Consider the following 103,055-nt stretch of genomic DNA (forward strand, 5'->3'; position numbering starts at 1 on the left):
ACTCGGTCCGCACGCGGTCCACTTCGCGTGTATCCACACATTCAGAATGCCCGTCACGAGCATCCCGAACCGTCAGACCTAACGGAGTCCTACTAAGGGTTGTCCCGCAAATGATCTCTGCTCAGGAGCGTCGGGGGTGGTCAGGGTGATCGGCGTAGGGTGAGGCGAGGTCGAGCAAGTCGTCGCATGGCCAGGTCTCGCCGTCGTACTGGCAGTCATCGCGGTTGTCCCACGGGAGTTCCGGGTCCCCTATCGCTGGACTCAGCAGATGGCGGGCGAGCACGCGTCGCTTGGCTTCAACCTCCCGCAAAACGCGGGCCGGGTCGTGCAGCGCCACGTGTAGGGCGATCGTGGGATGGAACCCGGGGAGTTCTCCCTGGCAGAAGTCGACCGTGTGCCCGTGAGCGGTCCACTCCCCGCAGCCGTCACCGTCGCAGAGTCGGGCCAGGTCGGCCTCCTCATCCAGCCGTGCATGGAGGAACGTCACCAGGTCATCAATCATGGGGTCATCCTGGACGATGTGCCGGGCGCGGTCGCCGGCGTCCACCACGCCATGCTCGGCATCGCCCGCATGCACAACTTCGCCCTCGCCGGATAGGCAAGCGGCCCGCACCACGGCCAACCACGTCCGAGGCGACTTGGAAATCATTTACGGGACAACCCGTTAGACCTGCGCACTCCTGGCGTCGCGCCGCCGCGCCACGTAGCGGAGCAGGGCCCAGATCGCCAGGGCGTTGACCAGGGCGCTGACCAGAATCACGGCGCAGAAGCCGAGTCCAGCCCACATCGAGGGGTCGTCGGCCACGGAGGTGTCCGGTGCCCAGTCGCGGGGGAGCGGGTCCGACTCCGAGGGGTAGTCCGTGGGCAGCTTTACGGGCGGCTCGGAGCCCTCGTACTGGGGGTCAAAGGGCGCGTCCGAGTCCAGGGCGTCCGGCGCGGGGATGAGGAACGTCAGCAGCAAGAGGCTGACCGGCGCCGTGGCCAGGATCGGGAAGACCGCGAACATCCCGCTGTCTCCGTTCCACCGGCCTACCGCGACGTAGACCAGCATCGCGACCACCAGTGCCAGGTACGCGCCGGGCACCCACATCTCAGCCTTCGACCAGCGCCGCACCATGACGTTCCCCATCCCATTCCGCTTTCTTCGACCTGCACACAGTCTCGAAGCTGCCGAGGACCGCCACCTGAGTACGCCTACTCATCCTGGTCGACCCTGCGTACCTGGTCAGAGCCATGCACGGCTAGCACACCGGGGACACCGCGCACCGTATCCCCCCATGTCCGGCACACGGCACCGGAGGATTCCGCGACTAGACCACGCCCCCATCCCCGAGTGCGCCGGCACCGATGGCGCCCCGCAGTACGTGGACGATCTCCTCGGGCTTGAGGTCGATGCTGTCGAGCCCCTCCACGGTCAGCGGGATTTCCTCCAGCGCGTATTCGCCGCGACCCTCGGCGCTGAACTCGGGGCCGGTGCGGTCTTCGAAGGACCAGGTCGCGATGCGGGCGAGGTAGAAGAGCTGACGCTCCTTTTCGGATTCCATGGTGTGGAGGAGGCGGATGATGTCGGCTTTCCCCGCGATCTCCTCGTGGATCTCACGGTGGAGGGCGGCCTCCCGGGACTCATCGCTCTCCTCGACCCCGCCGCCGGGCAGCACCCAGTACTCGGGGACCTCCGGCTTGGTGCGGCGGATGACCAGCATCGTGTCGTCCGCGGTGACGAGGACGGCTCGGACTCGTTCGATCATTCGGTTTTGTCTCCTTGCTTGTTGACGTCTTAGAGGTCCTAACAGAAGCTGTTGATCATGTGACTTTCGGTTCGGATGGTCGTTGGTCTGACCGTGGGGAAACGTCAGTCGCGGCCATGGATCGTGTCGGATGAACTGTGGTCGCTCATCGAGCCGTTGCTGCCTGCGCCGGGGCCGAAGCAGGTGGAGGGGCGCCCTCGGGTGCCGGACCGGCAGGCCCTGTGCGGGATCCTGTTCGTGCTGCATACCGGGATCCAGTGGGAGTACCTGCCGCAGGAGCTGGGCTTCGGATCAGGCATGACCTGCTGGCGACGTCTAGCCGCATGGAACGAGGCCGGCGTGTGGGACCAACTGCACCTGGTGCTGCTGAAAAAGCTGCGGGTCGCGAAGAAGCTGGACTGGTCGCGGGCGGTGATCGACTCCTCCCACGTCCGGGCCGCTCGACGGGGCCCAAAAGCGGGCCCAGCCCGGTCGACCGAGCACGTCCGGGCAGCAAGCACCACCTCATCGTCGACGGCCAGGGCATCCCACTCGCCGTCTCGCTGACCGGCGGCAACCGCAACGACGTCACCCAGCTGATACCCCTGCTGCAGAAGATCCCATCGGTCGCCGGCCTGGTCGGACGGCCACGCAACCGACCCGACACCCTGCTCGGCGACCGCGGCTACGACCACGACAAATACCGCCGTCTCGTCTGGGCGCTGGGCATCAAACCGGTGATCGCCCGCCGTGGCGTCCCGCACGGTTCCGGCCTCGGCGTCCACCGGTGGGTCGTGGAACGGACCATCGCATGGCTCCACGGCTTCCGGCGACTACGGATCCGGTGGGAACGACGCGACGACATCCACGAGGCCTTCCTCGGCCTCGCCACCTGCCTCATCACCCACCGCCACGTCCAACGCCTTTGTTAGGACCCCTAAAACCGTATCGCCGCAGAGAAGGCAGGACACCTTCGACATCTCCGCGTGGAAGATCTACTCCGGCGGCACGGTGGCCGCTGTCTGCTGCTCCAGCTGGCGGCGCAGGAAGCGCAGCCGTTGCACGGGGCTGACCGCGTGCAACGCGACTTCCACTCCGTCCAGGACCTGCACACCAACTACGTGCTGCCCGCGCCGCTCCGCAACAAGATGGCCTACCTGCCCTTCCAGGTCGATAGCGCCCTGTAGGGAACACCCTCATGCTCATTGTCCAACGTCTTCTACTAGAGGGCACCAGCAACTTGCCACGAGACGCGAACTCCACCATCTCGCTCATTTGAGGCTGGTGACACGGTTCTTACCGGCACCCCGAGATCGAGGCCCGCCGAGCCCCCGACGTGACCGCCTGGTGCCGCCGGGCCGTAGCTGAGTAGATCGTCCCTGCCCCCGACCCGGACGCGGTCGACGACGAAGGCGCCGAAGACTGACCAGGGTCAGGGGCCAGGCCCGGCGCCACGGCTTGTCGCATGGGCTGGCGCAGAACGATGAATGAGCAGATGGCCCCGCTCTACTACGCCGCCGACGGGCATGCGCGCCGAACTCCAAGGCCGTGGCTCGTCACCGACCGACGCCGAGCAGGCCGCACTGACCTGGCTGTGCGCCGCGCGATGGCGCTCAACCAGTCCCAGCCCTCACCGCTGGCATTCTCCTGCGAACCAGCCCGTCCGGCTCAGCCGCTCGGCATGATGCCTCCAACACTCCACCGGGGGGACCCATGCGCACCCGCACCATTACCGCCCTGCTTGCCGCCACCGTCCTGCTCGCCGGCTGCAGCGGCGAACCCAGCTACGGCGAATCCGTCGAGCAGTGCGTTAAGGCGGTCAAGGCCCGGCCCGAAGGCGACAGGGCGAAGCCAAAGCCGTGCGAGCCGCTGAAGGAGGACGACTACACGCTCGTCGTCATGAACAAGGCGATGGACGACCTGGGCTGGACGGATAAGGACGGCCGGTTCGACAAGGAGGAGTTCGAGCGGGACGCCCTCGACGGCAAGCCATAGCCGGACACGACGGAGCCGCCGCAGTGGTGGATCGCGTACGGCATCGGCGTACGCCGCACCCGGAACGGGTCCACACCGGCGACTGCCGACTGGGCAGCCGCGGCCGCCCCGCGCCCGCGCAGAGCGTCCGGGAGATCCTGCTGACGGTCCCCGACGTGGTGGCGTGCCCGCTGTGCTCCGGCGCGACAGCGAACTGGGCCTGTTCGACACCTGACGCAGGCACGCCCCCAACGGGGCGGCGATCGAAGACCGGGCTGTGCGAGGGGACCGCTCGTCGCGGGGTTCATCGGCGTGCGCGCCAGGTGCCGTAGAGGGCGGCGACGGCGCTGATGACGCCGGCGAATCCGGCTTCGCCGACGGTGAGGTAGATGCCGGCGCAGGTGGCGAGGAGCGCGACCAGGACCACGGCGTCGGGGATGCGGTGCGACCCGGTTGCCGGATCCGGTTCTCGGGTGGCCGGGGGCTGGGCGGGGTCGGGTGTCTGCGGGGTGGTGCCGGTGTCGGTCATGACTCCAGGAGAGCGCCTCTGCCGCCGGGTTCCCAGTGATCCGTACGGGCCCGCCCGGACCCGGACGACCCTCCGTTTCGGCCGGCCGGGTTTCGGGCTGGTTCCGGACGGGGCAGGGCGTTCGCAACCGTTCGGCGCAATCCGCATACGTACGGCCTCACCACCCTCTGGCGTGGCTTTTGCGTACAGACAGGGGGGTTGATGGCAGCCGAAGAACCCGGGGTCGAGCCGCAGGACCGCGAAGCGATCGAGGCGTACGAACGCGCGCCGGCCGCCTTCACCGAGAAGCTGAACCTCCTCCACATATCCGGCGGCTCTCCCGCCTACGCGACCGTCGCCTCCGCCTCGGTGCGGCCGCGCCTGACCACCACCGGCCTGAACGAGATGCTCTCCGGCAAGCGCCTGCCCTCCCTCGACTCGCTCCTCGAGTTCGTCCGGGTCGTCACCACCCCCAGCGGCCTGGACAAGCCGGCCGCCGAGAAGTTCCGGGCCGACTGCGCGCTCGTGACGGAGTGGCGCGGGTGTTGGCAGGACGTCAAGCTGCTCCACCGCCGGGCCCAACCGGCCAACAAGCGCCTGCGGGCCACGGTCCGGCAGATCCACGACGACGCCGTCCGCGAAGCCGAGGCCCTGCGCACGGCCGCACACGCGGAAGCCGAACGGATCCGTACCAACGCGCACACCGACGCCGACGGCATCCGCGCGCAAGCCCGACGCGACGCCGACGACGTCCTCGACCAAGCCCGCGAGGCGACGACCGCTACGACGCCGGACAGGCCCAAGCCGCAACGCTTCGCAAGCGGGGTCTTCCGTATGGGCTTGCCCTCGGTCATGGGCAGGGGGGCCACGCCACGCCCCGGGTTACGTCCTGCGGCCGCGGTGCTGGCGGTGGCCGCGCTCGCGGTGGCCACGGTCCTGGTGGGGGACTCCCTCACCGGTACTCCTGGGGACTGCCGGGACGGCGGGACCCAGCCCGCCGACCAGCTCGCCCCCGCCCCGGCGTCGAAGGGCCACGGAGACGTCCGGCCGGCAGCGTTTGCCGTCGAACCTGCTATCTGGATCAGCTTTCCCCCCGGTTACAAGGTTCCGTTCAGCTTCCCGTCGGGCACGAGCTCGCCGACGCCGGACCCGTCCCCCACGCCGAGCCCGTCGGCAACACCGTCCCCGACCCCCTCGCCGAGCAAGTCGGGCGGCTGCACGAGCAGCAATACGTAACGGGTCCTCGGGACGCTCGAGCCGATGCGCAGCCCGAGGAGATCCGCCATGCGGCCGGGGAGATGCGCTTTCGTATCGGCTCCCGGCTGGCCATGTCCCCGTAGGGGCGTCTACTTGGCGTCGGAGGGAACGGTCTCGTAGGTGACGGTGGCGTCGGGGCAGTCCTCGGCCAGTCCGAGAAGAGCCTCGCGTTCGCGGTCGTCGGCGGCCAGCTCCAGCGGAGCTTGGTCTCGACCCAGCCGGTGACGTACGCGCAGTGGTAGGTGGCGGTCGGGGGCAGCCATTCGGCCGGGGGGTCCTTGTCGGCCTTGGCCCGGTTGGACTTCGTGGTGACCGCGATCAGCGAGGTGGGGGTGGCCTGGTCGTTGGCGTAGGCCTCGCGGCGCTTCGCCGTCCACGCCGACGCCCCAGCTGGCGGGGAGCGTCATTCGAGGTGTGCGGTATGCGTGCCGGATGGTCGCCATCTTCCCCGTGGTGGCTCTTTGAGCCGTCGAGGGCAACTCCGTCCTCTTGCTGGCAAAGGCGTAGAAATCGTGGAGGAGCCCGCATGACCGGTGGCGGAGGTTCAGGAAAAATTTATCGCGCCGAGGAAACCGCCACGGCCCGGCTGGCGGCGACGGTCGGTAGGTCGTCGTCGTTGTCGAGGGAGGGGAGCCTTGGTGGAGGCTCCCCTCACACGCGGGTAGTCGGGAACCGCGCTTAGGGGAGGCCGGGCCAGTTGCCGGCGATCGGCTTCGGGTAGCCCTCGTCGACCTTGTCGGCCGCGATGTCATACCGCATGTACTCGGAGCCGCGGAAGAAGAACGCCTTGCCGTTGTTCCACACCACGGAGGCGTCGATGTGGTCCGGGAACAGTCCCTTCCAGTTGCCGCTGATCGGCTTCGGGTAGCCCTCGTCGACCTTGTCGGCCGCGATGTCGTAGCGGACGTACTCGGAGCCGCGGAAGAAGTACGCCTTGCCGTTGTTCCACACCACGCCTGCGTCGACGCGGGATGTGAACAGCCCCGGCCAGTTGCCGGCGATCGGCTTCGGGTAGCCGGGGTCTACCTTGTCCTTGGTGACGTCGTAGCGGTAGTAGTTTCCGCCGTCGAACAGGTACGCCTTATCTTTGTTCCAGAGCACTGGTGCGGTGACCATTTGCCGAACACCTCCTGAGTGTCGCGGTCGCGTTTCGGGCTTGCGCCGACAACTTTCCACACCCGTCGAGCATGAGCAGGGGCCGCCCGGAGCGTGATCGTTCCTGCAATGGACATGACCACCCGCGCGGCCCAGTAGTCTGCCCGGATCGCCACGCTGTAGCACGTTCTTGATCACGCAGTGGGTTGTAGCGGTACCCATGCGGCCAGGGACAGGTGACGTGCACCGTGGAACTGCAAAGCCGGTCTCGGAGCTGCTGTCCAGCACTTTTTGTTACTCGCAAGTACCTGACGAGTGTGGGGGCCGAGTACCCCAGCTCCCCGGCGAGCGGAGCAAGAGCGCTGATCGCGCACTGGCCGGATTCCTCGACAATCTCAGCGCAGACACCGCTGAGATCGAACCGGGCAGTGAGCTGGTTAACCTGGTGGTACGGCCAGCGCCGCCGCCCCTGCTCCTGCACGCCGAAGACCGCAGAGGACGGGTGCAGCTGCAAGGAGTCCGCCGACCTGCTGAAGATCACGAGCGGGGACCGCCGGTAAGGTCGGCCGCTATGACCGTCGCTCGTTCCGTTGCCCTGTTCGTCGTCGCCGCCCTCTTCGAGATCGGCGGCGCCTGGCTGGTCTGGCAGAGCATCCGCGAGCACAAGGGCTGCATCTGGATCGGCGTCGGCGTCATCGCCCTCGGCCTCTACGGCGTGGTGCGACCTGGCCGCACGACGACAACTCGGCCGCATCCTCGCCGCGTACGGCGGGATCTTCGTCGCAGGGTCGATCGCCTGGGGCATGGTTGCCGACGGCTACCGCCCCGACCGCTACGACGTCATCGGCGCCCTGGTCTGCCTCGCCGGCATGGCCGTGATCAAGGTAGTCCACGATCAGCAGGTCGAGGCCGCCCTTGCTCTGCTTCATCCGGCGGGCCCGCGATCGGATCTCGGTCAGCGACAGGTTTGGGGAGTCGTCCACGATCAGCGGGGCCGCGTCGATGGCGGGCGTGCGTCGGGCCAGCCGGTTCAGGTCGTCCTCGGTGACCGTGCCCGCGCAGATGTGGTGCAGGGCGACGCGGGCCTCGGCGCTGTAGAGCCGCTGCATGATCTCGGAGCGGAGCAGTAGACGGCGTCCGAACGCCGATCCACGCCAGCCACCCAGGGCGTACCGCACTCGGGACATGTGACCTGACCCGCCTCGTTCAACTCCGCCATCACCCGGCGCCGCAAGCGACGGGCCCGCCGCCATGACCTGGCACGGCATGACGTCGAGCAGAACACGGCGTCCGGCCGCGCGGCCGGCCTCAACCGGTCACCGCAGCCTCCGCACACCCGCCCTCCGGGCCGCCCGGAACCCTCGGACACCACTACAGGCTACGACCCCGAACACCTCGAAATCAGGGAGATGGATCAGGCACTTAACGCCCTGAGCCTACGAACGACCGGCAGGTGGCGATCTACGGACGCACCGTCTCGCCGTATGCCGATCCCAAGTTCGACGCCGAGACGCTCGGGCCCGGCAGATACGGAGGGCCCCGCCCGATCTGATGATCGGGCGGGGCCTCGCTCGTTCTTCCCTGGTGTCAGGAGGTGAAGTAGCCGTTCAGGTCGGCGATCACGTCGGCGGATCCGGAGTTGTTGCAGAACGTGACCCGGCCGTCCACGACGGGGACTCGCGGGCGTCGGCGACGGCCTGGGGATCTGGGTGAAGGATCAACTGCGGCGGCGCTTGACGATCAGCGTGCCGGCGAGGCCGAGGCCCGCGGCGACGACGGCGCCGAGTGCCAGCCACTGCCAGGGCAGGCCCGCTTCCGCAGCCGCAGCCGCAGCCGCAGCTTCCGCTGGCGCAGCAGCAGCAGCAGCTGTCTGGCTGGGGGCGGGGACGGGGGTGTTCGTGGGGGCCGGGGCCAGGGGGTCGACGTCAGGTGCCCCCGGGTTGCCTGCCTTCTCCAGCAGCACCATGCGCGGGCGGGCCGTCCCGTAGCCGATCCAGTCGTTGCGCTTGGAGCCGTCGACGGGGCCGCCGGCGGTCTCGATGAGGACGCGGGCGACTTGATTTGCGCTCCAGTCGGGGTGAGCCGACCATACGAGCGCGGCGGAGGCGGAGGCCAGGGCAGTCGCGTACGAGGTGCCTCCATCCTTCACACACCAGGCGGTGTTCTCCTTGCAGCGGATCGGGGCCCTGCTGCCGTATGCGGACAGGTCCGTGGTGTGCCCGTGGGAGGTCAGCTTCAGTGGCTCGCCGGTCATGTCGATGGCTCCTATGCCGAGGACTCCCGGAACCTGGGTGATCAAGTTGATCGCGTTGTTGCCCTCCCCCTCATTTCCCATGGCAGCGACGACGAGTACCCCCTTGCTCTGGGCGTACGAGGAGGGCGGACAAGGCGATGGGCAGAACCCGAACTTCTACACCGTCCCTGCCCGTCAGTGGGCGGCCGCCAAGACGATCACGCTCCCCAAGAACTTCTTCCTCAAGGGCTGGATCCAGGTGCTCAATCCCTCCGAGATCGCCACCTGGCTCGTCCTGAGAATGATGAGCCAATGGGCGCCCCAGAAGCACCGCACCTCCGGCGTCTTCCTCACCACGCGCCCCCGCACGGAGCTCTTCGGCCTGCGCGACGATGCCTGGGAGGACGGCTGCCAGCGCGTGCTGGAGTTCGGCCTCATCCGCCACGCCGAGCCTCCGGAGGCCGATGGCGCGGCCGAAGGGCTGCTGAAGATCCTTTTCTCCCAGCCGACGCGCGTCCGCCAGCGCTACGAACCGCGCTTCTGGCAGATGACCGACGCGGGGCTCGCCAGAGATGCCGCGCAGAAGCTCGACCGAGAACTCATTCTTCGGCAACAGAGGCTCGACACTGCCGCTGACTCACCTTCTCAGACCCGGACCGCCATATCTGAGCGCTACCACCACGGGTTGCGCCACGTCCAGGACCAGCTCACCACCTAGCCCCACCGCCCGGTGTGCCAGCGCCTTCACCTGGACAGTGGTAGTAGCCGGCCCGGCTCCCGCCTCGGATACCGTGTTCCTCTACGGGGTGCCATAACGGATGTGACGCCCCCCACCGGAGGTAGTCAGCGTATGAGTTCAAAGCGCAGCAAGAATCCAGCCCTGCCCGTACTTGACGACGCATTCCGACTCGCGTCGGTCAAGGACGCCGAAGAGTCCACCCGTGACTTGGCCGCGCGGCTGGCCACCACCGAGCTGCGCCGCGTTTCCCACCCGGGCCGGGTCACCTGGGAGCCCACCGATCAGGCCGAGCCCGTACCGGTCCCGCCGACTGTGGTCGACGGTGACGGGGACCTGTGGCTGCGGGACCGGGGCACTGGCACCTGGACCATGCCGGAGTTCAACCCGAAGGAGTTCCCGGCCCGCTGTGGCGAGGTTCTGACGTGGAACCAGCTTGCCCGCGAGTTCGGCCCGCTTACCGCACTGGCCGACGACCGCCGCATCGGCGGCGGCCGGCGCTGACCGCGCAGCCTTCTGGGATGACCGCGCCCCTGAAGCGCCCGTTACGGGTAGCTGGGAGCTTTAGCTCACCGCCGAGCTCGACGATGGCGGCGAGCAGGTGAGTGTGGGTCGGTCACGATGTCTCCATGTTGCAGCCGGATACGTCGTCGCTGTCCGTGGGGTCGGGGTGGAAGAAGTGGGTGTAGCGGAGTCCGGTATCCGGAGTGATGTTGAACACCGCGCATAGGTGCTGCGGGTCAGCGCCGGTGACGGCGGCCTCTTCGAGGATTCGGTCCTCGCGAAGCATCGAGCCCGGTCCGGGCGCTGTTCTGCCGCTGGCAGAACAGCGCGCGTGTCCCTCTGAAATGCTCGGACGCGGTCGCGCTGGAGGCCCGCAAGGTCGCCCAGGCGGAGGACGAGCCGGCCGGACACGCTTCCCCGGCCGGAGCGGCGACGGTGACGTTCCTGCACGAGTGGCGGCTCGCACACCTTCCCCCCGGCACCAGGCCCCTGCCCTCGGTCACGCACTACGACCAGTTGCTCCGACGCCGTCGCGCCAGCGGCGGTGAACAACGCGAGGGAGACACCGCCGGACCCCGCCGCCGACACCAGGGCATACGGGTGACACCGGAGGCAGTGTTGAACGCGTTCAATACCTCTGACAGTATGGCTTCCGGTGAACCTGCCGGAGCAGCGGAGTCGGATCCGCCTGCCCTCGCGACGGTTCGCCACGAGACCGGACTGCAGCACGCCGAGCAGGGCGTTGTCCTCCCGCCGCGGCCCACCCCGGCTACGCCTCCAGCAAACCTGCACGCCGGAGCGTCGACGCTGGAGGGCCCCACCCTCGACTCGCGCGTGGCGGCGTTCGGCAACGCGTTCATCGCCCAGCCCACCTCCTCGGGTGCGCTGCCCACCCTGTACGCGGCCACCGCGCCCGGGGTCCGGCCGGACGCGTTCATCGGCCCGCGGTTCGGCTGGCGCGGAAGGCCGGTGCGGTCCTGGCGGGCGAAGTGGACCCTCGACGAGGCGGCCGGCGAACTGCTCTGGGCCGCCTCCGAGAAGCTCACGGGACTCTCGTACGCCTCCCTGCCGCGCTGATCCGCAGGCGCGGATGCGGGTCGGCACCGCGGCGGCGGGCGGCGGGGAGACACCGGTTTGGGAACCGCTCCAGGACCCCTCCAGAACCCTCTCCGCAACCCTCTCCGCGAAAAGGCCCTGGCGGTGGCGTCGGTGTGACACTCGTGGGCGGCCGATGCCCTGGGCCGTACGCGGGCGCCCCCGGTATGAACCCGTCCGCCCCCGGGTCGCCTCCGGGCGCCCCGGCTCGGGCCTGACCGCGAGCGCCCCTCCGCTGGAGACTCGGCGGCATGAGCGACGACGATATGGACAACCACCCAGAGGCCGCTGCTCCGGCGGCGGACGCCCTGTGCGACGAGATCCGCGACCCGGTGCCGCGGTACGTCCCGACGGCCCCCGCGTCCCCGCCCCGCCGCAGCCCTCCATAGCTCTGGACCCCGCGGGGTCCGGGGCGGTGAGGTCAGGGCGGCAGCGTCGGGGGGCGGCGGGTCAGGCCGGGTCGGGGCGCAGGGAGCGCCAGATGTGGTCGGGGAGGTAGCGGGCCGCCTCGGTGAGGTCGATCTCGTAGGTGCTGGACAGCCAGCGGCGGGCGGCCTCGGCGAGGGGGCCCATGACCAGGACCTCGACGACGGGGGCCGGGAGGGGGGCGATCTCGCCGCGCTCCATGCGCACTGCCAGCCAATCCATGATGGCCGCGAACTTCTCCGCCTTGGCCGCGCCGATCTCCTCGGCGTGGGCCGCCAGGTAGCCGGAATAGGCGGAGGCGTGCAGGAACAGTGCCACGTCGCGGTGGTCCTGAGTGAACGTCAAGTACGCGCTCACCCACGAGCGCACCCCGGTACGGGCGGTACGGCACCGGGTGAGGGCGGCGACCATGTCGTCGCACAGCATGTCCATGCAGCGGATGTAGAGCGCGGCGGCCAGACCGTCGAAGCTGCCGAAGTGGTGGTAGAGGCTGCCGAGGCTGACCCCGCTCGCCGAGACGACCGCGTTCACCGTGAAGCCCTGCTGGCCGGACTGGGCGAACACGCGCAGCGCGGTGGTCAGGAGGAGGTCGACGGTGGCCTCGCCGCGTTGTTGCTTAGGAGACATCCTGCGGGTCCCGTCGGGGTGCGTCGTGATGGGTCCGGGCGGCGGTCGCCCGCGATCTGCGCGACCGAGCCTAGCAACGCCGTGAGCCCCAAGGACCTTTTGGACATGTCCTCCACGACGCCCATGGGTGAAGGGGGAGGGGAGGAAACGAGGAAGGGGGAACGGGAAAGAGGGAACGGGGGAAGGGGGAACGGGGAAGAGGGAACGGGGGAAGGGCGCTCAGGACGTGGTGGAGCGCTCGTACAGGGCCCGGACGTCATCACCGAAGTAGCTGCTGTACGAGGTCTCCTCGTCGCCGCCCCCGTCGCGGCCCCCGATCACCCCGATCAGGGTGCGGCCGTCGGTCAGCACCGGACCGCCGCTGGTGCCGTTGGGCACGTCCGCGCAGTCCAGCCGCAGCTGGGTCGGGCCGGCGGCAACGGCGGTGTTGCGGCACTCCAGCGGCTGCTCCGAGCCGTTCGGGTAGCCCACGAGCCGGGCGGGCGCGGGCAGGTCGGTGCCGAAGGCGATCCTTTCGGCCCCGGTGACGTCCTCCAGCCTCTGGCCCGGGTAGCCGGGCCGGCGCAGCCGGATGAAGGCGATGTCGTGGTCGGGGTCCTGGTCCTCGGTCCAGCGCGGATCCACGTCGATGCGGGTGGGTACCCAGATGCCGTACGGGGCCACGCCGTCCCGGTAGCCGGGGGCGAAGGCGAGGTTGGTGCGGAAACCGCCGCTGTGCACGCAGTGGGCGGCGGTGGCGATGAGGTCGCCGCCGGGGGAGTGGACCACGACGCCCGAGCAGTGGTGGTCGGAGTCGCCGTCGGTGCCGGGGGAGAAGAGCGCGCCGATCGCGGGCTCGGCGGGGGCGGGCCGGGCCTCCAGCGGGTCGGAGGGCTGCCACCCGGCGGACCGCCAGTCCGTCCGGTCACCGCCGTCGGCGAAGGCCTTGCCGTCCGTCGGCGGCTCCGGAACCTCCTGGACGATCCCGTCCAGCACGGCGGACGCCGTCCGGTCGGCACGCTCGGGATCCTGCTGGTAGACGCCCGTCGCCGGATCCCCGTCCGCACGGTTGGCGGCGATGCCGCGCAGCTCCCAGACGACGTAGCCGAGGCCGGCGAGCAGCAGGATGCAGAGGAGGCCCACGAGCACGGATCCCCGTACGGCGGTCCGGCACCGCTCGCGCCCCTGCACCTTGCCGACCATGTGCTACTCCCGCCCCGCAGACGCGTTCCGACGCCTCGTTCGATGGGGGAGTGGCGGCTCGGGTTCCGAGATCGGGACGTGTCCGTTCTCACAGCCGGCCGTCCTCAGCCGTGGCCGGCCGGCCTCAGCCGTTCCGGCGTCGTCCCAGCAGCCGGGCCTGTTCCCGTTTCAGTCCGGCGAAGCCCTCCCGTGCGTATGCGGCGATCTCCTCGCTGGGGAACGCCACCACCGAGAGGTGCTGGTCGTAACTGCCCTGCTCCCAGCGGGCGGTCGTGATCTCGTAGCCCGACACATGGGCGCACAACTGGAGCAGGATCGGCGGCATCTCCGGCTCGCTCAGCAGGTCGGCGTGCCCCAGTACGAGATCGCGCATGGCCCGGATGTTCGGGAGGAACACGGTCCGCACCCACAGCCGCCACTCGGCGAGCTCCTCGTCCGAAGGGGGTGTCTCGTGCACGAAGGGGGAACGTCCGTCGGGGCGGGCGTTGTGCTCCAGGAACGCCGCGAAGATGCGGCTGTTGGCCTCGGTGAGGGCGAACAGCGGTCCGTAGAACGCACCGAGCTGCCGGTTCACCCGAGCGAGGCGTTCCTGTCGCTGCGCCTGGCGCAGGCCGTTGAGGTATGTGGCCGCGTAGCCGGCGAACGCCAGCCCGACGGTGACGATTATGGTGCTCATGTGGGCGATGCTAGGTCGCCTCCGCCCCGAACTCGCCCTTCTGTACCCTCTGTTGCCCGCGCGGCGCTATCGTGCCGGGGCGGGGGCGACTGCGCGAGGGGGGCGGGGCGGCGATGCGATTTCTCTTTGTCCACGGTACGGGGGTGCGGCGCGAGCGGCACGACAGGCTGTTCGCACTGGTCCGGGAGCGGCTGACGGCCCGGTTCCCCGACGCGGCCGTCGACTCCTGCTACTGGGGCGACCGGTTCGGGGCGACCCTCGGTGCCGGCGGGCGTTCCGTGCCGGGACTGCGGCCACGGCCGGAGGCCGAGCCCGACCCCGTGGACGCGGAGACCGCCGAGTGGGCGCTGCTCCTCGCCGACCCGCTGTGCGAGCTGCGCGTGCTGGCCGAGGCCGGCTGGGAGGGCGAGGACGCGCAGGACGACGGCTTCGCGATGCCCGGCGTCCAGCCGGCCGGGGCCCGGGTCCTCGCAATGCTGGCCTCCTTACCGGCGGCGCCGCCGCCGACCGGGGACGAGCTCGGCGCCCTGCTGCACGGCACCGGTCTCGCCGTGCACTTCGAGGCCGCCCTGGAATCCACCGCCCGCTCCGCCGAGGCGGCCCGGGCCGGGGAGCGCGCCGCCGGGGAGCCGCAGGCCCGGGAGGTGGCCACCGCCCTGGCCCGGGCCGTGACCGCCGCCGCGCTCGCCTCCGCCGGAGCCGACGCCGACTGCACCGGCGCCGAACGCGACCGCCTCGTCGAACTGCTCACCACCCGCCTCGGCGGCGACGCCCGGGTGCCCGGCGCCCGCGCGGCCGCCGTCCTGGGCCGGCTCGCCCTGCGCGTCACCACGCAGCCGCTGCTCAACGCATGGCGCGGCTCGCTCACCGTCGGCGCCACTCCCGCACTCGGCGACATCCTGCGCTACCAGGCCCGCGGCCATGAGCTGAGGGAGTTCCTGCACGCCCGGATCGCCGCCGAACCCGGCCCGACCGTCCTCATCGGCCACAGCCTCGGCGGGATCGCCCTGGTGGACCTCCTCGCCCTCGCCGCCGCCCGCGGTGAAGCCGTCCCCGGGGCGCACCTGCTGGTCACCGTCGGCTCCCAGGCCCCGTTCCTCTACGAGCTCGGCGCGCTGACCGCGCTCGAACCGGGCGCGAAGCTCCCGTACGGCTTCCCGCGCTGGCTCAACGTCTACGACCGGCAGGACGTGCTCGCCTACCTCGCCGGGCCCGTCTTCCCCGGCGACCCGCGCGTCACCGACCACGAGGTCGGCAGCCGGCAGCCGTTCCCGGCCTGCCACAGCGCGTACTGGAAACAGGACTCCCTCTACGAGCGGATCGAACAGGCGGTGACCGAGGCGGAGATCGGGTGACTTCCGCCGACTTCCTGCCTCCGGGCCTCGGGCCGCAGCGCACCTTCGCGCTCGTCGCCGGGGTCGAGCGCTACGACATCAGCCACCGCTGGAACCTGCGCGGCCCGGCCCGTGACGCACTGCGCTTCGCCCGGTGGCTGACCGGGCCGGCGCAGGTGCCGCCCGGCAACGTCCGGCTGCTGCTGTCCCCGCTCGACGAACCGGACGCCCTCGACTGGTCGGACTCCCCGGCCATGGCCGCCCTGCGCACGGCGTACCGGCCGGCGACCGAGGAGTACGTGAAATCGGCGCTGCTCGACGAACTGCCGCAGTGCGACGGCGACCTGCTGTGGATCTTCTGGGCCGGACACGGCTACCTGGGCCCCCGACAGGAGCTGATGCTGCCCTGCGCCGACGCCCGCCCCAGCCAGATCCGTCACCTCAACCTCGACTCGGCGCTGCGCTGGTGGCGGACCGACCTGGTCAAACAGCGCCGCTTTCCGCTGCAGGCCGCACTCGTGGACTCCTGCCGGGTCGACGCACCCCGCGACACCCGATGGAACTTCGGCACCAACGACTACGGCGGCGGGACTTCGGTGCCCGGCCGGCGGCAGTTCCGGCTCTACGCCTCCCGCGAGGGCGAGGCGGCGCAGAACGACGCCGAGCGCGGCGCCGGCCGGTTCACCGAGGCCCTGATCGGCGAACTCGGCGCCCGCTCCGTACGGGAGAGCGTCAGCGGGCTGCCCGGCGCCGCCCGCAGCATCCACCGCACCTTCCAGGAACTGCGTGAGCGCGGCGAGGGCTGGCAGCTGCCGCAGTTCCTCGTGGACCGGGACTGGGACGCCTGCTCCTTCCTCGACGACGACCTGTCCGGGGCCGCACTGCCCAGAGCGGGGCGGCTGGACCAGCAGGCCTGGGACGGGCTCGGCGAGCTCTTCGAAGGCCGAGAGCTGCCCGTGTGCGCCTACGAGGCCTACGCATGGGCGTTCAAGGCGGCCGGCTGTACGGCCCCGGTGGGCGCCGGCCTGCCGGGGGACGGCCTCCTGGAGGTGGTCCAGGACCTGGACGAGCGCCAGGGCGGGCGCGGCGGGATGCCGCTGGCCGTGCCCTTCGTACGGTTCCTCGCGGACCGGACCGCGACGACGGGCGACACGCAGTGGGCGGCCCGGCTGCGGGACTGGGTGCGCGCCACCCGCGAGCGCCTCGGCCTGTCCGTGCTGCCCCCGCCCCCGGCCCCGCCGCGCACGACCGTCGTGCACGTCCGGCTGGAGACCCCGCCGGGCGGCGGCCCCGGGTTCCTTGCCCGGATGTGGCTGCGGGGCGAACGGGCCGAGCACATATGGGAGTCGCAGGGCAAGCCGGTGCGGCTGGACGCCGTACGCGAGGAGCTCGTACGGCAGCTCGCCCTCGTCGGCGGGGCGCCGGCCGGCGACACCGGGGCCGGCGACACCGGGGCCGGCGGCTCCGGGGCGGGCGGAGTCCGGCGGGCGTACGTGGCGGTGGACCGCATCGAGTTCCACGTGCCGTACGAGCTGCTGGACGCCGACTTCGACCAGTGGCCGGTGCCCCGCGGCCCGGCCGGCCGCCGCCGCGCCCTCGGCCTGCTCTACCAGGTGGTGGTGCGCTGCCCGCAAGAGCGGGCGGACACCCGGGCCGAGTGGCACGCCAGCTGGCGCTGGCTGTGCGCCCAGGGCGGCTGGCATCCCGACGCCGTCCGGGTGGTGGAGGACGCGGAGGTGACGGACGCGCTCGGGATGGAACTGGCCGCCGGGCCGGCGCCCGCCTGCGTCCTGGCGCAGACCACGGCCGCCCGGCACGCCGGGCTGCTGGAAGCCGTACTCGAAGGCGGCGTACCGGTGGCGGTGTGGCGCCGCGGGGGCGGCGCCCCGGCGCCCGCGCTCCTCGACCTGCTCGCACCGGCGGGAACCGTACGACCGGACGGACGGGCAGGATCCGCCGGACTGCAGACAGCCGCCGGACGGGACGCAGCCGCCGGACCGGACGGCCGCCCCGACCCAGGCGCACTCGACGTACTCACCCTGCCCGCGCGCATGAGGGAGGTGCGCCGGGCGGCCGCCGGAGCGGCCGCAGGAGCCGCGCGCGCCCATCAACCGCCATCAGGGGGAGACCAGTTGGTGCTGTTGTGGGACGATCCCGACGACGTGCCGGGCCTCCGGTCCCTGGCATGACCCCCGACCCCCGACCCCCGACCACTGACGGACGGCGACACCGATGATGGAGGCAGAGGCAGTGGTGAAGGACTGGTGGCTGTACCACGGGACCGGTGAGGGCGCGGACCGGCGCGCCCGCCTGGAGGCCGGATCCCCGCCGCCCTGGCGGGACTTCACCGGCGACCCCGACCCGGCGTACACGGCGCCGGGGTGCGAGGGCCCGGCCTGGGAGCGCACCCGGCGGCGCGGCGAGGGCTACGTACCCGACGAGCCGGAGAAGGACGTGGTCAACACGGCGCTGTACCTGCGCAGGCCGCTGCTCGTCACCGGGAAGCCGGGCGTCGGCAAGTCCACGCTCGCGCACAGCATCGCCTCGGACCTGGGACTGGGACCGGTACTGCACTGGCCGATCACCAGCCGGACCGTACTGCGGGACGGGCTGTACCTGTACGACGCCATCGGCCGCCTCCAGGAGGCCGGGCTGGAGCAGCTGCGCCTGCCGGGAGCGCTGCCCGCGACGCTCGCCGCCGGGAGCGCAGGGGCGGCCGTACCGCCACCGGACTCCGCCGCGGCTCCCGCCTCCTCCGCCTGCGTCTCCTCGGTCTCCGTTTCCGTCTCCTCCGGTCCCGCCCTACCCGCTTCCGCCTCCCCGGCCGCCCCGTCGATCTCCCGCTACCTGCGGCTCGGACCGCTCGGCACCGCCCTGCTGCCGCAGGACCGCCCCCGCGTCCTGCTCGTCGACGAGATCGACAAGAGCGACATCGACCTCCCCGGCGACCTCCTCACCGTCTTCGAGGACGGAGGTTTCCTCATCCCCGAGCTCGCGCGCCTCGCCCAGGAGGACCCCACCGTCGCCATCGGCACCGACGACGATCCCGACGCCGCCGTCCGGATCGCCCAAGGCCGCGTCCAGTGCCGGTACTTCCCCATCGTCGTCCTCACCAGCAACGGCGAACGCGACTTCCCGCCCGCCTTCCTGCGCCGCTGCGTCCGCCTCCACCTGGAGCCGCCCGGACCGGAGAAGCTCGCGCGCATCGTGCGCCGCCGCCTCGGCGTCGACATCGAGGCCGGCGAGGAGTACCAGGAACTCGTCCAGACCTTCCTCGACCGCGCCGAGGACGGGGACCTGGCCACGGACCAGCTCCTCAACGCCATCCAGCTGCGCCTCGCCGGTGCCTGGTCGGCCCCCGGGGACCGCGACCGCTTCCTCGCCACCGTCATGCAGCACCTCACCGGGCCCACGGTGTGATCGAGAGGCTGCTCGCCGCCTTCGCGGACGGCGCCGACGACAGCGGCCCGCGCCCCGGCGTCGGAGCGGAGGAGATCGCCGACATCCTGTGGCTGGCGGCCCGGATGGACGCGGGCCGCGAGGCCCGCCCGCCCGGGGCGCCCGCCGCCGAACCGCCGGCCGAGCAGCCGCCTGCCCCGCCGCCCGCCTCGTCCGAGGCCGACCCCGGACCGGGACCCGGCCGCCCGGACGGGGACGAGCCGGCCGTCCAGCTCTTCGCGGCCACCCCGCCCGGCTCCGCCGGGAAACCGGCCGAGGCCGCCGCGGGACGCCGGGGATCCCCGCTGCGGCTGCCCCGGGCCGCCTCCCTCGACGATCCGCTCGCCCTGATGCGCTCCCTGCGCCCCGTCGGCAGGCGCTCCATCGGCGGCCCCGGTGACGAACTCGACGAGCAGCTCACCGTGGAACGCAGCATCGAACGGATGGTGCCGACCCCCGTCCTGCGCCCTGCCGAGAGCCGTTGGCTGGATCTGGCGTTGGTCGTCGACACGCACCACTCCATGCTGCTCTGGTCGGACCACGTGGACGAACTGCGCCGCGTGCTGACCCGCAGCGGCGTCTTTCGCGACGTGCGCACCTGGCAGCTGACCGGCACCGGATCCGGCGCCACCCCGATGCTCACCCGCGGCCGCGGCGGCCCGCCCCGCAACCCGCTCGAACTGGCCGACCCGGCCGGCCGCCGGCTGATCCTCGTCCTCTCCGACACCGTGGCGGACGGCTGGCGGGAGGCCCCGGTGCAGGGCGTGCTCAGGCAGTGGTGCGCCCACAACGCCGTGGCCGTACTCAACGTCCTGCCCGAACGGCTCTGGACGCGCGGCGCCGTCCGGCCCGTGCCCTTCGCCGTCCGCGCGGACCGGCCGGCCGCCGCCACCCGCTCCTGGCAGCAGGTCCCGGCCGTCCGCCGGGCCCGCGCCGGGCCCGCGCCGGGCGCCGCCGTCGTCCCCGTGGTCGGCGTCGCCTCGAGAAGCCTGGCGCGGCTGGTGCGCGTGGTCTCCGGCGACGGCCGCTGGCGGCGCCTGGCCTGCCTGCGCCTGGACGCGAAGGCCGGGGCCGTCAGCGCCCCGGACGATCCCGCCCCGGCCGGCGGCCGCAGCGCGCTGGAGGTGGTGGAACACTTCCGTGCGAGCGCCTCCCCGACGGCCCAGCAGCTCGCCGCGCACCTGGCCGCCGTACCGCTGACCCTGCCGGTCATGACCCTGGTCCGGCGCTCCCTGATGCGGGACTCGGAGCACGGCCACCTCGCGGAGGTCGCCCTCGGCGGGCTCTTCGCGCCCTGGGGAGCCGACCAGGACGCCGAGAGGGTGGAGTTCGAGTTTCTGCCCGGTGTACGGGAGGCCCTGCTCGGCTCGCAGCTGCGCGGGGACGTGGCCGCCGTACGGGAGCTGGTCCGCCGCCGGGTCTGGGAGTTCATGTCCCGCAACCGGGGCACCGGCCCGGACTTCTCCGCGGTCCGGGTCTCCGCGGGCCGGGTGGGCCCAGCGGGCCGGACGGGCCGGACGGGCCGCCGCCCGGTGGCCGAGGAGGCGCTGCCGTTCGCGGTGTCGCAGCCTCCGCAGGACCCGGGCCTGCGAGAGCGGGTCGTACGGGTCCGCTACGACGCCATGCCGGAGCCCCAGGAGGTCGGCACCCTGCTGACGCCCCGCCTCGTCCTCACGGTCGGGGACACCGCGCTCGCCCCCAGCACGGTCGCCTGGGTGCGGGCCGGCGACCGGGAGGTCTCCTGCCGCGCGGTGTGGTGGGACGACGCGCTGCCCCGGGTTTTCCTGCTGCTGGCCGACGAGGACCTGGCGGATCCGGCCGCGTGGCCCCAGCCGCTGGCCTGGGCGGAGGACGACGCCGGGCGGGTGCGGGTGCGCGTCGACGGCCGTACGGACCGGGGGGAGGCGGTCGCGCTGACGGGCGAGGTGGTCCCGTACGACGGCGCCCGCAACGGGGAGCTCGTCCGGCTCTCCGCCGAGCCCGAGCCCTGGACGCACTTCCGCGGCGGCCCGGTCTCCCACGACGGCGAGCTGCTCGGCGTCGTCCACGGGGTCTGGCCGGACCGCATGGTGTTCCTGTCGGGCCGGGCCCTCGGGGAACAGCCGGGTTTCCGCCAGGTGATGGCGACGCACGCGCGGGCCCGCCCCGAGGGGGTGTCCGGGGCCGGGGATCCGGGCACCCCGGTGAGCCTGGTGGTCGGCCTTCGGAGCAGTGGGCTTCCGCTCGTGCCCGAGAGCATGGACGGGGACCTGATGCCGTACGTGGCGGGTCTCTCGATGAGCGTGGTCCTGCGGGAGGTCATGCGTGAGGCCGGGGCGGCCGGGCAGGTGAGCGAGATCTCCTCCGGGGAGCTCCAGCTCGTCGTGGTGGACGCGCCGGGCGCCATCGGCGCGGTCGGCCGGATCCTGGCCGAACTGACCAGGAGGGCCCAGGACATCACCGCCTCGCAGGCGCCGTGGATCACGGGCGTCACCGTGGCGGTGGGCGCCGGGGAGGAGGCCCTCGCGGACGACGGCTTCCGCGGGGTGGCGGTGTCCGCCCGGCACCTGTGGCAGGGCGAGGCCGTGCCCGGCCCCCTGCTCGTCGTACTGTCGGACCCCCTGCACCGGCAGCTCGGCGAGCAGCTGGGGCCGGGCGCGCTGCGCACGTTCACGCCGCTCGACTTTGGACGGGAGAACTGGCTGTACACCGGCGACCCCGCCGAACTGGCCGTGGCGCTGACGGAGACCGATGAACTCCGTGGCGCGGGCCTGGGGTGGCCCGCCTGTGGTCTCGGCGCCTCGGAGGCCGACCCGGTGGGATGCCTCGGGATCCGGATCGCCGGACACGGCCGGTGCCTGGCCCATCTGGCACGCGAGGAGCAGCGGGCCTACCTCGGGACGCTCGGGCCGGGGTCACCGGTGGACCTGCGGGGGACGACCTTCGAGCACGGCCTGCTCCAGGAGGTCCTGGAGGCGGTCCGCGATCCGGGTTCGCGGCGGGTGGTGCTGGGCCCGGCCGACTTCGACCGCGCGGTGTTCGTGGACGACTGGAACACGGTGGACGCCCACTTCTCGGCCCGTGCCTCCTTCTCCCGCGCCGTGTTCGTGGGCCGGGCGACGTTCGTCGCGACCACCGTCGCCGGGCGTGCCTCCTTCGGCGGCGCGGTGTTCCAGGACGTCGCGGTCTTCGACCGGAGCCGCTTCCACCGGGCGACCACGTTCCGCCGTACGGTCTTCCGCAGCTCGGCGGAGTTCACGGAGACGGTCTTCGTCGACGGGGTCTCCTTCGGACGGGCCGTGCTGGAGGCCTCGGTGGACCTGGACGGGGTGCGGGTGACCGGGACGACGGACTTCTCCCGCACCCTCTTCAGCGGCCCGGCCGGGCTGAGCGGCGCCGTCTTCACGGGACCTGCCTCCTTCACGTCCGCGACGTGGGAACGCGGACTGGTCGCCGGCGGCGCCGTGTTCGAGGGACCGGCCGACTTCGCGCACGCCGCCTTCCGGGGCCGGGTCCGGTTCGAAGGCGTGCGCTTCGGCGCCCACGAGGACGCCGTGACCCCCTTCACCGACCGGCCGGAGGCCTGGGCCGTGCACCGGCGCCGGGACGGCACGTGGGACATCCGGCCGACCGGCACCGGCGCGGGGTGACCACACCCCTCACGGCCCGCTGTGCGAGGCCTCCAACTGCCGTCCCGGGCGGCCGTCCGTCGTCGGGAGGCTCGCCTCGATCTCGTCCAGGGCCCGGCGGGCCGTGGCGATCCGCTCCCGGACGTCGGGGCTCTCGCCCGGGCCGGCGCCCGGGCCCGTACCCGCGCCCGTGGGGGGCGACCCGGGCTGCTTCGGGTTGCGGTCGGCCTCGTCCTCGATCTCGCGGGCCTCGTCGAGGGAGTTGAGGACGACCCCGATGAGGACGTTCACCAGCACGAAGGAGGCGAGCAGTGCGTAGGAGGCGTAGTAGATGATGCTGAACCGGGAGATCTGCAGCCCCGCCCGGACGGCGTCGGTCAGGCCGTCGAGCGTGGTCAGCAGGAAGAGGGTGAGCATGGCCCGGCCCACGGAGCCGTAGTGCTGCGGGTCGGAGTCGGCGAAGCAGAGCCAGCCGACCATGGCGTACACGTAGAGCACCAGCGCGCCGACGAACAGGAAGCTGGCGGTGCCCGGCACGCTGCGGCCGACGGCGATCAACAGGATGCGCAGGTGCGGCAGGAAGCGCGCGGTGCGCAGCACGCGGGCCAGCCGCAGCAGCCGCAGCAGGGTGGTGTTCTCGCGTACGAGCGGGACGAAGGCGGAGGTCACGACGACGAGGTCGAAGAGGTTCCACGGGTCGCGGAAGAATGCTTTCGGCCGGTCGGCGCACGCCCCCACGCGCAGCAGCATCTCCAGGGTGAACAGCGTGAGGCAGCAGTTCTCCGCGGCCTGCAGCACCCGGCGGTGCTCCGCGGCGAGCCCGCTGTACGTCTCCACCCCCATCAGTGCGGCGTTGAACAGGATCGCGCAGAAGACGACCAACCCGAAGGCGGGGGCCTCCGTGGCCACCCGGCATCGGGCTGCCAGCTTCATCCGTCCGCGTCCGGCCGGCTTCGGGTCTGTCATCGTGCTCCTCATACTCTCGACTGCACCGCGGGCGAACGGCGGCCCACCCTTCTAACGCGGCACAGCCGATCGGGTTTCACCACTTTGCGCACGCCAACGCGCCGACTCGGGCGGGTTGACCGCTGAAACGGTCTGCGACGGGGACGGCCGCGTCCGGTCCCGCGGGTGGCGGCCGGACGGTCGGCTCCAAGAGGAGATCGTTGAGGGCAGCCCCGCCCGAAACACGACGCCTCCCTAGTCCGTTCTTCCCTCCTCAAGCCACGGGAAGGCAGCCTGCCCGGCGGGGTCGTCGTCGGACGGCTCCCCGACGGGACGGAGCACCGTACCGGCATCCGCTGCATGCCAACGGCCGGGCCCTCGCCCCGAACCGGCAGCGTGGAATGATCAGGAGATGACCGAAACGAGCAGTGAGGACGGCCGCGCCCTCCGGCGCGAGACCGGACACGTCGTCAACGGGGTGCGCACCGTGTGCCCGGACACCGGGGCGGGGGTCTGACGATGGGCCGCCTCTGGGACAAGTGGACCGGCACCGAGTATCCCGACAGCGGTGTCAGACCGCTACCGACCATGGAACTCCGTGAAGCGCTGCTCGCGCTGGGCGGCCTCGACGTACCGTTCAGCGTGCGCCGGGCCTTCCCCAAGGAGAAGGCCGACCTGGTGGCGGAGTGCAAGATCCCGATAGCGAGGCTGACGCTCAAGACCCGCATGCGCCTGGTGCCGGCGAAGCACGAGGTGCTCGTGCTGGAGGAGCGGTGGGAGCCGTCGCACGAATCCGGTCAGCAGTACGGCCGGGGCGGCTTCAAGGTGTACCGGCAGTGGGAGCTGCAGCGTGGTCCCGACGGCCGTCGGCACAAGGTCGAGACGTTGCGATTCGACACGCGGGACGTGAGAGATCCCCTGCGCACCGTGGTCCTCAACGCGGGGTGGACGTGGCGCGGAGTGCTGTTCCGGTACTGACCGGCCGGTCGGGCCGTGTCACGGTCCTCGTCCATCGTGGAACCGATCCTCCCTCAGACGTAGGCTGCTGTCGGCGAACAAGGGGAGACGATGACTGACGACCGCAAGACGACCGTGCCCGTGTGGACGCTGGCGACCGCTGACGTCCGAGTGCCGGGGTTGACCGCGGGCGAGTCGATGACGGCTGATCGCCTGGCTGAACTGCGCGGAGTGCTGGCCGTCCTGGCCGACGAGCCGATCGTCACGCTTGAGGTACATCCGCTGCCCGACGAGATCGACCGCGGCCGTGGCATCCCGCTCGACGCCGTGAGTCCCCTGGCGCAGCACCTGTCACAGTTCGTCACGCAATCGGCGCGAAGCTCCCTTACCGTGGCCAGAGCCACCGCTTCCGGTGAGGGCCTGTATCGCATGGTGGTCCCGGCGAAGGTCGCCGCTCAGTTCGGGCAGGGCATCGTTCGCCCGATGGTGTCGAAGGGGGCGGCCGGTGGCATCTACGGTGAGCTCGTGAACTCGACGGGCAGGATCGCCTCCAAGGCGAGCTTCGTGCCGGTCGGGGGAGCGGCAGCGGCGGGCACGGTCGGCGGGGCCGGTGCGACCGCCGGTGCCGCAGCCGCCGGCGGCACGGCGCTCACCGTGGCCGCTCCGCTCGTGCTCATGGCCGTGGCGGTAGGGGTGAGCGCGCACGCCGACCACAAGCGCCAGCAGGCCATCGAACACATCACGAAACTGCTGGAGCAGCTTCAGGAGGAGAAGCTCGACGACGAGCACAGCGAACTCGACGGCTGCCGGGACGCCATCGACAAAGCCACTGCCATTCTGCTCGACCAGGGCAAGCTCGGTGTCTCGCTGGGACTCGACTCGGCGGTGCACGCCATCAACACGGCGCTGGGCAAAGCCGACCGCCGCCTTGCCCGATGGCAGAGCGCGCTTGACCGACTGCCCGAGGGCGAGGCCGTCGAACTCGGCACGTTGACCAGGTCGTTCCCCGGCGTCGACGACCATGGCGGCACGTTCCGCACCCACCTCGAACTCGCTTCCCTGGCTATCGCGCTGAAGCGGCGGGTGGTTGTCCTCCAGGCCGTCGAGCACGCCCAGAGCGACGCCGGGAATCCGTTCGAGAACTTCACCCGCACACTCAGGCGCGATCAGCAGCGCCTCGACGAACTGGAGTCGAGCATCGCCGGTGTCCTGGTACGCCTGTCGGCACTGGAACTGGCACGCCCGAACGGTTTGCGACCCGTCTTCACGACGGGTGAAGTCGATCGCCTCATGAGCGCGGCACACCGGATTCACACGTTGGGTGACGGTGTAACGGTCAACAGCCGCCCGACAGACGTGGCGATCGAGATCGCCCGCGACAAGGACGGCTCGGTGGTCGTGTTCCCTGCGCTGCCCGCGTAGGCGCAAACGCGCGGGGTCGGTACCGGTCGGGTGAACCGCCGGTGTTGTCCCCTCGGGGGCCAAGTGCGTGGCAGGAACAGTCGGTTGATCCACGGGTGGGGTGGCCGGCGGGCGCATATGCTCGCCCCGTACATCCGCACACCCGTACACCCGTACATCCGTACACCCGTGCCTCCGCACGCCTCGCGAACCGTAAGGGGACCGCGCCGTGAGCGTCCGCATTCAACCCTCCTCGCAGGTCGACGAGAGCGCCGAACTCGGCGAGGGGACCACGATCTGGGACCTGGCGCAGATACGGGAGGAGGCCCGGCTCGGGCGCGGCTGCATCGTGGGGCGCGGCGCGTACGTGGGACCGGGCGTGTGGATCGGGGACCACGTGAAGCTGCAGAACTACGCCCTCGTCTACGAGCCCGCCGTACTCGGGGACGGGGTGTTCATCGGTCCGGCGGCCGTCCTCACCAACGACTTCTACCCGCGCGCGGTCGACCCCGACGGCCGGCTGAAGCGCGACGGCGACTGGGAGGCCGCCGGGGTCGTGGTCGCCGAAGGGGCCTCGCTGGGCGCCCGCTCCGTGTGCGTGGCCGGGGTGCGCGTCGGGCGCTGGGCGCTGGTCGCGGCCGGCGCGGTGGTGTCCAGGGACGTCCCGGACTTCGCGCTGGTGGCGGGGGTGCCGGCCCGTCGGATCGGCTGGGTGGGCCGGGCCGGGGTGCGCCTGGTGGAGCGCGCGGATGAGCCGGGTACCTGGGAGTGCCCGCGCACCGGTCTGCTGCACGACGAGAAGGACGGCACGCTCACCGAGCGAACCTGACGGAAAGTCGGCAATTCAGGGCACCGGCATTTCCTCAAAACCACAATCAACGAACATCCATGGGCATACCGTGTCCCTGCACACGGGATCTGAGCAGGCAACAGGCCTTGCTCAGTGGGGGGTTGTGTACGACGAGGGCACCGCCGGCAGAGCCGGGCGGCGCGGGTTCACCGCGCCCTCCGACGCTGCCGAGCACGCGTGTGCCCGGGTCCGGGGCATCGCTGGGGGGTCCAGTGGCGGCCGTCGGACGGTTCGTGCCGTGGCGTGAAGACGCTGCGTGCACGGGCGCGTCACGCGCAGTTCCCCTCCGCCGGGCGACGGCCGCCAGGTCCGCCCGAGGAGCGATCAGAGGGGGTAGGTGTGTGGGAGCCGTACTGCTCGGACATACGGGGTGCGCGCAGCACCCGGGGAGCCGGGGTGGGGACCCGATGACCACCACGCGATTAGGAGCACTGGCCCGCGAGGACCAGCCGCTGCACGCCCTCGCCGAGCGGCTGCTCGCGCTGGCCGAGGCAGGACTGCCCGAGATGTACCTGCCGGAGGCCGAGACCTTCGTGTTCACCCGGGCGGGGAGCATCTCGCCCGACGGCACCCGCCGCGTGGAGCAGCGGGGGACCAGCACCCGGTACGCGGCCATCACCGCACTAGGCGCCCGGTTCCTGCCCGGGGACCGGCAGCGCGCCCTGTTCGGCGGCCGCTCCGCCGAGGAGTTCGCCGGACTGCTCGTGGAGCGGCTGCCGGGAGTGGTGAACCTCGGCGACGCGGCGCTCGTCGCCTGGGCGGCCGCCGAGACCGGCCACCCCAAACTGTCCGACGCCCTCGACCGGGTGGCCGCCCTGGACGCGCCGGGACGCCCCCGGTACACCGTCGAGGCGGCCTGGGTGCTCTCCGCCCTCGTGGCCGCGCGCGCCGTGGTCGACGTGGAGGACCGCCTCGCGGCCGCCAGGAACAGGCTGCTGGCCGCCCGGATCGGCGACGGCCCGCTCTTCCCGCACGCCACCGGGCCCGGACTCGTCCCCGGATACCGGTCCCACGTGGCGTGCTTCGCCGACCAGACCTATCCGCTGCAGGCGCTGGCCCGGCTGCACGCGAGCGGCGGGGACCCGCAGGCGCTGGAGGCCGCCGATGCCTGCGCCGCCCGCATCTGCGACCTGCAGGGGGACGGCGGCCAGTGGTGGTGGCACTACGACGCCCGCTCGGGCGGCGTGGTGGAGGGCTATCCCGTCTACAGCGTGCACCAGCACGCGATGGCCCCGACCGCCCTGTTCGACCTGGCGGAAGCGGGCGGCACCGACTTCGGCCCGGCGATCCGCCGGGGGCTGCGCTGGATGACGGAGGTGCCCGAACTCGCCGGTCCCGACGGGACCCCGCGGGAGCCGATGATCCGCGAGGACTTCGGCGTCACCTGGCGCAAGGTCCACCGCGGCGATCCGAAGAAGGCGGTCCGCGCCGCCCGCGGACTCACCACCCGGGTGGCACCGGGTGCGCGGCTCGCACCGCTGGACCGGATCTTCCGCCCCGTCGCGGTGGACCGGGAGTGCCGGCCGTACGAGTTCGGCTGGCTCCTGTTCGCCTGGCTCGGGGGTCCCCGGAGATGACTCGACGACACACCCTCTTCGGGGTCGGGCTCGACGCCCTGACCATGGACGAGACCGTGCAGCGCTGCCTCGACGCGGTGCGGCGGGGCGAACAGATCGAGATCGGGATGGTCAACGCCGCCAAGCTGGTCAACATGCGGCGCGACCCCCGCCTCGCCGCGGCGGTGGCCGGCTGCGACCTCGTCCTGGCCGACGGCCAGGCGGTGGTCTGGGCGGGCCGCGTCCTCGGGGTCCGGCTGCCGGAACGGGTCGCGGGCATCGACCTGTTCATGCGCCTGCTCGCCGCCGCCGAGGTGGCGGACATCCCCGTCTACCTGCTCGGCGCCGAACAACGGGTCCTGGAGCTGATGCTCGGGCAGATCGCGGAACGCTTCCCGAAACTGCAGGTGGCCGGCAGCCGCAACGGCTACTTCGACGACTCCGGCCAGCAGGCGATCGCCGACGCCGTCGCGGACAGCCGCGCGCGGCTGCTGTTCCTCGGCATGACCTCACCCAAGAAGGAGATCTTCACCGCGGGCTACGGCAAACGCACCGGCGTGAACGTCGTGCACGGCGTCGGCGGCTCCTTCGACATCCTCGCCGGCATCACCAGACGAGCCCCTCTGCTCTGGCAGCGGATGGGACTCGAATGGTTCTACCGCACCCTCCAGGAACCGCGCCGCCTCGGCAGGCGCTACCTCACCACCAACGCAGCCTTCCTCGCCATGACGGTCCGGGAGCTCATCCACCGCACACCGTCCGCCGGTTCCGCGAACAGGAGTCACTGATGCGCGTCGTCGTCGTGGGACAGGGATACGTCGGACTGCCGCTGGCCATCCGGGCCGCCGAGGTCGGACACCAGGTGATCGGGTACGACGTGGACGCGCGGCGGGTCAAGAGCCTCGCCGCCGGTGAGTCGTACGTGGAGGACGTCTCCTCCGAACGGCTGAACCGGGCGCTGGCGAACGGCACCTACCGCGCCACCGAACTGGCCCGCGACTGCGGCGGCTTCGACGTCGCCGTCGTCACGGTCCCGACCCCGTTACAGGACGGAGCCCCCGACCTGCGCTACATCGAGGAGTCGGCGCACACCCTGGCCCGCTTCCTGCGCCCGGGCGCGACGGTCGTCCTGGAGTCCACCACCTACCCGGGCACCACCGAGGAGCTGTTCGCCCCCATCCTGGAGGACGGCTCCGGGCTCACCGCGGGCGAGGACTTCCACCTCGGCTACAGCCCTGAGCGGATCGACCCCGGCAACACCGTGTGGGGCTTCCAGCAGACCCCCAAGGTGGTCTCCGGCGTCGACGCCCGTTCCCTGAAGGCCGTCGAGGCCTTCTACGGGGAACTCGTCGACACCACGGTGCCGGTGCGCTCGCCCAAGGAGGCCGAACTGGCCAAACTGCTGGAGAACACCTTCCGGCACGTGAACATCGCCCTGGTCAACGAGATAGCGATGTTCGCCCGCCACCTCGACATCGACGTCTGGCAGGCCATCGAGGCGGCGTCCAGCAAGCCCTTCGGCTTCATGAAGTTCACCCCCGGCCCGGGCGTCGGCGGTCACTGCCTGCCGATCGACCCCTCGTATCTGAACTGGCGCGTGCAGCGTGAACTCGGCCAGAACTTCCGCTTCGTCGAACTCGCCAACGACATCAACAACCACATGCCCGAGTACGTGACGCGCCGCGTGATCGACGCGCTCAACGCCAGGCGCCGCTCGGTCAACGGCTCCCGGGTCCTGCTGCTCGGGCTGGCGTACAAGAAGAACACCGGCGACGCGCGGGAGTCACCCGCCGTACGCATCGCGCAGCTGCTCCTCGACATGGGGGCCAGGGTCCGCGCGGCCGATCCCCACGTGGTGGAGAGCATCAAGGTCGACGCCCGCCTCGTACGGGTCGAGCCGACCCGCAAGGAGCTGGCGGCCGCCGACGTGGTCGTCCTGCTCACCGACCACGACTCCTTCGACTACCGGATGGTCACCGAGCACGCCTCCTTCGTCCTCGACTGCCGCAACCGGGTGTCCGGACCCACGGTGGAGGTGCTCTGAGCGATGACCAGGATCATCTGCGTGGCCGGGGCCCGGCCCAACTACATGAAGATCAAACCGGTGATGGACGCACTGGAGCGCCGCGGCGCCGAGGTGGTCCTCGTCCACACCGGGCAGCACTACGACGAGTCCATGAACGACGTGTTCTTCCGCGACCTGGGCATCCGCCCGCCCGACCGGTACCTGGGTGCGGGATCCGGCACCCACGCCCAGCAGACCGGGCGGGTGATGGCCGCCTTCGAGCCGCTGCTCGACGAGCTCGCCCCGGACGCGGTCGTGGTGGTCGGCGACATCAACTCCACCCTCGCCTGCGCCCTGGTGACCGCGAAGGCCGGCCCGCTGCTGGCCCACGTGGAAGCGGGCCTGCGCAGCCGGGACTGGAGCATGCCGGAGGAGGTCAACCGGGTCGCCACCGACCGGCTCAGCGACTTCCTGCTGGCCCCCTCGCCCGACGCGGCCGCGAACCTGCGGGCGGAGGGCTACCGGGAGGACCAGATCCACGTCGTCGGCAACGTCATGATCGACACCCTGCTCGCCAACCTGGACCGGGCCAGGCGGTCCGACGTCCTGGACCGCTATGGGCTGACCCGCGGCGCATACGGCCTGGTCACCCTGCACCGCCCGGCCAACGTGGACGACCCCGCGGCGCTGCGCGGCCTGCTGAAGGCACTGGGCGAGATCGCCGGCCGCTGCCCGCTGCTGCTGCCCGTGCACCCACGGGCCGCCGAGCGGCTGGCAGAACTGGGCGTGCCCGGCGGCATCCGGCTGGTACCGGCCGCCGGATACCTCGACTTCATCGCCCTGCAGGACTCCGCCCGCCTGGTGCTCACCGACTCCGGCGGCGTCCAGGAGGAGACCACCGCCCTGGGCGTGCCCTGCGTGACCCTGCGGGAGAACACCGAGCGTCCCATCACCGTCGAGGAGGGAACCAACGTGCTGGCGGGCACGGATCCGCAACGCATCACGGACATCGTGCACCGCGTGCTCGACCATCCGCCCGCGCCGCGCTGCCCCGAACTCTGGGACGGCCGGGCGAGCGACCGCATCGCCGCGGTCCTGCTGGACGGCCCGCCCGCCCACGCCCGGCCGAGGCCCACCGACCTGGTCCCGCGCGCGGCGGCCACCGACCCGCAGCACGTGCTGTAACGCAATTCGAGGGGGAAGACCATGGATCTCGCGGAGATCTGGCGGGTCATGCGCAGGCGCTGGTACGTGCTGCTGCCCGGACTGCTGCTCACGGCGGCACTGACCGCCGCCGTGTACCTGCTGGTCCCGGTGGACTACCGGTCGCAGAGCACGGTGACCCTGCTGAACTCGAAGAAGGCCACGGTGGCCTTCGACGGCAACCCCTTCCTGAGCACCCAGGCCTCGCTCACCGGGATGGCCGACGGCCTGGCCCGCAACCTCAACTCCGACGACTCCAAGGCCGACCTCAAGTCCCTGGGCGTCACCGGAGTGCACGAGGCGAAGATCGCCGACAACGCGCTCGGCCCCTTCATGTGGCTGAGCGTCGTCGGGACCGACCCGGACGCCGTCCTGAAGTCGGACGAGCTGTTCACGGCCTACGCCGAGAAGCGGCTGCTGGAGTTCCAGACCCAGCAGTCGGTGCAGCCCGAGGCGATGATCCGGATGGCGACGATCGTGCCCCCGCAGAAACCGGAGGCGCAGACCAAGGCCAGGCTCCAGTACCTGGTCATGGCGGGCGCGCTGGGCTTCGTGCTCAGCCTGGTGGCCACCTTCTTCGTGGAGGCCCGGCGACGCGGGCCCGGCAGGCACCGGCCCGCAGCCGGCGAGGCCGGCGAGGTCGGCGAACCGGCCCCCGAGGCCGCCGCCGACCCGTCGGACACCCTGCGCATGACCGTCGCCCACCCGGCCGGTCCCCACCCCCCTGGTCTCCACCCGGCCGATCCCGATCCGGCAGGTTCCCGCCCGGCCGGTTCCTGTGCGGGTGGATCGCCGTGACCGGCCCGGGAACGGAGACCGCGGCCGGCCCGCCCGCACCGTCGCTGGGGCGCAAGGTCGGCTCAGCGGCCCGGTGGAGCCTGGTCAACACCGTCGTCATGCGCCTGGGCAACTTCGTCACCGGCATCATCCTGGCCCGCTTCTTCCTCGGCCCCGAGGCCTGGGGCGTGTACGGGATCGCCCAGACGGTCCTGCTGGTCCTGCTCTCCGCGAACGAACTCGGCGTCTCCCTCGCGATCGTGCGCTGGGAGGGCGATCCGCGCCGCTTCGCCCCGACCGTCCTCACCCTGAGCGCGGTCTCCAGCTGCCTGCTGTACGCCGTGCTGTTCGCGGCCGCCCCCGCGGTGGCCGACGTGCTCGGCTCGCCCGAGGCCTCGGGCGTGCTGCGGGTGATGTGCCTGTGCGTGGTCCTCGACGGGCTGTCCCAGGTACCCGCCGGGTTCCTCACCCGGGAGTTCGCGCAGGGCCGGCGGATGGCCGTCGACGCGCTCAACTTCGTCCTCAGCACCGCGGTGACCCTGCTGCTGGCCATGGACGGCTGGGGCGCGATGAGCTTCGCCTGGGGCTCCGTGGTGGGCAACGTGGCCGCGCTCATCGGCTGCTGCCTCGCCGCACCCGGCACCTTGAGGTTCGGCTGGGCCCGGGAACAGGCCCGCGCACTGCTGACGTTCGGGCTGCCCCTCGCCGGGGCCAGCATGCTCGCCCTCGGCGTGGTCAACGTGGACACCATGGTGGTCGGCTCGGCCCTGGACCCGCTGGCCCTGGGTTTCTACGTACTCGCCTTCAACATCTCCGGCTGGCCCGTCCGCATCGTCTCCGAAGCGGCCCGCCGCGTCTCCTTCGCCGGGTTCTCCCGGCTGGCCGGCACACCGCAGGCGCTGGCCGCCGGATTCGGGCGGGCCCTCGGCGTCGTGATGGCGGCCACCGTTCCGCTCTGCGTCCTGCTGGCCGCCCTCGCCGCCCCGATCGTGGAACTCGTCTACGGCGAGCGCTGGCTGCCCGCCGCCGGCGCCCTGCCCTGGCTGATGGCGCTCGGCCTGGTCCGCATCGGCTGCGAACTCGCCTACGACTGCCTGGTGGCCCTCGGCCGGCGCCGCTCGCTCATCGGGGTCCAGGGACTGTGGCTCCTCCTCCTGATCCCGGCGCTCGTGTTCGGCGCCCGCACCGGCGGGATCGTCGGGGTCGCACAGGGGCACGTCCTGGTCGCCGCCGTCGTCGTGGTGCCGGTGTTCGTCCTCGCCCTGCACCGCGGCGGCATCCGCCTCGGCACCGTCGCACGGGCCTGCGCATGGCCCCTCCTGGGGGGAGCGGTGATGACCGCGGTGGTCCTCGGCCTGGAGTCGTACCTCGGCGACGGAGTGCTCGCGCTCCTCGCGACCGGAGCCGCCGGCACCCTGTGCTACGCCGTGTGCCTGCTGCCCGCCCGATCGCTGATCCGGGGGTAGGCGGCCGTGACCAGGGACCGAAAACGCCTGGGGGCATGGCTGCTCGCCGGGTTGCTGCTGGCCGTCGGCCTCACCCTGTACCGGGCCGACCGCACCGGGACGAGCGAGCCCTCCGCCGGGCCCTCCGCCACCCCGGTGGCCACGCTCCCGGCGACGGCCGCGCCTACGGCCAGCCCCAGCCCCTCCGTCACACCGTCCCCGACGTCCTCGCCGGAGGCGGGCGAACCACCGCCCGCCGCACCCGCCTGCACCTCGCCCGGCACCTGCGGATTCCCCGACGCGAGCAGCACCGGCCCGCGGATCCCCCTGGAACGGCACGACACGGGGAACATGTCGATCAGGAAGGACGGCACGGTCATCAAGGGCTGGGACATCCGCGGCTCACTCGACGTCTACGCCGACGACGTCACCGTCATCGACAGCAGGATCACCTCGGCCAACTGGTGGGGGATCAACCTGCGCCCCGGCTTCAGCGGGCTGAAGGTCCTGCACACCACCATCACCGCCGTACCGGGCAAGGGCCCCGACAACGGAGGGGTGAACTACGCCGTCTCGAACATGGGCGGCAGCTCGATCGAGGTCGGCTGGTGCGACATCTCGGTGTTCGGCAACGCCCTGTCCATGGGACAGGGGGATCTGCACGACAACTACGTGCACGACCTCGTCGCCTTCCGCAACCAGGGTGGTGAATGGCAGCACACCGACGCCGTCATCAGCGGCGGCGGCAACAAGGGCCGGCTCACCATCCGCCGCAACACCCTGCTGAACTCCACCCCGGTGGACAAGGGGGCCACCGCGGCCGTCGGCCTGTTCGCCGACACCGGCGTCGTCTCCTCCGTCGTCGTCGACGGCAACTGGCTGGCCGGGGGAGCGTACGCGCTCTACGGCGGCGGCCCGGGCGCCACCGGCATCCAGGTCACGGACAACGTCTTCTCCACCCAGTACCACCCGGGAAGCGGAGCCTACGGTCCGGTCGCCGCCTGGAACGCGGGCGGCGCCGGAAACGTGTGGAAGGGCAACCGCATGTCGGACGGCAGGCCCGTCGTCCCCGAACCCACCAACTGAGACGGAGAGTTCATGATGCGCCGGATCGCACGGGCCCCTTGGGCGCTGCTCAAGCGGGTCTTCGGCTGGCTGGTGCTCTTCGAGGCGAGGAACAAACTCCTGCTGGCCCCCTCCGCCCTGCGGCTGCGGCGCTTCGAGAACACCGAGACCACCCGCCTCGCCGCCGTCCTGGGACGGCCCCCGGCCGCCCGGGTCGCCACGGTGATCGCCACCCACCGGCGCCCCGACTCACTGCGGGCGGCCGTCCGCTCGGCGCTGGACCAGACCGTCACCGACCAAGTGGTCATCGTCGTCGACGACGGGGCCGGGCTGCCCGGACTGCCTGACGACCCGAGGCTGTTCGCGGTGTCCCTGGCCCGCAACACGGCGACCGCCGGTGTCGTGCGCAACGTGGGGATCCGGCTGACGAGATCGCGCTACGTGGCCTTCCTGGACGACGACAACCTGTGGGAGCCCGACCACCTGGAGCAGGCCCTGGCGGCGCTGGAGCCGGCCGCCGGGCCCGACGCCGTCTACACCGCGCTGCGCAGGGTGCTGCCCGACGGCACGGAGCGGGACGTCCTGTCGGTGCCCTTCGACCGCCGCCGCGCCGCCCACGAGGCCTTCCTGGACACCAACGCCTTCGTGGCGCGGCGCAACCGGTCCCTGTACTTCAGCCGGCTGCCCCGCACCCCGGAGGTGCTGCCCCGCGAGGACTGGGAGCTCGTCCGCCGCTACGCACGCCGCCACGAGGTGCGCCACCTGCCCCGCCCGACGGTCCGCTACCTGGTCAACCCGGACAGCTTCTACACCGCCTGGGACGGACCGGCGCCCACCGGCTGATCAGGGCCCCGGAGCGGCGCGCAGTGCGGACCGGCCGGCCAGGGCGCGGGCCGCCGCCAGGCTGGCCGGGCGGCCGAGCATCGCCCGTGAGGTTTCCCGCAGCAGGACGGCCGCACGGAAGGCGGCGGTCGCCGCGGCCCCGTGCCGGCGGCCGTAGAGCCGGACCCGGTTGAGCGTCAGCAGGGTCCACAGCCGCGGCGACACCTGCGAGTCCCCACCGAGGTGGGTGGCCGAGGCGGCGGGCTCCAGCCGGGTGACGAAGCCGCGGTCCCGGGCGCGCAGGCAGTACTCGGTCTCCTCCGAGTAGAGGAAGAAGGACTCGTCCCAAGTCCCGCAGGCGTCCAGGCACTCCCGGGACAGGGCCATCAGCGCGCCGGTCGCCCAGTCGGCGACCGTAGGCCCCTCGTACGCCGACCGATCGGTGACCAGTTCGCTCCAGCGGGGGAAGCGCCCGGCCCGGCGATTGCCGAGCACCGCCTCGCCGAGCGCCCGGGTCACGCGGGACTCGCGGCGCAGGGAGTACAGCAGCGTCCGGCCGTCCTCCTCGTACAGCAGGGGGACGCTGATGCCGACCCGGCCGCCGCCGGGCGCGGCCGCGTCGAACGCGTCCACGAGCGCCTTGGCGCAGCCCCGCCTCATCCGGACGTCCGGATTGGACACCAGGGCCGCACGGAAGCCGCCCTCCCACCCGGCGGCGGCCCCGAGGGCGGCGTTCACCCCGGCCGCGTACCCGGCGTTGCGGCCGGTCTGGACGACCGTCGCGTCCGGGGCCAGGGAGCGGACCAGGTCCACGGTGTCGTCGGCCGAGTCGTTGTCGGCGACGACCAGGCGCCAGTCGGTCCCGGCCATGCCCGCAGGCAGCGAGGCGAGGAACTCGGCAAGCACCGGCGCGCTGTTCCAGGTGACGACGACGACGGCTATGGGACCGGGTGCCTGTCCTCGGGCCGGCGGGTCCGGGCGGCGGCGGGCGGGGCGGTTGACGGGCATGGGGACTCCACGGTGCGGGGCTCCGGCGCCGCGCGCCGGATGAAGCCGAGGTAACTGCCTCCGGCGGCGATCGTCAGGAAGAACATCCCGGCGAACATCGGGAAGCTGAGGGCGTCGAAGGTGGCGCTGATGACCAGCGAGACGAGGGCCGAGGCGAAGAACGCCTGCCCGAGTTCCCGGTCGGACTCGGTGCGGGCCAGCCTGCGGATGGCGCCGCCCTGGTGGATGCCGGTGAACAGCAGGACCAGGAGCGCGACCAGCCCCACGAAGCCCGTTTCCGCCAGGGTGAGCATGTATTGGTTGTCGGTGAAGAAGAAGAGCTCCGGCAGGAAGGTCCCGAAGCCCCGCCCGAACAGCGGGCGTTCGCCGAGGTACGGCACGATCGCGCCGTACTTGACCGTCCGGGCCTGGGTGCTGCTGTCGGAGTTCGTCAGGAAGGAGCCGAACAGGGTGGTGATCGTGCCGATCAGCCCGGGGACGATCACCTTGAAGCAGGCCACCGACCCCAGCAGCAGACCGATCGCGGCCCACCGCCGCTCCGGCTTCCAGCGCAGGACCATCACCAGGACCACGATGAGCGCACCGATGATGGAGGTCCGCGACACCGTCAGCGGCAGGGCGCCCCCCATCAGCACCACGGGCGCCCAGCGGCGCAGGGCGCTCAGGTGCCGCCGTACCGGATCGAAGGCCTGCTGCACGGCGAACGGCAGCAGGACGGCGAGCATCCCGCCGAACTCCAGAGGCTGCGCCGTCGTGGAGCGAGGCCGGGTGAACGAGCCACGGTCCAGGGTGGTGATCTGGGCGACGCTCGACTTGAGGCCCGGGATGCTGATCCCGTCGGCGATGTTGGTCGCCGTGAAGAAGTCGTAGTAGCCGATGGCGGCCACCACCGCCCCCATCACGACGGCCCGGCGCAGCAGGACGTCGAGGCGGTACCGGTCCTGGATCCCGGCGGAGACCAGGACCACCAGGGACACCCAGACGAGCAGCCCGATCAGACCGCGGTCCGCCGCGAGGACCTCCTTGTGCGAGCTGCCGCGCGTCGCGTTCGCGAGGTACGAGGCCAGGACGGAGAAGGCCAGCAGGCACATCACCACCCGGGGCAGCCGGGTCCCTGAGGCCGGCCGGATCCGGCCGGTGAGCCAGGCCGCCAGGTACCAGAACAGGCACAGGAGCGCGAACACGTTGGCCGGGGTGCCCACCCCGCCCATCCCGGGCAGGGTCAGGTTCGAGGGGATGAAGAAGGCCAGCGCCAGATAACAGCTGAGCAGGGCGGTCGCGTCCAGCTGCCGCCCCCACGGCTTGCGTCGCCCGCGCCCCCGCGGCCCAGTGGCCGGGGAGGCCGCCGCTCGCCTGCGGGCGAGCGCCGCCAGCGCGCTGTCCGTCAGGAAGGACAAAGTGAAAGCGGTGGTGGTGCCCAGGATGACGACGCCCAGCACCTGCTGGTAGCGGCTCTTGAGCTGCGGCACCGGGGTCTGCGGCAGCACCACGGGGGCGGTCTGCACGAAGTACGCGGGCTTGACCTCGGCGGCCGTCTGGAGCGCGTTGAGCTGCTCCCCGGCGAAGGCGGTGAGCGTGTTGGTCTCGTCGAGCACCTTCGACCGGTCGGTCCCCGTGACGGTCAGCGTGAGCATCGGGCCCGAGGTGTTCGCGGCGAACCCGACGGTGTAGGGGTCGGTGACGCCGAGGCCGTGCAGGTCCCGCGCCGCGTCCGTCCCCGACAGCGTCCTGATCAGCACGTCCGCGGTCACGACCAGCGAACCGCCGGCGTTGGAGAGGGGATTGCCGAAGGCGGGGGCCAGTTCGGCCACCGCCGTCGAGTCGAGCAGTGCCACCGAACTCTGCGACTGGTACGAGACGGGCACCGACCGGTACAGGTGCAGCCCCGCGAGGAGACTGATCAGAGTCAGCGGAACCATCACGTACCAGCGGCGGCGCAGCACTGCGACGATCTCACCGATGCTCACGAACACCGCCCGCAGCACGCCCCGTTGACGGCGGGCCTACCCGTGTCCTGGAAAGATCGGTCACGACGGAAGGAATCCCCGTGTCGCCTGGTGAGCTGGTCCGTGCGCTGCGTCGGCGCTGGTACGTCCTGGTCGTGGCCGCGGTGCTCGCGGCCGCCGGAGCCGTTCAGGTGCTCCACCCCGCCCGGACGTACCTGAGCACGGCGATCGTGGTGCTCAAGCCGCCGGTGACCGACAACCAGCCCAACCAGCTGGCCAATCTGCAGCCGCCGCTCGCCGCCGTCTCCTACGCGGCGGTCCAGCAGCTGGACTCGCCCGCCGGAGCGGCCGAGCTCCGCGCCGCGGGCGTCCACGGCACGTACCGGCTGATCCCGCGCAACAGCGGAACAAGCGTCACCCCCCGCTACCTGATCCCCTCGCTGCAGGTCCAGGCGGAGCAGTCCGAGCCCGTCGCGGCCGACACGGCCGTCCGGAAGATCATCGAGATCTACACGAAGCACGTGACGGACATGCAGACGCAGCAGGGGATCCCGGAGGAGGCGCAGATGAGCGTGACCCTCCTGGTGCCGCCCACCGCCGTGGCGCAGACCGGTACCAAGAGCCGGGGCCTCGCCGGGGTGGCGCTGCTGGCCGCGGTCGCCGGCGTCGCGGCGGCCCTGTGGACCGACCGGCTCCTGACACGCCGGAGCCGGCGCCGGCGTGCGGACGCCGGCGCCGGTCCGGGGACCCCGGCCGAGGAGCCCGGCCCGGCGCCCCTCGTCGGGGCGACCCGCTGAACACAGCCCAGGATTCATCAGATCCCTCGGCGCTTCCAGGACCGCCACCACAGCCACTCGCGCCCCCGGTCGGCGACGGCCGAGAGCACCAGCGGCTGGAGGTACGGCATGACGCGCGCCCCGATGCGCCGACGCCTGCGCAGCGCCCGGTACTCGGCCAGCGACGTGTAGCCCTCCGGCAGGCAGGCGGCGGCGAACTCCACGAGCTCGTCGACCGGTACCACTGCCGTGCGTCCCCGGTCGTAGGCGCGGTAGGCGCGCCGCAGCGCGTACCGGGCGAGCCGGGTCCGTGCCGCCAGCGCCAGCCGCTCGGAACCCGGGAGCAGGTCGCCGCACTTGTCGAGCACCGAGTCGAAGGCGACGAGGCGCTGGCGCAGGTCGTCGAGCTGTCCGCCGAAGTCCGTAGTGGACATGTTGTCGCCGTGAACGCGGTAGAAGGCCTGGTCGGCCCCGCGGACGTACCCCACGTCGGCGTGGGCCGCGAGCCGCATCCACATCTCGATGTCACCGGCGTGCGGCAGCTGCGGATCGTAGCCCCCGACCTTGCGCTGGAGACTGGTACGGACGACCACCTCGGGCGAGGTGATGCAGCCGGTGCCCTCCCGGAAGCGCCGGTCCAGCCACCACCGCCCGGGGTAGACCACCGAGCCGGTGGACCGGGTGCGGGCCGCGGGCAGCGGGCCGCCGTGCCGGAAGCGCAGCGGCCTGCCGTAGGCGAAGCCCGCCTCCGGATGGGCGTCGAGCAGGGCGGCGGCGCGCACCAGGGCCCCGGGGACCAGCCGGTCGTCCGCCGAGAGCAGGGCGACGTAGTCCCCGTCGGCCCACTCCAGCAGCCCCTCGTTGTAGGTGGCGATGTGACCCTGGTTGCGCTCGTGGACCCGCACCTCGATCCGGGGGTCGGCTGCCGCCAGGGCGCGCGCGACGTCCGCGGAGTCGTCGGGCGAGGCGTCGTCGATGATCAGCACCCGGACGTCCACGCCCTCCTGTTCGTCCAGGGCGCTCCTGACGCAGTCGGCCAGGAAGTGGCCGTACTTGTAGCAGGGGATCACCACGCTGACGGTGCTCACGGGCCGGACACCTCCGTCGAGCCCGACTGGACGCCGGACGGCAGGGTGGTGGTGAAGATCGGGCCGACCCAGTAGTTCACCGAGCCGAAGGTGTTCGAGGGGAAGGCCGTGGCCGGCCCGTACTTGTAGAGGCCGTTGGCGCTTCCGGCCGCATCGGCCGGGGCCACCAGCGGGTAGGAGCGGTGGGCGCCGGCGAAGTAGCCGCCGTCCACCGAGTAGTTGCCGTTCGGCGCGTGGTAGGACGCCACGTACGTGGTGCCCGCCGTGATGGGAACGGGCGTGGCGAACTGCAGCTGCTGCCAGCCCGACAGGGTCTCGCTGCCGAAGGTGCCGGTGGCCAGCAGGGTGCCGGAGGCCGACCACAGGCTGCCGGTGTGCGTACCCGTGTTGCCGGGACCCTTGTAGAAGGTGACGCCCGTGATGTAGCCGTTCACCGCGGACTGGAAACGGGTGCCCAGTTCCACGGAGTTGGCGTCGTCCCCCACGTTGGCGGTGCTCGGCGTCGCCGTGCCGCTCCACAGCGTGCAGGGGCAGTTCACCGTCGGCGGGCTCGCGCTGGTGGTGAAGTTCCACGTGGCCGGCGCCGCCATGGCGTTGCCCCACAGGTCGGATGCCTGGACGGACGCCGTGTACGTGGTGTTCAGGGCGAGTTCGGAGGAGGGGGTGAAGGTGGCGCTGTTCGAGGCGCCGAGGGTCTTGGTGCCCGGGACGGTGGCGCCGCCGGAGTCCTTCACCGTGAACACGAGCGAGTCCGCGTCGACGGCGGCGCCGAAGGTGGCCGTCACCGCCGCCGTGATCGGGGTGCCGGTCGCCGCGGACTGCGGCGAGGTCGCGGTGACCGTGGGCGGCGTCGTGCTCGCGGTGGAGGTGTCCAGGACCGCGTCCACCCAGTAGTTGCTGCCGGACGAGGCCTTGTTCGGGAATCCGCCCGTGCCGCTGTAGCGGTAGACGCCGTTTCCGCCGTCGGTGCCGCTCTTCAGCGCGGTGAGCGGGGCCAGTCCCGCGTCGCCGCCCGCGAAGGTGTTGTCGAAGGAGTAGCCGCCCTTCGGGGCGAAGTAGGAGGCGATGTAGGTGGTGTTCGGCTTGACCGGAACGGGGGAGGAGAAGTTCAGCTGCTGCCAGCCGGACGCCGTCTCGTTGGTGAAGGTGCCGGTGGCCAGGCGCTGGCCGGTGCTGCTCCACAGACTGCCGGTGTGGATCCCGGTATTGGCGGGGGACTTGTAGAACCGGACGCCGGTGATCGAACCGGCCACCGAGGAGCGGATCTTCACGCCGAGCTCGACGGCGCTGCCGTCCCCGGCGTTGACCGTGCCCGGCACGGCCGCGGCCGGCCAGATGGTGCAGGGGCACTGCTGGGGCCCCACCGTCAGCGGCACCGTGGTGGTCGCGCCGATGTTGACGCTGTCGTCCACGGCACGCACCTTGATCTGCACGGGGCCGGGGGCGGTCGGGGTCCACTGGTAGCTCCAGGAGCCCAGGCCCGTGGTCGCCTTCCAGGTCGTCCCGCCGTCGGTGGACACCTCCACGCGGGCCGCCACGCCGCCGCCGGTGTCGGCCGCCGTACCCGTGACGGTCACGGGACGCAGCGCCGGCACGGTGGCGTTCGCCGCCGGGCCGGTCACCGTGACGGCCGGGCCGACGGTGTCCGTGGAGGCGGTGGAGGCGACCAGGTCGCTCTGCAGGGACTTGGGCTGGACGCCCATGTCGGCGAACACGTTCACCGTGGCCTGCTGCATGCGCTTGTCCGCGGTGACCACCGCGTCGTCCGGGTTGCCGGTCGGCATGTCGGTCAGACCCCAGGACCACTGCACCGTGCCCGCGCCGAACACGAGCGCGTGGGAGGTCTGGTCGCGGAAGGCCACCAGGCTGTGCGTCGCGGTGCCGTTCCCGTACGTGTTTCCGTAGTCCTTCAGGAGCTTGCCGTCGTCGATGTCCACCGTGGTGGACGACATCTGGATCTGCCCGGCCGGCCGGGCGGCGTTCTCCACGTCGCTGTCCCATTCGTAGCCCAGCGTTCCGGCGGGGAAGGTGGCGGTCTGCGAGGGGGTGAGGTTCGCGACGCTGGTGTTGCGCCACAGCCGCTGCTTGGCGAAGGTTCCCGGCACGGTGATGGCGTCACTGCGGTACCCGTTGACGCTGAACAGCGAGCCCGTCAGCTGGTTCTGCGGCTGGAAGGGCCGCCCGTTGGCGGCGCTGGCCGGGTCCATGAAGGTGCCCGTCCAGATCCCGCTCGGGTCGGGGATGCCGTTCGGCTGCGGGAAGGACAGCTTGGTCTCCTTGTACGAGACCAGCGTCCGGTTCGGGGTGGAGGCGCCGTCGATGCTCGGGGCGAGGCGGGTCTTCCAGAAGACCTCGTTGCCGCTGAAGTACGTCTGGTGCACCCCGGCCCGGCGTGCGTTCAGCGCGTTCGTGAACTGCTCCTGGGTCCAGTACTCGTCGTGGCCCGAGGACATGAAGACCTTGTGGTTCCCCAGCAGGGCCGCGCCGCGGACCGACATGTCGATCCCGGACATGTAGCTCACGTCGTAGCCGTTGCGCTCCAGCCACGAGACCATCTGGAACTCGGACCCGTAGATCCCGTTGTCCCCGCCGACGTCCATGGGCCGGTTGTAGCTCACCTCGTACGCACGCCCGTCCGGGGCGGGCCCCCCGCCGTCGTACAGGTCCTGGCCGCCGTAGTTGTTGTACGCCTGCCAGGTCTGGTCGCTGGTCTGCACCACGATGTCGGAGTGGCTGGCGTCCTGGCGGACGACGAACGGGTAGGGCATCACCCCGTTGCCGTCGGCCTGGTCGAAGTTGACGACGTACAGGCCGGAGACGGCGTCGGCCGGGACGGTCCACGTCGCCGTGACCGGCCAGTTACCGCAGTCGACCAGGCCGGTGGAGGCCTTGGTGGTGCACGCGGCCGGGTTCCCGCCCGGCGCGAAGTTCGCCGGGTGCGTCTGGGCCGCCTGGGCCGCGGTCGACTGCAGGCGGGCCCCGTCGCCTCCGTAGTGGCCGAGGCGGTAGACGGAGACGCGGTACGGCGTCGGCGACTGGATCTTGAACTGCACGGTGTCGCCCGCCTGGACGCTCGTCTGCGCGGGGAACCCCTTGATGTCGCCGTACGCGCTGGGCGCGAACCAGTCCTCCATCGGCGTGCCCGGCTTGGAGTTCTCGCACACGATCGCGTTCGTGGCGGGACCGCAGGGATCGGCCGCACCGGCGACCGTGGCCGGCGGCAGGACCGTGGCCATCAGGGCCGCGACCACGGTGAAGAGACCGTACCGGAGCTGCCTTGTCCGTCTGTTCATCTGGACCTCATCGTTCTACGTCAGCACGCGGGGGTCAGCGCAGGGCGCCGGAGAGCGCGTCCACGACCTGCTGCTGCTGGGCAGCGGTGATCTGCGGAAAGAGGGGGAGGGAGAGCATCCGGTCGGCGGCCTGCTCGGCGTGGGGGAAGTCGCCGCGGCCGTGGCCGAGGTGCCCGAACGCCGGGGTGAGGTGGACCGGGACCGGGTAGTGCACGCCCGCGCCGATGCCCTCCGCGTTGAGCTTGCCGACGACGGCGTCGCGGTCCGCTCCGGCGACCCGTACGACGTACAGATGCCACACGTGGACGTTGCCCGGCGTCGTGACCGGGAGGGTGACCCGCCCGGCGGCCGCGAGCCCGCCCAGCAGGGCGTCGTACCGTGCGGCGGCGGCCCGGCGGGCGGCGTTCCCCTCCGCCAGCCGGGCCAGCTTCGCCCGCAGGACCACGGCCTGCAGACCGTCCAGCCGGCTGTTGAAACCGGCCACGTCGTGCCGGTACTTGGCGACGCCGCCGTGGTTGGCCAGCGCCCGGACCAGGTCGGCCCTCTCCTCGTCGTCGGTCACCACCGCGCCCGCGTCGCCGTAGGCGCCCAGGTTCTTGCCCGGGTAGAAGCTGGTGGCGGCGATCCCCCCGCTGCCGGGGGAGCGGCCGTCCCGGGTCGCGCCCTGGCTCTGCGCGGCGTCCTCGACGACCTTGACGTGCGCCGGCAGCCCGGCGGTGAGCTCCGCGGTGGCGGCGCACTGCCCGTACAGGTGGACCGGGACCACCGCGCGGGTGGCCCTGCCGACCGCCTCCAGTGCCGCCCTCGGGTCCATCAGCAGGGTGTCGGGGAGGCAGTCGACCAGCACCGGCCGGGCGCCGATCCGGGCGACGGCGCCCGCGGTGGCGATGAAGGTGTTGGCGGGCAGCACCACCTCGTGGCCGACGCCGACTCCGCTCGCGCGCAGGGCCAGTTCGAGGGCGTCGGTGCCGTTGGCGACGCCCACGCAGTGCCCGACCCCCGCGAAGCCGGCGTACTCGCGCTCGAACGCACGGACCTCCGCACCGCCGATGAAGGCGGTGTCGGCGAGCACACGGTCGAAGCCGGCCCGTAATTCCCCGGCGACCTCGGCGTGCGCCGCCTTCAGGTCGACGAGCGGTATCTGGTTCATGCGACTGGGCTCCCCATCCGTGTCTCCGGCCGCCGGCCGGTTCCGATCCCGTCACTGCCGTCCGGCCCGCCGGGTGACGCCGCTCCGGGGTGCGGAGCCGATGCGCCGGGTGACGCCGCTCCGGGGTGCGGAGCCGATGCGCCGGGTGACGCCGGTCCGGGGTGCGGAGCCGGGTCCGGCTGCCGCTCGTCCCACTCCGTCGCCGCCGCATGCAGTTCACCCAGCGCCGGCGTGTCCGCCGCACGCAGCCGGCGGGCCGGGCTCCCCGCCCACACCTCGCCGGCCGGCACGTCGGCGAGGACGGTGCTGCCCATGCCGGTCAGCGACCAGGCGCCGATCCGCACGGACTCGCGCACCAGGGCCCCCGCCCCCACGTACGCACCGCGTTCCACCCGCACCCCGCCGCCGAGGCGCACCCCGGAGGCCAGCGTCGCGAAGTCGCCGACCTCGTCGTCGTGCGTGAGGACGGTGTGCGGCATCACTGCCACGTGCGCGCCGACCCGGACGGCGGCGGTCAGCACGCAGTGCGCGAGCAGCACCGAGCCCGCGCCGACGACCGAGGACCCTGACACCACCGCCGTGGGGTGGACCACCGTCGCGTAGCGGGCGGCGGGGAGCCCGAGGCGTCGCACCAGGCGGGCCCGTACGGCGTAATCGCGCGGACTGCCCACGCAGACCACCACCCGGGCGGCCGGGAGCGCGTGCACCCGGTCGCAACCGCCCAGTACCGGCACCCCGTCGACGTCCAGGCCGTGCAGGGCCGGATCGTCGTCGAGGTGGCCTGCGAGCCGCCAGCCCGGGCGGCCCCGCGCCACGTCCGCGGCGGCCGCGTCCCGGACCGCCTGGGCGGTCTCCCGCGCGAACCCGCCGGCGCCGACGATCAGCAGATCACCGGTCCGGGGCGGCGGCCCGCTCATCCGCCGGCCTGTTCGCGGAGCACCGCCACCACCCGGTTTTGCTCCTCCTGCGTCATGGTGTGGAACAGCGGCAGGATCAGGGAGTCGCGGCTGATCCGCTCGGTCACCGGCAGCGGCGCCGCGCCGTGACCCGCGTACGCCGGCTCCAGGTGCGAGGCCATGATCCCTCGCCGGGCCGAGATCCCGGCCTCGGAGAGCGCCACGAGCAGCTCGTCCCGGCCGACCGGGAAGTCCTCGGCCAGCAGCACCCAGTACGACTGGAAGTTGCCCTGGCCGTGACCGGGATCCCGGACCGGGCGCAGGCCGGGCACCTCGCCCAGCAGCTGCGCGTACCGGGCGGCCAGCGCCCGCCGCCGCGTCACGATCTCGTCCAGCCTGCCGAGCTGCACCAGGCCGACCGCGGCCTGGATGTCGGTCATCCGGTAGTTGTAGCCGACTTCCAGGTAGCTCTCGGCGATCGGCTTGCTGCTCGCGTGCCGCTGTGCGGCCGACACGTTCATGCCGTGCTCGCGCAGTCGGCGCAGCCGCTCCGCCCACTGCGCGTCGTCCGTGGTCAGCATGCCGCCCTCGCCGGTGGTGATCACCTTGCGGGGGTGGAAGGACCAGGCGGCGAGGAGTGCGCCGTGGCCCACCGACTTGCCTCCCACGGTCGCGCCGATGCCGCAGGCGGCGTCCTCCACGAGGGCGACGTCCCAGTCGGCGCAGGCCGCGCGCAGCGCGTGCACGTCCGCGGGCACCCCGCCCTGGTGGACGGCGAGCACCGCCTTCGTCCGGGGCGTGCGGACCGCGTCCACGGTGGCCGGGGTCAGGTTGCCGGTGACCTCCTCGACGTCCGCGAACACCGGCCGCGCGCCCACGTAGCGCACCGCGTTGGCGGTGGCGATGAACGACAGCGAGGGGACGATCACCTCGTCGTCCGGACCGAGGTCCAGGGTGATGAGGGCCAGGTGCAGGGCGGTGGTGCACGAACTCACCGCGATGGCGTGTTCGGCGCCCACCCGCTCGGCGAAGGCCCGTTCGAACGCGGCGACCCGGGGGCCCTGGGCGACCCAGCCGGACAGCACCGCGTCAGCGGCGGCCTTCGCCTCCTCCTCGCCCAGCCACGGCACCATCACCGGGATCCGGGCCGGCGCCGCGTCCGTGTCCGCGTCCGCGTCCGGGGCGTGGGCGGCCGGCGCGTGGTCGGGGGCGTCCGGCGCGTGGTCGGAGGCGTGGTCGCCCGGCGTGTGGTCGGGTGCGCGGTCGGGGCCGCTCATCGACCCGCCCCGGAGGCCGCGTCGGCGGCGCGCTCGGCCCGCCACCAGTCCACCAGGTCGCGCAGCCCGCTGCGCAGGTCGATCTCCGCGGTGAAGCCGAGGCGCGCCGAGGCCCCCGAGGTGTCCGCGAGCCGGCGGGTCACCCCGTTCACGGCGCGGGCCGGCCCGTGCTCCGGCACCAGGCCGTCCGCGCCCATCGCCTCCAGCAGGCCGAGCGCGAGGTCGAGCAGACTGGTCTCGGTCCCGCTCGCCACGTTGAAGACCTCGTCGGTCAGGTCCGACTCGGCGGCCAGCAGATTGGCCCGCGCGATGTCCCTGACGTGGACGAAGTCCATGGTCTGGGTGCCGTCGCCGAGGATCAGCGGCGGCTCGCCCGCGGCGATCCTCTCCATCCAGCGGATCAGCACCTCGGTGTAGAGCCCGTGGATGTCCATCCGGGGGCCGTACACGTTGAAGTAGCGCAGCGCGACGTAGTCCAGCCCGTACATGGAGTGGAAGCTGCGCAGCATCCCCTCGTTGAAGGCCTTCGCCGCCCCGTAGAACGTGTCGTTGTTGTACGGGTGGTGGCGCTCGGTGGTCGGGAAGGTCTCGGCGAGCCCGTAGACCGAGGCCGAGGACGAGGCGATCACCTTGCCCACCCCGGCGGAGGCCGCGGCCTCCAGCACGTTGAACGTGCCGTCCACCATCACCTCGTTCGCCAGCCGCGGCTCCTCCGCGCACTGAGTGATCCGGATGGCGGCGAGGTGGAACACCAGCTCGGCGCCCTCCGTGGCCTTGCGCACCGCCGTCACGTCGCGGATGTCGCCCTCGACGACGTCCACCACGCCGCTCGGCAGGGCGCGGGCCAGGTTGGCGGTCCGCCCCCGCACGAAGTTGTCGAGCACCACGATCTCGCGTGCCCCGTGGTCCACCAGCAGGTCCACCAGGTGCGAGCCGATGGTGCCCGCTCCGCCGGTGACCAGAATCCTCTTGCCTCGTACGCTGCTCAACGCCCTGCCCCCACTGAATCGGTCGTGGTCCTGCGTGTGAAACGGCTCGTGAACGGCCTGCGAAGGGTCTGCGAACGGCCTGCGGAACAGGCTGCTGCGCAAGCGGCCCGCCGCTGTGACCGGTGAACGGTCAGCGTCCGGTGCGCAGTCCGACGACCGCGCCACGGAACTCCAGGCTCCGGGAGGCCGCTTCCAGGATGTCCAGCACCTTCAGGCCGGCCCGGCCGTCGGTCAGCGCCGGCCGCCCCGTGCTGATCGCGGCGGCGAACTCCTCGACCATGCTGCGCAGGGCTTCCTTCTCGCCGATCGCGGGCGCCACCATGTCGCCGGTCCGGTAGGAGACGAGCATGTCGCGGCGTTCGTCCACTCCGATCTCCTGAGGGGTGCTCAGCTCCACCCCCCGGTCGAACACCGCGACGCGCTGCGAGGGATTGAGGTCGTCCCACACGAGGGTCCGCTTGGAGCCGCCGACCATGGTGGTGCGCACCTTCGTCGGGGACAGCCAGTTGACGTGCACGTGCGCGATGGCGCCGGTGCTCAGCTGGAGCGTCAGATAGGCCACGCAGGACTGCCCGGCCCCGATCGGATCGGCTCCGTGCGCGGCCACCGCGACGGGCCGGACGTGGTCCGGGAGGATGAAGTCGAGGACCGAGAGGTCGTGGGGGGCCAGGTCCCACAGGACGTCGACGTCCTTCTGGACGAGCCCCAGGTTGATCCGTACCGAGTCCACGAAGTGGATCTCGCCGAGTTCGCCGGAGCGGACCATCTCGCGGATGCGGCCCACCGCCGGGGTGTAGCAGTACGTGTGGTCGCACATCAGGGTGAGGCCGCGGTCCTCGGCCTCGGTCACCAGCCGCAGCCCGTCCTCGTACGTGGCGGCCAGCGGCTTCTCCACGAGGACGTGCTTGCCGGCGCGCAGGGCGGCCAGTGCCACGTCGAGGTGCGTGCCCGCCGGAGTGGCCACGGCGACCGCGTCGACGGCCGGGTCTGCGAGGACGGCAGCGTAGTCCGAGGTCGCCTGGACCGTGGAGTACCCGCCGAGTACCTGCCGGGCCCGGTCCACGTTCAGGTCGCAGAGCCACCGCAGCCGGAACTGCGGACTGGACTGGAAGTTGCGGACGAGGTTGGGACCCCAGTAGCCCGCGCCGACCACGGCGACACCTAACGGCTCCGCCCGCCCCGCGTCCTTCACGCCGTCCTTCACAGTACTGGGCCTCACAGCGTTCCCCTTCCTTCCGCGCACGCCGCCCGGCGTGCCGGCAACTCGTCGCCGGGACGCGTGAGATGGAAGGGAAAGCCGTCGGCGGCAAGCCGGACGCCTGCGCGACCCGTGCAAGACCTGCTCAACGGTGATGGCCCCCCACAACCGATGCTCTGCGTGATCCGGGTACTGCCCCCCGGCCGGCTGCGTGTTCCCCCAGGCAGCCGAGCCCGTACCGCGTGCCGAATTCGGTCGGCGCCGCTCAATCTAGTCCACCGGGCCTACCCCCGGGCCGAGTTGACGGAATCACCTGGAGCGGGTGTTCGACGGTGCATACTGCCCGGGTGACCAGCATCGTGATACCGGCCCACAACGAGGGCCGGGTCATCGGCCGGCTCCTCGACGCGCTCCTGGCCGACACCCCGGAGTCCGGACCCGACATCGTCGTGGTGTGCAACGGCTGTACGGACGACACCGCCGAGGTGGCGGGCGCGCGGGGCCCCCGCGTACGCGTGGTGGAGATCCCGACTCCCTCCAAACACACGGCGCTTCGGGTCGGCGACGAGCACGCGCGGGGCTTCCCCCGGCTGTACGTGGACGCCGACGTCGTCGTCGGCGCCGCGGACGTACGGGCCCTGGTCGGCGCCCTCACCGGGAGCCCGCAGCTGCTGGCCGCCGCCCCCGGCCGGGACATCCCGCTGGCCGGCTGCGCATGGCCGGTCCGGGCGTACTACCGGGTGTGGCAGCGGCTCCCGGCCGTCCGCGAGGGCCTGTTCGGCCGCGGCGTCATCGCGGTGTCCGAGCCGGGGCACGCGCGGATCGCCGCGCTGCCCCCGCTGATGGCCGACGACCTGGCCGCGTCCCTGGCCTTCGGGCCGGGGGAGCGGCGCGTGGTCGAGGCGGCCAGGGTCGTGGTCCATCCCCCGCGCACCTGGGCCGACCTCGTCAGGCGGCGGATCCGCGCCGCGACCTCCTCGGCGGAGTTCGAGCGCTTCCAGGCCTCACAGCGGGCCGCCGCGCCGACGCCGGTGCCGGTGCCGGTGCATACGCAGACGCCGTCGCCGGAACAGTCGCCCGCCGCGCCGTCCGCACGCACCGGGACGGCCGATCTGCGCGCCCTGCTGCGGGAGCGGCCGCAACTGCTCCCCGGGGTGCTGGTGTTCGTCGTTGCCGCGCTCGCCGCCCGCCGCGGAGCCCGGAAGGCCATCCGCAGCCAGGACTACTCCACCTGGCTGCGGGACGAGAGCAGCCGGCAGGGGTGAGCGGGGCGTTGCGGCCGACCATGGCCGTACGCCCCACCGTTGGCCCGTACAACCACTAGGGTTCCACTCGCACGTTCGAGTGACTCAGACCGTCGGCATCGGGAGCTCAGAGCATGTACCTCGCGGACCGCTCCGCGCCCGCGGGTGCGCAGACCGCGCCGGACGGGGGAGGACCCGGCCGGGCGGTCACGGTCGCCCCGGTCGTCCTCGCACTCGGCGCCGTCAGTCTGATCACCGACGTCTCCTCCGAGATGGTCACCGCCGTCCTTCCCCTGTACCTGATCGCGGGGCTGGGCCTGAGCCCCCTCGGCTTCGGCGCGCTCGACGGCGTCTACAACGGGGTCAGCGCGCTGGTGCAGCTGACCGGTGGCCACATCGCCGACCGGGTCCGCAACCACAAGCTGATCGCCGGCCTCGGCTACGGCCTGTCCGCCCTCTGCAAGCCGCTGCTGCTGCTCGCCCACAGCCTGGGCCCCATCAGCGTGATCCTCGCGCTGGAACGCACCGGCAAGGGCCTGCGCACCGCACCGCGCGATGCGCTCATCTCGCTGTCCACACCGGCCGGGTTACAGGGCCGCGCCTTCGGTGTGCACCGGGCCATGGACACCACAGGGGCGCTGCTCGGCCCGCTCGCCGCCTTCCTCATCCTGAGCGTGGCGGTCGACGGGTACGACGCCGTCTTCGGCGTCAGCGCCTGCATCGCCGTGCTCGGCGTCGTGGTGCTCATGCTCTTCGTCCCGTCCGGCGGCGGTGACATCCGGCCCCGGCCGGCCGGAGCCGCCGCCGGCCCGCAGCGCCCGGACCCCGTACGGATGCGCGACGCACTGGATCTGCTGCGCCTGCCCCGGCTGCGCGCCCTGGCGCTCTGCGCCGTCCTGTTGGGCCTCACCACCGTCAGCGACGCCTTCGTATACTTGCTGCTGCAGCGCCGCACCGGGATCGGCGAGCAGTGGTTCCCACTCCTTCCCCTGGGCACCGCCGCCGTGTTCCTGCTGCTGGCCGTACCCGCCGGGGCCCTCGCCGACCGGATCGGGCGGCGGACCGTGTTCCTCACCGGGCACGCGCTCCTGCTGGCCGGCTACGGGCTGCTGTTGTGGGCCCCCGACTGGCCGACGCTGCCCTTCCTCGTCCTCGCCCTGCACGGCATGTTCTACGCCGCCACCGACGGCGTGCTGCCCGCCGCCGTCGCCGCCACCGTCCCCGGCCGGCTGCGCGCCACCGGCCTGGCCCTGGTCGGCACCGGCCAGGCGCTGGCCCGCTTCTGCTGCTCGCTGGCCTTCGGCGGGGCGTGGACGCTCTGGGGCACCGGCCCGGCCCTCGCCGCCGCCGCGGCCGGGCTGCTGTGCTGCGCGGCCGTCGCAGGCTTCGTCCTGCGTCCGGCGGCCCCGGACGACACCTCCCCCCTCCGCGACCCGACCCGAACCCCGTGAGGAACACGATGACGCTGTCACGCCGCCTGCTCGTCCTCGCGGTGGCGGTGCTGCTGCTTGCGGGCCTCGCCGCCGCGTTCATCCTGCACGCCGCCTCCCGCGCCGACCGGCCGCAGGCGGGGGGCCCGGCAGTCGCCGCGGGTACGGTCACGCTCGCCCGGCCCGACGCCCTGGCCTTCCTCGACAGCGGGCAGGGCCCGCACCGCGGAACCCTCGCCACCGTCCCCGCCGATGCTCCCGACGCGGCGCGCACCGCCTCCGAGCTCGGCTGCCGGCGCTTCCACGCCGCGGCGGGCACCGGCGTGTGCCTGCGTTCGACGCCGGGCGCGCTCGCCCAGGACAACAAGGCCCTGATCGTCGACGCCGAGCTGCGCACGCTCCGCAGCTTCCCCCTCGCGGGCACGCCCAGCCGGGCCCGCGTCTCGCCCAGCGGCCGCTTCGCCGCCTGGACCGTCTTCGTCTCCGGCGAGTCCTACGGGGCCGCGTTCTTCTCCACCCGTACCGCGATCCTGGACACCCGTACCTGGAGGCTCGACGCCAACCTGGAGGAGTTCGCCATCTCCATGGACGGCCGGGACTACCGCGCCCAGGACGTGAACTTCTGGGGCGTCACCTTCACCAAGGACGACGACACCTTCTACGCCACGCTCTCCACCGCCGGCCAGACGCATCTGGTGAAGGGCTCGGTCTCCCGGCGGTCCGTCACCACCCTTGCGCACAACGTCGAATGCCCGTCCCTGTCCCCGGACGGGACGCGCATCGCGTACAAGAAGCGGGTCCGGGCCGGGGCCTCGCTGTGGCGCGAGCACGTCATGGACCTGGGGACGCTGCGCGACCACGCGCTCGCGGAGAAGCGCAGCGTGGACGACCAGGCCCTCTGGCTCGACGACCGCACGCTCGCCTACGGCCTGCCCACCGACGGCGCCCCCGACAGCACGGACCTGTGGACCGTGCCCGCCGACGGAACCGGCGCCCCGCGGCTGCTGGCCCGGGGCGCCTCCTCCCCGGCCCGCCTCGGCTGACGGGAGGGCGCGCGGGGGAGGAGGCCGTGCCCCGCCTCCCGGTCAACCCTGGTCAGCCGGAGCTCCTCGGCGCAGACGGTCTCCGTCGTCCGCTCGGTGGACGGATGCACGGCCCCCCTCGCTCGTGGCCTTCCTCCGCACGTCGGGGAACACGATCAGCAGCCGGATCCCGTCGAAGGCGCGCCCGTCCGCTGCATCCGATCGGCCCGGCCGCCCGGAAAGATGGCGGGGAACCACTCCCGATCGACGGCGAGCGCGGCGCGGACCCGTCCCCTCCCCCTGCCGCGACGGCGGAACGGAGCAACTCCATGACGGACGTACAGGGGCGCGAAGCCCCTGATTCGCTGTGCCTGGTCACCGGCGCCACCGGCTACATCGGCGGCCGGCTCGTCCCCGATCTGATCGCCGCGGGACACCGGGTGCGCTGCCTCGCACGCACCCCGGCGAAACTGCGGGACCACCCGTGGGCGGAACAGGCGGAGATCGTCCGCGGGGACGTCACCGACGCCGCGTCGCTCGCCGACGCCCTGCGGGGCGTCCACGTCGCCTACTACCTCGTGCACGCCCTGGGCAGCGGACACGACTTCGAGGACACCGACCGCCGAGCCGCGCGGACCTTCGCCGAGCAGGCCCGCGCCGCCGGTGTCCGCCGCATCGTCTACCTGGGCGGCCTCACCCCGCGCGGCGTCCCCGACCGGGACCTCTCGCCCCATCTGCGCTCCCGCGCCGAGGTCGGCCGCATCCTCCTGGACTCCGGGGTGCCCACCACCGTGCTGCGCGCCGCGGTCGTCATCGGCTCCGGCTCGGCCTCCTTCGAGATGCTCCGCTACCTGACCGAGCGCCTGCCGGTGATGGTCACCCCGAGCTGGGTGCGCACCCGGATCCAGCCCATCGCCGTCCGGGACGTGCTGCGCTACCTCGTCGGCAGCGCCCGCATGCCCGACCACGTCAGCCGCGCGTTCGACATCGGCGGTCCCGACGTCCTCACGTACCGCGACATGATGCTCCGCTACGCCTCCGTCGCCGGGCTGCCCCGGCGGATCATCTTCCCCGTGCCGGTCCTCACCCCGCGCCTGTCCAGCCACTGGGTCGGCCTGGTCACCCCGGTGCCGCGGTCCATCGCCCGTCCGCTCGCGGAGTCCCTCAGGTACGAGGTCGTGTGCGACGAGCACGACATCGCGGCATGGGTGCCCGATCCGCCCGGCGCCCCCATCGGCTTCGACAAGGCGCTCTCGCTCGCCCTTCAGCGGGTCCGCGATGCCCGGGTCACCACCCGCTGGTCCTCGGCCTCCCTGCCGGGAGCGCCGAGCGACCCGCTGCCCACCGACCCCGAATGGGCCGGAGGCAGTCTCTACACCGACGTGCGCGAGCGCACCGTCGACGCGTCACCGCAGGCCCTGTGGCGGGTCGTGGAGGGCATCGGCGGCGAGAACGGCTGGTACTCCTTCCCACTCGCCTGGGCCGCCCGCGGCTGGCTCGACCGGCTCGTCGGCGGCGTCGGGCTGCGCCGGGGAAGGCGCGACGCCCACCATCTGCGGATCGGCGACTCGCTGGACTTCTGGCGGGTGGAGGAGATCGAGCGCGGCCGGCTGCTGAGGCTCCGGGCGGAGATGCGGCTGCCCGGCCTCGCCTGGCTGGAGATGTACGCCGAGCGCGACGAGGAGGGGCGGACGCGGTACCGGCAGCGGGCGCTGTTCCATCCGCACGGCCTGGCCGGTCACGCGTACTGGTGGAGCGTCTCGCCGTTCCACGCCGTGGTCTTCGGCGGCATGGCCCGCACCATCGCGCGCACGGCGGAGGCGGCAGACGGGTGACCGTCGCGCGTGACGCGTGAACGGACAGGCCCGTGACGGGTCACGGGTGACGGGTGACGGGTGACGGGTGACGGGTGACGGGTGAGAGGGGACCCGTGCCACGGGACCCGCGCCACGGGATCCGTGCCAGGTGACCCGTGACCGGCCACCGGCTGCATCCGCCGGGGCCGCGACCGCCGAATGACAGTGCAAGGTCAGCGCAGCGACCACCGGGCGGCGGCGCGTCGAGCAGCCGTCCGGTGCCAACGCCAGGAGCGGTACCCATGAACGTCTCGGTCGTCCTGTTCACCTCGGACCTCCGCGTCCACGACCATCCGCCGCTGCGCGCCGCGCTGGGCCGGCACAACGAGGTCGTCCCGCTCTTCGTACGGGATCCGGCCGTGGAGCGCGTGGGCTTCGCCGCGCCGAACCGGCTCGCCTTCCTCGCCGACTGCCTCGCCGGTCTCGACGCCGGGCTGCGCGAGCGCGGCGGCCGGCTCGTGGTGCGCTCGGGGGACCCCGTCGCCGAAGTGTGCGCCGTCGTGCGGGAGGCCGACGCCGACGAGGTGCACATGGCAGCCGGCTGCAGCGCCTTCGCCCTGCGCCGCGAGGCGCGTCTGCGGCAGGCCCTGGAGGCCGACGGGCGACGCCTGTACGTCCACGACGGTGTCGTCACCGCCCTGCCGCCCGGCGCCGTGACACCGGCCGGATCCGACCACTTCGCCGTCTTCACCCCGTACTTCCGGCGCTGGTCGGACGAGCGGCTGCGTGATCCGCTCGCGGCGCCGCGCGAGGTCCGGGTGCCCCGCGCGATCCGCTCCGAGCCCTTCCCGTCCCGCGCGGCCGTCCCGTCCGTCTCCGCGGGCCTGGCCACCGGGGGCGAGGAGGAGGGCCGCAAGCGGCTGACGGACTGGCTGCACCGGTCCGCCGACGCGTACGAGGAAGGGCACGACGACCTCGCCGGCGACGCCACCTCGCGCCTCTCGCCGTACTTCCACTTCGGCGCGGTCTCGGCGGCCGAGGCCGTACGCCGGGCACGGTCCCGGGGCGGAGCGGGCTCCGAGGCCTTCGTACGGCAGCTCTGCTGGCGCGACTTCCACCACCAGATGCTCGCCGCACGCCCGTGGGCCGCCGTCCTGGACTACCGCACCCGGGCCGACCGCTGGCGGCGCGGCGAGGCGGCCGAGGCCGACCTGCAGGCATGGAAGGAGGGCCGCACCGGGTACCCGGTCGTGGACGCGGCGATGCGCCAGCTCGCCCACGAGGGCTGGATGCCGGGCCGCGGCCGGCTGATCGCCGCCTCCTTCCTGGTCAAGACGCTGTACATCGACTGGCGCGCCGGAGCCCGGCACTTCCTCGACCTGCTGGTCGACGGCGACGTCGCCGACAACCAGCTCAACTGGCAGTGGATCGCGGGCACCGGCGCCGACACCCGCCCCAACCGGGTCCTCAATCCGGTGCTCCAGGGCAGGCGGTACGACCCCGACGGCGTGTACGTACGGCGATGGGTGCCGGAACTCGCCGGGCTCGCAGGCCCCGCGGTCCACGAGCCGTGGAAGCCGCCCGGCCTCGACCGGTCCCGGTACGCCCCCTATCCGGACCGCCTGGTCGACCTCACCGAGGGACTGGCCCGCTTCCGGCAGGCCCGCGGTCAGGACTGAGGCGGGACCTCGGGCGCGGCGGGCCCGGCGCCGGCCGCGGCCGCGTCGCAGAGTCCGTACAGGAGGGTCCGGGCCTCCCGCAGCCCGCCGGGGCGCAGCATCCCCGGGCCGGGGGCGTGACCGGCCCAGCCGGGTCCCGCCAGCAGCACGGGCGTACGGGTCCGGGCGCCCCTGACGCCCCACGCGGTGTCGGCGACGTGCCGGGCCAGCGGGTGGTGGGCGGTGGAGCGGGCCTGGGACCACAGCACGACCGCGGCGGGGCCGGTGCGGCGCACGGCCTGGTCGAGGGCCTCGGGCGGCACGGCCGCCCCGAACATGCGGGCCGGCAGGCCGATTTCGGCGAGCCCGGTGGCGAGCGCCTCCAGCGGGAGCGTGTGCTGCTCGCCCGGCACGCACGCGAGCAGGACCGGGGGCGTGCCCGTCCGGGCCCCCGAGGGCGACGGGACGGCTCCGCGGCGCAGCGCGGTCGAGACGTGCCAGGAGAGCAGGTGCTCGACCTCGATGTACCGGTCGCCCGAGGTCTCCCACTTGCGCCCCACGGCGTGCAGCGCCGGCACCATCACCTGCTCCCAGGCGGTGACCAGGCCGTAGCGCGCGATCAGCGAGCCCAGGATGTCGTCCATGGCCGGGGAGTCGAGGCGGACGGCGGCCCGGCCCAGCCCCCGGTACTCCTGGCGCACGTCGCCGGGGTGGAGGCCGTTCCGAGGTCCCGGTCCCGGTCCCGTCCCCGGTCGCGGTTCCGGTCCCGGCGGGGGAGCCGGGCGCAGGGGCGGCTCCGGCCCGGCGGGCGGCGCGGACACCGCCCCGGCCCGGGCGGCCCGTGCGGCACGCGCGGCCTCCGCGGGCGGCACCCCGGCGGCGGTCAGCCGGCACATCTCCTGCAGGACGGAGATGTCCCCGGGGGTCCACCGCCGGTGCCGGCCGGGCTCGCGCGCGGCCGGGCCGATGCCGTAGCGCCGGTCCCAGGAACGCAGTGTCGTAGGGGCGACCCCCAGCCGGCGGGCCACGGCACCGCTGGTGCTCCCGTGTACGGACTCGGCCATGACTCCACGATACGACGCACAATCGGTGCGAGTGGTGGCGAAGCCCGCGTCGGCCGGAATCTGGACGCGCCCCCGGGCAGGGGGTGCACCCGTCCGCCGACCGGCCGATCCGGTCCCGGCCCGAGGAGCAGTCGCCATGACCGCACAGACCGTGACCGCCGCCCCCCTCACCGCACCCTCCGTCACCCCGGAGAGCGGCGCGGCCCGGAGCGTCACCGCCCGGCTTCCCGACCACGAGGTCGCCAGGGGCTTCGTACGCGGAGACGAGCGGTGCCTGGCCGCCGCCTACCACCGCTGGGGCGGCCTCGTCCACACGTTGGCGGCCCGCACCCTCGGGGACTCCAAGGAGGCCGAGGACGTCAGTCAGCAGGTCTTCCTGGCCGCATGGCGGGGCCGTGCCGGGTACCGGCCGGAGCGCGGACCGTTCCCCGGCTGGCTGGTCGGCATCACCCGGCGCAAGACCGCCGACGCGCTCTCCGCACGCACCCGCCGGCTCGATCTGGCCGCCGCGGCCGCCGCGGCCCTGCCTCCCGTGGGCGAGTCGGAGGCGGGCCCCCAGGCCGTCCTGGACCGGCTGCTCGTCACCGGCGAACTGGCGAAGCTGCCCCGCGTACAGCGGGAGGTACTGGCCCTGGCCTTCTACGGGGACCTCACCCAGGCCCAGATCGCCGAACGCACCGGACTGCCGCTCGGCACCGTGAAGAGCCACGCCCGCCGGGGCCTGCACCGCATGCGCCGCCACCTCGCCGCCGACCCGGGCCGGCCTGGCGGGTACGCGGCCGTCCGCTGAACCCGACGCACCGACGACGCAAGCACGCGAGTGGCACGCACTCCCCCCGCCCTAGGGGGAGTCGGCGGTCCACGGCCAGGCGGCCCGGCGGCGGCCGGCCTCGATGAGACCGACCATCCGGAACGCGGCGTCCGTGAGGCCGCCGAAGGTGTGCCGGTGGGGGCCCGTGGGGGCGTGGGCCGGTTGGTACCCCGCCAGGTTCCAGGTGTAGACCGGGACCTCGGCCGGTACCGGTTCTGCCGGCCCGCCGCGGCGATGGTCTGCGGCCTGCTCGTCGGTGACGATCACGACGCGGTCGTGCCCCTTGTAGTGCGTGCGCACCGCATGCGTGGTCTGTGTGCCCCCGAGACGGTGGAACCGTTTCAGCACCTCGAGCACCGGTTCCCCCACCCGGAACGGCACGACTGCGCTGGACCAGCCGAACTCCACCAGGTCCGCCTGCTCCGCCCGCATCGCCAGCGCGGCACCGAATACGGCGGCCGCGTCCGCCCGGGTCAGCCTGGACCGTTCGGAGACGTTGTCCCAGAACATGGAGTCGGACCGGTCCACCAGGACCAGCGTCCGGCCGGGCAGGGCCGGTACGTTGGCCAGGGAGTGCCCCAGAGCCCGCTCCAGCGGCTCCGCCCAGCGCGGCGACGGCGCGTGTCGGTGGGCGGCCAGGTAGCGGAAGGGGAACTGCCGGGACCCGGCGACCTCGCCGGCGTCCGAGATCCGTTCGGCGACCCGGGCCGCCACCTCGTCCGAGACCCCCGCCTCGTCGAAGTTCCGCAGGTTCCGCAGGAGCGCCATCGCAGCCATCGAGGGGATCACGGCCTCCCAGACGGCTGCGTCCATGGGCCCCTGCAGCCAGCCCGCCAGAGCCTCCCAGGTCATGCCCGCCGCGGCCAGCCGCTCGGCGCCCCCCGGTCCGGTCACCACGGCCCGCCGCTCGTCCACCGGGAGCTCCATCAGCGCCCGGTGCGCGCTCAGCAGCCGGTCGCAGGCCGGCGCGACCGCCCGCTCCGGGTGGTGGCGGCGGTCCAGGGCGTGCCGGAAGAGCGCGCCCTGCCAGGGCTTGTCCGGGTGGGGGGAGGCGTGCACCACGTTGAGCACGTCACCGAAGCGGAAGTTCTTGGACGGGGTGTCGTACTTCAGGAGCGACCGGGAGGAGTACAGCCGGCGTACGGCGTCGGCGATGCCCCGCTTCACGGGCTGCGGCACGTTCCGCCCGTACACCGAGGTCCAGAAGGCGAGCAGTTCTCCGGGCTCGTCGGCGCGCTGGAGGACGGAGTCGATCACGGACCGGTTGGACGGGCCTTCGGAGGGGCCGTCGCACGACGCTGCCCCGAGCCGCGCCCGGACGTACGCGGCGGCGCCCACCAGGGACGCCGTGCGCATGTTGCCCTCGCCGCGAAGCCAGCGCAGCAGGCCGGCCGTCCAAACGGGGTCCTCGACGGCGAGTTCACCCACGAGGCGGGCGTACCGGTCGTCGCGCCCCGGGCCGCTCTCGTAAAAGGTCCGCTGAGAGACGAAGTTGCCGACGGCCAGCAGGAAGAGCTCCTCCCGCGGCTCCCGGACGAAGGCCCGGCCGCCTTCGTAGGTGCGGGAGGCCCGGGCAGGCGGAGAAGTGGTGGACCCCCGGTGCGGACGGGGTACGGGCGGCCGCCGAGACATGCGGGGCCACGAGCATCTCGGACCAGACTTTGGAGACGCGCTGGGTGTAGCGAGGCAGTGAATCCCCCCGGATCCAAAGGAACGGACAGCCCCGGCCGCTCTGTTCGAACGGGGGCGGGGTGAAGCGACCGCGCCTCCCGAGATCAAAGAGGCGGCGGCGTCACTTGGTTGTCAGAAGGAAGTAGCCGCAGCCGGGCGCATCGGGGGCGCGGTCGCTCCGTCACCCTAAGCAGGTCACCGGAGCGCACACCAGTGAATTACCGCCGCCTCGGCGTGGCCCGCGCCGCCTGTGCGGGGACCCGGCGGCGTACGGCCCCACCACACTGCATGCCGTCCCGGACGGAGCCCTGGCCTCGATCGACGCCGGGCAGTTGGCAGTCTGCCGGCGCCGCGCCGGTGAAAGGGTGTGAGGGCCCGCATTCTCCCGAGGGAAGAGGTTCGCCCGCATGGCCGTCATCCACCGCACCACCCTCACACCGACCAAGCTGGATCTGCTCACCTCCTGGCTCCCCTCCCGGCCGTGGTATCGCGGCGGGGCGGGCGAACCCGCGTTGGTCAAGTCCGGAGGCTTCCGGCTGGACGACCCGCAGGGGGAGGTGGGAATCGAGTTCATCGTGGTCACCGACACCTCCCGCCCCCTCCCGACCGCCTACCTGGCGCCGCTCACCTATCGCGGTGCCCCGCTCGACGGGGCGGAGCACGCACTCGTCGGCACCATGGAGCACGGGGTGCTGGGGCGGCGCTGGGCCTACGACGCCTGTCACGACCCGGTGGCGGTCGCCCAGCTGCTCGCCCTGATCGAGGGCCGCGTCCGGGCCCAGGACCAGAACACCAGCGACACCGCCGACCGGGACGTCACCTCCTCCCACCTCGGTGAAGGCCCGACCTCCGCGGACCGCGCCACGACCACCACTGCCACCGACGACCGGGAGGGCACCGCACTGGCCGTCCCGCCCGGCGCAACCCTCCGTCTGCACCGAGTCCTGCGTGCCGCCCAGGACGGCCCGCCGCTCGTCCCGCAGGGAGCGGCCGGCCACGTCTGCGGCGTCTGGAGCCTGCCGGACGGCGCCCGGGCCCGGGGCCTGTTCGCCGTCCTGCACACGTCCTAGCCGTGTGCCGGCTTCGGCCGTGATCCGAACGGCGCGCCCTGTCAGGGCCGAGCGGGCGCCGTAAGGGGCGCTTTCGAGTGACATCGCCGCGCAGCTTCGCACGTGGACGTCCCCGCGTGGCCGACCATCTCAGGCGGCCGGTCATGTTCCGGTCACGGACTGCCGATCAGGCCGGGCACCGCGCTCGCGCGGTGCCAGGCCGCCGCTGGGAGATCACGTGTACGTCCTGCTCGTCGCGAGCGCGTTCAACAGCCTCACACAGCGAGTCCACGCCGAGCTGCGCGACCACGGCCACCGCGTGGCGGTCGAACTCGCGCTGCCACACGCCTCCTTGGCCGAAGCCGTGCGCGGTCACCAACCGGACCTCGTGATCGCGCCGATGCTGCGCACGGCCATCCCCGAGGAGGTGTGGGCCGCCCACACCTGCCTGGTCGTCCACCCGGGACCGGTCGGCGACCGCGGTCCCTCCTCCCTCGACCGGGCCATCCAGGACGGCGAGACCCGGTGGGGCGTCACGGTCCTGCAGGCCAACGCCGAGATGGACGCCGGCGACGTCTGGGCCACCGTCGAGTGCCCGGTGCCGGCGGTCGGCAAGAGCGACCTCTACCGCGGCGAGATCGCCGACGCGGCCCTGGAGGCGGTCCTGCTCGCCGTGGACCGCTTCGCGTCCGGTACGTACGTCCCGCGGCCGCAGTCCGGCGGCCGGTCCCGGCCGCTGATGCGCCAGCAGGAACGCCGGATCGACTGGGAGGCGGACGGCACCGAGAGGGTCCTGCGCGCACTGCGCGCCGCCGATTCGCAGCCCGGCGTACGGGACGACCTGCTCGGCGGCGAGTGGTACCTGCACGGAGGCCACCGCGAGGACCACCTGCGCGGCCGCCCCGGCGAGCTGCTGGCCACCCGGGCCGGGGCGGTCTGCCGGGCCACGGCCGACGGCGCCGTCTGGATCCCTGAAGTGCGCGCCCGCCGCGAGCCGGGACGTCCGGGCGCCCCCAGGCTGCCGGCGACGCTGGCGCTCGCGGACCGGCTGCCTCCGCTTCCCGAGGTCCCGGCGCCGCCGCACAGCGGCCCCCACCGCCGCACCTGGTCCGACATCGGCTACCGCGAGGAGGGGCCGGTCGGATTCCTGTCGTTCTCCTTCCCCGGCGGCGCGATGAGCACCGCCCACTGCCGCCGCCTGCTGGACGCGTACCGGACCGCCTGCACCCGCCCCACCTCCGTCCTGGTCCTGGGCGGCGGGCGCGACTTCTTCTCCAACGGCATCCACCTGGGCGTGATCGAAGCCGCCGCGGACCCCGCCGAGGAGTCCTGGGCCAACATCAACGCCATGGACGACCTCGTCGAGGCGGTCCTGACCACCACCGACCGCCTGGTGGTCTGCGCGCTGGGCGGCAACGCCGCCGCCGGAGGGGCCATGCTCGCCCTCGCGGCCGACGAGGTCTGGTGCCGCTCGGGCGTCGTCCTGAACCCGCACTACCGGCTGATGGGGCTGTACGGCTCCGAGTACTGGACGTACACCCTGCCGCGCCGCGTCGGACCCGGCCTCGCGGACCGCCTCACCGCCGAGGCCCTGCCGCTGAGCGCCGCCACCGCGCAGGGACTCGGGCTGGTCGACCGTACGGTGCCCTGCGCGCCCGACGACTTCACCCGCGAGACGGGGCACCTCGCGGCCCGTCTCGCCGCCCTGCCCGCCACCGCGTCCCGGATCGCCGCGAAGAAGGCGGCGCGCGAGCGCGACGAGGCGCACCGGCCGCTGGCCGCGTACCGGGAGGCCGAGCTGGCCCTGATGCGGCGGACCTTCTTCGACCCGGGCGCCCCCTACCACGCCCTGCGCCGCGCCTTCGTGCACAAGGAGCGTCCGGCCGCCACCCCGCCCCACCTCGCCCGCGCCACGACGGACCGGGTTCCCGCGGCCACCACCGGGACCCCTGGGACCACCGCGACCACCGCGACCGTCACCGCGGGCGCCGCCCCCGGCGCCACCCCCGTCCGGCCGCGTGGTGTCACTGGACTGGCCGCATCTGACGCGGCGCCCGGCCCGGACTGCTGTTAGCAAGAAGGGTGGGGAAGGCACGCCGCCCTCCCCCACCCCCCTCCCGTCCTGATCCCCTCCCCGAGGAGGCATCCCATGGCCGCACCGACGAAGGACCCGGTCGAAGACCCCCCGATCCACATCCTCTGGATCAACGCGGGTCTGAGCTGCGACGGCGACTCCGTATCCCTCACGGCGGCGATGCAGCCGAGCATCGAGGAGATCGTGACCGGTGCGCTGCCGGGTCTGCCCAAGATCGCCGTGCACTGGCCCCTGATCGACTTCGAATGCGGTCCGGTCGGCGGCGCGGACACCTTCATCGAGTGGTTCTTCAAGGGCGAGCGGGGCGAGATCGATCCGTTCGTCCTGGTGGTCGAGGGCTCGATCCCCAACGAGAAGATCAAGCCCGAGGGGTACTGGTGCGGCTTCGGCGACGACCCGGAGACCGGCCAGCCCATCACCACCAGTGAGTGGATCGACCGCCTGGCCCCCAAGGCCCTCGCCGTCGTGGCCATCGGCACCTGCGCCACGTACGGCGGCATCCACGCGATGGAGGGCAACCCGACGGGCGCCATGGGCGTGCCCGACTACCTGGGCTGGGACTGGACGTCGAAGGCCGGCATCCCGATCGTGTGCGTGCCGGGCTGCCCGATCCAGCCGGACAACTTCTCGGAGACCCTGACCTACCTGCTCTACCAGGCGGCGGGCTCGGCCCCGATGATCCCCCTCGACGACAAGCTGCGCCCCACCTGGCTCTTCGGGGCCACCGTCCACGAGGGCTGTGACCGCGCCGGCTACTACGAGCAGGGCCAGTTCGCCGAGACCTACGACTCCCCGCTCTGCCTGGTCAAGCTCGGCTGCTGGGGCCCCGTCGTCAAGTGCAACGTCCCCAAGCGCGGCTGGATGAACGGCATCGGCGGCTGCCCGAACGTCGGCGGCATCTGCATCGCCTGCACGATGCCCGGCTTCCCCGACAAGTTCATGCCGTTCATGGACGAACCCCCCGGGGCCAAGGTCTCCACCAGGGCGAGCGGCGCGTACGGCGCCGTGGTCCGCAAGCTGCGGGCGGTCACCGCGCACACCGTGGACCAGGAACCGAAGTGGAGGCACGCGGGCCGTGGCCTGACCACGGGCTACCGCCCGCCCTGGTGACGGCCCCCCGTCCCGTAGCACGCACAAACCCCCGCTCCCCGCACCGAAGAAGGGTCACGGAAGACACGATGGCACCGAACACGAAGGCGGCCGGTGACGGCAGCGGCCTGGTGGAGATGGCCTGGGATCCGATCACCCGGATCGTGGGCAGTCTCGGCATCCACACGAAGATCGACTTCAAGCAGAAGCGGGTCGCGGAGTGCTACAGCACCTCGTCGGTCTTCCGCGGCTACAGCGTCTTCATGCGCGGCAAGGACCCCCGCGACGCGCACTTCATCACCAGCCGCATCTGCGGGATCTGCGGCGACAACCACGCCACCTGCTCCGTGTACGCGCAGAACATGGCCTACGGGGTGAAGCCGCCCCACCTCGCCGAGTGGATCATCAACCTCGGCGAGTCGGCGGAGTACATGTTCGACCACAACATCTTCCAGGAGAACCTGGTCGGGGTCGACTACTGCGAGAAGATGGTCCGCGAGACCAACCCCGGGGTCCTGGAGCTGGCCGAGCGCACCGAGGCCCCGCACGCCGGCGACCACGGCTACCGCACCATCGCCGACATCATGCGCTCCCTCAATCCCATCGAGGGCGAGTTCTACCGCGAGGCCCTCCAGGTCAGCCGCTACACGCGCGAGATGTTCTGCCTGATGGAGGGCCGCCACGTGCACCCCTCCACCCTCTACCCGGGCGGCGTCGGCACCATCGCCTCCGTCCAGCTCTTCACGGACTACATGAGCCGCCTCATGCGGTACTGCGAGTTCATGAAGCGCGTCGTCCCGCTCCACGACGACCTCTTCGACTTCTTCTACGAGGCCCTGCCCGGGTACGAGGAGGTCGGCCGCCGCCGGGTGCTGCTGGGCTGCTGGGGCGCGCTCAACGACCCCGAGTACTGCGACTTCACGTACGCCAACATGACCGACTGGGGACGGAAGATGTTCGTCACCCCGGGCGTGATCGTGGACGGCAAGCTGGTCACCAACGACCTCACCGAGATCAACCTCGGCATCCGCATCCTGCTGGGCAGCTCGTACTACGACGACTGGCAGGGCCAGGAGCAGTTCGTCACGCACGACCCGCTCGGCAACCCGGTGGACCCCCGCCACCCGTGGAACCAGCACACCATCCCCGCCCCGCAGAAGCGCAACTTCGACGACAAGTACAGCTGGGTCATGTCGCCCCGCTGGTTCGACGGCAAGGACCACCTCGCCCTCGACACCGGCGGCGGTCCCATCGCCCGCCTGTGGTCCACCGCCCTGTCCGGACTCGTCCACACCGACTACGTCCAGGCCACCGGCCACAGCGTCGTCATCACCCTGCCGCGCACGATGACCAAGCCCGAGACCCGCTTCGAGTGGAAGATCCCGAAGTGGAGCAACGCGCTGGAACGCAACCGCGCCCGCACCTACTTCCAGGCGTACGCAGCCGCCATCGCCCTGCACTGCGCCGAGAAGGGCCTCGCCGAGGTGCGTGCGGGCCGCACCCAGACCTGGGAGAAGTTCGAGGTGCCGGACGAGTCCATCGGCGTCGGTTTCACCGAGGCCGTCCGGGGCGTCCTCTCGCACCACATGGTCATCCGCGACGGGAAGATCGCCAACTACCACCCGTACCCGCCGACTCCATGGAACGCCAGCACCCGCGACACGTTCGGCACGCCCGGACCGTACGAGGACGCCGTGCAGAACACACCGATCTTCGAGGAGAACACCCCGGAGAACTTCAAGGGCATCGACATCATGCGCACGGTGCGCAGCTTCGACCCGTGTCTGCCCTGCGGCGTCCACATGTACGTCGGCAACGGCAAGACGGTCAAGACGATGCACGTGCCCACCGGCCTGAGCGGACTGGGCGGATGAGCGCCGTGATCGACGCCCCGCAGGCCGGGCGCAGGGTCGAGGAGGTTCTCGACCGGATCGCCGCCACCGGCGACCGGGCGGCGTGCGCCGCGGCCGAGGAACTGGTGCGCGTCCTCATGGACTTCTACGGTGCGGGGCTCGCCCGGATCGTCGAGAAGCTGGGGGACGGCCCCCTCGAAGCGGTGTACGACGACGAGCTCGTGGCGAGCCTGCTCTCCCTGCACGGCCTGCACCCCGAGGACGTGCACACCCGGATCGCGCGCGCCCTGACCTGCGCGGGCGAGCCGGTGGAGCTGGTCGGCTTCGACGAGACCACGGGCGTTCTGCGGCTGCGCCCCGGCGCCGCCCCCACCGGCTGCGGCTGCGGCCCGGGCTCCGGCGGTCAGGACGCCGCCGGGCGGACCCTGGAGGACGTCCTGGCCGGCTTCGCCCCCGAGGTGACGAGCGTGGAGATGGAGCCCGCCGCGGCCCCGCCGCCCGCCCTCCTGCAGATCGGCACCCGGCCCCCGAGCCCGGCGCGGGTGCCGTGAGCGGGCCCGGTGTCCGCAGGGACGGCCCGCGCGGGCTGCGCAGGTTCGCGGGCCCGCGCCCGCCCCGGCCCGAGACCTGTGAACTGTGCGGGGTGGTCGTGCCTCAGGACGGCCACCGCCACCTGGTGGAGACCGAGAAGCGGGCGTTGATGTGCGCCTGCACCGCCTGCGCCCTGCTGTTCGACCGGCCGGGCGCGGCCACCGGGCGCCTGCAGGCCGTACCCGACCGCTACCTCACCGACCCCGGTCACCGGCTCGACGAGGGCGCGTGGGAACTGCTCCAGATCCCCGTCGGCGTCGCGTTCTTCTTCCGCAACGCCGCCCTCGACCGGCTGGTCGCCCTCTACCCGAGCCCGGCCGGAGCCACCGAGAGCGAACTCGATCCCGAGACCTGGCAGACCGTCCTGGGCGCCGGCCGGCTGGCGGCGCTGCTGCGGCCCGACGTGGAGGCGCTGCTGCTGCGCCGCTCGCAGGGCCGGACCGAGTGCTACCTCGTGCCGATCGACATCTGCTACGAGCTGGTCGGGCGGATGAGGCTGCTGTGGCAGGGCTTCGACGGCGGGGCGGAGGCCCGGGCCGCGCTGCAGGCCTTCTTCGAGCAGGTGGAGCGGCGGTCCAGGGTGCTCGCGGAAGAAGGGGTCCGATGACCGCGCGGACGGAGTTCGCCTTCACCTGCACCGGGGTGCGCGCCGACGCCTACGCCGCCGGCCCCACCCTCGTCTTCCGGCTTCGCATCACCGCCGCCGGAGGCGGCCGGGTACACGCCCTCGCCCTGCGCTGCCAGATCCGCATCGAACCGGCCCGGCGCACCTACGGCGCCGCCGAGGCGGAGGGGCTGGCGGACCTGTTCGGCGAGCGCTCCCGCTGGGGCAACACCCTCCAGCCGGTGCAGTTCGCCCAGGTCTCGGTCATGGTCCCGAGCTTCAGCGGCGAGACCGAGACGGACCTCGTCGTGCCGTGCACCTACGACATGGACATCGCCGCCACCCGGTACTTCGAAGCCCTCGAAGACGGCGAGGTGCCGCTGCTCATGCTGTTCTCCGGCACCGCCTTCACCGGTGACGGCGGATTCCGGGTCGAGCCGGTGCCCTGGGACCGCGAAGCCTCGTACCGGATGCCCGTGGCCGTGTGGCGCGAGATGGTCGAGCAGCACTTCCCCGGCTGCGGCTGGCTGCGGCTGCCCCGCGACACCATGGACGAGCTGCTCGCCTTCCGTTCCCGCCACGCGCTCGCCTCGTGGGAGGCGACCGTACGGGCCCTGCTGGACGCGGCCGGCCCGCCGCCGCCACCCCCCGGGGCCGTACGGCTGGGCACGATCCTGCCGCGCCTCACCGAGAGGACGGCTCCGTGACCGGATCCCCGACCACGACGACCGCCCCGGACTCCCGGTTCGCCGTCGCCCGGCAGGTGGCCGACGCCGTCCTCCTCGAGGGGTACGTGCTCTACCCCTACCGGGCCTCGGCGGCGAAGAACCGGCTGCGCTGGCAGTTCGGCGTCCTCGTGCCCCCCGCTTGGGGACGCGCGCACGACGAGCACGTCTTCCAGCAGACCGAGATCCTGATGGAGCCGCGGAGCGGGGCGACGCTCGCCCTGGAGCTGCGCTTCCTGCACGCACAGCGGCGTACGGTCCAACAGGCGCTGGACGACGGGAACTTCGCCGAGGTACCCGAGCTGCACCTGGCCGACCGGGTCCTCGTCCCCTGGGACGAGGGAGCCGAGGAGCGGGTCGAACTGTCCGTCGCCGTGGCCGAGCTGGCGGACGGCGGCGTCACCGTCCCCTTCCGCCGTTCCGCCCGCGACGACGTCGAGACCGTCCTCGACGCCGACGGGCGGACGGTGGGCCGCCTGGTACGGCGTACCGAAGAGATCGAAGGCGTCGTGCGGCTGCAGGCCACCGAACTCGACGGTGCCTACCGGGTGTTCCGGCTCAGGGCGGTGGTGGAGAACACCAGCCCCTGGACCCCCGCGGCCGCCGCCGAGGGAGGTTCCGGTCCCGGCTCCGGCACCGCAAGGGCGGCCGGGTCCGCCGACCGGGAGTCCGCGCTGCCCCACTCACTGGTCGCCGCCCATCTCCTGCTGGGCCTCGACTCCGGTTCCTTCCTGTCCATGACCGACCCGCCCGAGTGGGCCCGGGAGGCGGTGGCCGCCTGCGTCAACCGCCACACCTGGCCGGTCCTCGCGGGCGAGCCCGGCAGCGCCGACGTGGTCCTGTCCTCCCCGATCATCCTGGAGGACCACCCGGCCATCGCTCCCGAGAGCGCGGGCGCCATGTACGACGCCACCGAGATCGACGAGATTCTCGCCCTGCGCACGGCGGCCCTGACCGACCAGGAGAAGCGCGAGGCGCGCGGTACGGACGCCCGGGCGGCCGCCGTGATCGACCTCGCCGACTGCATGCCCCCCGAAGTACTGGAACGGCTGCACGGCGCGGTGCGCGCCCTGCGCGAGGTCACCGGACCGGATCAGCCGCCGTTGTCGGCGGAACTCCCGGATTCCGACGTGGTGTTCAGGCCCGACACCCCCTGGTGGGACCCGGCCCGCACGGACACCGCGGACCCGGCGCGCGACCGGATCACGATCGGAGGCACCTCGGTGGGCCCGGGCACGCGTGTCCTGCTGCGCCCCGGACTGCGGCGCACCGACGCCCAGGACCTGTTCCTCCAGGGCCGCGCCGCGCTGGTCGAGGCCGTCCTGCACGACGTCGACGGCGGAGTGCACCTCGCCGTCACCGTGGAGGACGACCCGGGCGCGGACATCCGCCGCGAGCAGGGCCGGTTCCTCTACTTCCAGCCCGACGAGGTCACCCCCCTGGAGGACGTGTGAGCGGCAGGGTCCTGGTCGCGGGCATCGGCAACGTCTTCCTCGGCGACGACGGCTTCGGCGTCGAGACCGTGCGGGCCCTGTCCGCTCACCCGCTGCCCGACGACGTCGAGGTGGTGGACTTCGGCGTACGCGGCGTCCACCTCGCCTACCAGCTCCTCGACGGCTACGACACGCTCCTGCTGGTCGACGCCACCGCACGCGGCGGCGAGCCGGGCACGCTCTACCTCATCGAGGCCGACGCGGCCCCGGGCCTGGAGGCGGAGCCCGGCGGCGCCGTGCTGGACGGCCACCACATGTCCCCGGACGCTGTCCTGGCGCTGCTGGACACCCTGTGTGCCGGGACCGGCACCACCCCTCCGCGGCGCACGCTGGTCCTCGGCTGCGAACCGGCCTGCGTCGAGGAGGGCATCGGACTGAGCGCACCCGTGACCGCAGCCGTCCCGGAGGCCGTACGCATGGCCCTGGACCTGATCCGCGACCCGTCCACGACGAAGCCGGCAGACCTCGCCGCCAACTGAGGAGAACCCCATGAAGAACGTCGTCATCGGCGGGGCCGCGGCCGCCGCCTTCGCCGCGGTCCTCGCCGTCGTCTTCCCCGACATCAGGCGCTACCTGCGCATGCGCAGGATGTGACCCGGCCGCCGTCGCGGCGCCCGAATGGCGTACGGGGCGCGCCGCCCACCGGCGTGCCCGCCTGCGCCGACTCCGTCCCGCCGGTGTAATGAGCCCCGGCAGGACGGAGTCCGATGCACGAGATGTCGATCGCCATGGCCGTCGTGGGCCAGGTGGAAGAGGCGGCCCGAGCGGGCGGCGCGCGCGCCGTCACGTCCGTACGGCTCCAGGTCGGCGAGCTGGCGGGGGTGGTCCCCGACGCGCTGGCCTTCTGTTTCGAACTGGCCTGTGCCGGCACGGTCCTCGACGGCGCGGAACTCGTCACCGAATCCGTGACGGCCCGCGCACGCTGCGGGTCCTGTACGGGCACCTGGGCCGTGGGGATGCCCCCGGAACTGTGCTGCCCCGGATGCGGCAGGGCCACGGACGTGGAACTGCTGTCGGGCCGCGAGCTGGAGATCCTCAGCGTGCGCTGGGAGGACGGCCCCGCCGGTGCCCGTACCCGCGAACCGATTCCCGAGGAGGCCTGAACCATGTGCCGAGTGGTCGATCTGCGGCAGGCGGTACTCGCCAAGAACGACGTCGCCGCCCAGGTCCTGCGCGCCGAACTCACCGCCCGCGGTACGACGGTCGTCAATCTGCTCTCCAGCCCCGGCAGCGGGAAGACGGCCCTGCTGGAGCGCGAACTGCTCCTCGCGCGGGAGCGGGGCGTGGCCGTGGCCGCGCTGACGGCGGACCTGGCCACCGAGAACGACGCGGTGCGGCTGGCCCGTTCGGGCGTACCGGTCAAGCAGGTCCTCACCGACGGGCTGTGCCACCTGGAGGCCGGGATGCTCGGCCGGCACCTGGACGGCTGGCTGCCCGAGGACACCCGGCTGCTCTTCGTGGAGAACGTGGGCAACCTGGTCTGCCCCGCGACCTACGACCTGGGGGAGTCGCTGCGGGTGGTGCTCGCCTCGGTGACCGAGGGCGAGGACAAGCCGCTGAAGTATCCGACCGCCTTCGGACTGGCGCAGCTGGTGGTGGTCACCAAGACCGACATCGCGCGAGCCGTCGAGTTCGACGAGGCCGCCTTCCGCGCCCACGTCCAGCAGGTCAATCCCGGTGTGGAGGTGGTCCTCACCTCCGCTCGTGCGGGGGAGGGCCTGGGCGTCCTGCTCGACCGGGCGCTGGCGGCCGGGGCGGGGGCCGGGACGCACACCCCGGTCATGGCCCGTCAGCAGCAGTCCCATGGGCACGAGCACGATCACGAGGACGCTCTCGAGCACGCTCACGCTCTCGAGCACGCTCACGACCACGATCACGAGCACGCTCACGACCACGGACACGAGCACGCTCACGACCACGGACACGGGCCCGATCACGATCACCTGCACGTCCAGCCCGCCGCGCAGCCCCGCTGATGGAGGCCGTGCAGCGCCGCCGGGTCACGGTCCGGGGCGTGGTCCAGGGCGTGGGCTTCCGGCCCTACGTCTACACCCGTGCGATCGGGCTCGGCCTCGCCGGCCACGTCACCAACACCCCCGAGGGCGTCGTCGCGGAGGTCGAGGGCGCCCCCGCGGCGGTGTCGCGGTTCTGCGAGCGGCTCGCGGCGGACGCGCCCCCGCTGGCCGTCGTGGACGCCGTCGACCACTGCGAGGTCCCCGTGTCGGGGGGTGCCGGATTCACCATCATCGCCTCGCGGACCGGCGGCCCCGCCCGGACGCTCGTCTCCCCGGACGTGGCCACCTGCGCCGACTGCCTCACCGAACTGGCGGACCCGGCCGACCGGCGCCACCGTCACCCCTTCATCACCTGCACCCACTGCGGGCCGCGCTTCACCATCGTCACCGGGCTGCCGTACGACCGCGCCCACACCACCATGGCCCGCTTCCCCATGTGCCCCGACTGTGCCCGCGAGTACGCCGACCCCTCCGACCGCCGCTTCCACGCCCAGCCCGTCGCCTGCCCGGCCTGCGGCCCCCGGCTGAGGCTTCTGACCGGGCACCCGCCCCGCGAGACCCCGGACGTCGACCCGGTCGCCGCGGCCCGACGGCTCCTGGCGGCCGGTGCGATCCTCGCCGTCAAGGGCCTGGGCGGCTACCACCTGGCCTGCGACGCCACCCACCCGGGCGCCGTGGCGGAGCTGCGCCGCCGCAAGGCCCGAGGGGACAAGCCCTTCGCGCTGATGGCCCGGGACCTCGCCGACGCCGAGCGGCTCGCGCACATCGGTCCCGAGGAACGCAGGCTGCTCGAAGGCGGCGTACGGCCCATCGTGCTGCTGCGCCGCCGCGCAGGCGCGGCGGGCGGCGGCGCTCCGGGCGGCGCGGCGGACGGGGTCGCCCCGCGCTGTCCCGACCTCGGCGTGATGCTCCCGTACACGCCGGTCCACCACCTGCTGCTCGGACTGCCCGGTGACCCGCCGGGCCCCCGCCTGCTCGTCATGACCAGCGGCAACCTCGCGGGCGAGCCCATCGTCACCGACGACGACGAGGCCCTGGACCGGCTCGCCCTCCTCGCCGACGCCTGGCTCACGCACGACCGCCCCATCCACGTGCCGTGCGACGACTCGGTGGTGCGGGTCTGCGACGGCGAGACGCTGACCGTACGGCGCTCCCGGGGGTACGCCCCGCTGCCGCTGGCCCTTCCGCTGGCGGTCCCCGCGACCCTCGCCGCGGGCGGTGACCTGAAGAACGCCTTCTGCCTCGGTGAAGGGCGCCGGGCCTGGCTCTCCGCCCACGTCGGCGACATGGACGACCTCGCCACCCAGGACGCCTTCGAACGCGCCGAGCGGCAGCTGGAGTCCATCACCGGCGTCAGCCCCGTCCGGCTCGCCGCCGACCGGCACCCCGGCTACCGTTCCGCGGGATGGGCCCGGCGGGCAGCGGGCGCCCGGCCGCTCGTCCGCGTCCAGCACCATCACGCGCACATCGCCTCCGCCATGGCGGAGCACGGCCTGGACGGCGGCCGCCCGGTGATCGGCATCGCCTTCGACGGCACCGGCTACGGCGACGACGGCGCCGTGTGGGGCGGCGAGGTGCTGCTCGCCGACTACGCCGGCTACACCCGGTTCGCCCACCTCGCGTACGTCCCGCTGCCGGGCGGCGACGCGGCCGTGCACCGTCCGTACCGCATGGCGCTGTCCCACCTGCGGGCCGCGGGCATCGACTGGACTCCGGACCTGCCCTGCACGGCCGCCTGTCCGCCGGACGAAATGCGCGTACTGCGACGTCAGTTGGAACGCGGCCTGAACTGCGTCCCGACCTCCAGCATGGGCCGCCTCTTCGACGCGGTCTCCTCCCTGGCCGGTGTCTGCCACCGCGCCGGCTACGAGGCGCAGGCCGCGATCGAGCTGGAGGGCGCGGCGCTCGAAGCGAGCGGAGCATCCGCCTGTGCCTGCGCCAGCGCCTGTGCCTGCGGCTCAGGTCCCGACTCCCGCCCCGACACCGGCTACGCCTTCGGCCTGCGCGTCCCGCCGGACCACGCCGGGGGGCCCGTCACCGCCGATCCGGCGCCCGTCCTGGCCGCGGTGGTCGCCGACCTCCGCGCGGGCGCGGCCCCGGCGCTGATCGCCGCCCGCTTCCACACCTCCGTCGCCGCCCTCGTCGGCACGCTCTGCGGGCTCGCGCGCGAGCGTCACGGCCTGGACACCGTCGCACTGACCGGCGGTGTCTTCGCCAACACCCTGCTCTCCTCCGCGTGTGCGCGCACCCTGCGCGCGTCCGGATTCACCGTCCTGCGCCACGGCCGCATCCCCCCGAACGACGGCGGATTGTCCCTCGGCCAGCTCATGGTGGCGGCGGCCTCAGCCACGGAGCACCACCCACAGCAAGGAGAAGCCCATGTGCCTGGCGGTACCCGGCAGAGTGCTTGACATCGGGGAGAAGGACGGCACCCGCATGGCTACCGTCGACTTCGGCGGCGTCCAGAAGGAGGTGTGCCTGGAGTACCTTCCGGACCTGCAGGTGGGCGAGTACGCCATCGTCCACGTGGGGTTCGCCCTCCAGCGCCTCGACGAGGAGTCGGCCAAGCAGACCCTCGAACTCTTCGCGCAGCTCGGCATGCTCCAGGAGGAGTTCGGCGACCCCTGGGAGCAGGCGGCCGCGGCCGGCGGCGCCCCCTGGCCCTTCGCCGACGAACCGGCCGTCGCCGCACCGCAGGAGGAAGTCCAGCCGTGAAGTACATCGACGAATTTCAGGACCCGGCCCTCGCCCGCCGGCTGCTTGACGACATCCACGCCACCGTGACCCGGCCCTGGGCCCTGATGGAGGTGTGCGGCGGCCAGACCCACACCATCATCCGGCACGGCATCGACCAACTGCTGCCTGATCAGGTGGAGTTGATCCACGGTCCGGGCTGCCCGGTGTGCGTCACGCCGCTGGAGGTCATCGACAAGGCGCTGGAGATCGCCTCCCGCCCCGATGTGATCTTCTGTTCCTTCGGCGACATGCTCCGCGTTCCCGGGACCGGCCGCGATCTGTTCCAGGTGCGCAGCGAGGGCGGCGACGTACGCGTCGTCTACTCCCCGCTCGACGCCCTGAAGATCGCCCAGGAGAACCCGCGGCGCCAGGTGGTGTTCTTCGGCATCGGCTTCGAGACCACCGCACCGCCCAACGCCATGACGGTGTACCAGGCGAAGAAGCTGGGCATCCGCAACTTCAGCCTGCTGGTGTCCCACGTACGGGTCCCCCCGGCCATCGAGGCGATCATGCAGTCACCGAGCTGCCGGGTCCAGGGCTTCCTCGCCGCCGGGCACGTGTGCAGCGTGATGGGCGTGAGCGAGTACCCCGAGCTGGCCGCCCGCCACCGCGTGCCGATCGTGGTGACGGGATTCGAGCCGCTGGACATCCTGGAGGGCGTACGCCGGGCCGTGCGGCAGCTGGAACGCGGCGAACACACGGTCGACAACGCCTACGCCCGCGCCGTCCGCCCGGAGGGCAACCCGGCCGCGCTCGCCATGCTGAAGGACGTCTTCGAAGTCACCGACCGGGCCTGGCGCGGCATCGGCGTCATCCCCGCCAGCGGCTGGCGGCTGTCCGCCCGCTACCGCGACTTCGACGCCGAACACCGCTTCTCCGTCACCGGCATCAACACCGTGGAACCGGCCGAGTGCCGCAGCGGCGAGGTGCTCCAGGGGCTGCTCAAGCCGCACGAGTGCGAGGCCTTCGGCACGCTCTGCACCCCGCGCAGCCCGCTCGGCGCCACCATGGTCTCCAGCGAAGGTGCCTGCGCCGCGTACTACCTCTACCGGCGGCTGGAACTGGGGACCGTGCCCGCCGCCCCGACCACCGCGCTGGAGGCGAGCCCCGTTGTCTGACACCGCACTCGACGTCACGGGCTGGACGTGCCCGGCCCCGCTGCGCGACCGCCCCCGCGTGGTGATGGGCCACGGCGGCGGCGGCGCGCTCTCCGCCGAGCTGGTCCAGCACCTCTTCGCCCCCGCCTTCGGCGGCGACGTACTCGCCCAGCTCGGGGACTCCGCGGCCGTCACCCTCGGGGGCGTCCGGCTGGCCTTCTCCACCGACTCCTACGTCGTGCGGCCGCTGTTCTTCCCCGGCGGCTCCATCGGCGACCTCGCGGTCAACGGCACGGTCAACGACCTGGCCATGAGCGGAGCCCGAGCCTCCTACCTGTCCTGCGGCTTCATCCTCGAAGAGGGTGTCGAGATGTCCGTGGTGGCGCGCGTGGCCGAGGCCATGGGCGCCGCCGCCCGGGCCGCGGGCGTGGAGGTGGCCACCGGCGACACCAAGGTGGTCGAAACGGGTCACGGGGACGGCGTCTACATCAACACCTCGGGCGTCGGGCTGATCCCCGACGGGGTGGATCTGCGCCCGCAGCGGGTCGTGCCCGGCGACGTGGTGATCGTCAGCGGTGAGATCGGTCTCCACGGCGTGGCGATCATGAGCGTCCGCGAGGGGCTGGAATTCGGCGTGGACGTCGAGAGCGACTGCGCGGCCCTCGGCGGTCTCGTGCAGAGCATGCTCGCCGTCACCTCCGACCTGCACGTCCTGCGCGATCCCACGCGGGGCGGACTCGCGGCCTCCCTCAACGAGATCGCGGCCGCCTCGGGCACCGGGGTCGTGATCCAGGAGGGTCGCGTCCCGGTCCCCGCCGCCGTCGCGAACGCCTGCGCGATCCTCGGCCTCGACCCGCTCTACGTGGCCAACGAGGGCAAGTTGGTCGCCTTCGTCCCCCGCGAGCACGCCGATGCCGTCCTCGACGCCATGCGCGCCCATCCGCTGGGCCGCCACGCGGCGGTGATCGGCGAGGCCGTCGACGCCCACCCGGGCCTGGTCGTGGCACGTACCGCCCTCGGCGGCACCCGTGTGGTCGACCTGCCGATCGGAGAACAGCTGCCGCGCATCTGCTGACCGGTCGCAAGATGCTGTGGGCGCCGGCGCTCCTGCTTCCCGGACCGACCCGCGCCGGCTGACGGGCGAGGGACGAGGACGCCCGGATCCCGCCGGGCGTGACCCTCGTAGCTGCGAGGTGGTGTGAGCTGCCCCCGCCCCCCACGATGGCGCTCGACGACGCCCGCCTCCGGGCGTCGTCCACGTGGGCCGGAAGGGGAAGACATGCTGCGGTACGTGCGCAGGCTGCGGGCGGTGGTGCTGATGTGCGTGGCGGGACTGGTGCTGGCGGGTGCGCCCGGCTCCGCCGCGGCCCAGGGGGCGGCGGCCGCGGCGAAGCCGGCGTTCCAGCTGCCGTTCCCCTGCGGCACGACCTGGGAGATGCACACCTGGGGCCACAACCCCGCCCTGGACATCGTGGTGGAGGGCAACACCGGCTCCGACGGCCTGCCCGTCCTGGCGTCCGCCGCCGGAGTGGTGTCCGCCACCTACTGGAACAACGGATCGGGCAACACCATCCAGATCAGCCACGGCAACGGCTGGTTCTCGGCCTATTACCACCTGAAGGACGACCCGGCGGCCTACGTCAAGAAGGGCGACGCCGTCCAGCCGTCCACCCGGATCGGCCGGATCGGGACCTCGGGTGCCTCGGACTGGTCCCACCTGCACTACGAGCAGCGCTACCTGGCCTCGGGTGACTTCACCGACGAGAGCCACCGGGTGCCGGTCCACTTCGACGGCGTCGAGTACACGGGCGACGCGAAGGACTGGCCGAGCGTCACCAGCCGCAACTGCAGCGGAACGCCCGCCGCCTGGCAGGACTGCCCGTCCGGCTTCGTCTGCTTCTACTCGGGCGCCGACGGGACCGGCACCGTATGCCGCTCCGCCGCCGACGAGCCCCACAGCACCTGCGGCCTGCGCCGCTCCTTCTTCAACAACGGTACGGCGCAGCCGGGTTACGACCACGTACAGGTGTACTTCAAGGAGGGTGGCAGTGCCTGCCTGCACTACGGCTGGGACGAGGGGCGCGGGAACCTGCCCGCTGGCGGCCGGACCGTCGATCGCTTCCATTGGCGCGGTGAGTGCTGAGTACATATACCTGCCATCGTTGCCGGAATGATTAATTCCGCTGGCTAACCTTCCCTCGCCACCTTGGGGGAAGGAAGCAGCGTGTACAGCATCCTCGTGGTTCCGGGGCCCACCATGTCCCCGGCCGCACACATTCGCCTGGCACCGGGGCAGACCCTCCGGTTCGGCCGTGAAGAAGCAGGCGACGGAGGCCTGCGCGTTCCGCACGCCGGCGTCTCGCGCTCCGCGGGGGAGATCGCGGCCACCGGCACGTACTGGTCGCTCAGCAATCTCAGCGGCTCGTCGACCTACGTGGTCGAGAACCCCGAGGGCGCCGGCGAGCACATCAAGATCGCGCCCGGGCGGCTGGGCGCACCCGTCCCCTTCGAGTTCTCCCGGATCGTCCTGCCGGCCGGGTCCGAACTGCTCACCCTGGACGTCTGGGCACCGCGCCACGACTACGCCGACCGGGACGCTCACGGCGAGCCCGACGGGGAGCCCACCGCGCTCGCCTTCCCGCTCGACCGCTCCAGCCGGTACTTCCTGGTCCTCACCGCGCTCTGCGAGCCGCGGCTGCGCGGCGAACCGCATGCCTCGCTTCCCACCGTCGAGCAGGTCGTCGAGCGGCTGAAGCCGTTGTGGCCGGCCGCCAACCGCGCGGCCGTGCAGTGGAACATCGACTACCTCGCGGTCAAGCTTCGCCTCAAGCCCGGCCCCGACACGGCGGATCCGGGACCGCGGCTGGTCGGCAAGAAGGAGACCCTGGTCTCCTTGGCCCTGCGCTTCGACCTCGTCCGCGAGTACGACCTGGCGGTCCTGCCGGCCGCCCCGACCGGTACCGCCCGCTGACCGGGCGGGCCGGGCACTTAGGCGCCCTCGCCGTTCCTCCGGGCTACCGGGTCGGCCCCTGGGTCGTCGGCCACCTGCTGGGGGCCGGCGCCTTCGGCAGCGTGTACGCGGCTCGGCGCGCCGCCCCCGAGCCGGGTCTGCCCCACCGGGCCGCGCTCAAGGTTCTCCCGACCGGCACCCGCACCCCGCGCCAGCTGCGGCACCTGGGCGAGCTCGCCGCCCGCGAGACCGAGGTGCTGCGCCGCGTGTGCACACCCCGGCTGATCCGGATGTACGACGTGCTCACCGTCGACGACCCCGGCCGCCCCGAACTCGACGGCGCCACCGTGCTCGTCCTGGAGGAGGCCGAGGGGTCGCTGGACGCCCTGCTGGCCGACGGAGTGCCGGAGGCGGGCCCCGTTCTCCTCGCCCAGGTCTGCGAGGGACTCGGACAACTGCACGGGGCGGGCTGGGTGCACGGCGACCTCAAGCCCGGGAACGTCCTGCTGATGCCCGACGGCTCGGCGCGGCTCGCCGACTTCAACATGGCGGCGGAGCTGGAGGGCACCCACGCGTACGCGCCGGCCTTCGCGACGCCCGACTACACCCCGCCGGACCTGCTCTGGTCGGAGGTCGGCGAACGCGGCATGAAGATCCGCCCGACCGCCGACATCTGGGCCTTCGGCGTGCTGGCCCACGTCGTCCTGACCGGCTCGCTGCCACTGCCGGGCGGCACGGCGACCGCCCGCCGGGACGCGGCGCTGCGCTACGCCAGGGGCGAGGAGGAACTGCGTCTGTCGCCGGAACTGCCGGAGCCCTGGCGGGACATCGTCCGCGACTGCCTGGCTCGGCGGCACGAGGACCGCGCCGGGCACACCGCGGCCTCTCTGCTGCGCCGGGTGGAGGCGGCCGCCGCCGGCCGGCCCGCCCCGGGCTGCGCACCGCCGGCGCCGCGTCGCGGCGCGGAGCCGCGAAGCCGGGTTCCGCGCGCCCCGGTTCCGCATGCCCCGGATCCGCGCCTCTCGGATCCGCGCCTCTCGGATCCGCGCCTCTCGGATCCGCGCCTCCCGGATCCGCGCCTCCCGGATCCGCGCAGCGAGGAGCCGGCCGGCGCCGGCCCGCGACGGCGGAGGCGCGTACTGATCGCGGCCGGGGCGGCGGCGCTCGCAGGCCTGGTGGCCGCATGGGGCACGGGCCTGCTCACCCTCGGGGGCGACGACGAGCCGGTGGGGTACGACCGGTGCCGGCGCGGGGCCGTCTGCTTCTTCACGAAGGAGGACGGCCTGGGCGAGATGTGCTCCTGGGTCGACGGCGACGCCGACTGGAACGACGGCCTGAACCCCTGCCGGTGGACGGCCCGCAGTGCGCCCCGCTCGGTCTACAACAACGGGTTCGACCTCGCCGAGGGAGCGACCCAGGTCGACGTCCTCTACTACGCGCAGACCGACAAACGGGACCTGCTGGGCTGTGTGAAGGTGCGCACCCGGACCAATCTCGCCGGCGCCGTGCACCCGCGCTCCCACTCCTGGGTCCCGGACTGCTGACCGCACGTTGGTGTACCTCGCACCTGCGAGGTACTGCCGGGCCCGCTCCTCCGTGAGCCTTGAGGCACGTCACACCGCTCTGACAAGGGGTTCACGATGCACGTCAAGCGTTCCATTCTCGGCATGTTCGGCGCCACCGCGATGCTGCTCACGGCGGCCTTCACCGCCGGGTCGGCCCAGGCCGCCGTATCCTCGGAGCAGGGCGCGGGCGCCCGCGTCCTCGTCGCGCCGGCCGCCCCGGCAGAGGCCCGGTCGGCGTCCCTCGCGGCCGCCGCGTCGCCGGGCATCTCGCCCGCCGTCTCCACCTCCCACGTGGCCCCGGGCGGCAGCTACACCTGCGGCAGCGGGAACCTCTGCACCCTCGTCTGGGATCCGACCACGTCGGACTGGAAGGTCTTCTACCTCTACCACTGCAACCGGTACGCGGTCTCCAACTGGAACGGCAACGGGGCCTACTGGAACAACCAGACCGGCAGCCCCACCTCGTACTTCTACAACCAGAGCGGCGGAGTCGTGAAGTCCTTCCAGCCCGGCGGCGGCCAGCTCGGCCAGGACTGGTCGCCGGTCTGGGCCATCCGCAACTGCTGATCTCCCCCCACAGGCCCGGCCCCGGTCACCTCCGACCGGGGCCGGGCTCTTCGCCGTTCCACCAGCGCACAGCGGGGTCGCTCTTCCCTCCCGGCCCCTGAAGCCGCCCCGGGAGCGAAGGGGCCACCGCTGAGCACACCCGGCGTGACGGTCCCGTCACCCCATGCGCCTTCCGGAAATCTGCACAGCGTGTGCGTGATCGGGTCTGCCGTTCTCCACACTTCCTCGCCACACCGGACATCTCGCCCGTATTTGATGTTGATATGTCCCAGTAGGTTCCGTGTAAAGGGCGAAGGGCCTCTATCTGTTACTCGATCTTGTGGAGAAGTCGTCACCATTGCGTGAATTAACCTGCCCGCCGGTCCTCAGAGGTGGCCATCTCCCCGCGGCGAGGCCTCAACGGGATTGGCCGGGTCGCCTGTTCGCGTGCTTTTATCTGGGCACCGCGGCAGTTGAAAGAAAGACGGCCGAGCCGTCGAGGCGCCGCGCGATGAAAAACCTCCCCCCAATGAAAGGTGCGCGTCATGCGTAACGACCTCGAGACCCGCGAGATGGCCGACTCCGAGCTGGACGCCGTCTCCGGCGGCATCGTCAGCATCAACGGCGGCCTCGGCGGCGCTGTGACCAGCGACGTCAGTAGCGTCGTGGGCGTCGTGGGCTCCCTCGACACCGTCCAGGCCGCGACCGGTCTCGTCTCCAACGTCCCCGGCCTCGTCTCGGGCATCACCGGCGTTTCGGTGAACACCGGTCGCGCCGGTTTCTGAGTGGATTCCCCGTGAACCCCGGAGCATCCCCCACGGCTCCGGGGTTCTCGGCTGCCCGCATGCCCGACCGATACGAATGCAGTTGAAGGAATAGTCCGTGCAGTTTCGCGAAAAGGCACTTTCCAAGCTGCAATCGCCCGAAGAGCTCGATCTGCCCGTACGGTTCGCGCGCCCGCAGGGGCGGCTCGTACTGGCGGTCACGGTCCTCGCGATGGCCGCGGCGGGCGTCTGGGCCCTCACCGGCACCGTGGCGCCCAAGCTGAGCGCACCCGGCATCCTCACCCACGCCGAGGGCAGCTACGTGCTGCAGAGCCCGGTCGCCGGCCAGGTGACCGCGGTACTCGCCGAGGAGGGCGCGCTGCTGCCCCCCGGCGCGCCCCTGCTCAACGTCCGTACGGAGCAGGGCGACCGGCCCGTGCGCGCGGTGACCGGCGGCCTGCTGAGGACCCTGGTCGCCACCGTGGGTTCGGTCGTCACGACCGGCGCGGACGTGGCGACCCTCGAACATGTGAAGAACGCCGACGAACCCCTGGTGGCCGTCCTCTACGTGCCGGGTGGCAGCGGGTCGGCGCTCGCCGTGGGCGCCCCGGTCGACCTGAGCGTGCAGTCGGTGCCCCAGCAGCGGTTCGGCATGCTGCGCGGCCGCGTCGAGGCGATCGGCCGGGCGCCCCAGACGCAGGCACAGATCAGCAGCTTCCTCAGCGACAGCGGGCTCGGCGAACGGTTCTCCCGGCAGGGCGGCCCGGTCGCGGTGATCGTACAGCTGGAGCGCTCCTCCACGACCGAGTCCGGCTACCGCTGGTCCTCCGCGGACGGCCCCCCGTACGCCCTCGACTCCGCCACACCGGTGACCGGAGCCGTCCACCTCGCCGCTCAGCGCCCCGTCGACTGGCTGCTGCCGTGACCGCGCCGCAGCGACGCGGGCGGCGAGTGCCTCCGCCTGCGCACCAGCTCCCTCCCGCCGGCCGCCGGCGCCACCGCCCCGAGCCCAACGGCGGCACGCGACGCAGGCCCGCGCCCGCTCCCAAGGGCAGGACGCCCCGTGCCGTACGCACCCCCACGGTGCTGCAGATGGAGGCGGTGGAATGCGGTGCGGCCGCCCTCGCCATGGTGCTCGGCCACTACGGCCGATTCGTCCCGCTGGAGGAACTGCGCATCGCCTGTGGTGTCTCCCGCGACGGCTCCCGCGCCAGCAACCTCCTCAAGGCCGCCCGCGGTTACGGGCTGACGGCCAAGGGCATGCAGATGGACCTGGCCGCGCTCGCCGAGGTGAGCGCCCCGGCCGTCCTCTTCTGGGAGTTCAACCACTACGTCGTCTACGACGGCACGGGCCGCCGCTTCGGCCGCAGGGGCGTGTACGTCAACGACCCGGGCAAGGGACGCCGGTTCGTCCCCATGGACGAGTTCGACACCAGCTTCACCGGGGTCGTGCTCACCTTCGAGCCCGGCGAGGGCTTTCGCCGCGGCGGTCGCAGGCCGGGCGTCCTGGGCGCCATGCCGGCGCGTCTGCGCGGCACTTCGGGCACCATGGCCGCCGCCGTCATCTCCAGCATCCTGCTGGTGGCCGTCGGCGCGTCGGTGCCCGCACTGAGCCGCACGTACATCGACATGTTCCTCATCGGGCAGCAGACCTCCCTGCTGGGCGTGCTGTTCGCATCGATGGCCGTCACCCTGGTGTTCACCGCCGCACTCACCGCGCTGCAGCAGGCCAACCTGCTGCGCGGGCGCATCATCTCCTCCACCCTGGGCAGCGCCCGCTTCTTCCGGCACCTGCTCAGACTTCCGGTCGCGTTCTACTCCCAGCGCAACCCGGCCGACCTGGTCCAGCGCCTGCAGTCCAACGACGCGGTCGCCGAGACGCTCGCCCGGGACCTGGCCGCCGCGGGCGTGGACGCCCTGGTGGTCGTGCTCTACGCCGTGCTGCTGTGGACGTACGACCCGCAGCTCACCCTCGTCGGCGTGATGATGGCGCTGCTCAACATCGTGGCCCTGCGGATCGTGATCCGCCTCAGGGCCACCGGCACGCAGAAGCTGCGCGCCGAGAGCGCCCGCCTGACGAACACCTCCTACAGCGGTCTCCAGCTCATCGAGACGATGAAGGCGACCGGCGGCGAGGACGGCTTCTTCCGCCGCTGGGCCGGACAGCACGCGGTCACCCTCGACGTGCAGCAGCGGCTCGGCGTGCCCAGCGCGTGGCTGGCCATCGTCGCGCCCACGCTGGCCGCGCTCAACAGCGCCCTGATCCTGCTGATCGGGGGCCTGCAGGCGGTGGAAGGGCATCTGTCCGTGGGTCTGCTCGTCGCCTTCCAGGCCCTGGTGACCAGCTTCACCGCGCCGATCTCCCGCCTGGGCGGCGTCGCCGGACGGATCCAGGACTTCGCCGCCGACGTCGCCCGGCTCAAGGACGTCGAGAACTTCCCCGTCGACCGGGTGTATGCGCGGCGCGAGCCCGCCGCAGGCAACCGCCGCCTCAAGGGCCACGTGGAGCTGGACGGCGTCACCTTCGGGTACAGCCCGCTGGACGCCCCGCTGCTCAAGGACTTCTCGCTCTCGGTCGGCCCCGGCCGTCAGGTCGCGCTCGTCGGCGGCTCCGGAAGCGGCAAGTCCACGGTCTCCCGGCTGATCTCCGGCCTCCACACCCCGTGGGCGGGCGCCATCCGCATCGACGGGATGCGACTGGAGGACATTCCGCGCGGCACGCTGGCCGCCTCCGTCTCCTTCGTCGACCAGGACGTCTTCCTCTTCGAGGGCACCGTCCGCGACAACGTGACGCTGTGGGACCCCTCCATCCCGGACGAGGCCGTCGTCGCCGCCCTGGAGGACGCGGCCGTCCACGACGTGGTCGCCCGGCGACCCGGCGGCATCCACAGCCGCGTCGAGCAGGACGGCCGCAACTTCTCCGGCGGGCAGCGCCAACGCCTCGAGATCGCCCGGGCGCTGGTGCGCCGCCCGAGCGTCATGGTCCTCGACGAGGTGACCAGCGCCCTGGACGCGGTGACCGAACAGCTCATCATCGACAACCTGCGCCGTCGCGGCTGCGCCTGTGTGGTCATCGCCCACCGGCTCAGCACGGTGCGCGACAGCGACGAGATCGTCGTCCTGGACCGGGGCACGGTCGTGGAACGCGGGCGGCACGAGCACCTGGTCGCCGCGCAGGGCCCGTACGCCGAACTGGTCAAGGAGCACTGAGGTGACGTACCCGCACCACGCCACCGTCACCGCCGGCCACCCGGACCCCGGCCCGGGGCAGGCACCGGCTCCGGCTCCGACTCCGGGCCAGAGCCCGGCCCCGGGCCGGGACTCCGACGCGGTCCTCGCGGCCCTGGGCGCGCTGGGCTCGCCGGTGGACTGCGCGGGACTGCGCAGCGTGTCGCTGGAGGGGCCGCTCGTCCTGTGGCTCGTCGAGCACGGCGAGCTGGACCTCTTCGCCGTCGACGCGGCGCAGGCCGGGCACTGGCACTTCCTCGGCCGCCTGGAGACGGGCACCCTGCTCCTGGGCCCGGCCGAAGGCCCCGGACACACCCTGGTCGGCCGGCCCGTGCAGGGGTGCCGGCTGCGCCGCATCGAGCTGCGGGAGCTGCCCGGCCCCGCGTACGGCGTACCGTTCCACAACGGCCAGTGGTGGACCGAGCAGGGGGAGCAGGGCATCCCCTCGGGCCGGCCGAGCCCTCTCGAAGACGCCTTCGCACGGGGCCTCGGCCGCGGCCTGCGCGTGCTTTACCAGGCGCCGCTGGACGGCCGCGCCACCACCGGACGGGGCGGGGCCGACGACGACATCCTGTGGATGCAGATCCCCCCGGGCAGCGTGCAGTACGGAGCCGCGTACGAGGCGGAGGCCGTGGGCACCCTCCTCGTGGACGCGGCGATGTGGCAGGGCATGGTCGACCAGCAGTACCGGCTGCTGTACGCCCTGGACCACTGGATCGAACAGGTCGAACGGGACCACGAGGACCGTACGGCGGCCGGAATCGCGGCCGGCCGGGCGGCCCGCACCCAGGCGGACCGCACGCTGCTGGCCTCCATCGACCGCTCCGGCGACCGCTTCCACCGGGGCGCGAGCGTCGACGCCACCTTCGCGGTGTGCCGCCTGGTCGCCGACGAGGCAGGCATCACCCTGTCCGAACGGAGCGAGGCCAGCGCCGCGTCCGAGCGGATGGACCCCGTCGAACGCATCGCGCTCGCCTCGCGGATCCGTACCCGTGGGATCAGGCTCGGCGGACGGTGGTGGAGGGAGGACAGCGGCCCCCTGGTGGGCAGGCGGGAGAAGGACGGGGCGCCGGTCGCCCTGCTGTGGCGGCGCGGTGGCTACGTGGCGGTCGACCCCGCCGCCGGCACGCGGCAGCGCATCGGCAGGGTCGGGGGCGGCGCGGCCCGCGCGAGCGGCCGGGGAGGCAAGGCCGACGCGTCCGCCTTCGCACCGCGCGCCATCATGCTCTACCGACCGCTGCCCGACGGACCGGTGGGCCTGCCGGCGCTACTGCGCTTCAGCGTCCACGGCACCTTGCGGGAGCTGCGCAGCCTGCTCCTCGGCGGCCTGGCCGCAGTGGTCCTGGGCGCGCTGGTTCCCATCGCCACCGGCAAGGTGCTCGGCCAGTACGTACCGAAGGCCGAGAACAGCCTCATCGTGCAGACGGCCCTGGCACTCATCGCGACCGGCCTCGTCTCCGCGGCCTTCATGCTGCTGCAGAACATCTCCATCCTGCGGATGGAGGGCCGGATCGAGGCCACCCTGCAGCCGGCGGTGTGGGACCGGCTGCTGCGCCTGCCGACGACCTTCTTCGCAGACCGCTCGACCGGCGAACTGGCCGGCGCGGCCATGGGCATCAGCGCCATCCGACGGGTGCTCTCCGGCATCGGCTCGGTATCCGTGCAGGCCGCCGCGGTCGGCACGATGAACCTCGTGCTGCTGCTCGTCTACAGCGTGCCGCTGGCGATGGCGGCGGCCGCCATGCTGCTCGTCGTCGCGGCGGTCTTCCTGGGCCTGGGGCTGTGGCAACTGCGCTACCAGCGACGGCTGATCAAGCTCGGGAACACGCTCGGCAACCGGGCCTTCCAGACCCTGCGCGGGCTGCCCAAGCTGCGCGTCGCCGCAGCCGAGAGCTTCGCCTACGCCGCGTGGGCGCGGGAGTTCGCCCGGACGCGCGAGCTGCAGCAGCGGATCGGCCGGATCCAGAACGTCATCACGGTGCTGGGCGCGGTCTACCTGCCGCTGTGCATGCTGGTGATGTTCATGCTGCTGGCCGGGCCTGCCCGCGGCGCCATGTCGGCGAGCGAGTTCCTCACCTTCAGCACGGCCCTGACGATGCTGCTGTCCTCGGTCACCCAGCTCACCGGCGCGCTCATCTCGGCCGCCGCGGTGCTGCCGATGTTCGAGCAGGTCAGACCGCTCCTACAGGAGACCCCGGAGGTGGGCCGCTCCAGCACCCGTCCCGGCGTGCTGACCGGCGCCATCGAGGCCCGGGGCCTGTCGTACCGCTACGGAGACGACGGACCGCTCGTACTCGACGACGTCAGCTTCCACGTCCGGCAGGGCGAGTTCGTCGCGATCGTCGGAGCCAGCGGCTGCGGCAAGTCGACTCTGCTGCGGCTGCTCATCGGCTTCGACAAGCCCGTGGAGGGCAGCGTCCTGTACGACGGCCAGGACTTGGCGGCGCTCGACCAGGCGGCCGTGCGCCGCCAGTGCGGAGTCGTCCTGCAGAACGCCCAGCCCTTCACCGGCTCCCTCTTCGACTGCATCTGCGGCGCCGGGACGTTCTCGCTGGAGGAGGCGTGGGAAGCCGCCGCGATGGCGGGCCTGGCCGAAGACATCAAGGCCATGCCGATGGGCTTGCACACGATGCTGTCCGACGGCGGCACCACGGTCTCGGGCGGCCAGCGCCAGCGTCTGATGATCGCCCAGGCCCTCATCCGCAGGCCGCGCGTCCTCTTCTTCGACGAGGCCACCAGCGCGCTGGACAACGAAGCCCAGCGCGTGGTCATCGAATCCACCCGCACCCTGCAGGCCACCCGCATCGTGATCGCCCACCGACTGTCCACGATCATGGACGCCGACCGCGTGATCGCCATGTCGGACGGCCGCATCGTCCAGCAGGGCCACCCCGCCGACCTTCTGGCCGACCCGACCGGCCTCTTCCACGACCTGGTCCGCCGCCAGCTCCGATGACCGCCGCCGGCCTCAAGAAGGATCTCGGCCGGTCCGAAAAGCACGGCCGCGCCGGAGAGCAATGCCGGCAACCATGGAACGGACAGGTGGAGTTGCGGACCGTAGATGTCCGCAAGGGGGTTAGCTTGCCGTCATGGCTTCCAGGACGATGCATCCCGTACTCGACACCCGCGCTCTGAACCGTGCCACGCTCGCCCGGCAACTGCTGCTGCACCGCGCCGAGATGTCCGCGCGTGACGCCGTCGCGCACCTCCTCGGGCTGCAGGCGCAGAACGTGAAGCCCCCGTACTTCCAGCTCCACGCGCGGCTCGCCGGATTCCGGCCCGCCGAACTGGCCGGGCTCATGGAGGCCCGTGAGGTGGTCCGGATGGTCACGATGCGCTCCACCATCCACACCCACACCGCGCACGACGCCCTGACCCTTCGCCCGCTCGTCCAGCCCGCCCGCGACCGGGAGGTCGCCTACTTCCGGAAGGGGCTCGTGGGCGTCGACCTGGACCGGCTGGCCCGGCGGGCCCGCGCGTTCGTCGAGAGCGAGCCGCGCACCATGGGCGAGATCCGCGAGGACCTGCTCGACGAGTGGCCCGACGCGGACCCGCAGTCCCTGTCCGTCGCCGCGCGCTGCCGGCTGCCGCTGGTCCAGGTCACACCCCGCGGCGTGTGGGGGCGCAGCGGGCAGGTCCGGCTCACCACCGTGGAGCGCTGGCTCGGGAAGCCCGCCGGGGCGGCGCAGCCCGTGGACGACGTCGTGCTGCGCTACCTCGCCGCCTTCGGACCCGCCTCCGTCAAGGACATGCAGACCTGGGCCGGACTCACCCGGCTGCGCGAGGTCTTCGAGCGGCTGCGCCCGGGCCTGGCCGTCTTCCGGGACGAGAACGGCGCTGAGCTCTTCGACCTTCCCGACGCACCCCGCCCGGGCGCGGACACCCCGGCGCCGCCCCGCTTCCTCCCGGAGTTCGACAACCTCCTGCTCTCGCACGCCGACCGCACCCGGGTGATCGCCCCCGAGATCCGGGGGCGCACCTGGACGGGGAACCAGGCCCACTGCACTCTGCTCGTCGACGGGTTCCTCGCCGGTCTGTGGAAGCTGCAGGACGGGGTGCTCACGGTCGAGTTGTTCGGTGCGGTCCCGAAGGCGGCGAAGGAGGAGATCGTCGCCGAAGGGGAGCGCCTGATCACAGGGATGGGGGAGACCGCCGAGGTCGCCGGTGCTGCCGCGGTGGCCGTGCATTTCGGGGTGGTCAAGCCCTGATCCGCCGGTGGGTGCGGACCCCAGGGAAACACCCTGCAACAGGCGTTGCGGACGAAGGCACTGCAGGAGCCGGCCAAGCGGGCACCTGAGGGCAGTACGGTCGTCCGGCGTCCGGGACCGGTCAACTCCCGGCTGACGCCGCCCTGGTGGTCCGTCCGGCGAACGCGGCACGATACCTGGCATGACGAGCGACAGCACGCAGAGCAGCGCCACCGCCCAGTTCCTGGCCGCACGGGACTTCCTGCTGGAACGCCGTGGAGACTACGAGGCCGCTTACGCCGGATTCACCTGGCCCCGCCCCCACCGCTTCAACTGGGCCCTGGACTGGTTCGACCACATCGCCGCCGGGAACGGCGCCGACGCCCTGCGCATCGTCGAGGAGGACGGCACCAGCCGGAGCCTCTCCTTCGAGGAGCTGTCCGTACGGTCCGGCGCGGCCGCCGCCTGGCTGCGCGAGCAGGGGGTCGCGCCCGGCGACCGGATCCTGGTCATGCTCGGCAATCAGCGCGAGCTGTGGGAGGTGATGCTCGGGGCGATGAAACTGCGCGCCGTCGTCATCCCCGCCACCCCCCTGCTCGGCCCCGCCGACCTGCGGGACCGCGTCGCACGCGGCCAAGTGCGCCACGTCGTCGCCCGCGCCGAGGACACGGCCAAGTTCGACGAGGTGCCGGGCGGCTACACCCGGATCGCCGCCGGGGACCAGACCCCGGCCGGCTGGCGGCGGCTGGCGGACATGCAGAGCGCCGACGGCGCCTTCACCCCCGACGGGGAGACCCTCGCCACCGACCCGCTGATGCTGTACTTCACCTCCGGCACCACCGCCCGCCCCAAGCTCGTCGAGCACACGCACGCCTCGTACCCCATCGGGCACCTCTCCACCATGTACTGGCTCGGGCTGCGCCCCGGCGACGTGCACCTCAACATCGCCTCCCCCGGCTGGGCCAAGCACGCCTGGTCCAACCTCTTCGCGCCCTGGAACGCCGGCGCGACCGTCTTCGTCCACCACTACACCCGCTTCGACGCCGAGCGGCTGATGGCCGAGATGGACCGGCACGGCGTGACCACCTTCTGCGCCCCGCCCACCGTGTGGCGGATGCTGATCCAGTCCGACCTGACCAAGCTGGCCAGGCCCCCGCGGGAGGCCGTGGCCGCCGGCGAGCCGCTGAACCCCGAGGTCGTCGAGAAGGTCCGAGAGGCCTGGGGCGTCACCGTGCGCGACGGCTTCGGCCAGACGGAGACCACCCTGCAGGTGGGCAACTTCCCCGGGGCCCGCGTCAAGCCCGGCTCCATGGGCCGCCCGGCGCCCGGGTACGAGATCGTCCTGCTGGACCCGGTCAGCGGAAAGGAGTCGCCCGACGAGGGCGAGCTCTGCGTGGACCTGCGGCCCAAGCCCGCCGGGGTGACGACCGGCTACCGCGACGACCCGGAGCGCACCGCCGAGGCGATGGCGGACGGGCTCTACCGGACCGGCGACATCGCCGCGCGCGACGCCGACGGGTACCTCACCTACGTCGGACGCTCCGACGACGTCTTCAAGGCCTCGGACTACAAGATCAGCCCGTTCGAGCTGGAGAGCGCACTGCTGGAGCACGAGGCGGTCGCCGAGGCCGCCGTCGTCCCGGCCCCCGACGCGCTGCGGCTGGCGGTGCCGAAGGCGTACGTCACGCTCGCCGTCGGCTGGGAGCCGGGACCGGAGACGGCCCGGGTGCTGTTCGCGCACTCCCGTGCGGTGCTGTCCCCGTACAAGAGGATCCGCCGCATCGAATTCGGCGAGCTCCCGAAGACCGTGTCCGGCAAGATCCGCAGGGTGGAGCTGCGGGACCTCACCGCGGCCGGCTCGACGGGGGAGTACGACGAGGCCGACCTGAGCTGAGCGGTACGGGCGCCGGCCGGAGCGACAAGCGGGCCGGGTGCCGGCCGGGGCGACTGCCGGCCGGGCGCCGGGACCCCTGCTCCGCCCCGCGCAGCAGCCCGTACGGAGGTCCTGAGAAGGTCCTACGCGGGCAGGTGCGCCTCGATCGCGGCGACGACCTCGGGGGCCTCGGGCTCGGTGCGCGGGCGGAAGCGGGCCACGACCTCGCCGGCGGGGGAGATCAGGAACTTCTCGAAGTTCCACTGGATGTCCCCCGCCTCGCCGGCCGCGTCCGGGGTCTTCACCAGCTCCCGGTAGAGCGGGTGCCGGTTCTCTCCGTTGACCTCGGACTTCTCCAGGATCGGGAAGGTGACGCCGAAACCGGCCGCGCAGAAGGTCTGGATGTCCTCGGCGTTGCCGGGCTCCTGCTCGCCGAACTGGTTGCAGGGCACGCCGATGACCGTGAAGCCCTTCTCCTCGTACGTGAACTGCAGGCGGGCCAGTCCGGAGTACTGCGGGGTGAGTCCGCACTGCGAAGCGGTGTTCACGAGGAGGATCGCCTTGCCCTTGTGGGCCGCGAGGCTGGTGGGCTCGTCGGACAGGGTGGTCAGCGGGATATCGTACAGGCTCATCAAGCTCTCCGGGGCAGGAAGGGCGGTGGCCGGCGAGCAGTCGCCGACACGCAGTGGGTAACGCAGACGAGCTTAGGGGGTGGCTCGCCGAGCCCGCCGGGCCGGTTGATCGGCACGACGACCCCTAGGCTCCCGATCCCACCAGCTCGTCCGCCGGGTCGTTGACCGGCTGGGGCATGCCCGTGAGGTCCATGACGAACAGAGGTATCCCGAGGTCGTCCGCGCGGGCCCGGGCGTCCTCCGTGTACCCGGCGAGCGCGAAGTAGACGCTGGTCGCTGAAGCTGTGAGTCCGTTCAGCCAGACGCACTCCACCGCCCGCAGCCCGGCCGGTGCGGTGGTCGGGTCCACCTGGGCGACCAGTCCGGGAGCCCGCAGGTCCACGGTCGCCGCGGGGATCGGGCGCCCGTCGGGCTGCCGTACGTCCTGGAAGCCGAGCCAGCGCAGGTACAGCGCGGCCGTGGTCACCGCGTCGCGGGCCGTGCGGATGGTCACCGGCCGGAACGCCGGCCGGGGCACCGGCGCGGTCGGTGGAAGCGGGATGTGCGCCGGAGCCGGGTGGCCGCCCGTCCGCCGTTGCGTGTCGTTCCGGTCTGCCTTCCGGTGCCCGTCGGCGCGCGGATCCGGCCGTCCTGCGGAGCGGACCCGGTCGGTCGGGGCGGCCGGACCGTCGGGCGCGCCCGCCGTGCCGGTGCCCGGACTCCGCCCCGCGTCGATGCCGTCCGCCGGAGCCCCGGCGACGGCCGGCCCCGGCGCCCCGTCCCCGGGCCCGCCGGTCGGCGGGTGCACCGGAGGCAGCGGGTGCACCGGAAGCCGCACCACTGTCCCGCACGATGCGCACCCCAGCTCGGGATGCGGCCACTCGCTCTCCCGTCCGCAGGCCGTGCACCGCACCGTCACCCAGCTGTCCGACCAGGTGCGATGCGTCAGTGGCACGGGGGGCGCCGCCAGGTCCAGCGGGGGATTGACCGGGCTTCCGCACGCGCAGGGGAACACCGGGGCGGTGTAGCCGTTCTCGCGCAGGCACGCCGGGCAGCGCACCGGTACCGCTTCCGCCATGAGACCTGGACCCTCTCCGTCGCTCTCCGTCGCTGTGCGTAGGTCCATGCTCCACCACCGGCGACCACCAGGGGGAGGGTGCGCGCCATTTCCAGGCGATTCCCGTCGCCGGACCGGTCATTTGTACAACTCACCGAGCGAGATGCGGCTTTTGGTGGCTTCCGAGGTCCGGTACCGCCTTGACGTCGAAGGAGCCGCCACTTAGCTTGTTCCGTATAGCAGAACAAAACTTCCGGATGACGGAAAAGCCTGACCGCCAGACCCGCAGGAGAACCTGATGCCTCGTATGACAGCCGCCGCCGCTGCAGTTGAGATCCTCAAGCTCGAGGGTGTCGAACAAGCGTTCGGTGTGCCCGGTGCTGCGATCAACCCGTTCTACCGCGAGCTCAAGAACGTGGGCGGCATCAAGCACACGCTGGCCCGCCACGTCGAGGGCGCCTCGCACATGGCCGAGGGCTACACCCGTGCCAAGGCGGGCAACATCGGTCTCTGCATCGGTACCTCGGGCCCGGCCGGCACCGACATGATCACCGGCCTGTACTCCGCGATCGCGGACTCGATCCCGATCCTGTGCATCACCGGTCAGGCTCCGGTCTCGAAGCTCCACAAGGAGGACTTCCAGGCCGTCGACATCGCCTCGATCGCCAAGCCCGTCACCAAGAAGGCCACCACCGTCCTCGAGGCCGCGCAGGTTCCGGGCGTGTTCCAGGAGGCCTTCCACCTGATGCGCTCCGGCCGTCCCGGCCCGGTCCTGATCGACCTGCCGATCGACGTCCAGCTCACCGAGATCGAGTTCGACCCGGCGACCTACGAGCCGCTGCCGGTCTACAAGCCGCGCGCCACCCGCGCCCAGGCCGAGAAGGCCGTCCGCTTCCTGCTGGAGTCCGAGCGTCCGCTGATCGTCGCCGGTGGCGGCATCATCAACGCCGATGCCTCCGACCTGCTGGTCGAGTTCGCCGAGCTGACCAACATCCCGGTGATCTCCACCCTCATGGGCTGGGGCACCATCCCGGACGACCACGAGCTGAGCGCCGGCATGGTCGGTGTCCAGACCTCGCACCGCTACGGCAACGCGACCTTCCTCGAGTCGGACTTCGTCCTCGGCATCGGCAACCGCTGGGCCAACCGTCACACCGGATACAACCTGGACGCCTACCGCGGCGACCGCAAGTTCGTCCACGTCGACATCGAGCCGACCCAGATCGGCAAGATCTTCGCCCCGGACTACGGCATCGCCTCCGACGCCAAGGCCGCGCTGGAGCTCTTCATCGAGGTCGCCAAGGACCTCAAGGCCGCGGGCGAGCTGCCGGACTTCTCCGCCTGGGCCGAGTCCGCCCAGGAGCGCAAGGCCACCCTGCAGCGCCGTACGCACTTCGACAACATCCCCATGAAGCCGCAGCGCGTCTACGAGGAGATGAACAAGGCGTTCGGCCCGGAGACCCGCTACGTCACCACCATCGGTCTGTCCCAGATCGCCGGTGCGCAGATGCTGCACGTCTACAAGCCGCGCAACTGGATCAACTGCGGCCAGGCCGGCCCGCTCGGCTGGACCATCCCGGCCGCGATCGGTGCCGCCACCGCGGACCCGGAGACCCCGATCGTCGCGCTCTCGGGCGACTACGACTTCCAGTTCATGATCGAGGAGCTGGCGGTCGCCGCCCAGCACAAGGTCCCCTACGTCCACGTCCTGGTGAACAACGCCTACCTGGGTCTGATCCGTCAGGCGCAGGGCGGCCTGGGCATCAACTTCGAGGTCAACCTCGAGTTCGAGAACATCAACACCCCGGAGATCGGCGTCTACGGCGTCGACCACGTCAAGGTCGCCGAGGGCCTGGGCGTCAAGGCCATCCGCGTCACCGACCCGAACGAGCTGGGCGCCGCCTTCGAGCAGGCCAAGAAGCTGGCCCAGGAGTTCCAGGTCCCGGTCGTCGTCGAGGCCATCCTGGAGCGCGTCACCAACATCTCGATGAGCAAGACGGTCGACATGAGCGATGTCACCGAGTTCGAGGAGCTCGCGACCGAGCCCGGCCACGCGCCGACCGCGATCAAGGCCCTCAAGGTCTGATCGGGTAGGACTGACCGCCAGGCCAAGCAGGACGCGGCGACCCCCGTCCCTCCGTCAGGAGGGGCGGGGGTCGTTGTGCGTTCCGGGCGGGGGCGCGGGCTGTTCCGTAGGTCCGCGGCAGGGGCGCCGTCGGTGTTCCGCCTCCCCGTACGGCCCGGGCGGGGGTCGCGCGGCGCGACGCCACGCGGGGACGGAGCCGAGTTCGGCGTCCACCGCGCCGGTCAGGAGTTCGCGCCTCCGGACCAAGGTCAGGGAGCCGCTCAGCCGCTCTCAGGCCCGGCCCAAGGTCAGGGAGCCGCTCAGACGCTCTCAGGCCCAATCCAAGGTCGGGGAGCCGCTCAGCTGCGCTCGCCGATGCCCTCCACCAGGGCGGTTCAGACGCTCGGTGGCGTCCACCGTTGTGACGCGGGGGAGTCGGGGAGGCCGGCCGCCTGGGCGTCCGAGAGGCTCCCGCCGTGTCCTGCGGGCCGGGAGTGGGTGGACTCGGTCAGGGTTTCCCGCAGGCCGGTGTCGAAGACGACGCCGGGCCACGGCTCGCTCCGGGCAGTGCTGTTCTCGCGGCCCGAGGGGGGCGTGCGTCCTGGAGCTCGCTCAGCAGCAGCTGGAGCGGGGCGGGGCGGCACGGGCGTCCGGCGTGTTCTTGAGGGCCTCATCGGTAGAGCCGTGGCCCGTCGTCGCTGCTGCAGGCGAGGGTGCCCTGCAGCTTTCGAGGAAACGGGGGAACGACAAAGCGCCGAGTCACGGGACCGTCCGTGACTCGGCGCTCTGGTTTGTGACCGCCCGACGGGGCGAGGCTGGCGCGACAGGACGTTCGCACCGCCGGGCGGAGTAGAGGGGGAGGTGTGTTCCTCCTTGCACGGGGGGCCCTGTGCGTGACCCCGGTAGAAGAAGGAACGGCTGGGACCGTGGCGGGCGGGCGACGAGAACTCCGGCATCGTCTCCCTCAGGTCAAGAGACGGGCCTCGGAACCCATTACCACCGCACTGGCTCGCACGCTCGCCACGGTCCTCACGCGGCGCCGGCCACATGGGCCGGCGCACTCTGCCCTCGCCGCGTACCACCCCTCATCCGGGTCCACGGGTCGGGCTCAGCACCCGGGGCCTGACCTCCCGTCAGGCCCCCGGTACAGCTGTGTGGCTCAGGCGTCGCGCAGGGCGCGAACGGCCTCCTCGACGCGCTTGCCGTAGTCGGCGTCAGCGGCGTGGAAGTGAGCCAGGTTCTTCTCGATGACGTCCTCGAGGGTGACCTGGGACAGGCCGCCGGCGATGTTCGCCACCAGACGCTGCTTCTCGGCCTCGGACATCAGGCGGTAGAGCTCACCGGCCTGGAAGAAGTCGTCGTCCTTGGTGTGGGCCGGTGCCTCGTGGGTGCCCGTGTAGCCGGAGACGGCCTTCGGGGCGCCGAGCGCCAGGCCGGTCTCGGCCGGACCCTGGTACGAGTTGGGCTCGTAGTTCTTGTCGTGGCGCGAGCCGTTGCGCAGCGCCATGACACCGTCGCGGCCGTAGTTGTCGGCCTTCGTCGCCTTGGGGGCGTTGACCGGCAGCTGGGTGTGGTTCACACCGAGGCGGTAGCGCTGGGCGTCGGCGTACGCGAAGAGACGGCCCTGGAGCATCTTGTCCGGCGAGGCGGTGATGCCCGGGACGAAGTTGTTCGGGGAGAAGGCGGACTGCTCGACCTCTGCGAAGACGTTGTCCGGGTTGCGGTCGAGGACCAGGCGGCCCACGCGCTGCAGCGGGTAGTCGCTGTGCGGCCACACCTTGGTGAGGTCGAACGGGTTGAAGCGGTAGTCCGCGGCCTCGGCGGCGGGCATGATCTGGACGTAGAGGGTCCAGCTCGGGTTCACACCGCGCTCGATGGCCTGGAGCAGGTCCGTCTGGTGCGAGTTGGCGTCGCTGCCGACGACCTCGGCGGCCTGCTCGGAGGACAGGCAGCGGATGCCCTGGTTCGTCTTGAAGTGGTACTTGACGAAGAAGGCCTCGCCCTGCTCGTTGGTCCACTGGTACGTGTGGGAGCCGTAGCCGTTCATGTGACGGTACGACGCCGGGATACCGCGGTCACCCATGAGCCAGGTGATCTGGTGCGTCGCCTCGGGGGCGTGCGCCCAGAAGTCCCAGACGTTGTCCGGCTCCTGCTTGCCCGTGAAGGGGTCGCGCTTCTGGGAGTGGATGAAGTCGGGGAACTTGATCGGGTCCTTGATGAAGAACACCGGGGTGTTGTTGCCGACGAGGTCGTAGTTGCCCTCTTCGGTGTAGAACTTCAGCGCGAAGCCGCGCGGGTCGCGGACCGCGTCCGCGCCGCCGAGGGAGTCGGCGACGGTGGAGAAGCGCAGGAAGGTCTCGGTCTTCTTGCCGACCGTGTTCAGGAACGCGGCGCTGGTGTACGCGGTGACGTCGTCGGTCACCTCGAAGTAGCCGTACGCGGCCGAGCCGCGGGCGTGCACCACGCGCTCCGGGATGCGCTCACGGTTGAAGCGGGCAAGCTTCTCGAGGAGCTGCTGGTCCTGGACCAGGAGCGGGCCACCGACGCCGGCGGTGGCGGAGTTCTGATTGTCGGCGACCGGGGCGCCGGACTCGGTCGTCAGCGTGCGCTTCGACATGGTGACCTTCCGTACGGGTAACTGCTGACGGAAAGTGTCTTCCGTCATGCGGAACAGCCTAAATTCGGCGAGAACTAAACGTCAACAGTTTGTTGAACGAAGTTGAGGAGAGGTGATCCGGACGGTGCCGGCGCTTGGGCGCGACAGGACAGGTGTCAGCGCCGGCACCATCCGGAGACTCAGGTCCCCCCGGTGACGGGGGGAGGGTGCTCGGACCGTCAGATCTGGGCGCCGGAGAGACGCTCGACGGCGCGGAGCAGGGCCGAGTGGTCCAGGCCGCCGTCACCCTGGGCGCGCAGCGAGGCGACCAGCTGGGCGACGACCGCGCCGACCGGCAGGGCGGCACCGACGTTACGGGCGGCGTCGGTGACGATGCCCATGTCCTTGTGGTGCAGGTCGATCCGGAAACCGGGCTTGAAGTCGCGGTTCAGGAAGTTGTCCTTCTTGCGGGTCAGGACCGTGGAGCCGGCCAGACCGCCGTTGAGGACGTCCAGGGCGGCCTGGAGGTTCACGCCCGACTTCTCGAGGAAGACGACGGCCTCGGCGCACGCCTGGATGTTCACCGCGACGATGAGCTGGTTGGCGGCCTTCACCGTCTGGCCGGAGCCGTGCGGGCCGCAGAGCACGATGGTCTTGCCGAGGGCCTGGAGGACCGGCAGGGCCTCGTCGAAGTCGGCCTGCTCGCCGCCCACCATGATCGACAGGACGGCCTCGATGGCGCCGGCCTCGCCGCCGGACACCGGGGCGTCGATGACGCGGATGCCCTTCTCGGCGGCCCTCGAGGCGAGGTCGATCGAGGTCTGCGGGGTGATCGACGACATGTCGATGATCAGCGCGCCGGACTTCGCGTTCTCCAGGATGCCGTTCTCGCCGTAGGCGATGGCCTCGACCTGCGGGGAGGCGGGCACCATCGTGATGACGACGTCGGCGTCCTTGACGGCCTCGGCGATCGAGCCGGCCGCGGTACCGCCGGCGGCGGCCAGGCGGTCCAGCTTGTCCTGCTCCAGGGTGAAGCCGGTGACGGAGTAGCCGGCCTTCAGGAGGTTCTCGGCCATGGGGGAGCCCATGATGCCGAGCCCGATCCATGCGATCGACGGGAGCGCGGTGGGGTTGCTCATGATGAGGGTCCTTCTCTTAATGCTTCGTACGAAAAGTGCGTGACGTGCCTGGCTGATCGCCTGGACTTTGTCCGCCTACTTCGCGGCGCGGGCCTCGGCCGGCAGCCATGCGAAGGAGGCGGCAGCGTCGGCGGCCTTGTACTCCAGGCCTACGTAGCCCTCGTATCCGGCCTTCTTCAGCTGGTCGAGCAGCTCCTCGAGGGGCAGCTCGCCGGTGCCGGGGGCACCTCGCCCGGGCTTGTCCGCGATCTGGACGTGTCCGGTCTTGGCGGCGTACTTTTCGATGACCTCGGAGAGGTCCTCATCGTTCATCGCCAGGTGGTACAGGTCGAGCAGGAACTTGGCGTTGCCGAGGCCGGTGGCCTCGTTCACCTTGTCCACTACCTCGATGCCGGCCGGGGCGCTCACCAGCGGGTAGAGCGGCGACTCGGGCTTGTTGAGGGTCTCGATCAGGAGGATCGCGCCGACGCGGTCCGCGGCCCGGGCCGCCACGACCAGGTTCTTCAGCGCCAGTTCGTCCTGAACGGCCGGGTCCACGCCTTCGACGCGGTTGCCGTAGAGGGCGTTCAGCGCCTTGCAGCCGACCGAGGCCGCGAAGTCGGCGGCCACGTTGATGTTGGCGTTGAAGCGCTCCGACTCCTCACCGGGGACCGAGACCGCACCGCGGTCCGGACCCGGCAGTCGGCCGGCGTAGAAGTTCAGGCCCACCAGCTGGGTGCCGGCGTCCTCAAGAGCCTTCTTGAGGGCGTCGAGCTCCTCCTGGGCGGGGGTGGGGGTCTCGATCCAGGGCCACCACAGCTCGACCGCCGTGAAGCCCGCCGCGGCGGCTGCCGCGGGACGCTCCAGGAGCGGGAGTTCCGTGAAGAGGATCGAAAGGTTTACATCGAAGCGCTGGTCCGTGTATCCCATGAGGGGCGTGCGCTCCTTCCGTATTGCGGAAGTTAGTTTCTGCTTGATGGAAGACTGCATCGGGCTTGTCCTGGATGTCAAGTACGGACTGCCGGAGAATCGAGACCGCGGGGTAGCTTGACCGCGTGCGATTGAGAGTGGAGTTCACGACCGAGCCCTTCGACCTCGAAGAGGCTCCTGCCCATGCCGTGGCCGCCCGCGAGGTCATCCAGAAGGCCCAGCTGGACGCGGTGGACGTCGGCCCGTTCGGAAACACCGCGGAGGGCGAGGCCGACCGGGTGCTGGCCGCGGTGGGCGCCCTGCTGCGCGACTCCCTGGAGGCGGGAGCCACGCGCGTCTCGCTCCAGGTCAACGTGATCGGGGAGGACACCCCATGACCGAGCCCCGCGACCACCCGTTCGTCGCCGCGGTCAAGCCGCTGGTGGACGCCATGGGCGGCGAGCTGATGGATCCGTCCCTGGCGCAGCCCGACGACGTCGTCCTCGCCTGGGAGGGTCAGGACCTGCTGGCCGTGCGCCTGCCGCAGCTCTCGGACTCGCTGGACCACATCCTGGCGGCCCTGGAGCGCCGCCACGGCGTACCGTTGTCGCAGCTCGACCGGAAGTCCAAGCAGGATGTCGTGCGGATACTGGAGGCGCGAGGCGCCTTCTCCGTCCGGCACGGTGTGGAAACGGTCGCGGGCGCCCTGGGGGTCAGCCGCTTCACGGTCTACAACTACCTGAACAGGGACGCCGGCTCCGCCAAAGGGACGGGCAAGACCAGCCAAGGGTGAACGATCTCTGACTCACGGTGACGAGCCGCCGCCCGATTCACCCGGGCGGCGGCTTTTGTGTACGGGAAGTTTCAACAAAGTGTTGACGCCGTGTTGTGGAGGGCGTTAGCTATGCGCAGCCCGTCAAAGCAACAACAGGCCACGGAGGCCTACCGTGACTTCGAGTCCGACCCCGGGTCTCACCCGGTTCAACGCCTTGGACGACAGCGCGGCCGCGGCCGAGCTGCACGAGGTGTGCGCCAGCTCGGCGTGGGGGAGCAAACTGCTCGCCCAGCGCCCCTTCGCCACCGCTGAATCCCTCTTCGCCGCGAACGAGGCCGCCATGGCGGAGCTCACCGCGGAGGACCTGGGCGAAGCGATGGGAGGCCACGCGCCGATCGGCCGGCCGAAGCCGGGAGACCCGACCTCCGCCCGCGAGCAGCGTGGCATGGCCGGCGCCTCGGAGGAGCTCAAGAACGAGCTCCTCGAACTGAACCTGGCCTACCAGGAGAAGTTCGGCCACGTCTTCCTCATCTGCGCCACCGGTGCGACCGGTGAGTTCATGCGGGACGCGGTCAAGGTCCGGATCGACAACTCGCCGGAGCAGGAGCGGGAAATCGCCCGCGGCGAGCTCGTCAAGATCAACAAGATCCGCCTGACCCGCCTCGTCGAACGCGTAGAAGGAGAGTGAGCATGAGTACGGAGACCACCGCCTCGGTGTCCACGCACATCCTGGACACCAGCATCGGCAAGCCCGCCGAGGGCGTCGCCATCTCGCTTTCGGCCCGTACGGGTCTGGACGGCGAGTGGGCGGCCCTGGGCGGCTCCGCCACCGATGCGGACGGGCGCTGCAAGGATCTGCCGGCGCTGCCGGAGGGCACCACCCACGTGCGTCTCGACTTCGAGACCGAGACGTACTTCACGCGTCAAATCAACACAGTGAAGCAAGCCGAGGCGCAGCAGGACGCCCCCCGCGTAAGGGACAGCGGTGCGTTCTTCCCCGAGGTCACCATCACCTTCGCGGTGAACCCGGGCGAGCATTACCACGTACCGCTGCTGCTCAACCCGTTCGGCTACTCCGTTTACCGAGGGAGCTAGCATGGCCACGATTCTGGGCCAGAACCAGTACGGCAAAGCAGAGAACCGCGTCGTCAAGATCACGCGGGACGGCGACACGCACCACATCAAGGACCTGAACGTCTCGGTCGCCCTGTCCGGCGACATGGACGACGTCCACTACTCCGGCTCGAACGCCAACGTCCTGCCGACGGACACCACCAAGAACACGGTGTACGCGTTCGCCAAGGAGCACGGCATCGAGTCCGCCGAGCAGTTCGGCATCCACCTGGCGCGCTGGTTCGTGGGCAGCCAGGAGCCGATCCAGCGTGCGCGCATCCGGATCGAGGAGTACGCCTGGGACCGGATCGCCACCTCGGACGCCAACTCCAAGTTCATCGGCTCCGACGAGGTGAACCACTCCTTCGTCCGCCAGGGCATGGAGACCCGCGTCACCCAGATCACGTACGACGGCAAGAACTGGGAGGTCATCTCCGGCCTCAAGGACCTGGTCGTCATGAACTCCACGAACTCCGAGTTCTGGGGGTACGTGAAGGACAAGTACACGACCCTGAAGGAGGCCTACGACCGCATCCTGGCCACTCAGGTGTCGGCTCGCTGGCGCTTCAACTGGTCGGACGACGAGCAGCGGATGCCCAACTGGGAGAAGTCCTACGCCGAGACCAGGAAGCACATGCTCCAGGCCTTCGCGGAGACCTACTCCCTGTCGCTGCAGCAGACCCTGTACCAGATGGGTTCGCGCATCATCAACCACCGTTCGGAGATCGACGAGGTCCGCTTCTCGCTCCCGAACAAGCACCACTTCCTCGTGGATCTTGAGCCGTTCGGCCTCAAGAACGACAACGAGGTCTACTTCGCCGCGGACCGTCCGTACGGTCTGATCGAGGCAACTGTTCTCCGGGACGGCGTCGACGCCCGTATCCCCGTGGACATGACCAACCTCTGATGCGGCACGCGCGCCCCGGGGCTCCGCAGTGGCCCCGGGACCGCGACACACCGTCAGCTTCCTGAATCGGCACCCGGACGCATCACTCGGGGCGGCAGTACTGTCAGCTGTCAAGGCCCCCGGCTCCGGCACTCAAATCTCCTGGGCCTTGCCGTGCCCATACCGCCACTGAAAGCACGAGGAAGTCCCATGGCAGCATCGGCAGCCCCTGACAGCGCGGTCGAGCGCATCGTCATCGAGAACTGTGCGATTGCGACCGTCGACGCCAACGACACCGAGTACGCCTCGGGTCACATCGTCGTCGCCGGCAACAAGATCGAGTCGATCGGTGCGGGCCAGGCCCCCGGGAACCTCGAGAACGTCGTCCGCCGCATCGACGGCACCGGGCACCTCGTGACCCCCGGTCTGGTCAACACCCACCACCACTTCTACCAGTGGATCACGCGTGGACTGGCCACCGACCACAACCTCTTCAACTGGCTGGTCGCGCTGTACCCGACGTGGGCGCGCATCGACGAGCAGATGACGTACACGGCCGCCCAGGGCTCCCTCGCCGCGATGGCGAAGGGTGGCGTCACCACCGCGATGGACCACCACTACGTCTTCCCCAAGGGCTCCGGCGACCTCTCCGGCTCGATCATCCGCGCCGCGTCCGAGATGGGCGTACGGTTCACCCTCGCCCGCGGCTCGATGGACCGCAGTGAGAAGGACGGCGGCCTGCCGCCGGACCACGCCGTCGAGACCCTCGAGGGTGCGCTCGCCGACACCGAGGCGACCGTGAAGAAGTACCACGACGCCTCCTTCGACGCGATGACCCAGGTCGCCGTCGCCCCGTGTTCCCCCTTCTCGGTCTCCACCGAGCTGCTGAAGCAGGGTGCCGAGCTGGCCCGCCGCCTGGGCGTGCGCATGCACACGCACGGTTCCGAGACCGTCGAGGAGGAGCAGTTCTGCAAGGAACTGTTCGGCATGGGCCCGACCGACTACTTCGAGTCGACCGGCTGGCTCGGCGAGGACGTGTGGATGGCGCACAGCGTCCACATGAACGACTCCGACATCGCCGCGTTCGCCCGCACCAAGACCGGTGTCGCGCACTGCCCGTCCTCCAACGCCCGTCTGGCCGCCGGCATCGCCCGCGTCCCGGACATGCTCGCCGCCGGTGTCCCGGTCGGCCTCGGTGTGGACGGCACCGCCTCCAACGAGTCCGGTGAGCTGCACACCGAGCTGCGCAACGCGCTCCTCATCAACCGGCTGAACACGGTCCACCGCGAGCGCGCCCTGAACGCGCGCCAGGCCCTGCGCCTGGGTACGTACGGTGGCGCCCAGGTCCTCGGCCGCGCCGACAACATCGGCTCGCTGGAGGTCGGCAAGTGCGCCGACCTGGTGCTGTGGAACCTGAGCACCTTCCTGCACTCCTCGATCGCCGACCCGGTCACCGCGCTGGTCTTCGGCGCCGCGGCCCCCGTGACGGCCTCGTTCGTCAACGGCAAGCAGATCGTCGAGAACAACCGCCTCCTCTTCGCGGACGAGGACGCCATCGCCGTGTCCACCCGGGAAGAGGCCCAGCGCCTCGCGCGGATCTCCGCGCAGGCCTGATCCCACGGAGTCCGGCCGGGGGGGACGGCCCCCGGCCGGCGGGGGGCGGCCCCCGCCGGGGGGTGCGCGGCCCGGGCCGAGGCGGGCC

At 72.1% G+C, this 103,055-nt stretch carries 93 protein-coding genes and 2 pseudogenes; 66 read left to right on the forward strand and 29 right to left on the reverse strand.

Translation table 11 applies throughout. From position 1 onward, the window contains the following. Positions 1 to 121 precede the first annotated feature (121 nt). Positions 122 to 487 (reverse strand): DUF6221 family protein, encoded by a 366-nt coding sequence (locus ACWGIF_RS10005; RefSeq protein ID WP_453493788.1) that lies wholly within the window; start codon positions 485 to 487, stop codon positions 122 to 124. Here ACWGIF_RS10005 and ACWGIF_RS10010 point away from each other — a divergent pair. Next, positions 401 to 598: a hypothetical protein gene (locus ACWGIF_RS10010; RefSeq protein WP_453494052.1), complete on the forward strand. Its 198-nt coding sequence runs from the start codon at positions 401 to 403 to the stop codon at positions 596 to 598. The two genes, ACWGIF_RS10005 and ACWGIF_RS10010, sit on opposite strands and share 87 nt — an antisense overlap. Before the next feature lie 66 nt (positions 599 to 664). Here ACWGIF_RS10010 and ACWGIF_RS10015 read toward each other — a convergent pair whose 3' ends face one another. Together ACWGIF_RS10015 and ACWGIF_RS10020 are read right to left on the reverse strand one after the other, a co-directional pair. Then, positions 665 to 1,129, reverse strand: coding sequence for an SCO4225 family membrane protein (locus tag ACWGIF_RS10015; protein ID WP_453493791.1), 465 nt, complete (start codon positions 1,127 to 1,129; stop codon positions 665 to 667). A 181-nt stretch (positions 1,130 to 1,310) separates the two neighbouring features. Then, positions 1,311 to 1,748: an NUDIX hydrolase gene (locus ACWGIF_RS10020; protein WP_453493794.1), complete on the reverse strand. Its 438-nt coding sequence runs from the start codon at positions 1,746 to 1,748 to the stop codon at positions 1,311 to 1,313. A gap of 75 nt (positions 1,749 to 1,823) precedes the next feature. On the opposite strand from ACWGIF_RS10020, the gene ACWGIF_RS10025 reads away from it, so the two are divergent. From ACWGIF_RS10025 to ACWGIF_RS10040, 4 genes are all read left to right on the forward strand, one after another. Continuing rightward, a protein-coding gene (locus tag ACWGIF_RS10025) for an IS5 family transposase (RefSeq protein WP_453493797.1) occupies positions 1,824 to 2,659 on the forward strand; the annotation gives its coding sequence in 2 pieces (ribosomal slippage) (positions 1,824 to 2,171 and positions 2,174 to 2,659; 834 coding nt in all). Positions 2,660 to 2,713: 54 nt separating this feature from the next. Further along, a complete protein-coding gene (locus ACWGIF_RS10030; protein WP_453493800.1) occupies positions 2,714 to 2,914 on the forward strand; it encodes a hypothetical protein in 201 nt (66 codons plus the stop codon). 526 nt (positions 2,915 to 3,440) lie between these two features. Beyond that, entirely contained in the window at positions 3,441 to 3,722 is a 282-nt protein-coding gene (locus ACWGIF_RS10035) for a hypothetical protein (protein WP_453493803.1), read from the forward strand. A gap of 26 nt (positions 3,723 to 3,748) precedes the next feature. Then, a complete protein-coding gene (locus ACWGIF_RS10040; protein ID WP_453494031.1) occupies positions 3,749 to 4,033 on the forward strand; it encodes a DUF6233 domain-containing protein in 285 nt (94 codons plus the stop codon). Here the strand turns inward: ACWGIF_RS10040 and ACWGIF_RS10045 are convergent. After that, positions 4,006 to 4,230, reverse strand: a complete 225-nt coding sequence (locus ACWGIF_RS10045; protein ID WP_453493806.1) for a hypothetical protein — start codon at positions 4,228 to 4,230, stop codon at positions 4,006 to 4,008. The two genes, ACWGIF_RS10040 and ACWGIF_RS10045, sit on opposite strands and share 28 nt — an antisense overlap. Positions 4,231 to 4,431: 201 nt before the next feature. Here ACWGIF_RS10045 and ACWGIF_RS10050 point away from each other — a divergent pair, with 201 nt between their 5' ends. Further along, entirely contained in the window at positions 4,432 to 5,445 is a 1,014-nt protein-coding gene (locus ACWGIF_RS10050) for a hypothetical protein (RefSeq protein ID WP_453493809.1), read from the forward strand. Positions 5,446 to 5,555: 110 nt separating this feature from the next. Here ACWGIF_RS10050 and ACWGIF_RS10055 read toward each other — a convergent pair whose 3' ends face one another. Together ACWGIF_RS10055 and ACWGIF_RS10060 are read right to left on the reverse strand one after the other, a co-directional pair. Beyond that, positions 5,556 to 5,729 (reverse strand): hypothetical protein, encoded by a 174-nt coding sequence (locus ACWGIF_RS10055; protein ID WP_453493812.1) that lies wholly within the window; start codon positions 5,727 to 5,729, stop codon positions 5,556 to 5,558. Positions 5,730 to 6,144: 415 nt separating this feature from the next. After that, the gene (locus ACWGIF_RS10060) at positions 6,145 to 6,582 is read right to left on the reverse strand and encodes a hemopexin repeat-containing protein (protein ID WP_453493815.1); all 438 of its coding nucleotides are present in this window, start codon (positions 6,580 to 6,582) and stop codon (positions 6,145 to 6,147) included. Between the two features lie 550 nt (positions 6,583 to 7,132). Between ACWGIF_RS10060 and ACWGIF_RS10065 the strand changes: the two are divergent. Then, positions 7,133 to 7,442 (forward strand): annotated as a pseudogene (locus ACWGIF_RS10065) (YnfA family protein); the annotation flags it as partial. Between the two features lie 48 nt (positions 7,443 to 7,490). Here ACWGIF_RS10065 and ACWGIF_RS10070 read toward each other — a convergent pair. Both ACWGIF_RS10070 and ACWGIF_RS10075 read right to left on the reverse strand, forming a co-directional pair. Beyond that, positions 7,491 to 7,829, reverse strand: a pseudogene (locus tag ACWGIF_RS10070) (DnaB-like helicase C-terminal domain-containing protein); the annotation flags it as partial. 449 nt (positions 7,830 to 8,278) lie between these two features. Next, a complete protein-coding gene (locus ACWGIF_RS10075) occupies positions 8,279 to 8,896 on the reverse strand; it encodes a S8 family serine peptidase (RefSeq protein WP_453493818.1) in 618 nt (205 codons plus the stop codon). On the opposite strand from ACWGIF_RS10075, the gene ACWGIF_RS10080 reads away from it, so the two are divergent. Together ACWGIF_RS10080 and ACWGIF_RS10085 are read left to right on the forward strand one after the other, a co-directional pair. Then, positions 8,895 to 9,512, forward strand: coding sequence for a hypothetical protein (locus ACWGIF_RS10080; RefSeq protein WP_453493821.1), 618 nt, complete (start codon positions 8,895 to 8,897; stop codon positions 9,510 to 9,512). The two genes, ACWGIF_RS10075 and ACWGIF_RS10080, sit on opposite strands and share 2 nt — an antisense overlap. A gap of 132 nt (positions 9,513 to 9,644) precedes the next feature. Continuing rightward, entirely contained in the window at positions 9,645 to 10,034 is a 390-nt protein-coding gene (locus ACWGIF_RS10085; protein ID WP_079403197.1) for a hypothetical protein, read from the forward strand. A 112-nt stretch (positions 10,035 to 10,146) separates the two neighbouring features. Here ACWGIF_RS10085 and ACWGIF_RS10090 read toward each other — a convergent pair whose 3' ends face one another. Next, a complete protein-coding gene (locus ACWGIF_RS10090) occupies positions 10,147 to 10,320 on the reverse strand; it encodes a hypothetical protein (protein ID WP_453493824.1) in 174 nt (57 codons plus the stop codon). A gap of 359 nt (positions 10,321 to 10,679) precedes the next feature. Here ACWGIF_RS10090 and ACWGIF_RS10095 point away from each other — a divergent pair, with 359 nt between their 5' ends. Together ACWGIF_RS10095 and ACWGIF_RS10100 are read left to right on the forward strand one after the other, a co-directional pair. Beyond that, the gene (locus ACWGIF_RS10095; protein WP_453493827.1) at positions 10,680 to 11,111 is read left to right on the forward strand and encodes a hypothetical protein; all 432 of its coding nucleotides are present in this window, start codon (positions 10,680 to 10,682) and stop codon (positions 11,109 to 11,111) included. Positions 11,112 to 11,380: 269 nt separating this feature from the next. Next, entirely contained in the window at positions 11,381 to 11,518 is a 138-nt protein-coding gene (locus ACWGIF_RS10100; RefSeq protein ID WP_453493829.1) for a hypothetical protein, read from the forward strand. Between the two features lie 61 nt (positions 11,519 to 11,579). Here the strand turns inward: ACWGIF_RS10100 and ACWGIF_RS10105 are convergent, their stop codons facing one another. From ACWGIF_RS10105 to ACWGIF_RS10115, 3 genes are all read right to left on the reverse strand, one after another. Next, positions 11,580 to 12,182, reverse strand: coding sequence for a TetR/AcrR family transcriptional regulator (locus tag ACWGIF_RS10105; RefSeq protein WP_453493831.1), 603 nt, complete (start codon positions 12,180 to 12,182; stop codon positions 11,580 to 11,582). Between the two features lie 219 nt (positions 12,183 to 12,401). Then, complete coding sequence (locus ACWGIF_RS10110; protein WP_453493833.1) at positions 12,402 to 13,364, reverse strand: trypsin-like serine peptidase; 963 nt, start codon at positions 13,362 to 13,364, stop codon at positions 12,402 to 12,404. Positions 13,365 to 13,488: 124 nt separating this feature from the next. After that, entirely contained in the window at positions 13,489 to 14,040 is a 552-nt protein-coding gene (locus ACWGIF_RS10115) for a hypothetical protein (RefSeq protein WP_453493836.1), read from the reverse strand. A 113-nt stretch (positions 14,041 to 14,153) separates the two neighbouring features. Here ACWGIF_RS10115 and ACWGIF_RS10120 point away from each other — a divergent pair, with 113 nt between their 5' ends. The 4 genes from ACWGIF_RS10120 to ACWGIF_RS10135 are packed head-to-tail and all read left to right on the forward strand — an operon-like array spanning position 14,154 to position 22,441. Next, the gene (locus ACWGIF_RS10120) at positions 14,154 to 15,395 is read left to right on the forward strand and encodes a hypothetical protein (RefSeq protein ID WP_453493839.1); all 1,242 of its coding nucleotides are present in this window, start codon (positions 14,154 to 14,156) and stop codon (positions 15,393 to 15,395) included. Continuing rightward, the gene (locus ACWGIF_RS10125; RefSeq protein ID WP_453493842.1) at positions 15,392 to 17,563 is read left to right on the forward strand and encodes a VMAP-C domain-containing protein; all 2,172 of its coding nucleotides are present in this window, start codon (positions 15,392 to 15,394) and stop codon (positions 17,561 to 17,563) included. Before ACWGIF_RS10120 ends, ACWGIF_RS10125 begins: the two co-directional genes overlap by 4 nt. A 43-nt stretch (positions 17,564 to 17,606) precedes the next feature. After that, a complete protein-coding gene (locus tag ACWGIF_RS10130) occupies positions 17,607 to 18,794 on the forward strand; it encodes an AAA family ATPase (RefSeq protein ID WP_453493845.1) in 1,188 nt (395 codons plus the stop codon). Beyond that, positions 18,791 to 22,441 (forward strand): SAV_2336 N-terminal domain-related protein, encoded by a 3,651-nt coding sequence (locus ACWGIF_RS10135; protein ID WP_453493848.1) that lies wholly within the window; start codon positions 18,791 to 18,793, stop codon positions 22,439 to 22,441. Before ACWGIF_RS10130 ends, ACWGIF_RS10135 begins: the two co-directional genes overlap by 4 nt. A 9-nt stretch (positions 22,442 to 22,450) precedes the next feature. On the opposite strand, the gene ACWGIF_RS10140 is transcribed toward ACWGIF_RS10135, so the two are convergent. Further along, positions 22,451 to 23,386, reverse strand: a complete 936-nt coding sequence (locus tag ACWGIF_RS10140) for an ion transporter (RefSeq protein WP_453493851.1) — start codon at positions 23,384 to 23,386, stop codon at positions 22,451 to 22,453. A 567-nt stretch (positions 23,387 to 23,953) separates the two neighbouring features. Between ACWGIF_RS10140 and ACWGIF_RS10145 the strand changes: the two genes are divergently transcribed. From ACWGIF_RS10145 to ACWGIF_RS10195, 11 genes are all read left to right on the forward strand, one after another. After that, positions 23,954 to 24,343 (forward strand): hypothetical protein, encoded by a 390-nt coding sequence (locus tag ACWGIF_RS10145; RefSeq protein WP_453493854.1) that lies wholly within the window; start codon positions 23,954 to 23,956, stop codon positions 24,341 to 24,343. Positions 24,344 to 24,433: 90 nt separating this feature from the next. Next, positions 24,434 to 25,744 carry a hypothetical protein gene (locus ACWGIF_RS10150; protein ID WP_453493856.1) on the forward strand — a complete coding sequence of 437 codons (1,311 nt, stop codon included), beginning with the start codon at positions 24,434 to 24,436 and terminating at the stop codon, positions 25,742 to 25,744. A 208-nt stretch (positions 25,745 to 25,952) separates the two neighbouring features. Continuing rightward, the gene (locus ACWGIF_RS10155; RefSeq protein ID WP_453493859.1) at positions 25,953 to 26,552 is read left to right on the forward strand and encodes an acyltransferase; all 600 of its coding nucleotides are present in this window, start codon (positions 25,953 to 25,955) and stop codon (positions 26,550 to 26,552) included. A gap of 428 nt (positions 26,553 to 26,980) precedes the next feature. Further along, on the forward strand, positions 26,981 to 28,150 hold the full coding sequence (locus ACWGIF_RS10160) for a hypothetical protein (protein WP_453493862.1): 1,170 nt from the start codon (positions 26,981 to 26,983) through the stop codon (positions 28,148 to 28,150). Then, positions 28,147 to 28,917, forward strand: coding sequence for a WecB/TagA/CpsF family glycosyltransferase (locus tag ACWGIF_RS10165; RefSeq protein ID WP_453493864.1), 771 nt, complete (start codon positions 28,147 to 28,149; stop codon positions 28,915 to 28,917). The genes ACWGIF_RS10160 and ACWGIF_RS10165 overlap by 4 nt, the downstream gene beginning before the upstream one ends. Then, positions 28,917 to 30,173: a nucleotide sugar dehydrogenase gene (locus tag ACWGIF_RS10170; protein WP_453493867.1), complete on the forward strand. Its 1,257-nt coding sequence runs from the start codon at positions 28,917 to 28,919 to the stop codon at positions 30,171 to 30,173. Before ACWGIF_RS10165 ends, ACWGIF_RS10170 begins: the two co-directional genes overlap by 1 nt. A gap of 3 nt (positions 30,174 to 30,176) precedes the next feature. Next, a complete protein-coding gene (gene wecB, locus ACWGIF_RS10175) occupies positions 30,177 to 31,319 on the forward strand; it encodes a non-hydrolyzing UDP-N-acetylglucosamine 2-epimerase (RefSeq protein WP_453493870.1) in 1,143 nt (380 codons plus the stop codon). Between the two features lie 21 nt (positions 31,320 to 31,340). Next, the gene (locus ACWGIF_RS10180; protein WP_453493873.1) at positions 31,341 to 32,135 is read left to right on the forward strand and encodes a chain length determinant protein; all 795 of its coding nucleotides are present in this window, start codon (positions 31,341 to 31,343) and stop codon (positions 32,133 to 32,135) included. Then, on the forward strand, positions 32,132 to 33,580 hold the full coding sequence (locus ACWGIF_RS10185) for an oligosaccharide flippase family protein (protein WP_453493876.1): 1,449 nt from the start codon (positions 32,132 to 32,134) through the stop codon (positions 33,578 to 33,580). Before ACWGIF_RS10180 ends, ACWGIF_RS10185 begins: the two co-directional genes overlap by 4 nt. 6 nt (positions 33,581 to 33,586) lie before the next feature. Further along, on the forward strand, positions 33,587 to 34,645 hold the full coding sequence (locus ACWGIF_RS10190; protein ID WP_453493879.1) for a hypothetical protein: 1,059 nt from the start codon (positions 33,587 to 33,589) through the stop codon (positions 34,643 to 34,645). A gap of 12 nt (positions 34,646 to 34,657) precedes the next feature. Next, entirely contained in the window at positions 34,658 to 35,467 is an 810-nt protein-coding gene (locus ACWGIF_RS10195; protein WP_453493882.1) for a glycosyltransferase family 2 protein, read from the forward strand. Here ACWGIF_RS10195 and ACWGIF_RS10200 read toward each other — a convergent pair whose 3' ends face one another. Beyond that, complete coding sequence (locus ACWGIF_RS10200; RefSeq protein ID WP_453493885.1) at positions 35,468 to 36,454, reverse strand: glycosyltransferase; 987 nt, start codon at positions 36,452 to 36,454, stop codon at positions 35,468 to 35,470. Continuing rightward, positions 36,385 to 38,421 carry an O-antigen ligase family protein gene (locus ACWGIF_RS10205; RefSeq protein ID WP_453493888.1) on the reverse strand — a complete coding sequence of 679 codons (2,037 nt, stop codon included), beginning with the start codon at positions 38,419 to 38,421 and terminating at the stop codon, positions 36,385 to 36,387. The genes ACWGIF_RS10200 and ACWGIF_RS10205 overlap by 70 nt, the downstream gene beginning before the upstream one ends. A gap of 80 nt (positions 38,422 to 38,501) precedes the next feature. On the opposite strand from ACWGIF_RS10205, the gene ACWGIF_RS10210 reads away from it, so the two are divergent. Continuing rightward, the gene (locus ACWGIF_RS10210; RefSeq protein WP_453493891.1) at positions 38,502 to 39,197 is read left to right on the forward strand and encodes a hypothetical protein; all 696 of its coding nucleotides are present in this window, start codon (positions 38,502 to 38,504) and stop codon (positions 39,195 to 39,197) included. Positions 39,198 to 39,214: 17 nt separating this feature from the next. Here ACWGIF_RS10210 and ACWGIF_RS10215 read toward each other — a convergent pair whose 3' ends face one another. From ACWGIF_RS10215 to ACWGIF_RS10245, 7 genes are all read right to left on the reverse strand, one after another. Then, positions 39,215 to 40,264 carry a glycosyltransferase gene (locus ACWGIF_RS10215; RefSeq protein WP_453493894.1) on the reverse strand — a complete coding sequence of 350 codons (1,050 nt, stop codon included), beginning with the start codon at positions 40,262 to 40,264 and terminating at the stop codon, positions 39,215 to 39,217. Continuing rightward, positions 40,261 to 43,557 carry a DUF4082 domain-containing protein gene (locus ACWGIF_RS10220; protein WP_453493897.1) on the reverse strand — a complete coding sequence of 1,099 codons (3,297 nt, stop codon included), beginning with the start codon at positions 43,555 to 43,557 and terminating at the stop codon, positions 40,261 to 40,263. Before ACWGIF_RS10220 ends, ACWGIF_RS10215 begins: the two co-directional genes overlap by 4 nt. Before the next feature lie 34 nt (positions 43,558 to 43,591). Continuing rightward, positions 43,592 to 44,707: a DegT/DnrJ/EryC1/StrS family aminotransferase gene (locus ACWGIF_RS10225; RefSeq protein ID WP_453493900.1), complete on the reverse strand. Its 1,116-nt coding sequence runs from the start codon at positions 44,705 to 44,707 to the stop codon at positions 43,592 to 43,594. Next, positions 44,704 to 45,624 carry a NeuD/PglB/VioB family sugar acetyltransferase gene (locus ACWGIF_RS10230; protein WP_453493903.1) on the reverse strand — a complete coding sequence of 307 codons (921 nt, stop codon included), beginning with the start codon at positions 45,622 to 45,624 and terminating at the stop codon, positions 44,704 to 44,706. The genes ACWGIF_RS10225 and ACWGIF_RS10230 overlap by 4 nt, the downstream gene beginning before the upstream one ends. Further along, on the reverse strand, positions 45,621 to 46,880 hold the full coding sequence (locus tag ACWGIF_RS10235; RefSeq protein ID WP_453493906.1) for a DegT/DnrJ/EryC1/StrS family aminotransferase: 1,260 nt from the start codon (positions 46,878 to 46,880) through the stop codon (positions 45,621 to 45,623). The genes ACWGIF_RS10230 and ACWGIF_RS10235 overlap by 4 nt, the downstream gene beginning before the upstream one ends. Next, entirely contained in the window at positions 46,877 to 47,869 is a 993-nt protein-coding gene (locus ACWGIF_RS10240; protein ID WP_453493909.1) for an NAD-dependent epimerase/dehydratase family protein, read from the reverse strand. Before ACWGIF_RS10240 ends, ACWGIF_RS10235 begins: the two co-directional genes overlap by 4 nt. A 130-nt stretch (positions 47,870 to 47,999) precedes the next feature. After that, positions 48,000 to 49,088, reverse strand: a complete 1,089-nt coding sequence (locus ACWGIF_RS10245) for a Gfo/Idh/MocA family protein (RefSeq protein WP_453493912.1) — start codon at positions 49,086 to 49,088, stop codon at positions 48,000 to 48,002. 326 nt (positions 49,089 to 49,414) lie between these two features. Here ACWGIF_RS10245 and ACWGIF_RS10250 point away from each other — a divergent pair, with 326 nt between their 5' ends. The 5 genes from ACWGIF_RS10250 to ACWGIF_RS10270 all read left to right on the forward strand — a co-directional run bounded on the left by ACWGIF_RS10250 (position 49,415) and on the right by ACWGIF_RS10270 (position 56,238). After that, positions 49,415 to 50,332 (forward strand): glycosyltransferase, encoded by a 918-nt coding sequence (locus ACWGIF_RS10250; protein ID WP_453493915.1) that lies wholly within the window; start codon positions 49,415 to 49,417, stop codon positions 50,330 to 50,332. Between the two features lie 113 nt (positions 50,333 to 50,445). Next, positions 50,446 to 51,762, forward strand: coding sequence for an MFS transporter (locus ACWGIF_RS10255; RefSeq protein ID WP_453493918.1), 1,317 nt, complete (start codon positions 50,446 to 50,448; stop codon positions 51,760 to 51,762). A gap of 8 nt (positions 51,763 to 51,770) precedes the next feature. Then, complete coding sequence (locus ACWGIF_RS10260; protein WP_453493921.1) at positions 51,771 to 52,784, forward strand: TolB family protein; 1,014 nt, start codon at positions 51,771 to 51,773, stop codon at positions 52,782 to 52,784. Between the two features lie 308 nt (positions 52,785 to 53,092). Then, positions 53,093 to 54,598 (forward strand): SDR family oxidoreductase, encoded by a 1,506-nt coding sequence (locus tag ACWGIF_RS10265; protein ID WP_453493924.1) that lies wholly within the window; start codon positions 53,093 to 53,095, stop codon positions 54,596 to 54,598. A gap of 263 nt (positions 54,599 to 54,861) precedes the next feature. Next, entirely contained in the window at positions 54,862 to 56,238 is a 1,377-nt protein-coding gene (locus ACWGIF_RS10270) for a cryptochrome/photolyase family protein (RefSeq protein WP_453493927.1), read from the forward strand. Here the strand turns inward: ACWGIF_RS10270 and ACWGIF_RS10275 are convergent. Further along, positions 56,229 to 57,281, reverse strand: coding sequence for a MerR family transcriptional regulator (locus tag ACWGIF_RS10275; protein WP_453493930.1), 1,053 nt, complete (start codon positions 57,279 to 57,281; stop codon positions 56,229 to 56,231). The genes ACWGIF_RS10270 and ACWGIF_RS10275 overlap by 10 nt on opposite strands. A gap of 136 nt (positions 57,282 to 57,417) precedes the next feature. On the opposite strand from ACWGIF_RS10275, the gene ACWGIF_RS10280 reads away from it, so the two are divergent. After that, positions 57,418 to 58,071, forward strand: a complete 654-nt coding sequence (locus ACWGIF_RS10280; RefSeq protein WP_453493933.1) for a sigma-70 family RNA polymerase sigma factor — start codon at positions 57,418 to 57,420, stop codon at positions 58,069 to 58,071. 51 nt (positions 58,072 to 58,122) lie between these two features. Here ACWGIF_RS10280 and ACWGIF_RS10285 read toward each other — a convergent pair whose 3' ends face one another. Continuing rightward, entirely contained in the window at positions 58,123 to 59,724 is a 1,602-nt protein-coding gene (locus tag ACWGIF_RS10285) for a TROVE domain-containing protein (protein ID WP_453493936.1), read from the reverse strand. A gap of 446 nt (positions 59,725 to 60,170) precedes the next feature. On the opposite strand from ACWGIF_RS10285, the gene ACWGIF_RS10290 reads away from it, so the two are divergent. From ACWGIF_RS10290 to ACWGIF_RS10415, 26 genes are all read left to right on the forward strand, one after another. After that, entirely contained in the window at positions 60,171 to 60,833 is a 663-nt protein-coding gene (locus tag ACWGIF_RS10290) for a maltokinase N-terminal cap-like domain-containing protein (protein WP_453493939.1), read from the forward strand. 217 nt (positions 60,834 to 61,050) lie between these two features. Continuing rightward, positions 61,051 to 62,886 (forward strand): enoyl-CoA hydratase-related protein, encoded by a 1,836-nt coding sequence (locus tag ACWGIF_RS10295; RefSeq protein ID WP_453493942.1) that lies wholly within the window; start codon positions 61,051 to 61,053, stop codon positions 62,884 to 62,886. A 75-nt stretch (positions 62,887 to 62,961) separates the two neighbouring features. Next, entirely contained in the window at positions 62,962 to 64,017 is a 1,056-nt protein-coding gene (locus ACWGIF_RS10300) for an NADH-quinone oxidoreductase subunit B family protein (protein WP_453493945.1), read from the forward strand. Positions 64,018 to 64,085: 68 nt separating this feature from the next. Then, positions 64,086 to 65,870: a nickel-dependent hydrogenase large subunit gene (locus ACWGIF_RS10305; protein WP_453493948.1), complete on the forward strand. Its 1,785-nt coding sequence runs from the start codon at positions 64,086 to 64,088 to the stop codon at positions 65,868 to 65,870. Further along, positions 65,867 to 66,400: a hypothetical protein gene (locus ACWGIF_RS10310; protein ID WP_453493951.1), complete on the forward strand. Its 534-nt coding sequence runs from the start codon at positions 65,867 to 65,869 to the stop codon at positions 66,398 to 66,400. Before ACWGIF_RS10305 ends, ACWGIF_RS10310 begins: the two co-directional genes overlap by 4 nt. Then, positions 66,397 to 67,047: a DUF5947 family protein gene (locus ACWGIF_RS10315; protein WP_453493954.1), complete on the forward strand. Its 651-nt coding sequence runs from the start codon at positions 66,397 to 66,399 to the stop codon at positions 67,045 to 67,047. The genes ACWGIF_RS10310 and ACWGIF_RS10315 overlap by 4 nt, the downstream gene beginning before the upstream one ends. After that, the gene (locus ACWGIF_RS10320) at positions 67,044 to 67,751 is read left to right on the forward strand and encodes a DUF6084 family protein (protein ID WP_453493957.1); all 708 of its coding nucleotides are present in this window, start codon (positions 67,044 to 67,046) and stop codon (positions 67,749 to 67,751) included. The genes ACWGIF_RS10315 and ACWGIF_RS10320 overlap by 4 nt, the downstream gene beginning before the upstream one ends. Beyond that, positions 67,748 to 69,223, forward strand: coding sequence for a hypothetical protein (locus tag ACWGIF_RS10325; protein ID WP_453493960.1), 1,476 nt, complete (start codon positions 67,748 to 67,750; stop codon positions 69,221 to 69,223). Before ACWGIF_RS10320 ends, ACWGIF_RS10325 begins: the two co-directional genes overlap by 4 nt. After that, entirely contained in the window at positions 69,220 to 69,741 is a 522-nt protein-coding gene (locus tag ACWGIF_RS10330) for a hydrogenase maturation protease (RefSeq protein WP_453493963.1), read from the forward strand. Before ACWGIF_RS10325 ends, ACWGIF_RS10330 begins: the two co-directional genes overlap by 4 nt. A gap of 10 nt (positions 69,742 to 69,751) precedes the next feature. Further along, complete coding sequence (locus ACWGIF_RS10335) at positions 69,752 to 69,856, forward strand: DUF6893 family small protein (RefSeq protein ID WP_453493966.1); 105 nt, start codon at positions 69,752 to 69,754, stop codon at positions 69,854 to 69,856. A 113-nt stretch (positions 69,857 to 69,969) separates the two neighbouring features. After that, on the forward strand, positions 69,970 to 70,365 hold the full coding sequence (locus ACWGIF_RS10340) for a hydrogenase maturation nickel metallochaperone HypA/HybF (RefSeq protein WP_453493969.1): 396 nt from the start codon (positions 69,970 to 69,972) through the stop codon (positions 70,363 to 70,365). A 3-nt stretch (positions 70,366 to 70,368) separates the two neighbouring features. Continuing rightward, the gene (hypB, locus tag ACWGIF_RS10345) at positions 70,369 to 71,238 is read left to right on the forward strand and encodes a hydrogenase nickel incorporation protein HypB (RefSeq protein ID WP_453493972.1); all 870 of its coding nucleotides are present in this window, start codon (positions 70,369 to 70,371) and stop codon (positions 71,236 to 71,238) included. After that, on the forward strand, positions 71,238 to 73,688 hold the full coding sequence (gene hypF, locus ACWGIF_RS10350) for a carbamoyltransferase HypF (protein WP_453493975.1): 2,451 nt from the start codon (positions 71,238 to 71,240) through the stop codon (positions 73,686 to 73,688). Before hypB ends, hypF begins: the two co-directional genes overlap by 1 nt. Continuing rightward, positions 73,657 to 73,992 (forward strand): HypC/HybG/HupF family hydrogenase formation chaperone, encoded by a 336-nt coding sequence (locus ACWGIF_RS10355; RefSeq protein WP_453493978.1) that lies wholly within the window; start codon positions 73,657 to 73,659, stop codon positions 73,990 to 73,992. The genes hypF and ACWGIF_RS10355 overlap by 32 nt, the downstream gene beginning before the upstream one ends. Further along, positions 73,989 to 75,131 carry a hydrogenase formation protein HypD gene (gene hypD, locus ACWGIF_RS10360; RefSeq protein WP_453493981.1) on the forward strand — a complete coding sequence of 381 codons (1,143 nt, stop codon included), beginning with the start codon at positions 73,989 to 73,991 and terminating at the stop codon, positions 75,129 to 75,131. Before ACWGIF_RS10355 ends, hypD begins: the two co-directional genes overlap by 4 nt. Positions 75,132 to 75,195: 64 nt before the next feature. Then, positions 75,196 to 76,185 (forward strand): hydrogenase expression/formation protein HypE, encoded by a 990-nt coding sequence (gene hypE / locus ACWGIF_RS10365; RefSeq protein ID WP_453494034.1) that lies wholly within the window; start codon positions 75,196 to 75,198, stop codon positions 76,183 to 76,185. A gap of 204 nt (positions 76,186 to 76,389) precedes the next feature. After that, complete coding sequence (locus tag ACWGIF_RS10370; protein ID WP_453493984.1) at positions 76,390 to 77,253, forward strand: peptidoglycan DD-metalloendopeptidase family protein; 864 nt, start codon at positions 76,390 to 76,392, stop codon at positions 77,251 to 77,253. An 81-nt stretch (positions 77,254 to 77,334) separates the two neighbouring features. Beyond that, positions 77,335 to 78,081, forward strand: a complete 747-nt coding sequence (locus ACWGIF_RS10375) for an FHA domain-containing protein (protein ID WP_453493987.1) — start codon at positions 77,335 to 77,337, stop codon at positions 78,079 to 78,081. Next, the gene (locus ACWGIF_RS10380; protein WP_453494037.1) at positions 78,078 to 79,604 is read left to right on the forward strand and encodes a protein kinase domain-containing protein; all 1,527 of its coding nucleotides are present in this window, start codon (positions 78,078 to 78,080) and stop codon (positions 79,602 to 79,604) included. The genes ACWGIF_RS10375 and ACWGIF_RS10380 overlap by 4 nt, the downstream gene beginning before the upstream one ends. 96 nt (positions 79,605 to 79,700) lie before the next feature. Continuing rightward, entirely contained in the window at positions 79,701 to 80,192 is a 492-nt protein-coding gene (locus tag ACWGIF_RS10385; RefSeq protein ID WP_453493990.1) for a hypothetical protein, read from the forward strand. A gap of 524 nt (positions 80,193 to 80,716) precedes the next feature. Beyond that, on the forward strand, positions 80,717 to 80,956 hold the full coding sequence (locus ACWGIF_RS10390; protein ID WP_453493993.1) for a hypothetical protein: 240 nt from the start codon (positions 80,717 to 80,719) through the stop codon (positions 80,954 to 80,956). 97 nt (positions 80,957 to 81,053) lie between these two features. Next, positions 81,054 to 81,860: an HlyD family efflux transporter periplasmic adaptor subunit gene (locus tag ACWGIF_RS10395; protein ID WP_453493996.1), complete on the forward strand. Its 807-nt coding sequence runs from the start codon at positions 81,054 to 81,056 to the stop codon at positions 81,858 to 81,860. Next, on the forward strand, positions 81,845 to 84,145 hold the full coding sequence (locus ACWGIF_RS10400; RefSeq protein ID WP_453494040.1) for an NHLP family bacteriocin export ABC transporter peptidase/permease/ATPase subunit: 2,301 nt from the start codon (positions 81,845 to 81,847) through the stop codon (positions 84,143 to 84,145). Before ACWGIF_RS10395 ends, ACWGIF_RS10400 begins: the two co-directional genes overlap by 16 nt. Before the next feature lie 154 nt (positions 84,146 to 84,299). After that, entirely contained in the window at positions 84,300 to 87,119 is a 2,820-nt protein-coding gene (locus tag ACWGIF_RS10405) for an NHLP bacteriocin export ABC transporter permease/ATPase subunit (RefSeq protein ID WP_453494043.1), read from the forward strand. A gap of 133 nt (positions 87,120 to 87,252) precedes the next feature. Next, positions 87,253 to 88,371 (forward strand): winged helix DNA-binding domain-containing protein, encoded by a 1,119-nt coding sequence (locus tag ACWGIF_RS10410; RefSeq protein ID WP_453493998.1) that lies wholly within the window; start codon positions 87,253 to 87,255, stop codon positions 88,369 to 88,371. Between the two features lie 181 nt (positions 88,372 to 88,552). Next, complete coding sequence (locus ACWGIF_RS10415) at positions 88,553 to 90,244, forward strand: AMP-binding protein (protein ID WP_453494001.1); 1,692 nt, start codon at positions 88,553 to 88,555, stop codon at positions 90,242 to 90,244. Between the two features lie 122 nt (positions 90,245 to 90,366). On the opposite strand, the gene ACWGIF_RS10420 is transcribed toward ACWGIF_RS10415, so the two are convergent. Continuing rightward, a complete protein-coding gene (locus ACWGIF_RS10420) occupies positions 90,367 to 90,855 on the reverse strand; it encodes a glutathione peroxidase (RefSeq protein ID WP_453494004.1) in 489 nt (162 codons plus the stop codon). A 124-nt stretch (positions 90,856 to 90,979) separates the two neighbouring features. Further along, complete coding sequence (locus tag ACWGIF_RS10425) at positions 90,980 to 91,912, reverse strand: hypothetical protein (RefSeq protein WP_453494007.1); 933 nt, start codon at positions 91,910 to 91,912, stop codon at positions 90,980 to 90,982. Between the two features lie 286 nt (positions 91,913 to 92,198). Between ACWGIF_RS10425 and gcl the strand changes: the two genes are divergently transcribed. Continuing rightward, complete coding sequence (gcl, locus tag ACWGIF_RS10430) at positions 92,199 to 93,977, forward strand: glyoxylate carboligase (protein WP_453494046.1); 1,779 nt, start codon at positions 92,199 to 92,201, stop codon at positions 93,975 to 93,977. Positions 93,978 to 95,115: 1,138 nt separating this feature from the next. Here the strand turns inward: gcl and ACWGIF_RS10435 are convergent. The 3 genes from ACWGIF_RS10435 to ACWGIF_RS10445 all read right to left on the reverse strand — a co-directional run bounded on the left by ACWGIF_RS10435 (position 95,116) and on the right by ACWGIF_RS10445 (position 98,600). Further along, positions 95,116 to 96,573, reverse strand: coding sequence for a catalase (locus ACWGIF_RS10435; RefSeq protein WP_453494049.1), 1,458 nt, complete (start codon positions 96,571 to 96,573; stop codon positions 95,116 to 95,118). A gap of 218 nt (positions 96,574 to 96,791) precedes the next feature. After that, entirely contained in the window at positions 96,792 to 97,691 is a 900-nt protein-coding gene (locus ACWGIF_RS10440; RefSeq protein WP_453494010.1) for a 2-hydroxy-3-oxopropionate reductase, read from the reverse strand. A gap of 75 nt (positions 97,692 to 97,766) precedes the next feature. Beyond that, positions 97,767 to 98,600, reverse strand: coding sequence for a TIM barrel protein (locus ACWGIF_RS10445; protein ID WP_453494013.1), 834 nt, complete (start codon positions 98,598 to 98,600; stop codon positions 97,767 to 97,769). A 125-nt stretch (positions 98,601 to 98,725) separates the two neighbouring features. Here ACWGIF_RS10445 and ACWGIF_RS10450 point away from each other — a divergent pair, with 125 nt between their 5' ends. The 6 genes from ACWGIF_RS10450 (at position 98,726) to ACWGIF_RS10475 (ending at position 102,967) form a co-directional block, all read left to right on the forward strand. Next, positions 98,726 to 98,977 carry a thiamine-binding protein gene (locus ACWGIF_RS10450; protein ID WP_326587156.1) on the forward strand — a complete coding sequence of 84 codons (252 nt, stop codon included), beginning with the start codon at positions 98,726 to 98,728 and terminating at the stop codon, positions 98,975 to 98,977. Then, a complete protein-coding gene (locus ACWGIF_RS10455) occupies positions 98,974 to 99,372 on the forward strand; it encodes a helix-turn-helix domain-containing protein (protein ID WP_453494016.1) in 399 nt (132 codons plus the stop codon). The genes ACWGIF_RS10450 and ACWGIF_RS10455 overlap by 4 nt, the downstream gene beginning before the upstream one ends. Before the next feature lie 154 nt (positions 99,373 to 99,526). Continuing rightward, positions 99,527 to 100,042: a 2-oxo-4-hydroxy-4-carboxy-5-ureidoimidazoline decarboxylase gene (gene uraD / locus ACWGIF_RS10460; protein WP_453494019.1), complete on the forward strand. Its 516-nt coding sequence runs from the start codon at positions 99,527 to 99,529 to the stop codon at positions 100,040 to 100,042. Positions 100,043 to 100,044: 2 nt separating this feature from the next. Then, positions 100,045 to 100,449 carry a hydroxyisourate hydrolase gene (gene uraH, locus ACWGIF_RS10465; RefSeq protein WP_453494022.1) on the forward strand — a complete coding sequence of 135 codons (405 nt, stop codon included), beginning with the start codon at positions 100,045 to 100,047 and terminating at the stop codon, positions 100,447 to 100,449. A gap of 1 nt (position 100,450) precedes the next feature. Then, positions 100,451 to 101,374: a factor-independent urate hydroxylase gene (gene pucL, locus ACWGIF_RS10470; RefSeq protein WP_453494025.1), complete on the forward strand. Its 924-nt coding sequence runs from the start codon at positions 100,451 to 100,453 to the stop codon at positions 101,372 to 101,374. Positions 101,375 to 101,563: 189 nt separating this feature from the next. Continuing rightward, on the forward strand, positions 101,564 to 102,967 hold the full coding sequence (locus ACWGIF_RS10475) for an 8-oxoguanine deaminase (RefSeq protein WP_453494028.1): 1,404 nt from the start codon (positions 101,564 to 101,566) through the stop codon (positions 102,965 to 102,967). The last annotated feature ends 88 nt before the right edge of the window (positions 102,968 to 103,055 follow it).

It is taken from the genome of Streptomyces sp. NPDC054849, assembly GCF_053610945.1.

What these genes read in the sequence shown, in the direction of transcription:
- ACWGIF_RS10320 (WP_453493957.1), top strand. Translation starts at nt 67,044, where the DNA reads ATGACCGCGCGGACGGAGTTCGCCTTCACCTGCACCGGGGTGCGCGCC.
- ACWGIF_RS10075 (WP_453493818.1), bottom strand. Translation starts at nt 8,896, where the DNA reads ATGGGAAATGAGGGGGAGGGCAACAACGCGATCAACTTGATCACCCAG.
- ACWGIF_RS10140 (WP_453493851.1), bottom strand. Translation starts at nt 23,386, where the DNA reads ATGACAGACCCGAAGCCGGCCGGACGCGGACGGATGAAGCTGGCAGCC.
- ACWGIF_RS10305 (WP_453493948.1), top strand. Translation starts at nt 64,086, where the DNA reads ATGGCACCGAACACGAAGGCGGCCGGTGACGGCAGCGGCCTGGTGGAG.
- ACWGIF_RS10265 (WP_453493924.1), top strand. Translation starts at nt 53,093, where the DNA reads ATGACGGACGTACAGGGGCGCGAAGCCCCTGATTCGCTGTGCCTGGTC.
- hypF (WP_453493975.1), top strand. Translation starts at nt 71,238, where the DNA reads ATGGAGGCCGTGCAGCGCCGCCGGGTCACGGTCCGGGGCGTGGTCCAG.
- ACWGIF_RS10455 (WP_453494016.1), top strand. Translation starts at nt 98,974, where the DNA reads ATGACCGAGCCCCGCGACCACCCGTTCGTCGCCGCGGTCAAGCCGCTG.
- ACWGIF_RS10300 (WP_453493945.1), top strand. Translation starts at nt 62,962, where the DNA reads ATGGCCGCACCGACGAAGGACCCGGTCGAAGACCCCCCGATCCACATC.
- hypE (WP_453494034.1), top strand. Translation starts at nt 75,196, where the DNA reads ATGGGCCACGGCGGCGGCGGCGCGCTCTCCGCCGAGCTGGTCCAGCAC.
- ACWGIF_RS10145 (WP_453493854.1), top strand. Translation starts at nt 23,954, where the DNA reads ATGGAACTCCGTGAAGCGCTGCTCGCGCTGGGCGGCCTCGACGTACCG.
- pucL (WP_453494025.1), top strand. Translation starts at nt 100,451, where the DNA reads ATGGCCACGATTCTGGGCCAGAACCAGTACGGCAAAGCAGAGAACCGC.
- ACWGIF_RS10220 (WP_453493897.1), bottom strand. Translation starts at nt 43,557, where the DNA reads ATGAACAGACGGACAAGGCAGCTCCGGTACGGTCTCTTCACCGTGGTC.
- ACWGIF_RS10015 (WP_453493791.1), bottom strand. Translation starts at nt 1,129, where the DNA reads ATGGGGAACGTCATGGTGCGGCGCTGGTCGAAGGCTGAGATGTGGGTG.
- ACWGIF_RS10415 (WP_453494001.1), top strand. Translation starts at nt 88,553, where the DNA reads ATGACGAGCGACAGCACGCAGAGCAGCGCCACCGCCCAGTTCCTGGCC.
- ACWGIF_RS10290 (WP_453493939.1), top strand. Translation starts at nt 60,171, where the DNA reads ATGGCCGTCATCCACCGCACCACCCTCACACCGACCAAGCTGGATCTG.
- ACWGIF_RS10280 (WP_453493933.1), top strand. Translation starts at nt 57,418, where the DNA reads ATGACCGCACAGACCGTGACCGCCGCCCCCCTCACCGCACCCTCCGTC.
- ACWGIF_RS10170 (WP_453493867.1), top strand. Translation starts at nt 28,917, where the DNA reads ATGCGCGTCGTCGTCGTGGGACAGGGATACGTCGGACTGCCGCTGGCC.
- ACWGIF_RS10440 (WP_453494010.1), bottom strand. Translation starts at nt 97,691, where the DNA reads ATGAGCAACCCCACCGCGCTCCCGTCGATCGCATGGATCGGGCTCGGC.
- ACWGIF_RS10105 (WP_453493831.1), bottom strand. Translation starts at nt 12,182, where the DNA reads ATGTCTCCTAAGCAACAACGCGGCGAGGCCACCGTCGACCTCCTCCTG.
- ACWGIF_RS10435 (WP_453494049.1), bottom strand. Translation starts at nt 96,573, where the DNA reads ATGTCGAAGCGCACGCTGACGACCGAGTCCGGCGCCCCGGTCGCCGAC.
- ACWGIF_RS10390 (WP_453493993.1), top strand. Translation starts at nt 80,717, where the DNA reads ATGCGTAACGACCTCGAGACCCGCGAGATGGCCGACTCCGAGCTGGAC.
- ACWGIF_RS10095 (WP_453493827.1), top strand. Translation starts at nt 10,680, where the DNA reads ATGGCTTCCGGTGAACCTGCCGGAGCAGCGGAGTCGGATCCGCCTGCC.
- ACWGIF_RS10050 (WP_453493809.1), top strand. Translation starts at nt 4,432, where the DNA reads ATGGCAGCCGAAGAACCCGGGGTCGAGCCGCAGGACCGCGAAGCGATC.
- ACWGIF_RS10080 (WP_453493821.1), top strand. Translation starts at nt 8,895, where the DNA reads ATGGCAGCGACGACGAGTACCCCCTTGCTCTGGGCGTACGAGGAGGGC.
- ACWGIF_RS10340 (WP_453493969.1), top strand. Translation starts at nt 69,970, where the DNA reads ATGCACGAGATGTCGATCGCCATGGCCGTCGTGGGCCAGGTGGAAGAG.
- ACWGIF_RS10445 (WP_453494013.1), bottom strand. Translation starts at nt 98,600, where the DNA reads ATGGGATACACGGACCAGCGCTTCGATGTAAACCTTTCGATCCTCTTC.
- ACWGIF_RS10225 (WP_453493900.1), bottom strand. Translation starts at nt 44,707, where the DNA reads ATGAACCAGATACCGCTCGTCGACCTGAAGGCGGCGCACGCCGAGGTC.
- ACWGIF_RS10100 (WP_453493829.1), top strand. Translation starts at nt 11,381, where the DNA reads ATGAGCGACGACGATATGGACAACCACCCAGAGGCCGCTGCTCCGGCG.
- ACWGIF_RS10335 (WP_453493966.1), top strand. Translation starts at nt 69,752, where the DNA reads ATGAAGAACGTCGTCATCGGCGGGGCCGCGGCCGCCGCCTTCGCCGCG.
- ACWGIF_RS10310 (WP_453493951.1), top strand. Translation starts at nt 65,867, where the DNA reads ATGAGCGCCGTGATCGACGCCCCGCAGGCCGGGCGCAGGGTCGAGGAG.
- ACWGIF_RS10060 (WP_453493815.1), bottom strand. Translation starts at nt 6,582, where the DNA reads ATGGTCACCGCACCAGTGCTCTGGAACAAAGATAAGGCGTACCTGTTC.
- ACWGIF_RS10160 (WP_453493862.1), top strand. Translation starts at nt 26,981, where the DNA reads ATGACCACCACGCGATTAGGAGCACTGGCCCGCGAGGACCAGCCGCTG.
- ACWGIF_RS10085 (WP_079403197.1), top strand. Translation starts at nt 9,645, where the DNA reads ATGAGTTCAAAGCGCAGCAAGAATCCAGCCCTGCCCGTACTTGACGAC.
- ACWGIF_RS10235 (WP_453493906.1), bottom strand. Translation starts at nt 46,880, where the DNA reads ATGAGCGGCCCCGACCGCGCACCCGACCACACGCCGGGCGACCACGCC.
- ACWGIF_RS10195 (WP_453493882.1), top strand. Translation starts at nt 34,658, where the DNA reads ATGATGCGCCGGATCGCACGGGCCCCTTGGGCGCTGCTCAAGCGGGTC.
- ACWGIF_RS10130 (WP_453493845.1), top strand. Translation starts at nt 17,607, where the DNA reads ATGATGGAGGCAGAGGCAGTGGTGAAGGACTGGTGGCTGTACCACGGG.
- ACWGIF_RS10055 (WP_453493812.1), bottom strand. Translation starts at nt 5,729, where the DNA reads ATGGCTGCCCCCGACCGCCACCTACCACTGCGCGTACGTCACCGGCTG.
- ACWGIF_RS10260 (WP_453493921.1), top strand. Translation starts at nt 51,771, where the DNA reads ATGACGCTGTCACGCCGCCTGCTCGTCCTCGCGGTGGCGGTGCTGCTG.
- ACWGIF_RS10370 (WP_453493984.1), top strand. Translation starts at nt 76,390, where the DNA reads ATGCTGCGGTACGTGCGCAGGCTGCGGGCGGTGGTGCTGATGTGCGTG.
- ACWGIF_RS10165 (WP_453493864.1), top strand. Translation starts at nt 28,147, where the DNA reads ATGACTCGACGACACACCCTCTTCGGGGTCGGGCTCGACGCCCTGACC.
- ACWGIF_RS10355 (WP_453493978.1), top strand. Translation starts at nt 73,657, where the DNA reads ATGTGCCTGGCGGTACCCGGCAGAGTGCTTGACATCGGGGAGAAGGAC.
- ACWGIF_RS10150 (WP_453493856.1), top strand. Translation starts at nt 24,434, where the DNA reads ATGACTGACGACCGCAAGACGACCGTGCCCGTGTGGACGCTGGCGACC.
- ACWGIF_RS10115 (WP_453493836.1), bottom strand. Translation starts at nt 14,040, where the DNA reads ATGAGCACCATAATCGTCACCGTCGGGCTGGCGTTCGCCGGCTACGCG.
- ACWGIF_RS10285 (WP_453493936.1), bottom strand. Translation starts at nt 59,724, where the DNA reads ATGTCTCGGCGGCCGCCCGTACCCCGTCCGCACCGGGGGTCCACCACT.
- ACWGIF_RS10270 (WP_453493927.1), top strand. Translation starts at nt 54,862, where the DNA reads ATGAACGTCTCGGTCGTCCTGTTCACCTCGGACCTCCGCGTCCACGAC.
- ACWGIF_RS10420 (WP_453494004.1), bottom strand. Translation starts at nt 90,855, where the DNA reads ATGAGCCTGTACGATATCCCGCTGACCACCCTGTCCGACGAGCCCACC.
- ACWGIF_RS10255 (WP_453493918.1), top strand. Translation starts at nt 50,446, where the DNA reads ATGTACCTCGCGGACCGCTCCGCGCCCGCGGGTGCGCAGACCGCGCCG.
- ACWGIF_RS10425 (WP_453494007.1), bottom strand. Translation starts at nt 91,912, where the DNA reads ATGGCGGAAGCGGTACCGGTGCGCTGCCCGGCGTGCCTGCGCGAGAAC.
- ACWGIF_RS10120 (WP_453493839.1), top strand. Translation starts at nt 14,154, where the DNA reads ATGCGATTTCTCTTTGTCCACGGTACGGGGGTGCGGCGCGAGCGGCAC.
- ACWGIF_RS10020 (WP_453493794.1), bottom strand. Translation starts at nt 1,748, where the DNA reads ATGATCGAACGAGTCCGAGCCGTCCTCGTCACCGCGGACGACACGATG.
- ACWGIF_RS10090 (WP_453493824.1), bottom strand. Translation starts at nt 10,320, where the DNA reads ATGCTTCGCGAGGACCGAATCCTCGAAGAGGCCGCCGTCACCGGCGCT.
- ACWGIF_RS10475 (WP_453494028.1), top strand. Translation starts at nt 101,564, where the DNA reads ATGGCAGCATCGGCAGCCCCTGACAGCGCGGTCGAGCGCATCGTCATC.
- ACWGIF_RS10275 (WP_453493930.1), bottom strand. Translation starts at nt 57,281, where the DNA reads ATGGCCGAGTCCGTACACGGGAGCACCAGCGGTGCCGTGGCCCGCCGG.
- wecB (WP_453493870.1), top strand. Translation starts at nt 30,177, where the DNA reads ATGACCAGGATCATCTGCGTGGCCGGGGCCCGGCCCAACTACATGAAG.
- ACWGIF_RS10110 (WP_453493833.1), bottom strand. Translation starts at nt 13,364, where the DNA reads ATGGTCGGCAAGGTGCAGGGGCGCGAGCGGTGCCGGACCGCCGTACGG.
- gcl (WP_453494046.1), top strand. Translation starts at nt 92,199, where the DNA reads ATGACAGCCGCCGCCGCTGCAGTTGAGATCCTCAAGCTCGAGGGTGTC.
- hypB (WP_453493972.1), top strand. Translation starts at nt 70,369, where the DNA reads ATGTGCCGAGTGGTCGATCTGCGGCAGGCGGTACTCGCCAAGAACGAC.
- ACWGIF_RS10230 (WP_453493903.1), bottom strand. Translation starts at nt 45,624, where the DNA reads ATGAGCGGGCCGCCGCCCCGGACCGGTGATCTGCTGATCGTCGGCGCC.
- uraH (WP_453494022.1), top strand. Translation starts at nt 100,045, where the DNA reads ATGAGTACGGAGACCACCGCCTCGGTGTCCACGCACATCCTGGACACC.
- ACWGIF_RS10385 (WP_453493990.1), top strand. Translation starts at nt 79,701, where the DNA reads ATGCACGTCAAGCGTTCCATTCTCGGCATGTTCGGCGCCACCGCGATG.
- ACWGIF_RS10045 (WP_453493806.1), bottom strand. Translation starts at nt 4,230, where the DNA reads ATGACCGACACCGGCACCACCCCGCAGACACCCGACCCCGCCCAGCCC.
- ACWGIF_RS10180 (WP_453493873.1), top strand. Translation starts at nt 31,341, where the DNA reads ATGGATCTCGCGGAGATCTGGCGGGTCATGCGCAGGCGCTGGTACGTG.
- ACWGIF_RS10035 (WP_453493803.1), top strand. Translation starts at nt 3,441, where the DNA reads ATGCGCACCCGCACCATTACCGCCCTGCTTGCCGCCACCGTCCTGCTC.
- ACWGIF_RS10410 (WP_453493998.1), top strand. Translation starts at nt 87,253, where the DNA reads ATGGCTTCCAGGACGATGCATCCCGTACTCGACACCCGCGCTCTGAAC.
- ACWGIF_RS10200 (WP_453493885.1), bottom strand. Translation starts at nt 36,454, where the DNA reads ATGCCCGTCAACCGCCCCGCCCGCCGCCGCCCGGACCCGCCGGCCCGA.